The organism is Mesorhizobium sp. P160187, assembly GCF_057766425.1.
On the sequence record NZ_JBYMDX010000003.1, the window covers coordinates 57,672 to 169,145 of the forward strand.

The window sequence follows — 111,474 nt, forward strand, 5'->3', positions numbered from 1 at the left end:
TGGGCGGCGAAGCGCGTCTGGCCAGGATTCTAGACAGATTTGCCAATGGAGAGTTCAACCCGACGATCTTCAGGACCAAACTGGAACTGCAGGAGGTTTTAAGGGCGAAGTCATTCTTCCAGTGGCTTGAGGCACCGAAACCGGCTCTGCCCCTCTCCGGTACCTTGTTCCGATGTCGCAGGGAGGGAATGCCGCGGGCCTTGGGCTGGGACAGCGTCTTGGCACACCTGGACGTCATTTCGATCAAGGGCAGCCACATCGACCTTGTCGTCGAACCAAACCTTGCCACCAACCGTCCGCTTATCGAGACGGCCATCGTGCAGACCTATTCCCCCGCCGAATCTCGCAAAAGGGAGGACTTGTCATCGACATAATTCCGGAATTCAGCAAGGACATGCTGGCGCTCGATGCCGGCGCGGAGGTCGATCGCATCGTTGACACCTTGCGCACTCAGGTTCTCGGCACCCTGCATCGTCGCGGCGTGGTTGTCGGTGTTTCCGGCGGTATCGACAGCTCCGTCGTCGCGACCTTGTGCATGCGCGCGTTCGGGAAAGACAAGGTCCTGGGACTGTTCATGCCGGAGCGGGATTCTTCCGGTGACTCCCTGAGACTTGGCCGCCGCGTCGCGGCACAGCTTGGCATTGAAAGCGTCCTTGAGGACATAGCACCGGCACTGGAGGCCATTGGGGCCTACCGCCGGCAGATCGAGGCGATCCAGACCGTCGTTCCCGATTATGGGGAAGGGTGGAAATGCAAGCTGGTGATCGCGTCGGTTCTGGAGAGCAGCGGGCTCAATATAACCCGCCTCACGGTCCAGGATCCGCAGGGTAAAGTAGATACCGTGCGTCTGCCGCCAGCTGCCTATCTGCAGATCGTTGCTGCGACAAACTACAAGCAGCGCCTGCGCAAGATGACGGAATACTATCACGCCGACCGCCTCAAATACGCGGTTGTCGGCACTCCAAATCGCCTCGAGTACGACCAGGGCTTTTTTGTCAAGCAGGGCGACGGAGCCGCCGACGTGATGCCGATCGTTCACCTTTACAAAACCCAGGTTTATCAACTCGCGGAATATCTCGAGGTGGATGATGAAATCCGGCGGCGGCCACCGACCACCGACACTTTTTCCATGGCCCAAAGCCAGGAAGAATTCTATTTCGCGCTGCCCTATCACCTGATGGATCTATGCCTCTACGGCCTGAACCACGGGGTCGCCAGCAATGAGCTCGCGGCGGTTGCTGGCCTCACCGAGCCCGAGCTTCAGAAAGTGTTCAAGGACATCGAAGCGAAACGAAGGGCGGCCCACTATCTTCACGCGCGGCCTTTGCTGTCCGCCGAAGGCGGAGATTGACCGAGCATGTGCGGCATCGGTGGAATCGTGGCGCTGAATGCCACAGCGGCTTCTCCTTCGCGGCAGGCGCTGATGCAGATGATGGGCGCGCTGGCGCATCGCGGGCCCGACGGGCGCGGTCTCTACCGGGACAGACGCGCGGGGCTGGCGCATGTGCGCCTGTCCATCGTCGATCTTTCCGGTGGCCAGCAGCCGATGGCGGATACAGGCGATACGACGTGGATCGTGTTCAACGGCGAGATATTCAACTACGTCGAATTGCGTGAAAAACTCACGGCGCTCGGCCACCGCTTCCGAACCCGCAGCGACACGGAGGTCGCGCTGCACGCCTATCGTGAGTGGGGAGAAACGGCCTTCGAGCGGATGAACGGCCAATGGGCAATTGCAATCTGGGATTCAGTGGCCAATCGTCTCGTATTGTCGCGCGACCGCTTCGGCATTTGCCCGCTGTATTTCAGCGAGCATGCGCACCGGCTTTATTTCGCCAGCGAAGTGAAAGCCATTTTCGCGGCCGATCGAACCATCCCTCGCGCCTTTGATCCCGCCGGCATCGATCAGACGTTCACGCTCTGGACGGTCGTTCCGCCGCAAGGAGTTTTCCACGGAATCAACGAACTCGAGCCGGGTCGTGTCCGCATCTATCAGGATGGCACCGTTCGTGAGCGGATTTTTTGGCAGCCTTCCTATCCCGACGATTTCGGATCGCGGCAGGGCGAGTTCCCCGGGTCCTCCAACAACGCGGTGGACCGCGTGTCTAGCGCTCTTGAGTCCGCGACGGCGCTCAGAATGGTGCGCGCCGACGTGCCTGTCGGGTGCTACCTCTCCGGAGGGCTGGACAGTTCGCTTGTGGCCGCGCTCGCAAGGCGCTTCGCGGGCGATCGCTTCCAAACCTTCTCCTTGCGTTTTGCCGACGCCGAATATGACGAGACCCGCTTCCAGCGAATGGTTGCCGAGACGATCGGCAGTGAGCACCATGAAGTGGTCGTTTCGCGCAGAGATATAGCCGGAATCTTTCCGGAGGTAATCCAACACACCGAACGCCCGATCCTGAGGACTGCCCCGGCGCCACTCTTCCTGCTCTCGCACCTGGTGCGCGAGCGTGGCATCAAGGTCGTGCTGACCGGCGAAGGCGCTGACGAAATGTTCGCCGGCTACGACCTGTTCCGCGAAGGCAAGGTCCGCCGCTTCTGGGGGCGCCACCCGACTTCGACACGACGCTCTCGGCTCCTGGAACGCCTTTACCCCTATCTCACCCGCTCGCCGGTGCAACAGCAGGCGATGGCGCGTCAGTTCTTCGGGCGAAATATTCACGCTTACGACGCGCCGGGCTTTGCCCATGAAACACGCTGGCGAACCACCAGTGCCATCAAGCGCTTGTTTACGGCCGATATGCGGGCTCGAACGCAGGGCCGCGACGCCGTGTCCGAGTTGCTCGCCCGTCTGCCCGCGCAGTTTGCCCGTTGGAGCCCCCTTGCGCAGGACCAGTATCTCGAGGTGCAAACACTGATGTCGGGCTATCTGCTCTCCTCGCAAGGCGACAGGATGCTGATGGCTCACTCCGTCGAGGGGCGCTTCCCGTTCCTGGACGATGAACTTGTGAGGCTCGCGAATTCGCTGCCACCCTCCTTCAAACTCCGCGGCCTCGACGAGAAGCACGTGCTGAAGCGCATGGCGGCACCCATCCTGCCCTCCGAGATCATAGCCCGCAAGAAGCAGCCCTTCCGTGCGCCCAACGCGCTTTGCTTCGTCGGCGCAGACGCTCCGGATTACGCACGCGAGGCGGTTTCGCAGGCGGCCCTGCGCGAGGCGAATGTCTTCGATCCAAAGGCGGTCACGCACCTGCTTGCCAAATGCCAGGCCAGAACTGGCGATGGCGACCTGTCCAATGCCGACAACATGGCGCTGGTCGGCGTGTTGTCGACCCAACTTCTTCATCAGCAGTTCGTCGCGGGTTGTCCCAGTGCAACGCTCGAATGCACACTCAGCGTCGACGTCGACTGCGAACATCGGGAAGAGCGCCTGCATGTTGCATGATGCCGTACCATTGCTGCATGACTACCTCGCCCATTCAGCCGTCCGACACGGAAGTAAGGTGGCGCTGGTGTGCAACAGGCAGCGTGTCACCTACCTCGAACTCGAAACGCGAGCCAACGCGATCGCCCGGGACCTGGCCGCATCCGGCGTCGTTCGCGGTGATCGCGTGATGATCTTCGCCGACAACACCGTCGAGACGGTGGTTAGCTTCTGGGCAGTGCTAAAGGCGAATGCGGTGGTGTGCATCGTCAACCCGCTCACCAAGAGCGACAAGCTCGATTATCTGCTCAACGACTGCCGGCCGACGGCGCTCATCACGGACGGCCATCTGCACGCGATCTTCCGCGAGCCGGCGCGCGGCTGCCCGTCACTTCTGCGGGTGATCGTATCGGGACCGATCGACGACGTCGAACTCGCCCAGCTGCCGTTTGCCGTGCGCTGGGACGCCGCCCTCGCCAATGGCGCGGATACGCCGCCGGCACGGCAGTGCATCGATGTTGATCTGGCAGCCATCATCTACACGTCCGGGTCGACGGGCGAACCCAAGGGCGTGATGCTGACGCACAGAAACATGATGGCCGCGTGCGCGTCTGTCGCTTCCTACCTGGCGATTGCCGAGGACGAGGTGATCCTCAATGTCCTACCCCTCGCCTTCGATTATGGACTGTACCAGATGATCATGGCTTTTCGTACCGGCGCCCGGCTGGTGCTCGAACGCTCGTTCGCTTTCCCGGCACAGATCCTCGGGTCGATCAGACAGGAGGGGGTTACGGGCTTTCCTGGCGTGCCCACAATCTTTGCCGCACTCTCCGAACTCAGGTCCCTCAAAGACCAGGATTTCTCGAGCATCCGCTACGTCACAAACACTGCGGCAGCCCTACCCCTCAAGCATATTTTCATGCTTCGCGAGCTGTTTTCGGGTGCACGCATTTATTCGATGTACGGTCTCACCGAATGCAAACGTTGCACCTATTTGCCGCCAGAGGACCTCGAGCGAAAGCCATTGAGCGTAGGGATCGCAATCCCGAATACGGAGATGTGGATCGTTGACGAGCATGACAGGCGGATAGGCCCCGGCGTTGTCGGCCAACTCGTCATTCGCGGCGCAACGGTGATGAAGGGGTATTGGGGCAAGCCCGAGGCAACGGCCAGGAAACTCAAACCCGGCCCGCTGCCAGGCGAGCAAGTCCTATACACCGGCGACTACTGCCGGATGGATACGGAGGGTTACCTCTACTTCGTTGGCCGTGGGGATGAGATCATAAAGTCGCGAGGCGAGAAGGTGGCGCCAAGGGAAGTGGAAAACGTACTCATGGACATTCCAGGAGTCCGGGAAGCGGCCGTCATCGGTGTTCCCGACGAGCTCCTCGGGCAAGCGGTGAAAGCCTTTGTGGTGATGGAGCATGGAAGAGCCATTGGCGAAAGGGAACTGCAGAAGGAGTGCCAGAAGCGTCTGGAAAACTTCATGGTCCCGAAATCCATCGTCGTTGTGGCGAACCTGCCGATGACGGACACGGGAAAACTCAAGAAAACGGCGCTGTCATGATGCGGGGCCAGAACCAAGTCGCGTTAATGGTGTCGTTAGGGAGGACGAATTCATGTTGACCATCAAGGAACGCACCGGAATCTACAGCGAGCAGATTCGTAGTTTCTTGGTTTCAAATTTCTACGTCAGCGACGTCAAGGCATTGCTGGATGACGCATCCTTGCTCGATCAAGGCATTGTCGACTCGACGGGTGTGCTTGAGATTATCGGGTTCATCGAGGAGACCTTTGGCATTACCGTCGAGGACAGCGAACTTCTGCCTGAAAACCTCGATTCCATCCAGGGGATCGAGCAATACATCATCCGCAAAATGAACTGATGGGTGAGCGTAACGCCCAGAGCAGCCCCGTATTTGGTCTGACTGTCGCAGGATTCATGCCTGCGTCTTGACTTGCCCCAGAACCACCCGGCCCTCGCCCGCTTCGTTCGAGACCGAACGGATGTTCTCGAATGCCTTGCTGCGTTCCAGCAGACCCGCTACCTGTCGGTCTTGGCCAAGCCCGACCTCGAAGAGCAGGATGCCGCCACGCCGCAGGTATCGCGGTGCGTCTTTCAGTACGCGCATATGAATGCTCAGGCCGTAAGGGCCGGCTGCGAACGCCTCGCGCGGTTCAAGCTCGATCAGATGGGCGCGGTCGCCCTCGAGCCGCTTTTCAGAAATGTAAGGCGGATTGCAGACGATTACGTCGATAGTTCCGTCTAGCCCAAGGCCGATGAGAGAGTCGAACAAGTCGCCCTGAAGCACCGAAAGACGCTCAGCCATGCCGTGATGTGAGGTGTTGCGGCGTGCCGTTTCGACGCATTCATCGGTGAGATCGCTTGCCCAGACAAGGGCGCTGGGCACATGGTAGGCGATCGCGCACGCCAGATTCCCAGTGCCGCAGCACATATCAACTATGCGCGGAGCCGGCAGGTTCATCTGATGCAACACACCAAGCGCGGTCTTGCCGAGCAACTCGGTCTCAGGTCTGGGGACGAGCGCACCGGGCGAAACCAGCAGTTCAAGTCCCATGAACATGGCGCGGCCGGCGCCATAGGCATCCGCTACACTGAACTCTTTGCTCATGGCCGACCCCATCGCTTGATCTCCCCAGTATAGATCTGCGGCGCTCATGCGCCAGCCAAACCTGCTCCGAAATCATGAATTCTCAAGCCTTTCCTTCGAAAAACTGCAGGCACAAACTCGGTGCATCGCACTTCTGACGCTCATTGACCGACCGCAATCTCAGGTCGCCCAAGATGGAGAGAGAGAGAGAGAGAGAGGTGCTACTCATGCTTGAAGAGCCAATGGCGTGGTACGGAGGCTTTTAGATTTTTGCGGATCGTGGAGAGGGGTAAGCGCCTATCCAACTCTCGATGGAGCGGGGGCGGACCGCAGCTCCATTGACGCGCTAATCTTCGGCTCCGGTAATTCAGCAAGTGGTCGGTGGAAGCGCCTGCGCTCCAGCATCAGCCTCACCTTGCTGCATGGAGAGGTTACCTATAGGTTTGCGGACATGTCGAAACAACTGTCCGAAGGTCTCGGATCGACATCTCATTTCCGGTCAATCGCAGAGAGGGGCCGTGAGCGAAAGCGTGAGTGTTCTGATTGTTGAGGATCAATGGCTAGTCGCGCAGGACACTGCCGCGCGGCTGCGTCGCGCCGGTTATCAGGTGGTCGGACCTGTGCCGTCGGTATCCGCCGCTCTGCGTCTTATCGAATCGGACAAGATTGACGTGGCGTTGCTAGACATCCAGCTGAACGGTGAAACGGGTCTGCCCGTGGCGAGGATATTGCAGGCGCGAGGCATCCCCTTTGCTTTCTTGTCGGGATTTGGCCCCGCCGACGTTCCCGCGGCTTTCCGCGACTGCAGATTCCTGCCGAAGCCGGCAACCGATGCTGTCATCCTTGCTGCTGTCAGCGAGTTGGCGTCCCTGCGCACAGCTTCGCGCTGACATTCGCTCCGACCGTATTATTACCGGAGTTGCGCCCTGGCGACCTGATAGGCCGGGCGAGGTCAGTTTCACACAAGGCAACATTGGAGCTTTGGCCAGGAGGACGGCGGACTACGACCGTCGAGGACGGAAATTCAGCGTTCAAAAAGCATCCGCCGGGGTTCCACTTCTCGGCCTGTTGGCGGCGATTTGGACTTAGGTCCGATCCCGGTCGCCAGAGGTCGGATTGCGGAACATCTGCCAAGGACCCACGTTCGGGTTTGAGCACGGAGGTCCCGGCCGATCTCGAAGCGCAAGTTTCACGGGCAACTGTTGGGGAGTGTCGTAGTGCCGATTTCAAACGATATGGGGGACGAGTACCTGGAACTGGAATGTCCAAACTGTTCTCATGTCATCATAAAAAAGGGATCGTGGTTGAAGGTGATATCCAACTTCAACTGCACCCAATGCCATGCAAAAATCAGAATTGGTTATATGACCAAGCTCGCGCTTTTCGAGAAAAAAAGGCAAAGCATGAACCCGGCTGCACGGTGAGAGTCCTAGCGGCCCGACAGTCGTTCGGGTGGTGCGTTGAACCGTCGGGCCTGACCGGCCCGATGGCGGGGGAGCCAGGCCGGCTGGGTGAATCGTATACATTAGATCGTGCTTATCAAGCCCAAATCCGCGGCGCGACATCGCCTGGTGGGCAACGGTGAAACCCGCGCCCGTATACGCGCTAGGAGGAACGTCGGCGGTCAACATGCCGCTCATTCGTAGAGAGTGCGAACAGCTTCATCAAACAGCTCCACCTCGGCTTCAACCTTTTCAGCCGCTTTATCGACCTTGTCGAAACGCTTCAGCATTCGGTTGTGGAGCATGGACAAGCGTGCGGCATGGTAGACCACACTGCGCTTGTAACCTTCAGAGTCGAGTGGTTCGAACAACATTGTCATGGCAGCAATCCTCAATGTTTTCCGTCCTGCAATCCTTCCCTAGTAAATCGTCAATTAACTCTTTCGTTCCGCTGGTGATGCGAAGGCGCCCGAATGAATAACTCGTTGCGCTGTCTCCAGACTGCACGAGCGTGATTCGTCTGTCCGAGGTTGGGCCTCAAGGCTTGCGCTTGCCTCGCCTGTTCGGCTCGTGCTGCGTCAGTCACGATGGACGGCCAGCTTCAGTTTTCAATCGCGTTGGGCGTGAGTTGAATACCGGCGCTGCCAAGAAATTGCCGATGATCAACCTGCTCTGTGGGACCGATCAACCCGTCAGGAGCGACGAACCGAGCCGGCTTGTATGATCGGCCCGCCGCTGGGACGCGAGCGGATCGAAGATCACGTCGGCAGGTGCTCTGCCCTCTCTAGGACGACGGCGCCGCGCGCAGTTACTGAAAAAACCCAAACAGAATAAGAGCGAGAAAGGCAAACAGCAGCGCTGCAGCCGCTAGCAACACACCTTTGTTGGAGCCCCGCCGAGGTTGAGGGTCAGGCACGAGTTTTTTCCGGTTTGGGAGTTCATTCATTGGACATTAATTTGCGGCTGCAAATTAGGTTCCGCTCATGCTTGGATGCCTACAATGCCGCCCCACAGCGCCCTACAGGCGCACGACCTTCGCTAGCCCTAGGCGTATCCGCTGGCCTTCTGCAAAGGATAACGCGAACGATTCCTGATTGAATGACCGGGCAATTTCCTGATCTTTCTCAACCACGCGGACGAACCATTCGCCGCAGGTTTCTGTCACTTCGACGCAAGGGACGGCCTTGCGGAATGGAGCCGCGTTATCCATCACAGCCGACCTACGAGCAATGGCAGCATCAGTTTTATAAGGCCACCGAATTCGGGATTTCAATGCAAAAGTCGATACGTGATCATGTAATTTACGGGATCAAGTAATTAGTGAGCAGCGGATCGCATTTGAAGTGCGCTAACGATCACCTATGTGCTCACCGAAGCATTGGGGTTCGGCCGACACGGTGATTTTGAAGGCCTACGGCAATTCCTTCTCTGAGAAAGTCGCTGACCGGCATGATGGCGCACTGAACCAAGATGGCGGGCATGGGGCCCGGCTGCAAGCTGCATGGACTTCGGAAGACGCTGGGGAAGTACCTGGCCAAGGAGGGCGCGACCCCGAAACAATCGGCAGGCATTCTCGGCCACGACGTCCTGGACCACGTAGAGCTTTACAGCAAGGACGGAGCAGGAGCGGCTCGCCGTGGATGGCATGGCGAAGCTTCTGAAGCGGTTTGTCTAACCCACTGTCTAACCAGGTTGTCTACCCTCGACGCAAAGCCTTGTGCATGAAGGCGACTGGTGGGCCCGGAGGGTGTCTAAAAATCGTTGATTTTCTTAGTTTTTTCTTGGGCCAAAATCAGAAATCTTCCCGTATCGTTCCGTATGTTTCCCGTGACGCTATGAAGTCCACTCCAGCTAACCTCGTTTGAGAACGTTCTGAGGCATGCTCTAGAACGGCCGCAGTGGTGCGGGAAGCATTACGAGTTTTTGGACGTACCTGCTGAGGCAGTTGCTGCGTTCAAAGCTGCCTTGCCAAGGGCGTCTATTTTAACAGCCACATCCGCAATCGTTATGCAGTCCGGCTCGCGCCAGAGCGCTGACATCTGGAGACGCCGGGCTTGTGCAGGGATGGCCCGCGCCTGCTTCCGAGCGCGGGCCGACCATGATGAGTGAGGGGCCATCTTGGTCACCGGCAGGACCGCTGAGAACGAGCCGGGTGTGACCGAACAGCCTCGGAGCGAGGATGTTCCCGGCTGACGCAAAAAGGCCGAAGGGCGCAATTGGCATCGACTTAATTAGGTCCGGATCATTTTAACGAATCGTTGACCGCGCTGTCCCAGAATAGGACGGCGCGGTCAAACCCCAACCTTGGCTGCGCAGGCGGCTTCGGCACTCAGTTCCACCCCCGAGCTGTCGGAGCCGCCACCCACCCCACACTTATACCAGCAATGGTTGAACCAACCGTTACTGCACGTGCTTTCCATGGCGCTTCCCTGATCGTTAGACTTTGACGGATCAAACAGGGGATTCACAGATTCGGAGACTCGACCGATGGAAACGATCTTCGATGACATCGGCAACGGCCTCAGAGCGCCCGCACAGACGCATGGCGCCCTGTATGCGCCTTCGCATCGACATGGCCGGCAAGCTGTTCCTTGGCGTCGCAATTGGCCTGGGCCTTGGCTTTGGAATGGCGATCGCGGGTTAGACCCGACCTATCGGTTCGGGCGGTCCGTAGCCAAAGCATTGTAGAGCACCAAACACGCCAGCAACGAAATGACGCTGCCCAGCAGGTCGCCTACGGTCAGGCCGGAAAAATAGACAAGATCGAACGCCAGTACCGCCATCGCTCCAGCCAATCATGATTCGGGACACTGCCGACATTAACCGTTAGTCGGCGCTAATGTTCCGGTCTGGATAGTGTTCAATCTTTTGGTTGAACTTGCGCCAAAGTTGGGCGACGCAATCAAGCTTGCGAATGAATACGTCTCCGGAGACGTCCCCATCGGCCAAGAGGTTTTCGAGGCCATCGGAGCGTCGCGGAAATAGAGAGTTGGCGAAAGAGGCGGAACGCTATCCGGTCTGGCAAGCTCGCTCCCACACCACGCAACGTCATCCAAAGTACCGCGAGGAATAGGAATGGCTCAGGTCCGCAAGCGCACCCTGCCCTCCGATGAAGTTCGCTGGCTGGCAGAAGGATGCCGACGCCTATCTGGTAAAGGTGCGACGTGACCTGCAGCTATGATTCGAATCCAGGTTCCCCAGCCAGTTGATTTTAAAGCCATTTTCCCGTTTCGTCATTAGAACATTTCGTGTCAGTCGGACGCCCGGTCGGTAATTTTTGTTCCCGTTCGAGCTTGCGGATGGCGCTTTCGCCGAGCGCCGGCTCTCGGTTGAGGCAGTTAGAATCGAAAATTGCGGCCACATCCCGAAGGCTGTGGCCGGTGATCGTTGCGATTTCCGGCACCCAGGCCTCGACGAGCGCCAGGCGCGTTACAGCAGTCCCGCGAATGTATTGAAGGTCACTCCGACCACCCCGGCCGAGGCGCAGGCCTTGCGCCAGATGATCGAAAGCCATCTGAGGTCCATGGCACGCCGTCGCTGTTCAAAAGTATCTGCCCGACCTTGTCGCGCAGCGCCCCGAGCGCAGCCTTGAGCGGCCCTCCGACGGGAATGACCACACGAGTTCCGGTCTTGGATTGCTGCAGGCGGATCACCTTGCCGTCATACTGCTGCCAAGTGAGCCGCAGCAGGTCGCCCTGGCGCTGGCCGGTCCACAAGGCCAGTGTGAGCGGCAGATGCAGGTGCGCGGGAGCGCTGGCATAGAATGCGGCCTCGTCGGCGGCAGTCCAGACGTTAGCCACCCTGGTGCCGCGATAGAGGCGCCCGCCCTTCTCGCAAGGATTGGCTGACACAAGGCCGCGACCGTGTCCCCAGGACAGGATCCTCGCCAGCACCTGCCAGCCATAGTCTGCCTGTCGGCGCGATGCCTTGGCGCGCTCGTCGCGCCACTCCATGAAGATGCCGTGCGTGCGGCGGTCGCTCATGCCCGACAGCGGGAAGTCACCGAATTTGTTTCCGATAACCTTGATCAGCTTGACATAGTCGGCTTGCGTGCGCGGCGCCAGGTCATCCAAATCCGAGCTGGCCTGAAATTCATTCAGCACGGACGGCAGCGCGCCCTGGCGCGGCTTGGCCTTGGTCGCGGCGGCAGCTTTGTAGGCTGCGATGAATTCGGGATCTCCAGGCTTGCCAGGCAAGGTGGCCCGCCCTTCCAAGCCCACTAGTAGGTGACGAGGCTGCCGTCGGCGAGTTGTTTCGTGCGGCTGTTCAGCCCCTTAAGACGAACGCGCATGATTTTTTATACACTGGTCGACGGGGTTTTCCGGTTCGCTCGTATGTGTAGCGGCGATGACCACGATCTTGCCCGTCGCCTCTACCCTGCCAGGCTCCATGTTGCCTTAGCGTGCGCTCTTGATCCGCGCGCAATATCGGCAATTTTGAAGGAGATCAGTGTGCCGGCCATTTTGGATTGCTCCCGCCTTTTCAGCCGCCGCGTTTTCCAAAAGATTGGTGAGGTTTTGGATTAACTGCTTGGAGCAGATCCTTGACGGGCAGCCCCATCACCTTCTCGATGTCAATTAAGACTTCCAGGACAATTCGAGCCGGCCTGAGAATGATCGAAACCGGATATTGATCGCGCCTAATTACCTCTCCTACCGGAGACGATGCATCGAAATCAGACCATCCCTGCCCTTCCTGGTCGAAAGACAAGGCCAAGGTGCGGAAATTCGGACTCTTGGGACCCTCTCAGATGGTTACAGCAACCGACACAGTGAAACGCAATTGTCCATGAGATCGGCGGTTGCTGCTACACCTTCCCCTCACTGGGGCATGCGTTTCTGGAAGGCGGTCCGCAGCCGGTTCCGTGCACGTTTTATTTTGACTGTTAACTGTCACGCTAGTCGAATGTTGACGACTCCCCCTCGGAAGAGTTAATAATCTCCTAATATAAGCATTTTCTTAAAAACATGATCGGCAGCCGACGAGTTTGCCGACGCAAGGGGAGACGCAGCGCGACGACCAATCTCGTCGCAACATCATCATCATCATCAACATCGAGCCGCCATCCGTAAACGGTACTGCTGAGTCAGCCGTTCGCAAGGCGTAACATAGCGGCGGTTGGGTGGGCTGACGAAGTCTATGAGCTTTGATAGCGAGTGCTTTGTCTTTTCAGTGCGGTCGGTAAACGGATGTGGGGGCATCTGTGTATGAGTAAGAGGGTTATAATGGCTGCTTCTCAAATCGTACACGCCGACGGAATTTCGACGTTGCTTCCCGATACGCCACAGGGCGGAGATTATACCTACCGCTTAGCCGAAAATGCGCCCGTCCCCATTTCCACCGTTCTGACCATTATATCTCTCGATGGGTCGAGTAGCGATCTGGCCGAAATCGCACTTTGCTCTCCGAATGATGAGTTTTCCGCCTCGACCGATCCGAAGAAGCCCGCTGTTGCCTGCGCAGATTCAGCAGGCATCAAGCTGTGTTTGCCGGACTCGCGAGCGTGGGCGTTTGGCATTGGTACACATGCCATTGGTCTGGATGCGAACTCATTTGGTCCGGCGCTCTCGCCCAGGATCAAGCCGTTTGTTGGCGAAGGCGAACTTGCCCTCATAGGTTCACAATTTTTGAGCGACGCCGCTGCAAGCGGCAGGTCGATGTCGACACGTCTTGATCGACAAGAACAACTAGCGAGATAGGGGACGGGGTATGGCAACGACAACTGGTACAAGCGGCAACGACAATCTGGTCGGCGGTAGTGGTGTGGACATACTGTCCGGGGGCGCTGGAGACGATCGCCTGAACGGCGGATCGGGTGATGACGTCCTCAATGGCGGTAGCGGGTTCGATACTGTTCTCGGCGGGTCAGGGACGGACACTCTGATCTATAAGGCCTATGAAAACCAGTACCGCCTTGGAAGCACATTCGCGAGTTCCACCCAGACGGTGACAGGCGGGATGCTGTATTCCGGAACAGACCAGACCATCAACGGGATCGTGCCAACTCAAACGTTGCTGGGCGGGACCACTTTTTCGGGTTATGATTCCTACGATGGCGGAAACGGCGCGGTGCAGCTCGGTAAGACTGGATCCACACCCGACGTCGACACTATGCAGATCTGGCTGAGCGCAGCTCAGTTCAGCGACGCGGCCATTGCGGCAGAGATCGCTTACGTCAAAAACGTATGGCTTCCCGCACACATCAGCGCGCAAACTGGCCAGGCTGATAGCTCTGTCTATACCTTCAAGACGCTCGATCTTAAAATCACCGGTATTGAGCAGATTGTAGTTCTCAACGAGCAAGGAACAACAAATCACGCGCCCTCGACGCCGACTGACAGCGACGGTGCCGTCGGCGGCAGTGTTTCGGAAGGCGCCGTCAATGGCAGCCCGGTCGGGATCACGCGATTGCAACCGATGCTGACGGTGACACGATCACCTACAGCCTGAGCGACAATGCCGGCGGCCGGTTTGGGATCAACGCCATCACTGGCGTGGTGACGGTCGCCAACGCCTCGCTGCTCAACTACGAGACGGCGACCAGCCATACGATTACAGTACAGGCGAGCGATGGCCACGGGGGGATAACTACCCAGAGCTTCACCATTGCGGTGACCGACGTGGCTCCCTCGACGCCGACCGATACCAATGCCGCGGCCAATACGGTAGCCGAGGGAGCGACCGCAGGCACGCTGGTCGGGGTGACGGCCTCGTCAAGGTTGTGTGCGTCAAGTTCTGCAAAATGGGGCGGCCATGATGCTGGTCATGCGGCTTGGCGCAGAGCGAGCTTCTTGTGCTCGCGCAGGACGTCCATATTGATGTATCGGTTGGCCTCCATCCAGTTTTCATTGGTCTCGACGGCCAACGCCCTGACCAGGCGCAGGCAGCTTTCGGTGTTGGGGAAGATGCGCACGACATAGGTGCGCCGGCGGATTTCCTCGTTGAGCCGCTCCAGCATGTTGGTGGATTTGAGATGCTTGTGGTGCTGTCTCGGCAGCCTGAAGAAGGTCAGGGTTTGTTCGATGGCATCCTCGGCCCAGCCTGTCAGGCGCGGATAGCGTGCCGACCATTTGGCAAGCCATGCGGCAAGATCAGCCCTGGCCTCTGCGAGATCGCGCCGGTCGTAGAGCCAGCGCAATTCCTGCAGGCAGTCGTCGCCGTGCTTCCTCGGCAGATGATCGAGCGCGTTCCTGAGGAAGTGCACGTAGCAGCGTTGCCAGGCGGCTTCGGGGATCACCTCGCCGATCGCTGCCACCAGGCCGGCGTGATCATCGGACACGACCAACTCGACGCCCTTGAGGCCGCGCGCCTTGAGGCCGACGAGGAAGTCCCTCCAGGCCGAGCGGCTCTCGCGATTGGCCATCTCCACGGCCAGGATCTGGCGCCTTCCGTCCCAGTCGATACCGACCGCTATCAGCACCGCCTGGCTCATGACAACACCGGCTTCACGCACCTTCTCGTAGCGCGCATCGAGGATGAGGTAAGGAAACGGCTCTTGAAGGGGGCGCCTGGCAAAGGCAGCGAGGCTCTCGTCCAGCCGCTTGTTGATGGCCGAGATCGACGAGGCCGAGAAGGCATGGCCGCACAGTTCTTCCGTGATCGCCTTCACCTTGCGGGTCGACACGCCCTGCACATACATCTCCGCCAGCGTCGCCACCAAGGCCCGCTCGGAACGCTGGTAGCGCTCGAACAGCTCGGTGGAGAAGCGCCCGGCACGGTCCTGCGGAACCCGCAGCTCGAGCTTGCCGACCCGCGTCACAAGGGTACGGCCGTAATAGCCCGAGCGATAGCCAAGCCGTTCGGGCGTGCGCTCGCTCTTCGAGGCACCCAGCGCCTCGTCCATCTCGGCCTCAAGCACCTCCTGCATCACCGCACGGAGCACCTCGTGCAATCCATCCGGGTTCGAAAGCAAAATGTCTTTGACGGCAGCGCTGGCGGTCTTAACTTCAGTCTTGGTCATGGTGGCGTTCCTTCGCGGGAATCAGGTGACGTGAACAATCACCAGCCTGCCATGACCGCCCCCTCTCAGCGAATTTGCAGAACTCTCAGCACACTACCCTCGTCAAGCGACGTCCATGGCGGCACGGTGACGTACTCACTGAGCGACGATGCCGGCGGGCGATTCCAAATCAACTCGACCACCGGCGTGGTGAGCGTGAGCGCTGCGGGCGCCGGCACGATCGACTACGAGAGCAGTGGCGGCAGTTACACGATCAAGGCGGTTGCCAGTGATGGGACGCTGACCAGCGCCTCGCAGACCTTCACCATTGCGGTGGGTGATGTAGCTCCGTCCGTCCCGACGGACGGCAACGCCGCTGCCAACTCCGTTGCCGAGGGAGCGACCGCAGGCACGCTGGTCGGGGTGACGGCCTCGTCAAGCGACGTCCATGGCGGCACCGTGACGTACTCGCTGAGCGACGATGCAGGTGGGCGGTTCCAAATCAACTCGACCACCGGCGTGGTGAGCGTGAGCGCTGCGGGCGCCAGCACGATCGACTACGAGAGCAGTGGCGGCAGTTACACGGTCAAGGCGGTTGCCAGTGATGGGACGCTGACCACCACCGCGCAGACCTTCACCATCGCCGTCACCGACGTTGATCCGAGCACGCCGACCGATACCGACGGCGCGACCGGCGGCAGCGTTGCGGAAGGCGCCATCAACGGCACCGCCGTCGGCATCACCGCAAATTCGACCGATCCGAACGGCCCGGCCGTGACGTACTCGCTGAGCGACAATGCCGGCGGACGCTTCGCCATCGACGCCACCACCGGCGTGGTGACGGTCGCCAACGCCGCGCTGCTCAATTTCGAGGACGCGACCAGCCACACCATCACCGTCCAGGCCTCCGACGGAGCCGGCCCGACCACCGCGCAGACCTTCACCATCGCCGTCACCGACGTTGATCCGAGCACGCCGACCGATACCGACGGCGCGACCGGCGGCAGCGTTGCGGAAGGCGCCATCAACGGCACCGCCGTCGGCATCACCGCAAATTCGACCGATCCGAACGGCCCGGCCGTGACGTACTCGCTGAGCGACAATGCCGGCGGACGCTTCGCCATCGACGCCACCACCGGCGTGGTGACGGTCGCCAACGCCGCGCTGCTCAATTTCGAGGACGCGACCAGCCACACCATCACCGTCCAGGCCTCCGACGGAGCCGGCCCGACCACCGCGCAGACCTTCACCATCGCCGTCACCGACGTTGATCCGAGCACGCCGACCGATACCGACGGCGCGACCGGCGGCAGCGTTGCGGAAGGCGCCATCAACGGCACCGCCGTCGGCATCACCGCAAATTCGACCGATCCGAACGGCCCGGCCGTGACGTACTCGCTGAGCGACAATGCCGGCGGACGCTTCGCCATCGACGCCACCACCGGCGTGGTGACGGTCGCCAACGCCGCGCTGCTCAATTTCGAGGACGCGACCAGCCACACCATCACCGTCCAGGCCTCCGACGGAGCCGGCCCGACCACCGCGCAGACCTTCACCATCGCCGTCACCGACGTTGATCCGAGCACGCCGACCGATACCGACGGCGCGACCGGCGGCAGCGTTGCGGAAGGCGCCATCAACGGCACCGCCGTCGGCATCACCGCAAATTCGACCGATCCGAACGGCCCGGCCGTGACGTACTCGCTGAGCGACAATGCCGGCGGACGCTTCGCCATCGACGCCACCACCGGCGTGGTGACGGTCGCCAACGCCGCGCTGCTCAATTTCGAGGACGCGACCAGCCACACCATCACCGTCCAGGCCTCCGACGGAGCCGGCCCGACCACCGCGCAGACCTTCACCATCAATGTGACGGACGTCAACGAGGCACCGACGGTGACCTCGGGTGCGACGGCTAGCGTGGCGGAGAACGCGCCGGCCAGCACGGTGGTGTATACCGCGACGGCGACCGATCCAGACACCACGGCGCCGAACAATACCAAGACCTGGAGCTTGACCGGCACCGATGCGTCGCTGTTGAGCATCAATTCCAGTGGGCAAGTCACGCTCAACACCTCGGCCAACTTCGAAGCCAAGAGTTCCTACAGCTTCAATGTCGTGGACACCGACGGCGGCGGCCTGACTGGCAGCAAGGCCGTGGTGCTGAGCATCACCGACGTCAACGAGGCACCGACGGTGACCTCGGGTGCGACGGCTAGCGTGGCGGAGAACGCGCCGGCCAGCACGGTGGTGCATACCGCGACGGCGACCGATCCAGACACCACGGCGCCGAACAATACCAAGACCTGGAGCTTGACCGGCACCGATGCGTCGCTGTTGAGCATCAATTCCAGTGGGCAAGTCACGCTCAACACCTCGGCCAACTTCGAGGCCAAGAGTTCCTACAGCTTCAATGTCGTGGACACCGACGGCGGCGGCCTGATCGCCAGCAAGGCCGTGGTGCTGAGCATCACCAACGTCAACGAGGCGCCGACGGCGCCTACCGATACCAACAGCGCGAACAATTTCGTTGCCGCGAACGCCGCGAATGGCACGCTTATCGGGGTCACGGCAAATTCGACCGATCCCGACGCCGGAGACACGGTTACCTATAGCTTTACGAGCAATCCCAACAATCTGTTCGCTATCAACTCGGCGACCGGCGTAGTGACCGTCGCCGACAGCTCGAGTCTCAATGCGGGCTCCTACACGATCGGAGTTCAGGCCACTGACAATCATGCGCTGTCCGGTCCGAGCTCGAACTTCACTGTCGCGGTGGCAGGCCTCGCGGTGACCTTGACTTCAGCGCAAATCAGTAATCTTGAATCCGGAAATCAGCTCAACAAGAACACTGACCTTGGAATTTTCAATGTCATCGGGAACCCTAACGCGAACACCTATACCTTCTCGCTCCCCAGCAACGTAGGCGACAACAACAGCTTCGCTATCAACTCGACTACAGGCCTGCTGTCGACCGGGACATCTAACGTAGGCTCAAACGCGACTTACCATCTCACTGTGACAGTTACGTTTGGGGCCAATACCTTATCGGTGCCAGTCAATGTTATAGCTGGAGGAACCGGTAACGACTCGCTATCGGCCACAACCGGAATTAATTTGTTCTACGGTCTAAATGGAACTGACACCATCGCGGGGGGCTCCGGCTTCGACGGAATTATCGCTGGTGCTGGGACCGACACCCTTATTGGAAATGGCGGAGGCGATTTTCTGGCGGGGGGCGGGCAAAGCGATACGTTCAAGTACAATGCCATCACCGACTCCCAGTCCGGCATTGTCAACAACGTTGCCAATTATGACACGATCGCCGATTTCACTTCGGGGACGGACAAGATCGATTTGACGAGCTTTATCGCTTCGGCTTTCACGGCGTTTAAAACGAGCGACGTGGGGGTCGCAAATGTCGCGGCGCATACTATCGCCTGGCATTTTGACAGCGCCACCAATCAGACGATTGTCTACGCCAACCAGACCGCCGGTGCCCTGGCGCAAGGCAACTCTGGGCTGCTCGAAATCCATCTAGCAGGCACCCCGTCGGTGGCGGCAGGCGATTTCCTGGATACTGGTGGCCTGGCTGTAGCGCCCGCCGGCATCGCCGGAGAGCCGATCAATCTTGCCCTGACCGCACCGTCGGCGAATCTTGTCCCCGTCTTAGTCACAATCGCCGGCGTTCCTTCGGGGTGGACTTTGAATGAAGGCACTAACAACGGCGACGGCACGTGGACGGTTAACACGAACGACGTGCAATCGCTGACCGTCACCACGCCTTCCGAATTCACCGGCGCAGCCGTGCTCGACGTCCAGATGACCTGGACCAACGCAGACGGCACGACCGGCAGCGCGTTGATCGTCGACAATGTCGAAGCCTACGCGCCGGGCTCGCCGATCTTCGCCTGGTCCGGCGACGACGTGCTGACCGGCTCAAGCGGCAACGACCTGTTCGTCTTCTCGCAGCCGATCGGCAATGACACAGTCCACAGCTTCGATGCGGCGGCGGACAAGATCGATCTGATCGGCTATTCCGGCTTTGTTGGCTTCGCCGATGTCCAGGCGCATATGGCGGACGACGCCAACGGCAACGCGGTGATCACGCTTGGCGACGGGCAGTCGATCATGCTCGACGGCGTGCACTCGAGCGCACTCACCGGAAGCAATTTCGTCTTCGACCAGACACCGTTGGTCAACAATTCCGGCACCATGACGATCGGCGACGGCGCTTTGCTGCCGCTGAGTGGCATTATCAACAACAGCGGTCTCATCACGCTTGACTCGGGCGGCGGCGATACGCTGTTGCAGGTCATCCAGCATGGCGTGACCCTGCAGGGTGGCGGGCAGATCCTGCTGTCCGACAGCGCCGCCAACGTCATCTCCGGCACGGGGCCGGACGTCACTCTGGTCAATGTCGACAACACCATCTCAGGCGCCGGTCAGCTGGGCGGCGGGATGCTCAGCCTTGACAACAGCGGCACCATCATCGCCACCGGCTCGAACGCGCTGGTCATCGACACCGGAGGCAGCGTCGTCGTCAATTCGGGAACGCTGGAGGCAACCGGCTCCGGCGGCCTTACGATCACCGGCGGGCTGGCGAATTCCGGCATGATCTGGGCCAATGGCGGCAATATTGCCATTAACGGCCAGGTCACTGGCGACGGCGATGCCACGATCGGCGATCTGTCGAAGCTTGAGTTCGGTGCGGCCTCTTCAACCGACGTCAAGTTCGCGGCGGATGCCGCCGGCACATTGCAGCTGGACGATTCCTTCGATTTCAGCGGAAGCATCGCCGGCATCACCAGTGACGACAAGGTGAACCTCGAAGACATCCTGTTCGGCACCGGAACGTCCGCTGCCTATCAGGCGGACCTCGACGGCGCCGGAGGGACGTTGACCGTCACGGACGGCACGCACAACGCCACGCTCCACCTGCTCGGCGTCTACGATGCCCACAGCTTCACACTTGCCGACGACGGCACCGGCAGGACGGTGGTGCAAGTGAGCGACTTTGTGATGTGAACCAAAAGGAGAGCCGCACGGATAGGCGCGGCTCTCCTCATGCTGCGGGCTCCTGATTCAGCTTACGAATTAAGGTTTACGGCAAGAATAGGAAGGGAACCACGTGGCCGATTGGACGATCAGGAGTAGTATCGGTTCCGGGCGTGGACAGGGGGGCGGTTTTCCGCTGGGTATTTGAGTCTCGACAACAAATCCAAGATTGTGAAGGACGCCTTGCTGGCGTGCCGCCGCTATTTCCTGGTTGCGGCGGCATTCAGTCTGGCGATCAATCTGCTCTACCTCGCGTCCCCGCTTTACATGCTGCAGATCTACGACCGGGTGGTCACCAGCGGCAGCGAAACCACGCTGGTGATGTTGACCCTGGTGTTGCTGGCGGCCTTCCTTTCGTTGGCCGGCCTCGATCTGGTGCGCGCCTCCATCCTGACGCGTGCCAGCGCGCGGCTCGACCGGTTGCTGTCGGCAAAAGTCCTCGCCGCGTCGGTCGAGACCCCGTCGCCGGGCTCCTCACAAAGCCAGCCGATCCGCGATTTCGACACGTTCAGGCAGGTGATCACCGGCAGCGGCATCCATGCCCTGTTCGACCTGCCATGGTCACCCATCTACATCGGCATCATCTTCCTGCTGCATCCGTGGCTCGGCTTCTTCGCGCTGGGCTGCTCGCTGCTCTTGATCGCCATGGCCGTGCTCACCGAGTATCTCGTGCGTTCGCCGCTGAAGCAGGCCAACGACCTGGCGACGACCAATTATAATTTTACCGAAATGAGCCTCAGAAACTCGGAAGTCGTTCGCGCCATGGGGATGATCGACGGTCTCATCCGCCGCTGGGGGCGCGACCGTAACCTGGCGCTGCGGCGCCAAGCGGAGGCAAGCGATCGCGCCGCCCTGATGTCCGGCCTGATCCGGTTCCTGCGGCTCACCATGCAGTCGCTGATCCTCGGCCTCGGCGCCTATCTGGTGATCGAGCGGCAGATCACCGGCGGCACCATGTTTGCGGCGAGCCTCTTGCTGGGCCGTGGGCTACAGCCGGTCGAGCAGATCGTCGGCCTTTGGCGCAGCCTGATCCTGGCCCGGGCGGCGTTGGCAAGGGTCGAGAAGCTGGTCGACGGGGGCGCGCTGAACGAAAGATCTTTCAACCTGCCGAAGCCCACCGGCAAGATTTCGGTCGAGCAGGTCAGCTTTGCAATTGCCAGCCAGCAGAAAGTGCTTCTCCGCGACGTATCATTCCGGCTGGACGCAGGCGAGGCGCTGGGAATCGTCGGCCCTTCCGGCGCCGGCAAGTCGACGCTGGCGCGTCATCTCGCGGGCGTCATGCAACCCAGCCGCGGCACCGTCAGGCTGGACGGGGCCGACCTGTCGCAGTGGGGGCACGACGCGCTCGGCGACCACATCGGCTACCTGCCGCAGGATATCGAACTCTTCGCCGATACGGTCGCCGCCAACATCGGCCGCTTCAAGACCAATGTCGACCAGGAGGTGATAGCCGCCGCGCGGCTCGCCGGCGTGCACGAGATGATCATCCGTCTGCCGCAGGGCTACGAGACCCAGATCGGCGAAGGCGGCGCAGTGCTGTCGGGAGGATATCGGCAGCGGATTGCTCTTGCTCGTGCGGTATTCGGAACGCCGAACCTGATCATTCTCGACGAGCCGAGCTCCAATCTCGACGCCGATGGCGACCGCGCGCTGAGCGAGTGCGCGATCGAGCTCAAGCGCCGCGGCAGCACAGTGATCATCGTCTCGCACCGGCCTTCGACCTTGGCCAATGTCGACAAGATCCTTCTGTTGCGCGATGGCGCCGTCGAGGCCTTCGGCATGAGAAACGAGATCGTGGCGCTGCTCAACCAGCGCGCGGCTCGAATGGCGGTGGCAACCCAATGAGCTGTGGCCGGAGAGATCGATGAGCGACGGCGCCCTCACCTACCGGAGCCTGTCCGGCGAAACCGGTATCCTGGCCCCGGATTCGATCCGGGTGCCGGCCTGTGTCGGCCTGCTGATCATCATTGCCTTCTTCGGCATCTTCGGCGGCTGGGCGGCTTTTGCCCCGCTGAACGGCGCCGTGCTCGCCGACGCTGTCGTCAAGGTGGAAGGTAATCGAAAGAGCGTACAGCATTTCGACGGCGGCACGGTGAAGGAGATCCGCGTCAAGGATGGCGACATCGTCAAGGCAGGCGATGTGCTGGTGGTGCTCGAGGACACGCACGCCCGTTCCGAATTCAACCTCTATTCGCAGCAATATGCGTTGTTGCGCGCTACCGATGCCCGCATTCGTGCGGAGCTCGACGGCCATGAGGCAGTCGCCTTTCCGAAGGACATCACCGCTGAGCACCAGGCCTATCTGCAGGACGCGATGGCCAACCAAATTGCCGACCTCGGGAGCCAGCGCGCCTCGATGGCCGGTGCCAAGCAGATCCTGCAGAAACGGATAGCCGAACTCGACGAGCAGATCGATGGAAAGCAGGCGCGCGTCGAATCTTTTCGTGCGCAGCTCAAGTCGACGATTGACGAAAAGGCAGGCCTCAACAAGTTGCTGAAGGCCGGCCTGACAACGCGCACGCGTGTCCTGGAGCTCGACCGCTCCGCCTCCGACCTGCAGGGCCTGATCGACCAGACTCTCGGCGATATAGCCGGAAACCGCCAGAGTAAGGCCGAGCTTGAAAGCCAGATTGCGCAGCTCACCAACGAGCGCCGCGCAAAACTCTCAACCATGCTGATCGACGCCCAGTCCAACCTCGCCGACCTGGTACCGAAAATGTTCGCCGCGCAAGCCACGGTCGACCGCGCCGAAGTGCGGGCGCCCTATGACGGCCAGGTGATGAATCTCACCGTTTTCTCGACCGGCGCGATCGTCGCCCCCGGCCAGACCATCCTCGACATCGTGCCGGCTAGGAATTCGTTGGTCGTTCAGGCGCAGGTGAAGGTCGAGGACATATCCAGCCTGCGCGCCGACATGACGGCCGAGGTCCGCTTCACGTCCTACAAGCAGCGTTCGATACCGATCATTCATGGACGGGTCACCCGCATTTCGGCGGATCGCGTCACCGACAGCAAAACCGGGCTTCCCTACTATCTTGCCGACGTAGCGGTCGATCCCGCGGAATTGGCCGCGGCCCCACAGATTGCGCTTTATCCGGGCATGCCGGCGTCAGTCATGATCGTCACCGAGGAACGCACCGCACTCGACTACATTTTAGGCCCGCTGGCTGTGTCGTTCCACTCCGCGTTTCGCCAGAAGTAACGAGCTTCGGGCCCAACATATTCGCGTTTTTTCAATTTGCGGACGCGGTCCAAGGTAGGTGGCGAGACCCATCTTATTCGATGGTCTGCGCCATGTCCAAGGCGGCCCAACCCATCCGGGAGCTTATTTCGATTTCTGGCGATTACGGTTGGGGTAGTTCCATGTTGCACGAACTTTCCGGCTCTCTGTCGCTTAAATCCTTTCTTTCCGGGCATGTCTCGGCCCATTCCTTGCTGTCCCTGCAACATGGCTGCAACACAAATTGATATGTTTGTTGGTGTATGTTCGTGCAAAAAATCCATCGCATTACCGATCGGCCTCCTCGTCAAGGCAGGCATCGTTAATCTGACCAACTACGATCGCGCTGCCAACTACGGCGCGATGCTCTGGATGACCGCGAAGGTCCAGAGCCCAGAAGGCGAGCAAGCACAACGATTATGGACTGAGAAGGGTAGCCAGGCGTTCGATGCTGAAGGGCGTGACGAGCGGATGGGACGGCGAACTTACCCACAGTTGGCGCGAGCAGCGGCCGGCACGAAGCCCGAACAGCAGACTTCTCCGGTGCGCCAGCGCCGACGCCGCAGTCAAACGCCCGCGCAGGAAGCTTTCGTCGCTACCGCGCGCACGTTCGTAGAACCAGCGTGACTGACGTTGCATACCGCCCGCCGGGCGCGCCCAGATCGACCCGAAAGCTCCTGCATCCGTCGGTGGAAGCGATGATTGGACGAGAAGTCGGCCATGTCGACCTCGTTCTGATTGTTGGCCGACTGGGAGACGCGCGGCGCGATCTCCTCGATGTCACCATCGTCCAGAATCTCGATAATCTTGAGCGGCACTTGGAGGCGGCTCGCGTCCACATCCTCCTTGCGCCACGCGCGGAAGATCGAACCGGTCGTCTGCCGCGCAATCACGCTGATCAGCAATGGCAAGACCTACGTTGAGCCCACAACCACCGCGTCCGTTTCCGCGGTCTGGGCGAGGAGCTGGGACATGGACGAAGGTTTGCTATCTAAGAATTCGATGACTGCTAAGGCACTGAAGCGCAAAAATCGCGATCGTGGTTACCCGGTGGGCAGGCCATTGGAACCAGCTCGCGCGTTCGGCGTTTCGAGCGGATGATCAGAAGTTTCGCTTACGCCCTTATCCTCGTCCAGGTATCCATGGCGACCGCGCTGGCTACACAGGTCTTCCTTACGACCGCCGAGGAAGCCCGTAACTCAGAACTCTCGCTGGCGCCGGCGCCAGGCGAAGAGGGATGCGCCAAGGCGATGTGGCCCAATATTCCGGAACGATGTCTGCAACGAGTCGAGCCGAAGGTGGTGACGCTCGTGCTCAGCCAAAACAACTGATGGCGAATGGCGCTTTCTGATATGCAGCTGGCTTGCGCCGCTGGCTGCGCCGCCGCAGGACCACCAACGCTCCGTTAAGCCTCGCTCAATCTCTGCAAGCTATCTTGTTGCCAGTTTGTCGAGGGTGACATGAAGCGCAAGTCGATAATGCTCTTTGCCTTCCCAGCTCTGATCCTGCTGATCTTGGCAGGGGAGCGCATGGCGACTTTCTTGCTGGGAGCATATCCGGCCAGTCCCACAATGTGGCGGTTTTGGCTTGAACTAAGGCCGCTGTCGACGATGTTCTGGCAACAGGTCGATCTTTATCTCGGGTCGTCGATGGTTTTTGATGCCTTGATGCTGGCCGCCGCGTCGACCGCTTGCTGGATGGCGTGCCGCACAAGAAGGTCGGCCGCGTTCTTCTTCCTTGCCAACCACGTCGCCCTGCTTTTCGCCGGGATGATGATCGCTGTCACCAGCCATTCCGAAACAGCCAGCACGATCGCCTCTTTCACGGTACCCGGCGGCCTTCCGTTCCAACTAACGGTCGATTTCACCTTGAAGAACAGCCTTGTGCTGTTTCTGGGCGTGACGGCATGCGCCTACTGCCATGTCATCTTCCTCAGCGAAACCCGACAGCGGTCCGAAGCGCTGGCCGCTAGGCTCGTTGCTCTGCAGCGAGATCTCTAGGATAGCCCCACCTTTTTCCGGCGTTAGTTGATCTTCCGGTAGTAAACCTTGCCGTCGGCCTGCTCTATGCGCTGGTAGTCGGGGCTTGGGGCAGGCGCTGCAGCTGCAATCCTCCTTTTGGGCGGACGCGGTGTATCGACGACGCTGGGCTCGGTCGCGTCTTCACCATCGAGAACAGCAGGCGCCTCCGCCATGCTGCCGGTCGCGACCATCGAAGGTTCCGTTGGGCTCGACATGACTTCGTCACGTGCAAGAGGCTGGTTCTGTGCCAGCCGGGCCATGCTCCGGTTGATTTCGCCAAAGCTGCTCTGCAGCTGACTGTCCAGTTTTTCAAATCGGCTCTGAAAACCGTTGTTGACCATGTCCAGCCGGCCCCCGATTCGTTGTTCGAACGTGCCTAGTTGTTCCAGGCGCCCTTCCAAAAGGCGCATATCGCTGATGCCGCGGTATAGATAAACCGCGGCTACCATATTCACCAAGGTGAGCAGGGACGTGCCGATGATGACCGCGCCGATAATGCTTTTGTCGCTCGGTTTCCCAACGACAGCCTGCTCTCCGGTGCGGGCTGCTGTCCCAATCTCGATTGCCGGCATGTCCGGTTCGCTGATCATCGTCATTGAACCACCACCTTTGCGCCGATCGCGACGCGCTTGAAGAGATCGATCACATCGGTGTTGGTAAGGCGAAAACACCCCGATGTTCCATCGAAGCCAACACCCTTGGGATCGTTGGTTCCGTGTATCCGATAGAGCGTGTCACGCCCGTTCCGAAGCAGATAGAGCGCCCTGGCGCCAAGTGGATTGTAAGGACCGGCAGGCACCATTTGCGGCAGGTCCGGCTGGCGGGCGCGCATCTCGCGGGGTGGGCGCCATTCCGGCCATTCGGTCTTCGCCCCCACCTCGACCACTCCGGTCCAGCCAAATCCGTCGCGTCCGACGCTGATCTGATAGCGAAGCGCCTGGCCCTGTCGGGTCACCAGATAAAGCGCTTTCTCGCCCTTGCGGATAACGATCGTTCCGGGCTGTTCTGTCGTCTCGAAGGCAACAGTCTTGCGCAGGCTGGGTCCCATTGCCGGCAGCGGCGGCCGATCCGAAAGTGCCGATCGTGCGCTGGCGAAATCCTGGACCAGCATCATCAGCGCAATGCTCATGACATAGGCCAATCCCGGGCCAATCCGATACCTACTTGGCCGCCCCCTATTTGGCAGCGTCATCGAGCCGCTCTTTGAACATCCGCTTGAGGTCCTTGTTGAAGCGCGCACGCCCATCCACCTCGGCAGGCAGGATAGCACGGTTCAACGCATCGGTCAGAAGCGCATTGTCCAGCGCGACCGACTTGATGTGCGGCGCCTTGAAGATCTTTTCGAGTTCGCTGCGCGAAAAGTGGTTGCCGAACCATTTGCGCTTGTGCTTGTTGGCGACCAGCGTGATGCTGACAGCATTGCCACGCAACTCACGGATCTTCTTGTAGAGCCGTTTGCCTTGCCGCAGTGAGGCGACGTTGAGTTCGAAGACGATGAATATCTCATCGCTCGTCGACAGCACGGAATTGTGCCAAGGCGTCTCGATGTTCGGCAGGTCGATGACGATGTCGTCGAACCGGTAGGCGACGAGGTCGAGGAGCCGGAAGACAAAATCACTGCCCTGCGGCTCGAAAGGCAATTGCGGCCTCTCGAAGGAATAGAGCGTCAGCCCGGACGGGCGCGAGAGCTTGATGACATCCATCAACTCGACGTCGAGCCTCTCCGGCTGGCCGATAATGCCGCCAAGGTCGAACTGGTTGAACTGGTTGAGATAGGCGCCGCAATTGGCGCTCTGGAAATCGAGGTCGACCAGGCAGGTGGAAGCCCCGCGTTCCTTCGATTTCGACGCCAGGAATTCGGCCGCCGACAAAGCGAGCGTCGTCGCGCCGGCGCCGCCGCTGGCGCTGATGAAAGTGATGATGCGGCTTTTCGTTCCCTGGTTGCCGGTGTCGTGGAAGGTCACGGCGTTGAGCAGTTCCTTGCCGTCGAGCGGCTTGTGCAGCCAGTCCGAAGCGTTCATGCGCACCAGCACTCGTGTCTGCTCCGACGACAGCTCGTCGGAGACCGCGATCAGCGGCACGGTTGCCCAAAGGGCGCGCGCCTCGACGATGCCCGGCCTTCCGAGCAACTCGCCATTGCCGAGGTCGAGGATGACGATGCCGGGGCGCGTATCCGCGGGCGGCCCCCTAAGGAAGTCGCTCGTCTCGGAAACCCTGACGTCGTAGATCGCCAGCGCATCGAGCCGCGTCGCCACATCGCGCTTGAAATTCGGATCCGACGAGAACAGCGCCACCTGCTTTCGCTTGGTCGGTGTAACCTTGGTGTTGATGGCATTCATGACGCAGTACTCTTCAAATCTTCGCCCGTGACCGTGCTCAGCATGGAGGGCATGTTGATATCGGCGAAACCCATCAGTCCGTTCAGGAAGAAGAATTGGAAGCTCCTGTTCTGCAGGCTTACGCTGATTGTCGGCACTGGTCCGCCCAGCCGCGTCTGGAAGCCGAGGCCCGTGGCGGAATAGGTGATGACAACGTTGCTGCGCAGCAGGCCCGGGAAGAAATGACACATTCCTGGCCGCTGGTTGGCGGCCAAGGCGGGACAGACGTCGTTGGCGGTGTTTGCAGTGTCGCCTCGGAAGATACGGCTGAAGGCGGCAGCATCGAATGCGCCGCCATTGCTGCATGCACCCGTGGTTCCGGTATACGAGCAGACAAACGGACCATAGATGCCGGCCCGTACGGGGGCACCCGGCACCGAGGTGGGGGCGGCGGCAGTCAGATTGCTGACAACCGGATCGGAGATCGACGCCAGCCGGGCACCGACCTGCACGGCCTTGGTCGCCGCGTTCCACTGATACAGTGCGTAGCCGAAATCGACGAAGCCCAGGACAAGCGTAAACAGCAGCGTCGACACGATGGTGATCTCGACCATCGCCGCGCCGTCCTCCGATGTTGCGAAACGCCTGATCATTTTCAGAACCGGATCAACCGCTCCTCATGGAAGCCGCTCAAGGTGATCGGGCTGACGTTGATGAATGACAGCATCCCGACGCCTGTATATGCGAAAGTGCCTGCCGCCCTGACGACGCAGACCTGTGCTGTGGTGGAGCGATACTTGGTAACACCGGCCTCCACGGCGTCGTGGCAAGACCCGCTAGTCACCGTGACGTTCGATTTCTGCCAGCCGGCGACACGCGAGGGTGGTGTCCCGTCCGCGTTGCCGAACACCGCGATGTTTGTGGCGACGTCCGCACAGTTGATCGCAGTGAAGCCCGCATCGGCATAGTCGGTATAAATCTGGCTATTGCAGCGCGCTGCATAGCGAGCACCGTCCGAAAGCCCGGCCTCCATCAGCAGCTTGTCGTGGATCAGATTGCCGAATTCGAACACGCCAGCCGACAGGATCAGCATCAGCGGCGTGATCAGCGTCATTTCGACGAGCACCGCCCCGCCGTGGTCGCGTCGAAATCGATCGAGATGACGGAACAGGGTTCTGATCATCGCCGTCACCGGTAGAGCTGTGCTTCGTCGCGCAGGAAATTATCGAGCGTGCCGCGCCCACCCTTGCCGGTGATGTCGATCAGCTCGACATAAATGTCCTTGCTGTCCTTGATAGGCTCGGTGATGAAGAAGCTGCCGAAAGCGCGAACTGGAATATTGTTGGCGCGACCGTTGAACCCCCCGATTGCATTGCAGTCGATGATGGCACCGTAGAGGACGCGCCGGTCTACGCTTGTGACCGGTGTCTGGCCGCAGGACGGATTACCGGTTTCTCCGCTTACCGCTGCATCTCCAGCGATGCTGTCGTTGGTCGCGGGGTTCCCGTCGGGGTTAAGCTCGTAGCGATACATTTCGTAGCGGGTGGCTCCCACGAGCGATGAAGGCAAAGCGCCGCGTGTCGAATGATTGACGGTCCAGTAGCGGCTGGCATTCCAATCGCCGGTGCCCATACGGCCGCCCATCAGGCTGCAGGTGCCGGTGATCTGGCAGGAGTCTCGCTCCAAGCCGACACCCTTTGTTGGGTCGGTCTCAAAGTCGGTTTGGCCGTTGTTGCAGTTGATGTTTTTGAGCCCCATCCGGACATTGGCCGCTGGGCCAGTCGACGTTCCAATGTAACTTTTGCTGATACCGAAGCGGGCATTCAGCCCGTCTTGCACGGGGCCGGTGCTTTGTCCCGGTTCGGTGTCAACACCATCTTGGGCATAGCAGCCGACCGGCTTCACGCGGGCGAGCGACGCTTCCAATGCGTTCGCGCCGTTACCCTCTGGCGAAGCAAGAAAGGCGAAGTTACCAGGTTGGTAGTAGCCATTATCTCGCAGAAGTATTTGGCGACGGCGATACTGCAGCTGATTGGCAGCCATTTCCAACGTTACACCACCGGTGAGGCTCGTATCTTCGTAGGGATTGCACATGAAGACCGGGGTGTAGTCGCAGACGCTCGATTTGAAGCCGCCTACCGCGACCGCGCTCACATTGAAGGAATTGCTCGCGGAGTTGCCGGTCAAGAACGATGCTGGGAAGATTGCAGCGAAGCCGACTGGGGTCACCGTCACCTCGATAAAGCGGGCATTCTTGGCGTCCGTGATTTCATCCGTGATGATATTGGCCGAAGCTATCGGCAAATTGTCGGATGCAGGCAAAGACCGGAGATAGCGTCGCGTCACCCCGGCGGCAGCCAGCGTCTGCGGGACACCTGAACCTACAGTCGAGAAGGTGTAGTTGTTGGCCACAAGCGTAGCCAGGGCGTGGTCACCTCTGGTGATGCTGTCGGATTGACCATCAAGCTCAGCAGCCGCGGCAAGGGCAAACGCGTCCGCGCCTTTCTGCAGATCATTATGCAAATTGTTGACCCGGCTCATATCGATCGCCAGCAGCGAGAAGCCGATGATGGCTGGCAGCATGACGCTGACGAGTATCAGCGCTATTCCCCTCTGATCGTGCCAGAACGCGCGAATGGTTCGCAGCATGGCTTTACTCTTTGCTCCCCTGATGCCAGGTTTCCTCGTTGTGCCTGGCGCACTGAAACCGCATCCTTCTGTTCATTCCACCGTGTTGGAGGCCGGCGCTCCGACGTTGACGGTGATGGCCGGCGGGGGGGGCGGCGGTGGCGGAAATTTGTAGCTGTTTGCAACAGCGGCGGCGCGCGCGCCGTCGCCTTCGATCCTCGTATTTTTGGACGCAGGATTGAATGGGTCGACCGTCTGCAGCAGCGAATTGTATTTTTGCGTATCCCCGGCGGCCAGCGTCACCGAATCGTAGTTGTTCAGATAATCGGCGGCGCAGCCCGATAGTGCACCGGCGCACAAGAGGAGGATCAGGACGCTATTTCTTGACATAGAGCATCTTGTCCTTCGATTTGAAGTCCAGCATGTGGCCATAGGGGCCGGTCACGCCATCACCCGTTTCATATCTTCGGATCATATCCTTGTTCACCTCGAGCTGGCCGAGCACGAAGAATTCCGGATCGTTGGCCGGCCGTGTCTTGTCGAACGGCGTCGCGAGTTGCTCGCCGGGCTTCACCGGCCGCACGATATGCGGCGTGACGATGACGACGAGTTCGGTCTCTTCCTTCTGATTGCTCGAATTTCGAAACAGGGTGCCGATGACCGGCACCTGGCCGAGCCATGGCACCTGGTTCTGCAGCTTGGTGGTCTTGCTGGACAACAAGCCGCCAACAGCGAAACTCTGGCCGTCGCGCAGTTCGACGACTGTTTCCAGCTTGCGGTTGGTAAAGATCGGGTCGCCGGCGGTGGTGAAACCGTTGAGGTCACTCACTTCCGGCGCCAGCTTCATATGGATCTTGCCGTCGTCGAGTACGACCGGCGTGAACAGCAGATTGACGCCGAATTGCTTGTACGTGATGGTTACCTGGCCATCATTGCCGATGACACGGATAGGCACTTCGCCGCCGGCGTTGAAGCTTGCAGGCTCCCCGGAAAGCGTTGTCAAGTTGGGATTTGCAAGCGTGCGCACAACGCCCTTGTTCTCGAGTGCCTCGATAATCAGGTCGACCTTGATGTTGCTGTCGATAACGCGGGTGATCAGCGCTGCAAACGGATTGCTGCCCGACAGCAGGCCGGTGAGCAGGTTCCCAGGTCCCAGCACCACATCATCTTCGTCGACGGCCGCAACGCCTGTCCCTGTACGGGTTGTGCCGCTGCCATTTGTGCTCCTGATCGACACGCCGAGGTCGCGGCCGGCGTTCCGCTTGGCCTCCAGCACGCGGACCTCGAGATTCACCTGCTGGCTGTCGTCGACGATGACGGAATTGATGATGGCGTCGGGGCCATACTGCTGCGCGACCTCAAGGATCGACGCCAGTGTCGCGCCATCCTTGACATGGCCGCCAAGCCTGACCTTGCCGTTGATCGAACCGATTTCGATGCGCGCCCTGGGCGCCACCTGGCGGATCGCCTGAGCCATGTCGCTGACGTCGACGCCCACCTCGATCTGGATGACACCAAGCGAGCGCTTGTCCGGGGAGAAGAGATTGACCGTGGTGGTGCCGGCGCTCTTGCCAATGACGTAAAGCGTCCGGTCGGTCATCGGCTGGGCATCGGCGATCTTCTCGTCGCCAACGACGATGTCACCGAGATTGGCGCTCACCTGGAGCGTCACCGACTGTGACATCGGCAGGAAAATCCGATGGACGCTTGGGTTTGACACATCGATGAAACGGTCTGCTGCATCAGCCGCAAGGCTCGATGGCAATAGTGCGGCCAGACACGACAACGCGGCCGCCGCTACCTTTAACCAAGACCTCCGCATCCCCAAACTCCCCACTCGCTGCCGACGCAGCCCTATTTTGTTGGCCGCACCTTATCATGGTTGTCGCGGCACGTCATATGTCTCGAGCTTGACACCCCGAAATACGCCGACCGTCGCCCGCGCCGGTGGCTCGGGGGTCACATACTTGATCACTTCCTTGACGACTTCCTGAACTTCGGGTGCTGAGGCCACCGCCGGAGCCGGCTTGACCTTGCTCAAATCGTCGAGCTTGCTTCCTACTCGTTCGACGGCCTGGGCCAGTCCGGCAATCTTATCGTCGGCGCGCTTGCGCTCGGCTGCCGCCTCGGCGTCGGCTGCTGCCTGCCTGGCAAGTTCAGCCTGCCTTTTGGCGACATCGTCGGGCGTGTCGCCGGTCAGGTCCGACAGCGTAATACGCTCCGTCGTCTCACCCTTGCTGGCGGCGGCCTGGCGCAGCGCCAGCGACAACTGACCGGCATCGGCGGCAAGCGTAAGTTTCTGGGCGTCCTTGGTGCTGACCTCAAGTGTAACCGACTTCACCACTGTCGGGCTGTCTTTGCTCTCATCGGCTACCTGGTCGACGGCGAGCACCTTCATGCTCTGCAACAGCACGTCGACAAAACTTTGGTCCGCGCCCTCCGCAGTGCGCACCTTGCGCGTCAGCAGCACGTCAACCCGATCGCCAGGAAAGACAAATCCGGCGACTCCAAGGACGTCGTTGACCCTGATGGAAACGGCCTTCATGCCTTCGCCAAGCACCGCCGACAGCGTGGCGCGCTGGCCAGGGCCGGTTATCTTGGTGGCGAGGACAGGTTCGTTGACGCCGATCGACTGCAACGCCTGCTTAGTGCCTCCGCCGGCAGGAAGGTCTTTCGTCAGAAGTTCTTCCGTCGTCTTGAAGGCGCCGGCCGGAACCGCACCAGACGGCCAATCGACCACACGCAGCTTGTCCGCCGACAGCGTGTCACCAAACTTTAGCGCCACTGCTGCCACCACCACAGTATCGCGCTCTACATCTCCTGTTCGTGCCATGGCGCTCCGTTGATTGGCCAGCCAGATATTGGCAAGCACCACCGCGAGCACGCCGAACACGCCGGCGAGAACGATCATGATGACAGTGTTGGCGCGCATGGACTTTGCCCCGATTGCGTTTGCGCAGCTCGCTGCGTCTACCCCAGTCCATCGACGCTGAAGACACCCTCGGCGTCGATAACAGTGTCAAGATATCACGGCAACGTTCCCGCCAGCGACGTCCACTGGGTACCTACCCATGCGCCGACAGTTATGACCGATGCGATCACAGCAATGGTGATGATGCCGAGCAAGATGGTGTATTCGACCATGGCGGCGCCGTTTTCGTTATCGCGGAACTGCCGGGCCATCGTCATGAGCTTTTTCATGCCAATTTCTCCTCTGGAGTTGAACCCGACGAGACGAGCCAAGGATGAAATCCATACCCAAGCATCCCCCGTCATCTACCAGTCGACTGCCTTACCCAATCATCGACGCCGAGGATGCCCCGGCGTCGATGATATCTCAAGATCACGGCAGCGCGGCCGCCAGCGTCACCCACCGGGCGCCGACCCAACCGCCAACAGTTATGATCGATGCGATCACAGCGATGGTGATGATGCCGAGCAGGATTGTATATTCGACCATTGCAGCGCCGTTCTCGTCGTCGCGGAACTGCCGGGTCATCGTCATGAGCTTCTTCATGTCAATTTCTCCCTGTTGGAGGTTTGAACCCGACGAGACAGAGCCAAGGATGTAACCCCATACCCAAGCATCCCCCGTCATCTCAATCCTAGGTCCCGCGAAAAAGCAGAGTCAAATGGATTAACAGTTCCTTAACCTTTCAATACCGAATCGGAAGCCACTTAAATTTGGACAAGAGCTTGATTCGATTAATTTTTGGAGCGCCCTTAACCATTCATTCACAATTCGGCCACAGCTACGGCAAAAGGCTGAACATATTAGTCGATCAGCATATGCCTTTATATCTAAGGGCTTACGGAGAGCTTTCGACCGCCTTCTGTTTGTTGCGGTTCGAAAGGTTCCGTGAGGTGTGGCTGAAGGGCGCTTTAGCCAAAATAAAACGATTTTTTTGGAGACCCTCCTTAACTATGTTGTAAGTATCCGTCGCCATGGCCCTGCGAGGCGCTTGTGCCTTTCTTGGTTAACGCCTAGTTTCAGGTCTGGGGAATTCAGGGGGGACTCTGGCGACATGTTAGGCCGCTTCATCAAGGCACCGGACGAGCGTCAGGCTGTGCAGACCGCGGCCCCGCCAACCACAACATCGCTTGCGCCTGCTGCCGATCTGGCGCCGCACGGCGACGAGTTCCTGGCGCTGAAAGTCGATCTCCACCGACATCTGATCGACCGGTTCAACCTGACGACCCTAGAAAGTGCGTCGAAGGATGAGATCCTGAACGAGATCCGTCCCATCGTCCGCGAATTCGTACGTGGTCGCAATGTACCGCTGAATGCTCGCGAGCTTGATCAACTGACCAGCGACACGGCCGACGAGATGCTGGGGCTCGGGCCGATCGAGCCGCTACTGAAAGACGACTCCATTGCCGACATTCTGATCAATACGCACAAGCGGGTCTTCATCGAGCGCCGCGGCGTGATCGAGGAGACAGCGATCCGTTTCCGTGACGAGGCGCATCTGTTGCGTGTCATCAACAAGATCGTCTCGGCCATTGGCCGGCGCGTCGACGAGTCCGCGCCGATGGTCGATGCCCGCCTGGCAGACGGGTCGCGCGTCAACATCGCGGTGCGGCCGATCTCGGTCGACGGTCCGCTGGTATCGATCCGCAAATTCTCGAAGAAGCCCTATTCGCTCGAACGCCTGATGGCTTTCAATTCGATACGACCGCCGATGATCGATCTGCTGCGGATCGCCGTGCAGGCGCGCAAGTCGATCCTGGTTTCGGGCGGCACCGGCAGTGGCAAGACGACCTTGCTCAACGCTTTGTCCAGCTACATCCCTTCCAAGGAGCGCCTGATAACGATCGAGGATGCGGCCGAGCTGCAGTTGCAACAACCGCATGTCGGGCGTCTGGAGACGCGTCCGCCCAATGTTGAGGGCAAGGGCGAAGTGCGCCAGCGTGAATTGCTGAAGAATGCGCTTCGCATGCGGCCTGACCGCATTATCGTCGGCGAGGTTCGCGGCGAGGAGGCTTTTGACATGCTGCAGGCCATGAACACCGGCCACGAGGGGTCGATGACCACGATCCACGCCAACACGCCGCGTGATGCGATATCCCGGCTCGAGCAGATGGTCGGCATGGCTGGCATGCCGATGAGCCACGACTCCATTCGCGCACAGATTGCATCGGCCATCGATATCATAGTGCAGACTCAGCGCCTTTCCGATGGTGGCAGGCGGGTCGTTTCGATTTCGGAACTGACCGGCATGGAAGGCAATGTTGTCCAGATTCAGGAGATCTATCATTTCGTCCGCCGCGAAGTAGGTCCGGACGGAACAATCATTGGCGACTTTCGTGCGACCGGGATCCGGCCGCGATTTGCCCAGGAGGCGACGATTTTGGGGCACCAATTCGCCAAGGACGCGTTCAATCCGCAGGTTTCGCTGTGATGCCGACCGGCCAGACTCTGCTCTACTTCATTTATGTGCTGGCAGCGGCATCCGTTATCCTCGCCGCCGAATCCCTCTACCTGTCTTTTGCGGGGCGGCGGGCGCGAGTAGGCGCGATCAATCGGCGGCTGAAGCGATTGGGAGAGGAATCTCCGGCCGAACAGAGTTTGCAAGGACTGTTGCAGGAACGCGGGCTGACGGCATCAGGCGATTACCTTTTCGGCGCGGTAGCGCTGAATCGGCTTTATACGCAATCAGGCATCACTGGTAATCCGCTCGCATTTGCGTCGATGTTCCCGCTCGCTGGCTTGGTGCTGGCTTTGGTGATGTCGTTGCTTCTGGGCTTCTCGGCCATCGTGGCGGTCCTAGCCTTCTTGCTTGTCGGGTTAGCCCTCCCACTTCTCGTCCTAAGGCGTGCCCGTAACAAGCGAATCCAGAAATTCGCAGCACAGCTTCCTGACGCGCTCGATATGATTGTTCGGTCGCTACGCGCCGGTCACCCAACCACCGTGGCCATCGGCCTGGTTGCGCGCGAGATGCCTGATCCGCTCGGGACCGAATTCGGAATTGTGTCAGACGAGATCACCTTCGGCCTGAGCTTGGAGCAAGCGGTGCGGAAGCTTTCGGAACGGGTCGGCTTCGAAGGGCTTCACCTTCTGTCTGTGTCTCTCTCAATCCAGGCCAAGACCGGCGGCAATCTGACGGAAATCTTGTCGAATCTCGCCTCCGTGTTGCGCGGACGCCGGACGCTCCGGATGAAGATAAAATCGCTTTCGGCCGAGGGACGCATGTCGGCCTGGATCATTTCACTGTTTCCGGTTCTCATGCTCGGCATCCTCACGGGCCTCGCCCCGAGCTATTACGGAGATGTGTGGGGAAACCCACTTGTTTTTCCGGTGTTTCTGATCTTCGGACTCTGGGCGCTGTTGGGGGACTTCATCATGTACCGCATGGTCAATTTCGATTTCTGAGGGCACGGACTTGCTGACCAATATTGGAGACTCGGCCCTTATGCTCTCGCTTGCTGTCTTTCTGGCGGCGGCCGCACTTTTTATCGTGGCCGCGTTGGTTTTGATGCCGGCTCTCCAGACCAGGAGAATGGTTGCGCAAAGCCTTTTGTCCGAGGGCATCAGCAATCGGCGATCACTTGGCGCGCGGCAGGAACTCAACAGGATTTCGGCGCAGCGGCCTGTCGATGCCTATTTCCGCGCTCTGGAGAAGGAACGCGGCGAGCCAAATGCGCTTGAAGCCAAGTTGTACCGGGCCGGATTCTATCAATCCAGCGCGCCCATCGTTTACACATTGTCTCGCCTTGCTGCCGTGTGTGTCGGATTCTTGGTGACGTACGCGCTTCTTTCGCGCGTGTTGCCGAATCACTTGCAAGGCGGCATTGCCTTTGCTGGTGCGGCCCTGCTAGGACTTGGGTGTATCGTCATTCCGAGCATCGCGCTCGACCGATTCGAGAACGGCCAAAAGCAGATTTATCGTCGCGCTTTTCCGGACTTCATGGATATGATGATCACCTGCGCCGATGCCGGCATGAGCCTGGAGGCGGCGGTTGAGCGCGTCGGCGCTGAACTGGCCGGTACCCATAAATGGCTCGGTATCCAGCTTTCGATCATGAATCTGCAGCTGCGCGCTGGAAAGCCATTGCGGGAAGCGCTGCGTGAACTTGCCGACCGCATCGGTCTCGAAGAGGCGCGGGCCTTGGCGGTTTTGTTTCGGCAATCGGAAGAATTGGGCACCAGCCTGACGGAAGCCCTGCGCGTTTATAGTGACGAGATGCGCACGCAGCGGATCCTGCGTGCCGAGGAGCGCGCCAATGCTTTGCCGGTCAAGATGATGATTCCATTGGGCCTATGCATCTTCCCCGTCGTGATGATGGTGATCATGCTACCCGTGGTCATTCGCATGAAAGGAATTTTCTTCTAGTTGCGCATATGCTTTGGTCCTAATATGGGTCGGGGGCCTCAAGGGGAGATTTTATGACAAGGCCAATTGCAGTCGTGGCCTGCCTGTTCATGGCGGCACTCGTCGGCTGCCAGACGAACGGGGCGAACACCACCGACCGTGTCGTTCGCACCAACGAGCCGTCGAAAGGCGACGTGACGTCCTTTGGCGACGCTTTCGATGGGTTGAAAACGGTCAGCGACGTCGAATACTATGCGTCCGACCAGGCCGTTGCCGAAGCCAAGAACCAGTTTCGCGCGGAGAACTACGGCAATGCGGGAGCGCTGTTCTACAAGGTGACGCAACTGGCGCCCAACGATGGTGGCGCATGGATGGGCCTGGCCGCCTGCAGCGACCGCATCCACCGCTTTGACCTCGCCGACCGGGCCTACGCCCGAGCCTTCAAGCTGGTTGGCCCGTCGCCCGAATATTACAACAATGTCGGCTATTCCTACCTGCTGCGCGGCAAGCTGCAGGATGCGCGCAGCAATTTCCTCAAAGCCTACGAACTGGCGCCCAACGATCCGACCGTGGTCAACAATCTGAAGCTCCTGTCGTCCAGTGTGCAGAACATCGAGCGGCAGTAGAATGCTGCTTGCGGCTTCGCTGGTGCTGAAAGCGCTCGCCTTACCCTTGCTCGCGAGGATTGCGTGGCTCGACTTCACGACCCAGAAGATTTCCAACCGCGAAGTGCTCCTGCTGCTTTGCCTTGGACTGGGGTCACTGCAGTTCGCATCGATCCTGGTTGGATCATGGTGGGACATGGGCCTGAGCGCGCTGGCCGGTCTCGTCCTGTTTCTTGCTCTCTTCCCTTTCTGGGCATTGCGCAAGGTCGGTGCCGGCGATGTCAAGCTGATGGCGGTCATGCCATTCCTGACCGGCGGAGGCGGTCTTGCAGTGTTCTCCCTGCTGCTGCTGGTGTTCGCCCTCGCCACGGCGTTGATTGTGAAAAACCCGCTCTTGCTGCCTGAGGGCGCCTTCCGTTTCTATGTCCAGCATCTGGATCGCAAGGGCGTAGTGCCTTTTGGCGTGCCGATCTCGATTGCGGCGATCTGCACGATCGCCTTTCAGGTCTATACCGGTTTGATGGGTCCTGTCGGCCTCTAGGTCTGAGCGGTGAGGTGCAAAATCGCTCGGCTTCAAGGCACTTCTATGATCAATCTTCGCTATGGCCGGCGAGCCACATTAACCCTTTAGAAACCATTAACTTGCGCTGAAACCGGCGAAGTGGTTGGATTGAGTGCCGCTGGCGAGGCGCCGTATGGACATTCTCAATCTCAAAGCCTTTTTGATTGCGGTTCTGATCTTCGTACCGATCGAATACCTGTTTGCTCTGAGACCGGGTCAGAAGATATTCAGGAAAGCTTTCTTCAACGACCTCATCTATGCTTTGTTCAACGGCGTTCCGATAACGCTTGGTTTGATCGCTGCTATCACACTGGCGACAAGCACGGTGGGCCGGTTGATACCGGATTATTTCCCTAACGCGGTGTCATCCCAGCCGGTTTGGCTTCAGGTGATGGAGATCATCGTCATCGCGGACGTTGGCTTTTACCTAGCGCATCGCACTTTTCACGCCGTTCCGTTCCTGTGGCGCTTCCATGCCATTCATCACAGCATCGAGGAACTTGATTGGCTGGCAGCGCACAGGGTTCATCCTGTTGATCAGGCCTTGACGAAGAGCGCGTCGCTCGTGCCCGTCTATTTGCTGGGTTTCAGCAGCCCGGCGATCGCCCTGTTCGCGCTCATTTTTCACGCCCACGGCCTGTTGCTGCACGCTAACGTCAGGCTAAACATCGGTCCGCTTCGGTGGTTGATCGCCTCACCTCAATTCCACCATTGGCATCATGCTAACGAGCGCTCGGCGTACGATAAGAACTTCGCAGGTCAGCTTTCGTTTATCGATGCGTTGTTTGGAACAATGCATCTGCCTGGCAATACGGTGCCGGAGCGCTATGGCGTCGATGATCCCATCCCGCCAACCTACGTAGAACAACTCGCCTACCCACTAATCCCGAAGGGCAAAACCAATGAACCTCCCGCCACCGGCGACGCGTGATTTCATCGGGCGCGCAGTGATGACACTTTACTTCACGATCTGCGCGACCTTGAAAGCCGGAGCCATGATTGCAGTTCTGCGTAATCCGGAATGGACCCTCGCGATGATCGTCGATGTCGCGGCGGATGTTGCAGCTCTCGGCTTCCTTGTTCTCATCGTTGCTACCACCGTGACGCGTCTTCCGCCTGTGAAGACAGCACAAGGGATCGAACCCAGAATCTCGGCGATGATCGGATGCTTCGCCACCGTGACTTTGGTTGCCGCCCATCGCGCCCAGATGCTTCCCCAGGTTCAGCTTGTTGCCAACTTCATCACCATAGTTGGTTTCACGCTTTGCATTTGGTGCCTATGGTGGCTCGGCAGATCGTTCAGCATCACTGCGCAGGCCAGGCGACTTGTCACGGCAGGCCCCTACCGGATCGTGCGGCACCCAATCTATGCCTGCGAGGCGATCGTTTTGGTCGGCCTTGTCCTCGGTAATCCAACCTGGACAGCGGCTGCGATCGGCGCCATCGCCCTGGCCTTCCAATATCGGCGGCTGGTCAATGAGGAGAAGGTCTTGCGGGCTGCGTTCCCCGAATACGATGTGTACCGGCGGACGACTCCAATGCTACTTCCATTCTTATCGCTGCCTCGTAGGTGGCGAGGTGCGTTGTAATGGGGGAAGTTCGGCGGCTCGTTTTTTTATCATTGAGTTTGACGGCTCTTGTTGCAGGAACCGTATTAGTTTGGTTGCCCTATTCGAACGTCTATTTTGATCCTTCAAACATCTGGATCGTCGCGAAGGTAACAGGTCTCGTCGTTGTCTTATATGGAGTTGTCGCCCTAGTCGCTCATCGCATCCGGGGCGATGACTCTCGTCCTGCCCGATTGATCCGAACGTTGGTCGGGGCAGGATATGCGTTGCTACATCTGTGTGCTCTCGCGATACCCTTCGGGATTGCCATCGCCGTCTTCATCTGCCTCGCTTCAGCTAACAGCAGGCCACTGATTGATGGAAACCTGGCGGCACTTGACCGAACGCTCGGTTTCGACTGGCTTGCCTTCTTGGAATTGACCAATCGTAGCTCGACTGCCAGTGCCATCCTGGTGGCGTCGTACCATTCGATCGGCTTGCAAATGATTATTGTCGCAGTGGTGCACGCCTTCATGCACCGGATGGATCGACTGCTTGAATACTTTGTCGTCAGCGCGGTCTGCCTGATGATCGTAGGCGTCGTTGTCGCATTGGCCCCGGCTGCGGGCGCCTATGCGTTCTTCAAGCCGCCGGCCACCACATTCGGCAATTTCACCGCTCATGCCGGGATGTGGCACCACCCGACTTTGCTGAAGCTGCGATCCGGCGAACCGTTCGCCTTACTTTTGAGTGAGGCTCAACCGCTCGTAACGTTCCCTTCTTTCCACACGAGCCTTGGTGTTCTGATCGCGTATTCGATGCGATATTTCCGGATTGTCTTTTGGCCGGTTGTCCTTTTGGAAATCACCATGATCGTCAGTACGATGCCGGAAGGTGGACATCACTTGGTTGACCTGATTGCCGGGGCAGCCGTCGCGGGAGTTTCTATCGTCGTTGTGAGATCGGTCGCCTATCGTACTAGCCCGGCCATTCAGAGTGCCGACTTGCCGCAACGACCGATTCCTATGGGCCGAAGCTGATCGCCTCTCCGAAAAAGCTTTTCACATCGCTACGCCCACCGACCATCTGCCACGGACAAGTACGTCGCGTTCGCAATGCCAAACGCCACCTACCTACGGCGCTTCGGCGACCTGCCCGCGCCCGCTCGCCCTCCCGTTGTTCACCGGGTCAGCGACGCTCAGCGTGATTGGTATCGGTCGGTAGCACGCCAAAAGTGACGTCCTGGCCAAGGCGCGCCTATTCCACGCTGAGCCGATACCAATACCGCGCACCGTCTGCACCAGACCGGATTGGGCGGATCGCGCTCGATCTTGCGGCGCAGCCGGTTGATCTCGACGTCTATGGTGCGCTCGCCGACTTCGGAATCGTCACCTCAGGGAGCCCCGCCAGGACTTGTGGCGCCCCGTCCGCGCTTCGGCCCTCGATCTTGCCGCCACGCTGTTCCTGGGCCTCGCAGTCGGCCTTGGTGTTGGCTTTGGAATGGCGATCGCGGGTTAGATCGCGTCCTTCCTTCGTTTGTATGTTGGCATTGGTAGCAGTGCGCATATGTTGCCAGCCGGCGCTAAGTTGGTCAGGCCCAGTGGCCCGCCCGTTAGCCCCCGCAACAAGGCTGCTGGGCCGTCCTATGTACCGCCGAGGCGAAAAAAGCCGCTGCGCGACAAGCAGACGGCGCCCTTCGCTTAGACTGAGCGTCGCCGATAGCAGAAGGGTGCTTCGTTGATGGTGGGTTTCACGATGTAGCGGCCTCATCAGTCACTTAGATGCAATAATAGGCATCTGGGCGGCCTTGGCCGGCTGCTCGAACGGCGAGCAACGATATGAGATTTCAGAGGGTTCGATCGCGGCCTACATGAACCCTGGCCAGTCGCAGCCAACTACCATCTTGCTCGACCGACAGACCGCTCAGACGTGGTACTTGGTGCGTAAAGCCAGAGGACGTGCTCAGCGACATCGGGATTTCCCGTGACGACATCACGACGTTTGCGTTCCGCAGCCCGGCGTCGAGACGTAGGGCTGAGCAATAAAAGGCCCGCCACCCTGAGGCAGCGGGTTCTCTTTCGGACATGATGAGCTGCCTTTTACGGCCGGCCTTCATGGGGCGGGGTTGCGGATGCCTCTGGCCGGACATTCGACGTCATTGAAGCGAGGCACTCCTCCAGACGTTCCAGCCGCGCCTTCTGACATCGCAGTGTGTGCGCGACGTCATGCAGCCTGGATTTACCCTGAGAGTTGGCGGCAGCGATCAAGTCTATTTGGAGCCGACTGATCTCGCTCCGCAGATCGCGAGCGTCAGCTTCCATCAGACCCCTGATCCATCCAGCCCCACGCATTCCAGCACACCATCCACCGAGCCTGCGTCGCACGATAGCAGCGAGTTTGCTAACAACCATGCCACGAACCTTCTCGAATTTTATGCATTGCTAATATATATGAAAGGCCCGCCACCGTCAGGCATCCGGGCAGTTTTTGCCCCGTCGGATCGATCTGTGAGGTTTGTCACAGACGCATCGACGTATCGGCGTAGGCTACGTGCACTTTCCTGCAGCGTTAAAGGGAGTGGTCCGATGCTTGTGAACCTTCCTATGCTTGTGAATCTTCCTCTTGTCGCAGTTGGTCCCCTTGGCGATTGGGTCCGTCATCGAGCCGAGCAGAAGGCGCTGTTGAAGGCAACGGACGAGTTGAGCAAGTCACCAGACGACATGCTCAGCGACATCGGGATTTCCCGTGACGACATCACGACGTTTGCGTTCCGTAGCCCGGCGTCGAGACGTTGGGGCTGAGCAACAAAAAAGCCCGCCACCGTGAGGCAGCGAGCCAAATTATTCGAGAATTAAACTGGATCGTTCCAGGTTCTGTAGCGCGGGAAGCGCCCGCCGGTCGCCGAACACCCGGCCGAGGATGCGAATGCAAGAAGATGGCCCTCGTCCGCACACCAGGCAATCGAGAAGGAACGTCTCGTGCAGACTTCCCTTGGCGGCAAAGCGGACCCCATAGCCTCGCCCGTGATTGTTGCGCCAGCTCATGGTTTGCGGATGACCGCCTCCAAACATGGCGACCACAACGCACCCGTCCTCCAGTTCCGCGTCTGGATCAATGATAAGGCTTTCAGCCCTAAGCTCGGGGTAGGTGTCTGTCACCGCAAACACGTTGTAGGCCCACTTGCTGGCGGCACTGCGAGGCAAAACTGCTGCCCCAGGGCCACGTGACCGTGCCGAGACGGTCGCGGGCTATGAGATGCCGTCGAGGTTCTCTTGAGCCGCGACCGAAATTCGACTAGTCGAGTCAGCCGCTTCCGATGAGCGCCAGTATATCAAGCAAACGACCAGCCCGGCGTACCCGACTTGCAGAACGATCAGCGCAAGGACCGCACAGCCGAGCGCGGTCCAAATTGAACCGGCTTCGATGTAGGTCCAGATCGCCACAATGATCGCAGTGGCAGACATGCCGACCAGAAACTGTGGAAAATACATTCCTAACGCATTTCATTAATTTAGCGATTGCGCAATTAGCTGATTCTAAAATATCGCTGCAGCATGATGTCGCATCGGTTAGCGCTACCCATCCATAGAAATGGCCGCTGCAGTCTTTGGTGTGGGGGCCGCACCGGCCACCGCGCGGGAAGATACAGCCCCCGCGCTGCCTAAGATATAATCATATTAGCGATCACGCAATTAACCATGTAGGCGCTCCCAAGCCGAAACTCAGGGAATCCCTCTTGAAGGCTCAAACGAGAGGACAAGCTAATACCGTTGAGAGGCGCGGGCATGGACGACGGTATGGGCGAGCATCTTGGGGTTTTCGACCTTGACGCTTTGCGCAAGGCTTTCCTCGAGTTCGTAGAAGAGCATAAAACCACGGATCATCCTGAGTGGGGCGAACTCGCCAAGCTGTTCCTCGAAAATCAACGAGAGCGGCACCAAGAACCGGACCCTGCCCAGCCGGAGGGGTGAACGCACCAGCGCTGTGTGACCGGACCGGCGCAGAAGCCATGACCAGAACAAACCGGGGATTCAAGGATTCGCGGTGTCGATCTACATTTGCTCTGAGATGGCATTGGCGTGGCGCTGGCCGGTTAGGTAAGCGAGCCCCTTGTCAGGCAGTCCGGCATGTAGGACATGACCGGCACGTCGGGGAAGCCTCAGGCTAAGTCCACCCTTTCGGCGACACGACGATTCACTTCGATAATCAATTCGAAGACGCTTTCAAGCTCGCCGTCGATCTCGTCGGCAGGAATCCCGGCCTTCTCGGCAGCTGTTATCAACTGGTCTTTCAAGTCGCCAACCGAGATGGGGTCTCCCCGCGCCACAATGGGCAGTTGTTTGGCTACCCACTTATCGAGAAACCTCAGGCCACGGACGCTCATTTGTTAGCAACCTCTCATCCTTGACACTGCACCCGCCCGCGGCCGGGTGACACCCGATCGCATAAGCGTGACGATTCCCTCCTATGACTTCCGCATGCGGTTGTCGATTCGACTTCGAAGGCCGTGATCGGCCAGATATGGAATTAGTCGGCCCGGTCACGCGCATCGACGGCGACAAGGTAACCGTCAGCCTGCGGCCACTGGTGACTGTCGACGCCGAGCACGTGCGCGTTGTTGAGAGCCATGTGGGGTCGCCACGGCGAAAAAAGCCGATTGTTGACAAAGCCTAACGGCGCTGCTTGAGGAGATCAAAGGCCTCGTCGCAGGGGCAGCCGCCGGAAAGAATGGGATTCGGGCCGCTTTGGATCATTATGCGGTTCCCGAGCCAGCACGGCGACAAGTACCGAGCAGTCGAGTTCCTCGTTGAACGAAAAGTGCGGGTCGGCCTCTGGCAAGATCTGAGCCAAGCGTAGCGATTTCAACCTGGCTGTCTTGGCGGCACGTTCTGTGCATTCAACCTCATTGATCGCTTTCGCGGACCGCACTGCACCTGGGCGTTCTCCCAGCCAACACATTTCCTGGTAGCCTCATTCTCACCTCCCCCCAACGCAAATTTCTACATTCGGATGAACCATGTCGCCCTTCATTCTGATGAAGCCCAAGCTCAAACAAGGTAGTGTGCTGAGAGTTCTGCAAATTCGCTGAGAGGGGGCGGTCATGGCAGGCTGGTGATTGTTCACGTCACCTGATTCCCGCGAAGGAACGCCACCATGACCAAGACTGAAGTTAAGACCGCCAGCGCTGCCGTCAAAGACATTTTGCTTTCGAACCCGGATGGATTGCACGAAGTGCTCCGTGCGGTGATGCAGGAGGTGCTTGAGGCCGAGATGGACGAGGCGCTGGGTGCCTCGAAGAGCGAGCGCACGCCCGAACGGCTTGGCTATCGCTCGGGCTATTACGGCCGTACCCTTGTGACGCGGGTCGGCAAGCTCGAGCTGCGGGTTCCACAGGACCGGGCGGGTCACTTCTCCACCGAGCTGTTCGAGCGCTACCAGCGTTCCGAGCGGGCCTTGGTGGCGACACTGGCGGAGATGTATGTGCAGGGCGTGTCGACCCGCAAGGTGAAGGCGATCACGGAAGAACTGTGCGGCCATGCCTTCTCGGCCTCGTCGATCTCGGCCATCAACAAGCGGCTGGACGAGAGCCTCGCTGCCTTTGCCAGGCGCCCCCTTCAAGAGCCGTTTCCTTACCTCATCCTCGATGCGCGCTACGAGAAGGTGCGTGAAGCCGGTGTTGTCATGAGCCAGGCGGTGCTGATCGCGGTCGGTATCGACTGGGACGGAAGGCGTCAGATCCTGGCCGTGGAGATGGCCAATCGCGAGAGCCGCTCGGCCTGGAGGGACTTCCTCGTCGGCCTCAAGGCGCGCGGCCTCAAGGGCGTCGAGTTGGTTGTGTCCGACGATCACGCCGGCCTGGTGGCAGCGATCGGCGAGGTGATCCCCGAAGCCGCCTGGCAACGCTGCTACGTGCACTTCCTCAGGAACGCGCTCGATCATCTGCCGAGGAAGCACGGCGACGACTGCCTGCAGGAATTGCGCTGGCTCTACGACCGGCGCGATCTCGCAGAGGCCAGGGCTGATCTTGCCGCATGGCTTGCCAAATGGTCGGCACGCTATCCGCGCCTGACAGGCTGGGCCGAGGATGCCATCGAACAAACCCTGACCTTCTTCAGGCTGCCGAGACAGCACCACAAGCATCTCAAATCCACCAACATGCTGGAGCGGCTCAACGAGGAAATCCGCCAGCGCACCTATGTCGTGCACATCTTCCCCAATACCGAAAGCTGCCTGCGCCTGGTCAGGGCCTTGGCCGTCGAGACCAATGAAAACTGGATGGAGGCCAACCGATACATCAACATGGACGACCTGCGCGAGCACAAGAAGCTCGCTCTGCGCCAAGCCGCACGACCAGCATCATGGCTGCCCCATTTTGCAGAACTTGACGCACACAACCATGGTTGCCGATAGCCGCATGCCGAGGCCTAAGCTCATCAACAGTCGCACGATTTGGGATCGTGTCACCCTCGATATCGCTTTCTCCTCCCTGCCAGACAAAGATAACGGCCTCCAAGAACTGTTAGATCGGAGTAAGCAGAAGGCGGCAACAAGATAGGAAGCTACGCGCATTGCGTATACGCTGTGGGCGTAGTACCATTATCCTCCGAGTGGAATGATGACGTGAACGAGAATGACAAGCTTGCGCGAGATGTGAAAGCCTGGCGTTCGAAGGGAGGTTTCACTGCTGAGAGTGCAGCGAAGGTGTTGGGAATACCGAAACGCACATACGAGGGCATCGAGCAAGGTCGAGGTTTCCCGTACCCGAAACTCCTACGCGTTGCCCTCGAAAGCAAAAACCTTTCGCTTGAAGCGATGATAGAGGTCTCTCCGCATGTGAAAAAGCGGCGGTAGAGGACTGGAAGGAGGCCTAATCGCCCGGCCATTCAAGGATGACACTTTCCCCGGCGTTTCGTCGCGCCTCAAAAATGGAAAGACAGTCTATCGCTATCGTGCAAAGGGAATGCCTGAAATCCGCCTCCCCGGCCAGCCCGGTGATCCGGAATTCGAGGCTGCCTACAAAGGGCGACCCAGAGCCAGGGCCTAAAGGCAATTATTATCGACCTACCCGGTCGGGCGTTGCCAAAGACGTTCGGTCATGCAGCGCGGCGACTTGAAGGGACTATGGAATGGCTGGACGAAGCAACGCAGCGGAAGAATGCCAGGCTGATTGAACGCTTCCTTCGGAGCAGGTCGAACCTGCCTACCCGCTGACTTGGCGCGATACGCCAGTAGGAACATCTCGACGCCGACCATCTGCGTGCGATTGTCGAAAGCGCCTTTGCCGCCAACCGGACGGTTGCCAAGCACCTGCTGGTCGCAATCAAGAAGCTCCTGTGGGTGGGGATCGAAGTTGAGAAATGGAGCAAACCGCAGAACAATCCCTCACTGTCGATCCGCGTCCGCATTCCTAAATCCACCACCAATCCCGCGTGGCCGGTCCCCATTCGTGAAAAGTTCGAGGCGCGCCATCCGATCGGCTCCCCGCCGCGCACCTGTTACACGCTCGCCTTTTGGCTCGGCAAGCGACGAGGCGATATCGCCTCGTTGCAATGGGACGATTTGGTTTTCGAGGAGATCGAACTGTTCGATGGCTCCCTAGGGGTGATCGAAGCCTTCGATTTCCGGCAGAAGAAGAACCGCAACCGTCACGGCGGTCGCGAGATGTTTATCCCCATCCTCGACAAGCTGGCGCAAGCCTTGGCGCCGCTCGACCGTTCGAAAGGCGGAACGGTACTGAAGAATGCCTATGGGCGTCCATTCGCGGAAAAGAGCCTCACCGGCATGATGGCACATTGGAACAAGCAGGCCGGCATTCCGGAGGGCTACACTCTCCACGGGCTACGCCGCACCTTCGGCACGTATCTCGCCGAATGCAACATCCAATCGCGTGCCATCATGGAGGCGATGGGGCATTCTTCCATGACGGTGACGGACGAATATGTCCGGCAGGCTAACAAGAAGCGAATGGCCGTCGACATAGCCCGCGCCATCAACGAGCGCGAGGCCAAACGCGATGCGATGAAGCAGCGAGCGGCCCTGCGCGTCGTCAAGTAAGTGAAATCAACCGACCATGAGCAGGGTCCCATATCGGGTGCCCTTTTCTTCGGGCCCATAATGGGCCCAAAACGTTTTGGGCCGAGGCATATCTTTAATAATGAAATCAATGGTTATGGTGGGCCCGGAGGGACTCGAACCCCCAACCAAGCGGTTATGAGCCGCCGGCTCTAACCATTGAGCTACAGGCCCCACGCGCGCTGGATTAGTGTTTTTCCTTGCGCGGCACAAGGCTTTCCGGACGGGCTGGCCGAGATCGCCCAAATCAGCCCATATTCGCGCCCTAGTCGACAGGCGCGACTGGATCGCACACCGAGGAGATTTTCATGACCAGACATATTTTGCCGCTCGCACTTGCCGCCGCGATCGCTTTTCCGGCGATGGCAAGCGCTGCCGATTCGCTGCCCCCGCCCCGCATCATCGTGTCGGGTGAAGGCCAGTCGACCGTGGCGCCTGACCTGGCGCTGCTGACGCTCAGCGTCATGCGCGAGGCCAAGACCGCACGCGCGGCACTCGACGCCAACAACGACGCCATGGCCGCCGTGATCGCGGCAATGAAGTCGGCAGGGATCAAGGACCGCGACCTGCAGACCGCCGGCATCCAGATTAACCCGCGTTACAACTACACCAACAAACCGGACGGCAGCCAGGAAGCCGAGCTTGTCGCCTACCAGGTGACCAACACACTCTCGGTGCGCATCCGCGACATCGACAAAACAGGTGAGATTCTCGACAAGGCTGTGTCGCTCGGCGTCAACCAGGGCGGCGGCATTTCGTTCTCCAACGAGGATCCGAAAGCTGCCGTCACCGAAGCCCGCAGGAAGGCGGTCGCCGATGCCATGGCCAAGGCCAAGACGCTGGCTGAAGCCGCCGGCGTCAGCATTGGCCGGGTGCTGGAAATCACCGACCAGAACGTTGCGCCGGCGCCGATGCCGATCAATGCCAAGGCCTTCGATGCGGCAGGCGCCGCGGTTCCCGTGCAGGCCGGCGAGAATGCCTACGCCGTGCAGGTAACAGTGACATTCGAGCTTAAGTAGCAGGCCACCGGGCCGGGCGCGGTTCTGCTGAACCCGTCGGCCGGAACCGCAGATTTCCGACGTGAAAAACCCCGGAGGACTGGCCTCCGGGGTTTTTTCGAGCCGCACCTTTCCGCGGAGGGAAAGGGGCTCCTGGCTGACCCTAGAAGGGTCATGCCGCTACTCCAGGCTGATCCTCGCAGAGGAGCATGCCTCCGGATCGACCTTCGCAGAAGGTCGTATCCCAGACTGATCTTCGCAGAAGATCAGTCTGGTTCTCTTAGCGATAGATAACCGGGCAGCCGCGCTCATTGGCGAACACGACCACTACGCGATCGCCATACTGGCGGCCGGCGACCTTCACCACGCGGCGATTGACATCGACGATGCGGACGCGGTGCAGGCCCATGCGCTCGGCCTTGTCGAGGGCGTGGTCCGGCGAGCAGCGGCGCCAATTGCGGTCACGGCGAAAGCCGTCCTCATCGTCGCCGGTGTAGACGCCGACGCGGCGGTCATGGTTGTTGCCGAAGCCGAGATAGATCGAGTCCGCCTGGGCGGGCACTGCGGCAAGGGTGCCGAGAGCTACGAGACCCGAAAGGGCTGCCGTCTTGAATGAGTTGAACATTGTCTTCTCTCCTTGTTGAGGGCTTGCGCCCGTCTTGGTCGAACCGATGGGGGGAGAATGCTCCTTGCAATCTGAACTCTTCGCGAACCGGCCGTTCATTTTCGGTTAATCTGCCCGACAGGTTGAAAGCAACCGCCCCTTCCACCGCTGCAAACGATCCTGACCGTCAAAAACGTCCAATGGCGCAGAACGCCCTATGGCAGCGTCCGTTCCAGAATGCTCAGGGCTCGTCATCGAGCATATAGTCGAAATAGTCGTCCGGCTCGGCCAGATCGGTCTCACTGGCGCGGACGCGGCCGCGCATGGAGATGCCGGCATCATGAACAGTCTCGGCACTTCCCGACACCAGCCTGTGCCACCAATAGAGGTCGTGCCCCTCGGCAACCAGCCGGTAGGCACAGGTTTTCGGCAGCCACGTGATGGTGCGCACATTCTGCGGCGTCAGCCCGACACAGTCCGGCACGCGCGCCAGCCGCTTGGCATAGTCCGAACAGCGGCAGCTTTGCCCATCGAACAGCCGGCAGCCGACTGATGTCCAGTAGATCTCGCCGGTATCCTCGTCCTCGAGTTTAGACAGGCAGCATTTTCCGCAGCCGTCGCACAGCGATTCCCACTCGGTGGGCGTCATCGCTTCCAGCGTCTTGGTCTTCCAGAACGGCGTTTCCATTATGGGTCGAGATGTGGCCTCCGCATGCGGCAAGGTCAAGCTGTTGTGTGACTTCAAGTTCCGGCCGCACCATAGGAAAAACATGAAGTTGCCTTCAAAACGCCGGTCAATCGTCCTTGGGTGCGGGTAATGCCTGCAAACCGGAACCAATCCGGTCAAGGACAGTTTGGGCAGGGATGGGACCCCACAAGGAGAATTTAAGATGAAACGCCAACCACGGGTACTGGCAGGTACGGCACTTGGCCTGCTTATGGCATCCGCGCCGTTGGGCGCATCCCCGTTGCAGGGCAACGCCGTTTTCGGCCCCTTGCAGCACACGGCCGCGCCACTGATCCTGGTCCAGGACGACCCTGCTGCAGATGGTCAGCAGACCGACCAGGAACTGCCGCGCAAAAAGAAACGCCAGCAGGCCGAACAGGCAGCGCCGGCCGCCGAGCAGCCTGCACCGGCTGCAGAGCAACCCGCCCCTGCCGCCGAGGAACAACAGCCGCGCAGGAAGAAGCGGGATCAGCAGCAGACCGAGCAGGCCCCGGCCGAACAGGCCGCACCTGCCGCCGAGGAACAGCAGCCGCGCAAAAAGAAGCGCAATCAACAGCAGCAGATCGAGGCGGCGCCTGCGGACGAGGGCGGCGCCCAGGCAGCGCCGGCGACCGATGAGCAGCCGCTCAAGCCACGCAAGAAGAAGCGTGACCAGCAGCAGATCGAGGCAGCACCGGCTGAACAACCGGCCGAACAGGTAGCTCCGGCAAATGAAGAACAGCCGCTAAAGCCACGCAAGAAGAAGCGCGACCAACAGCAGATCGAAGCGGCGCCCGCTGAACAGCCGGCCCAGCAGCCTGCCGAGCAAGCAGCGCCCACCGAACAGGTGGCGCCGGCAAACGACAACAAGTCGGGCAAGAAAAAGCGCAAGCAGGATCAGCAGATTGAGGCCGCGCCTGCCGACAAAGCGCCAGACGTCAAAGTTGCGCCTGCCGGAGAGCCCGCGCCGCAGGCCGAGCCGATTCAGCCCCCGGCCGATCAGCAAGCGGCTCCCGCCGAAGGTGAACAGCCGAAGGATCAGGCGAAAAAGCACGGCAAAAAAACTGTCGGCGAACAGCCGGTGACGGGCGAACAGCAGCCTGCGACCGGTGAACCACAGCCTGCGGAGCAACCGGCCAATGCCGAGCAGCCCGCGCAAGGTGAGACGCCGGCGCAAGGCGAAGCCACGGCCAACCCCGACGAAGCACCCATCCTGGACAGCCAGAAGGATGCCAGGCGCAAGCACCGCAAGGACCAGGGCGGCAACAGCCAAAATGGGAACGGCCAAAATGGGAACGGCCAGAATGCTGGCGGCCAGACGGGCGAGCAGCCCGCGCAGGGCGGCACCGAGGCGCAAGCCCCGAAGCCGGCTCCGGTCGACCAGGGACCGCCGCCCACCGACGACAAGTCAGCTCAGCAGGCAATTCAGCCAGAAAAGATCGCCCCGGTGACGGAGGAAAAAGGCAAACGCGTCGAGCGTGCACCCGATGAGAACGTCCGCGACCGCCGGCGTCCGAAAGGCGTCGACGTCGTCAAGGAACTCGGCGACCGCGTCATCCTGCAGTTCAACAACCAGACGATCGTGGAAAGCAATGACGCTCCGCGCATGCACCGCGGCGCCAGGAATGTTTACTATGAGGAACTGTCGGGCGATCGCTCTCGGGAAATCGTCGAGCGCGACAATGGCATCCAGATCGTCACCATCCGCAACCGCAATGGCGACGTCATCAGGCGATCGCGCATCACGCCGGATGGGCACGAATATGTGCTGAGCTATGTCGACGAGCGCAGCTATGACGACGACAATGACTGGCGCGATCCCGGTGACGACCTGCCGCCGATGCGGCTCACCATCCCGCGCCGCGAGTACATCCTCGATTCGGAAGATGTCGAAAGCCCGGACGATTATTACGAGTTCCTCGAACAACCGCCGGTGGAGAAGGTCCAGCGCCTCTATTCCATCGACGAAGTGAAGCGTTCGGCGCGCGTGCGCGACATTGCCCGTCGCGTCGACCTCGACACATTGAACTTCGAGTTCGGCTCGGCCTCGATATCCGACACCGAAGTGCAGAAACTGGAAGGCGTCGCCACGGCCATGGAGAAACTGTTGAAGAAGAACCCGGCCGAAACCTTCCTGATCGAAGGCCACACCGATGCGGTTGGCACGCCGGAGGCAAACCTTGCTCTGTCCGACCGGCGCGCTGAGTCTGTCGCCGAAGCGCTGACCAATGCCTTCGGCATCCCGCCGGAAAACCTGACCACTCAGGGCTATGGCGAGGAATACCTCAAGGTCAACACCACGGCGCCCAACCGCGAGAACCGCCGCGTCGGCATCCGTCGCATCACCTCGCTGGTGGCACCGGTGGCGAGTAACAATTGATCTGCTTTCCAATGGCTTGAGCAGCTTTCTGGAATCAGATCGACAACAAGGACCCATCCCGGCAGACCGGGATGGGTCGAGCTGCGGACAGCAATCCCGGTTCAACAAGAATTGTACTGGTATTAGAACCGGCTCATTGAATAGAGCGGCCGCCCTCCCCAGATTCAAGGCTGGGCGTTCCCTGCCCCGTCCCGACTCCAGCGGGATGCATTGAACCCCGCCGGCCCTCCCGGCGGGGTTTTTTTGCGTCGCAATTTGCCTTGCAAACCGCGGCAAGCTGATCGAAATACCCCAGTCGACATCAAAGCTGACCGGAACCGCTGCATGAAACGTCTCGAACTAGCCATCGAATCGATCATCCTCGCCTCACGCTGGCTGCTGGTGGTTTTCTATATCGGGCTGGCCCTGGCGCTCGCCGTCTATGCGCTGTCCTTCGGCAAAAAACTCTACGAGTTCGTCATGGTCGCCTTCACACTCGACGACACCGACACCATCCTGAAGATGCTCGGCCTTATCGACGCCGCACTTGTCGCCTCGCTGGTGGTGATGGTGATCATCTCCGGCTACGAGAATTTCGTCAGCCGTTTCGACGACCAGGATGGCGGCGTACACTGGCTGGGTACCATCGATGTCGGCTCGCTGAAGGTCAAGGTCGCCTCGACCATCGTCGCTATTTCCTCGATCCACCTGCTGCAGGTGTTCCTGAATTCGTCTTCCTATACGATCGACCAGCTGATGTGGCTGACCATCATCCATCTCGCCTTCGTCGTCTCGGCGCTGATGCTGGCCTATATCGACCGGCTGATGGGACTGAGCAAAGGCAAGAAGGGCGAGGCGTGATGAGCCCCTTTCTCCCGTTCATGGGGAGGTGAGGCTGGTCCGCACAGCGGGCGAAAGGCAACTGCTTGGTTTTTCGAACGACCAACGCCGGCAGGTGGATGAGGGGCAGCGCCGGCGGCCCGTGATTTCCGTCAATAGACGCTTTTGACGTTCGTCGGCGAATTGGCAAATACCGCGTCCGGCACGAAAAAGTCGCCGGCCAGCGGCCCGGTCGCGCCCGGCGCATAGACCGCGAAATCGGTCACGCCCTCGGCGCGCAGCACCTCTTCATCGATGTAGAAATTGCCCGATGTCTCGCGCGATGGCCGCAGGAAGATGGCGTGTGCGGCATCGGCCATGATGTCGGGTAAGCGGCTCATCGCCGCCACCGTCGCGCCGCCGAGCAGATTGCGCACCGCAGCCGTGTCGATGGTCGAGATCGGCCACAGCGAATTTACCGCGATGCCGTCCTTGGCAAACTCGGCGCTCATCCCCAGCGTGCACATCGACATGCCGAACTTGGCCATGGTGTAGGCGACGTGGTTCTTGAACCATTTGGCCTTCATATCGAGCGGCGGTGCCAGATTCAGAATATGAGGATTCTCAGCCAACTTCAGGTGGGGAACGCACATTTTCGACACCAGGAAAGTGCCGCGCGTGTTGATCTGGTGCATCAGATCGTAGCGCTTCATGTCGGTCTCCAGCGTGCCGGTGAGCTGGATGGCGCTGGCATTGTTGACGCAGATATCGATGCCGCCGAACTTTTCGACGGTCTTGGCAACCGCCTCGGCCACCTGCGCCTCCTCGCGGATGTCGCACAAAACAGGCAGCGCCTTGCCGCCGGCCTGCTCGATCTCCTCAGCTGCCGAGTAGATCGTGCCCGGCAGCTTCGGATGCGGCTCGGCGGTCTTGGCCGCGATCGTCACATTGGCGCCGTCGCGCGCCGCCCGCAACGCTATCGCCAGCCCGATGCCGCGCGACCCGCCGGAGATGAACAGCGTCTTTCCCTTGAGCGACATGTCTTGGCACCTCCCTTGCTACATCACTGACGCGAACCATTGCGCGGCGGCAATGCACTGCGCAAGGCCTCGGCAGCCTGCAACGGGTTACGCAACGTAGGCTCAAACGGATAAGGGGGTTAGACCAGCACCAGGCCCTGCCGCATCGCGATCGCGATGGCATCCGTGCGGTTCGCAGCACCCAGCTTGATCAGGATCGCGGCGACGTGGAACTTTGCCGTGTGCACGGAGATGTTCAGCCGCCGCGCGATCACCTTGTTGGGCGCGCCTTCGGCCAGCAGCGCCAGCACTTCGGCCTCGCGCGGCGACAGCGCCGGACGGGCGGTAGCGCCATCGTCCAACGGCTCCTCGCCGAACAGCCCGCTATGGCTTCCGCCGTTGGCGGCGCCATCGAAATCGTCGTGGCGAGCGGGCGTCGAACGCCCATCCCTGGACACCCGGTAGCCGGCCGCCGCCAGTCTGACGGCAGCCGCGATCAGATTCGCATCCGACGCCAAAGGCAGCACGGCAAGCACCCGGTTTTCCGGCCGGCCAGCGCTCGCGGATAGCAGCACCCGTGGGATTGCGCTGTTGCCACCATCGGCTCGATCGAGCCAGGCCGCACTGTTCGCAACAGCGTCATCGAAGACAGCGACGTCGGCAATCCCGCTGCCGGCTACGACCGGAAGCAGATCGTCCGCCATGGCAAGCGAAGCTGACAGGCGCTCGGCACGCGCGGCATCGTGCAGCGCGATCAGCACCACGAGCTGGCGTCCGCCGCCCGCCACCTCCGGCCGACCCACCTCCGGCCCACCCGCCTCCGGCCCACCCGCCTCCGGCCTTGTCAGCGTGTCGCTTTCCATCGGCCCTCTCAGCTCAGCGGTTTTTCACCGACGGTCAGCGCGACGTCGCGCTGCTCGCCGCCGCGCACCACGCCGAGCGTCACCGCAGCGCCCGCGCTATCCGGCCCAAGCTTTCGGATCAGTTCGCGCGGGCCGTGCACTGCCTCGCCATTCCACGCCACGATGATGTCGCCCAGCGCAAGGCCGGCGGCTTTGGCCGGACCATTGTCGTCGAGGCTCATGACCATGGCGCCGCGCGCCGCGCCGTCACGGATCGGCTGCAGGCCGGCGCCGAGATAGCCGCGCGCGACATGGCCCTTTTCACGCAGCGTCGCCACGGCCCGCTCGATCGTCTCATAAGGCATGACCAGCGCACGACCACGTGGCCCAAACAGCAGCATGCCGATCAGCGCGCCCTTGGCGTCAAGCACCGGCCCGCCCTCGAAACGGCCGCCGGCATTGACGGCGAGATTGATGCGCCGATCGATGGTGCCGCCGCGCATCGAGCGCCAGGCGGGGCCGACCTCGCCGACCGAGCCCGAGACAGCCAGCGCCGAGCCCGGACTGCTGCCGACAGCGATGGCGACGTTGCCCGGCCGCACCCCATCCGCCTTGGCGAGCGCAGACGCCGCGGCCGCGCCGGCCGGCTTCAGAAGCGCTACGCCGGTCGACGGATCGCGACCGACCAGTTCGGCCTTCACCGCTTCGCCCGAAGCCAATGTCAATTCGATCTCCTCACCGGCCTCGACAGCTTCCTCGGCGGTGACGAAATAGCCGTCACGCCAGTGGAAGGCGCTGGCGGTGCGATGGTGATGGGTGGTGAAACTTGCCGTTGCGGGCGCAGCCTTGGCGGCGAGATCGGCGATGGCGTCGGAAAATGCATTAAGGTTGAAGTCACTCATGATGATCTCCTGGGTTTTCTCATGCCCCAGATATCGCTCGGCAGTGCGCCCGGAGGTACTCGTCTGACGGCTAGTTACTGGTGTGACTGGCCATCTGGTCAGGTCGCGGCAGTTCGAGCCGCTCCGCACATATAGTCATCATCGCGCCTGAAAACACGGAGCCCCGCCAATGGCCCTCGCCGCCCACAAATTCGAAACCGACGACACACTGCTCGACGCCTATTCGACGACAGTCGCCGACGCCGTCGACCGCATCGGCCCGGCCGTCTGCCGCATCGAGCGCGTCGGTGGCCAAGGTGGCCATGGCTCCGGCTTCGTCATCGCGCCGGACGGGCTGGTCGTTACCAATTTCCATGTCGTTGGCGATGCCAAAACGGTGCGCGTCTCTATGCCCGACGGCGCCTCCAGCGAAGGCAGCGTGCTAGGCCGCGACCCTGACACCGACATCGCGCTGGTGCGCGCCGATGGCAGCTTCACCGAAGTCGCGCCGCTCGGCGATTCCAAGCGGCTGCGGCGCGGCCAGATCGCCATTGCCATCGGCAATCCGCTCGGCTTCGAATGGACCGTAACGTCAGGCGTGGTCTCCGCACTTGGCCGTTCGATGCGCGCCTCGACCGGGCGGCTGATCGACGATGTCATCCAGACCGATGCCGCGCTCAATCCCGGCAATTCCGGCGGACCGCTGGTATCGTCGGCAGGCGAGGTCATCGGCGTCAACACCGCCATGATCCACGGCGCGCAAGGCATCGCCTTCGCGGTCGCTTCCAACACCGCCAACTTCGTCATTTCGGAGATCATCCGCTTCGGCCGCGTGCGGCGCGCCTTCATCGGCATCTCGGCCGACACCACCAGTTTGCCGCGCCGCGCAGCGCTCCTGTCGCAGGTGACCACCAGTACTGCGGTGCGGCTGCGCAGCGTCGAGAAAGACGGACCCGCGGCGAAGGCCGGCCTCAGGGAAGGCGACATCATCGCGGCGATAGACGGTCGCCCGGTCACCGGCGTCGACGACCTCGTGCGCATGCTCGACGCCGAACGCATCGGCCGCGAGACGCTGTGCACAGTGGTGCGCCGCACCGGCGTCAGCCAGGTGACGGTGACGCCGGTAGCAAGGGCGAGCTGAGCCTTTATCGAGGCTTGAGCACCCGCCCAAGCAGCGACACCAGCAGTCGCGCAAGGTCACCGGTCGGGTCGAGGTCGGGATCGTAGATCGTCATGTCCAAGCCGGTGCAGCGCTGGTCCGCTGCCAGCGCCGACAGAATGGCAACGAGTTCATCGGGGTCGATGCCGGGGCTGCCGGGCGAATCCACCGCCGGCATCACCGTCTGGTCAAGCACATCGACATCGAGATGCAGCCAGTAGGGACAGCCGGCGCGCGCCAGCGTCGCTCTTGTCTTTTGCAACACTCCAGCCGCGCCGAGTTCCTGCGCGGCAAAGACGTCGATGCGCGTGACGGCGGTCGCATTGATGTCGGGCCAGGCAAGATCGGCATCGCGGCTCTCGCGTTCGCCGATCTGAACCACCGCCTCGTCGGCGACGAGCGGACCGACAACACCTGGCCATTGCGCCAGCAAAGCCTCGCCGCGTCCGGTGGCAAGTGCCAGATCCATGCCGGCAGCCGAGCCGAGTGAGGCATTGACATCGTAGTTGCCGGGATGGCGGAAATCGCTGTGGCCATCGACATGGACCAGGGCGACCGCGCCCGAGCGCCGCGCGGCGACCAGTGCGCCAAGCAGGATCGAGCAGTCGCCGCCGATGATCAGCGGGAACTCGCCTTGCCCAAGCGCACCGGTGACGATCTCGGCAAGATCGAGGTTGAAGCGGCGGATCGCCGGACCATTACGCAGCCTAGTGCCCGGTTGCGTTCGGTACTGTAGGCGGGTCTGTCGAGATCGACCACCCGCCCCGGCGCCAGCGACTCGATCAAACCAGCTTGGCTCAGCGCCTGCGGCGCACGCCAGGTGCCGGGCACATGGCCCGGCTCCAAGGGCCGAAGGCCGAGATTGGATGGCGCACGAACAAGGCAGATGTCACGCATGCGGCAGGCCCAGCTTCAACATCACCAACATAGACCGCATGGTGCGGGTCCGGCCACAACGGCCGGAGCCGCTGCCGACATTTGCTGCCATTGTTCAGGCGCCCGCCGCGCCCGCCGCGAATTGCGCCTGAAATTCCGGGCTGAGCGGGATCGGCTTGATGACGTCGATCAGCACGCCATTGGGATCCCTGGTGATGAAGTGGCGCTGGCCGAAGGGTTCGTCGCGCAGCGGGCACAGGATCGGCAGGCCGGCCGCAACGATCCGTTCATAGACAGCGTCAGAATCCCTCACCTCGAAATTGATCAGCAGCCCCGATGTGCGGCCGCGCCCCTCCTCGGGGATCGTCTCGTGGTCGCCTTGGACGATGCCGAGATTGACGCGGCGATCCTCGGCAGACTGCAGGTGCACATACCAGTCGCTCGCAAACAGCGGCTTGAAGCGGAAGTGATTGATATAGAAGGCTTTCGTGCCGGCTACGTCGCCCGTCATCAGCACCGGATAATAGCTCGTCGTCTTCATCTTTCTTTCTCCCGTCAGCCAACATACAGTTTGCATGCCATTCGAAATAACATACAGGCTGCATGTATGCAACGAGAAACCCCGCGCCGCTCCAACCGCGACCGCACCGAAGCGACGCGCGCCGACCTGATCGCCGCGGCGCGCAAACTGTTCATCGAAAAGTCCTATGCCGAGACCGGCACGCCGGAGATCGTTGCGGCCGCCGGCGTCACCCGCGGGGCGCTCTATCACCACTTTGCCGACAAGCAGGCGCTGTTTGCCGCTGTGGTCGAGCAGGAGGCGGCGGCGGTGGCGCAAGAGATCGAGCGCGCCTCGCCGCCTTCTTTGTTTGCCTTCAATGCGCTGATTGCCGGCTCGGACGCCTATCTCGCCGCCATGCGCGCGCCCGGCCGCACGCGGCTTTTGCTGCTCGACGGACCGGCCGTGCTTGGCCGCGCCGCCATGGATGCGATCGACAATCGCCACGGCAACCGGTCGCTGCGCGAAGGCCTGGTTGCGGCGATGCGCGAACAGTCGATGACCAGACTGCCTGCCGATGCGCTGACCGCTTTGCTCGCCGCCGCCTTCGACCGCGCAGCACTTGCCGTCGAGGCCGGCGCCTCGGCCGAAGACTATCGCGCCGTGCTCATGGCTCTGATCGATGGGCTATCTCCGGCTCTCCCTCAGGCAGGTCGTCCGGTTCGAACTCGTTGAAGCAGCCGAGCTGGCGTTTGAACTGGTCGATCAGCCAGGCCGCCGCCGGTTTCGGGCTGCGGTCGGCGCGGTGCATGGCGTAGAGCGATGAGCGCACCTCGCTAAATGGTTCAAGGTCGAGTTCCACCAGCCTGCCGCTGGCCAAATCGTCCGCGATCAGCCAGCGCGGCAACCCGCCCCAGCCCAGCCCCTCGCGCATCAACGTATGCTTGATACGCACGTCTGTCAGCCGCCATGTACGATAGGCAAAGACGCCGAAGTCGCGTCCCTTGGTGCGTTCCGACTGGTCGGTGACAACCAGCTGGGTGTGCTCGCGCGCATCCTCGAGCGCCACCGGTTTCGGCAGCAGTGCCAGAGGATGGGTGGGGGCGGCAGCCAGCACGATCGACATGAAGCCGATGCGCACGAGATGCACGTCGACCTCGCCCAGCAAGCCACCGATGCCAAGATCCGACTGTCCGCTGACGACATGGTCGGGGATCAGACCGAGCGTGCCGATATGCAGTCGCATCATCACGGTCGGGAACTGCGCCTCGAACGCCTTCAGCACCCGCACCAGCACCGGCGAGGGCAGCGCCGCGTCAACCGATAGCGCAACTTCAGCCTCCAGCCCCTGATGGTGACCGTCGGCACGCGAACGGATGCGCTGCAGCACGCCGACCATGCGCCGGGCGTCCTCCAGCATCGCCCGGCCGATTTCGGTCAGCTGCGGCTCGCGCGTGCCCTCGCGCTCGAACAGTTTCAGGCCAAGCTGCGCTTCAAGATTGGCGATGCCGTAGCTGATGACGGACTGCGCGCGGTTAAGCTTGCGGCCGGCGGCTGAGAAGCTGCCGGTGTCGGCGACCGCAACCAGGATCTGCAATTGGTCGAGCGTCGGATTGGGCTGCACGGCATACCTACTTTATGGATGGATCGTATAGAAAATATACCAGTTTTTCGAATGGGTCGGTAGGCCCATATCAGGAGGGAGAAATCAATTCCCACTGGAGAGAACCGCTATGTCTATCCTGCTTGTAACCTCGAGCCCGCGCGGCGCTGCCTCGCACTCGACCCGTATCGCTACCGAATTCGCTGAAAAGCTCGTCGCCGCCGACCCGTCGAATACGCTCGTCGTACGCGACCTCGTGGCCAACCCGCTGCCGCATATCGACACCGATTATGCGACCGGCATCTACACCCCCGTTGAAGCCCGCACGCCGCGCCAGGCCGAAGTCGTCGGCGTCTCCGACATCGTGCTTGACGAACTGTTCGCAGCCGACACCGTGATCCTGGCCACCGGCTTCATCAACTTCAACATCTCCTCAACCCTGAAGTCCTGGGTCGATCACATCTCCCGCTCCGGCAAGAGCTTCTCTTATGGCGAGGGTGGTCCCAAGGGCCTCGTCACCGGCAAGAAGGTCTACATCGTACTCGCCTCGGGCGGCATCTATTCCGAAGGTGCGGCCGTGCAGTTCGATCACGCCATCCCCTATCTGCGCGGCGTGCTCGGCTTCCTCGGCATGACCGACGTCGACGTCATCCGCATCGAAGGCGTCGGCATGGGCCCTGATGCCGTCACCGCCGCACTTGCCAATGCGACGGCCAAGGTCGATGCCGTGGTGGCTGCGAGGCAGCAGGTTGCTGCAGCGGCGTAAGCGCAGGCCCTTCCCACCTGCATTAAAAAAGGCAGGCGCTCCGTGAACTGACCCCCGAAAGTTGGACACAACCTTCGGGGGTTTTGCATGTCCAGACACGGCGAGAGTTGCAAGCGCTCGGTTGTCGATAGCTATTTAGGCGGGGATGAGAGCTACGCGAGTGCGGCGTCGATGCATGGCGTTGATGCGGCCACTGTTCGCAAGTGGGTTGCGTTGTACCAGGCGCATGGCGATGCCGGGCTATCTGGTAAGTACGATCGTTATGACACGGCGTTCAGGCTGTCGGTGCTTGAGCGAATGTGGGAGGAAGGTCTGTCGTATCGGCAGACGGCTGCATTGTTCAATATCCGCAATGCCAGTTGCCTGACGGGCTGGGAGAAGCGCTATCATGCAGGCGGGATAGAGGCGCTCGGCCCACGTCCCAGAGGACGACCCATGTCAAAGCCGCCGTCCCCCGCAGTGCCTGTTGCAGCCAGTGACGAGGCCAAAAGCCGCGAAGAACTGCTGGCTGAGCTGAAGCATCTGCGGATGGAGAACGACTACCTAAAAAAACTGGAGGCCTTAACGCAGGGACACGCGCCCAAAAAGCGCAAGCCGTCCAGGCGTTAAGGCCGTTGCATTCGCTTGAGGGGCTGCTCGAGCTGGCGAAGCTTGCGCGCAGCACGTTCTATTACAGACAGAAAGCAGCGAAGCGCTCGGACCGCCATACGGCGCTGAAGGCGGCGATCAAGGCCATCTTCGACAGCCACAAGGGTCGCTACGGCTATCGCCGGGTGACTGCGCAACTGCACCGGTTGGGCCGGCGCGTCAACCACAAGACCGTCCAGAGCCTGATGGCCGGGATGGGATTGAAGTCGCTGGTCAGGCCGAAGAAGTATCGCTCCTCAGGGGCGAGGCTGGGCGGACCGCTCCCGATCTGTTGCAGCGCAAGTTCGGCGCCGACCGCGCCAACCGCAAATGGGTGACCGACGTGACGGAGTTCAGCCTGGCCGGCGACAAGCTCTATCTGTCCCCGGTCATGGATCTCTACAATGGCGAGATCGTCGCGTTCGAGACGGCGCGGCGGCCACGCTTCAAAATGGTGGACAATATGCTGACCAGAGCCCTCGCCCGGCTTGGTGAGAACGAAAGGCCGATCCTGCATTCCGATCAGGGACGGCAGTATCAGAAGTCGGCATTCCAACGCAGGCTGGAAGCCAGAGGCCTCCAACAGAGCATGTCACGCAAAGGCAATTGCCTCGACAACGCTCCAATAGAGAGCTTCTTTGCCATCCTCAAATCCGAGCTCTTCCATCCCGGAACCTTCGACACCGTTCAAAGCCTGGAGGACGCCATCACGGACTACATCGACTATTACAACCACCGCCGCATCAAACTGAAACTGAAAGGGTTGGCCCCTGTGCAATACAGGAACCAGCCCTTAAACCTACCAACTCAATGAACCGTCTAACTTTATGGGGTCAGTTCATCCGGCGCCTGCCTCTTTTGTTGTTGCACGAATGTCGACCGGAACGGAGTAGCGCATGTAGTGAAACGCGCCGCGAGATCGCCACGTAACCGTGTACGCGTTGTCGGGTGAATTTTCTTCACACGGGTTTTATCATTCAGATAAGTTCCATTTTGAGTTTTATGCCAAGTACAGTATGCGCAAGTCACATACGTGTTAATGACAAGCCACCTCGAAACCGCTCAGGGAGACTTGTTTGTCTGAGTTCCCAATTCTCGGCATTGACCTTGGCACGACCAATTCGTTGGTAGCTCATTTTACCGAAGAAGGCCCCATATTGATCCCCAATGCTATCGGCGCTTTTCTGACGCCTTCTGCCGTGGGGCTTAGCGACAATGGTGACTTGCTGGTCGGCCAGGCAGCCAAGGACAGGCTCGTGTCCAATCCCGATATAAGCACGGCACGATTCAAGCGTTATATGGGCACGGATCACATGGTTCGTCTCGGCCGCAAGGCATTTCGACCGGAAGAGTTGTCCGCGTTCATTCTGCGCTCCTTGAAAGCGGACGCCGAGGCGCATTTCCAGCACCCTATTGACGATGCGGTTATTTCCGTGCCGGCCTACTTCAACGATGTGCAACGCAAGGCAACGATCGCTGCCGCACAACTCGCGGGTCTTAAGGTAAGCCGGCTGATCAATGAACCGACCGCGGCTGCCTTGGCTTATGGCCTGCATCGCACGGACGATGAAAGCACCTTTCTTGTCGTGGATCTTGGCGGCGGCACATTCGACGTTTCAATTCTGGAGATGTTTTCTGGCGTCATGGAGGTGCGAGCGTCGGCCGGGGACGCATTTCTGGGCGGAGAAGACTTCACGGATATCCTTGTGGCGTTGTTGGGCAAGGATCTTGGCCGTGAAGATTTGGGAAAGGGAGATCTGTCACGGCTGCGTGCGCTGGCTGACGAAGCAAAGCACAGGCTTTCAACCAGCAAAGACGCCGATATCCGATATGTCCTGGACAGCGAACAGAAGCATCTTTCCGTCTCTGCAGATCGTTTTGAGGAGGCAACGACGCAGTTAGTCAACCGGATGAAGGCCCCTTTACAGCGCGCGATGCGCGACGCAAACCTAAGCAACGACCAGATCGACCGGATCATTCTCGTTGGCGGTGCAACGAGAATGCCAATCATCAAGTCTACAATAACCAAGCTTTTCAAGCGTTTTCCGGAACATGATCTCGACCCTGATCATGTCGTGGCCTTGGGCGCGGCGGTACAGGCCGGGCTTGCTTCCCGGCATCAGGCGCTCGACGACATCGTCATGACGGATGTTTCACCCTTCACCTTGGGTATCGAGACAAATCATCAAGTCGGACCGAATAGCCAAACCCTGCCCGGATATTTTGCTCCAATCATCGAGCGCAACACGGTTATTCCAGCGAGCCGGGTTGAGCGTTTCAATACTGTAGTTCCTGGTCAGCAGAAAGTGGAACTCAATGTCTTTCAGGGCGAGGCGCCGCTGGTACGCGACAATGTGAAGATAGGTACATTGAGCGTTCCTGTTCCCGTCAACCGCAACGCAAATGAAGCGGTCGATGTTCGCTTTACCTACGATACGTCCGGAGTGCTTGAAGTCATCGCAACGGTCGTCACCAATGGCAAGGCTCATCGACTTGTCATAGAAGGCAATCCGGGCGCTCTTTCGCAAAAAGACATTCTGCAACGCCTGGCAGAACTTGAACGGATCAAAATCCATCCACGCGAAGAAGCGGTTAACGCGGCGCTCGTCGCGCGCATCACGAAAGCTTTTGAAAATGCCTTGGGGCCGCAACGCAAGATGTTGTCGGCATGGCTTGGGGAATTCGAGGCAATCCTTGCCCGGCAACATCCCAAGGAAATCGCCGCAGTGCGATCCCAAATCACGGGAAAACTCGAAGCGTTAGAGAAGTACGATGTTTATTGATGCGTTTTCCATGCTCGGAATATCCGACCGGGAAGACGTCACCGAACGCGAGATCAAGCGCGCCTACGCTACAAAGCTCAAACTAATCAACGTCGATGAGGATCGCGACAGCTTCATTGCATTGCGTCACGCATTCGAGCAGGCGCGCGATCAGGTCAACCGGCGGGAGTATTTCAAGAAAATTACTTCCCCTGACGAGACACAAATTGCCGAAGACACCGACACGCCCGCGTTGAAGAACGTGCCACTGTCCAACGAGAGTCCGCTTCCCGCTATCCTCGAAGCACGCGCTTTGCGGGCCATGGAAGATGATATCGAGACGCTCCTTATCGAAAATATCGAACCAGATGCACCGAAAGAAGCGGCTCCAGCTCGCACGGCTTCAATTGCCATCGAAGCGCCTGCCCTTCGCGCCATGAAAGCTGTCGAGTCGCTTATCACCGAACCAAGAAAATGGCAGAGAATAGACAGCTGGCTGGCAATTCTGGATGGCGAGCTCCTACAGACGATTGATGACATTCAAGAGTTTGAAACCCGCATACGGACCTATGTTTGCGAACAATCAGGCTTCGGCGAGCGGCAGCGTCCGTCGGCCAAGCCCTGGATGATGCAGCGCTTGCTTGACTTGCTTGACGAACGCTTTGGCTGGACACGCAATCGCGGATCAAACTATTGGGAGCGTCAACAGCTTGACTGGTTGCACGCGCTAATCGATCCTGAGACGGCACCCCAATATCGTATGGCGTCCGCGCCGCAACAGGACCCTGAGCCCGAAACGATCGCACCATCGAGCCAAGCCACCGGTTCGGCGCGTCAATCACCTATTTCCGGGTGGGTATGGGTTATGATCATCTTTGTGCTTGTTAAACTTGCTGCCGCGCTTTCTGGCTCAAATGAGCGCGCGAAAACATTCTCACGGCCCGATGCCACACAACAAGTGCCCGCAGGCGTTCTTCGCGACCTCTGTCGTAATCTGTCGTTTGACGAATGTTTCAACAAGATGAGTGGGATGCCGGAGCCATAGGCCGAAAAATTATCGAGCGGAAATCGGGGGAAAAGATAAACAACAGGTGCAAATGTTGGCCACCGCAGGCCCTACCCGAACATCCTCTCGCCTTGCTCGTCGACCAGTTGCATGCCCTTCTTGATCGAGATGTCGACGGCGTCGTCCAGTCCGGCAAAGCGATCGGCGCGGATGAATTTGTGTTCCTTCATCACGCCGTCGACCTCCTTCGAAACCACGCCGCAAGTTTGGTACTGGCCCTCCGCCTTGTATGGCGTGGCGCTGATCAAAAATCCCTTGTGCTCAACCTGCTTTGCCGGTGCTGCGCTCTTGGGCTCGCCCCCCTCACCGCCACCACCGAAAAAACGCTTCAGAAAAGACATGGGGCTTCCTCCAACGGCAATCATCCTGCACCACGTCTCGCGGTGCAGGATGATTTTCAGTACCGTTCCTCAGTCGAACGGGCAAGCGTTCTCGCCAGGTGTCAACCGCGCGATAGCGCTTCCAGGGCTTCAGCGGCGGCTTCCAGGACTGCAATCGCCTCGGCCTGCTTTTCAGCCGGCGCGTCGACGAGATCGCCGAGCGCGGCACGCAGCCGGTGGCGCACGGCGCGGAACTCCTCGCGGGCTTCCGAGCGACCCCGTCCACCACGCCGTCCGCCTTCCTCGCCGTCGTCGTTCCAGCCGAACCAGTCCCGCGCTTTCGCCATCTTGCGGCCGAAGCGCTCGAGATGCTCCAGCACGCCGTCGATCATCTCGCGGTTCTCGGCGAGATGCGCCTGGCCCGCCTCGGTGATCGAAAACACCTTCTTGTTGCCGTCAGCGGCTGAAGCCGCATAGCCGGCCTCTTCCAGGAAGGTCAGCGTCGGATAGACGACGCCCGGGCTCGGGCTGTAGATGCCGCTGGTGCGCTCCTCCAGCGCCTTGATGATGTCGTAGCCGTGGCGCGGCGCCTCGGCCAGCAATGACAGCGTGATCAGCTTGAGATCGCCGTCGGCCAGCATGCGCCCGGCGCGAAACATGTCGCCCGGGCCGCCGCGTCCACCGCCACGTCCGCCGTGGCCGAACGGACCAAAGCCGCCGCCCCCTCTTCCACCAAATTTGCCTGCCATGTGCAGGAATGCGCGCTCGGCGCGCTCGCCAAAGGAATGATGTCTGTGCACGAATTGCTCCTTGAGTTATATCTTACGATACATCTTAATTAGGCTTACCCCGCCGACGAGTCAAGATATATCTTACGATGTATCTAAAGGCGGCGCCAGAAGGTTGATTTCGCCGCCGCCGGCAGCTAGAAAGCGCGTGAGGGCCAAAACCTCTCCGTAAGCGTCTGACGTCAAGCAACGCATCCACCCCGGTCTTTCCGGGCAGTTCCGCCGGAAACCCGGCGCAATGGATGCCAAATGCGACGGACCGGATGTTTCAGGAAAATCCAAAAATGACCACGACCCGTAAGCGCGGCAAGCTGCCGGCGCGCTATGCCGCGATCGTCAGCCCGCTGGTGCTGTCGCTGCTGATGACCTTCATCTTCTCGTTCATATCGACGCTGAAAAGCCTTGGACTGCAACCTGATTTGCCGGCTGTCTGGCTCACTGCCTGGGGCCTGTCCTGGCTGGTAGCGTTCCCAACGTTGCTCATGGTGCTGCCGGCGGTGCGCCGCATTGTCGGCTGGCTTTGCGAGCCGGCGTCCCGGTAACGCCCAGGACGGCAAGGCCCGCAGATATCTTCGGGCCTTGCCTCGCTACCAGCGACCCTTGCGCCGGTTCCAGGCATAGAGAAGATCGGCGAAACGATCATAGGCCAAGCGTGTCAGCGGCAGCGCGACCGGATTGCCGAAGAGCGTCGCCAGCCAGCCCTCGCCCGGCGTCGCCCGCCAGACGGCAACCGCGACATCGGCGCCGACCAGCAGCCTGCCTTCGGCATCGGTGGCATGCAGCCGGCGGCGTATGTCCTCCAGCGAGGCGCCGTAGCCAGAGAGCGCCGCCGGTTCGAGGTTGATGTCGCGGAATTCGATCCGCCCGGCCTTGATCGCCTCGATCAGCCACCGTTTCTGCCTGGTGATGCCGCCATCGCAGACGGGGCAGCGTGTGTTGTACCAGACGGTCAGCGCAGGCTTGGACATGGCGCGACTATCGCCCTGACGGCACGGCCCCGCAATATGACGCCGAGCCGCACGGACCCACGCCCAGCGCTATCCAAGCGAGGTGACGATCTCGCGATAGGCAAATTCCGGGAAAGCCTTGAGCGTTCGCGTCTTGACGCTGCCACCCGTTGCCAGCATCAGGGCGAAACGAGCAAGCACAGCATCGTCGGGCGCCTCGATAATCGCCACCATGTCATATTCGCCCATAGTCAGGTAAAACGCCTTGAACGAGCCGCCCATGTCGGCCAGTTGCTTCTTGGCGGCATCGAGCCGCTTCGGCGACTCTCGGATATTTCTGGCGCCCTGTTCCGTCCAGTTCATCAGCAGGATGTAGGTTGTCATCACACACCTCCCTCCGGCGCCACGGAGCACGGCTGAGGACATCAGCCGGGGCGGACATCCGGTTTTTCGCCCAGAACATGCATCCGACCAGGCAAGTATCCTCCCGACGGAGATGGGCGACAAGAGCCTTCACCCGGCAACAAAAAGGGCGCCATCGGCGCCCTTTTCGAATGCTGGTCTGTTGCCGGTATCAGCTGTCGAGGAAGCTCCTCAGCTTGCGGCTCCGGCTCGGGTGCTTGAGCTTGCGCAGCGCCTTGGCTTCGATCTGGCGGATACGCTCGCGCGTCACCGAGAACTGCTGGCCGACTTCTTCCAGCGTGTGGTCGGTGTTCATGCCGATGCCGAAGCGCATGCGCAGCACCCGCTCCTCGCGCGGCGTCAGCGAGGCGAGCACCCGCGTGGTGGTCTCGCGCAGATTGGCTTGGATCGCCGCATCGATCGGCAGGATCGCCATCTTGTCCTCGATGAAATCGCCCAGATGCGAATCCTCTTCGTCACCCACAGGGGTTTCGAGCGAGATCGGCTCCTTGGCGATCTTCAACACCTTGCGCACTTTTTCGAGCGGCATTGCGAGCTTTTCTGCCAGTTCCTCCGGCGTCGGCTCGCGGCCGATTTCATGCAGCATCTGGCGCGACGTGCGCACGATCTTGTTGATCGTTTCGATCATGTGCACCGGGATGCGGATGGTGCGCGCCTGGTCGGCGATCGAACGCGTGATCGCCTGCCGGATCCACCATGTCGCGTAGGTCGAGAACTTGTAGCCGCGGCGGTATTCGAATTTGTCGACCGCCTTCATCAAGCCGATATTGCCTTCCTGGATCAGGTCGAGGAACTGCAGGCCGCGATTGGTATATTTCTTGGCGATGGAGATGACGAGGCGCAGATTGGCCTCGACCATTTCCTTCTTGGCGATCGCGGCTTCGCGCTCGCCCTTCTGCACCTGGTTGACGATCTTGCGGAATTCCAGGATTGAGATCGCCGTCTCGGTTGCGAGGTTCTGGATTTCCGAACGCAGATCCTTGATCGCGTCTTTCTCGTTCTTGGTGAATTCCTTCCAACCGCGCGAGGTCAGGTTGCCGATCGAGCGCGTCCAGTTCGGGTCGAGCTCGGAGCCCTGATATTCCTTGAGGAACTCCTCGCGGCGCACGCCATAGCTTTCGGCCAGGCGCAGCAGCTTGCCTTCGTTCTGCACCAGCCGCTTGTTGATGTCGTAGAGCTGCTCGACCAGCGCCTCGATGCGCGCCGTGTTGAGCGACAGCGACTTCACCGCCTTGATCAGCTGGTCCTTCAGCTCCTTCAGGCGGCGGTCCTGGCTTGGCGACAGCGTGCCGGTCGCGGCCAGACGGTTCTCGACCTGCTGGTCCTGCAGCTTGCGCAGCTTCTTGTAGGTGTCGGCGATGACGTCGAGCGTCTCCATCACCTGCGGGCGCAGTTCCGCTTCCATCGCCGCCAGCGACAGGCTCGCCTCGTCCTCGTCTTCCTCGTCGTCATCGACCAGGCCGCGCGTGTCGGCGCCGACATTGGTGATGTCGTCTTCCTCGTCGCGTCCACGCCTCGGCTTGTCCTCGGCCTTGGGCGCCTCCTCGATGCGCTCGACCACCGGCGCCTGCTTGGCTTCGGGGCCGGCATAGGTGGCTTCGAGGTCGATGATCTCGCGCAGCAGGATCTTGGATTCGTTGAGCTCGTCACGCCAGATGATGATGGCCTGGAAGGTCAGCGGGCTTTCGCAGAGGCCCGCAATCATCGTCTCGCGGCCGGCCTCGATGCGCTTGGCGATCGCGATTTCGCCCTCGCGCGACAGGAGCTCGACCGAGCCCATCTCGCGCAGATACATGCGCACCGGGTCATCGGTGCGGTCGGTCGGCTCTTTCTTGGTGGTCGTGGCGGCGACGGCGGTGCCGGTCTGCTCGGCCAGCTCGTTGGCGTCTTCCTCGGCGTCGGCATTGCTGTCGGCGGCCTCGGGCTCCTCGCTCTGATCGTCGTCCTCGACCACGTTGATGCCCATGTCGGACAGCATCGCATTGATGTCTTCGATGCGGTCCGGATCGGTCTCTTCCGACGGCAGCACCGCGTTCAGCTCGTCGAGAGTCACATAGCCGCGCTTCTTTGCGGCCTTGATCATCTTCTTGACAGCATCATCGGAAAGGTCGAGCAGAGGCCCATCGGTGGCGCCTTCACGTTCGGTCTCGACCTCTTCCTTTTCCTTTGTCGCCATAGTCTTTATCTTCTCCTAGCGGCCGAGCATCGAAGCCGCGTAGCTGCCGCACCGGTCAAACTACATGCGCTGGTGGCGCTTAACCGGGCCGGTAACCGAATCAACTCTTTTGTTTGTTCATATCGTGCCCCCAAAACCGGTTTTCACTTTTGGGCGATATGCATTAAGTCCAGATTAACCCTGATATCTGTGGCAGGCTGACAGCCTGTCCAGTGATCAGCACCTCGCGTCATTGCATTTCCATCGACGCCGGCGCGGGTTAAGGTTTCGAATCGTCCTGATTCCGTCATTCTGCCAGAAGGTCAAGCGCCTCTCGCATGATTCGCATCAAAAAAGCGAATCAATTACCCGACTTAGAGGCGTCGATTCGACGCGCAGCACGTACATCATCCATTCTTGCGCAGGTTTCGACCTACACGCGCCCACCCCTGCCCGAGGACACACCGAAGCCTTCGATCAGCGCTTCCGTTGCTTGTACATCACGGAATTGCGCCTGAATCTCGATGAGGTGCCGGTAGTTTTCGTCAGTGGGATCGCTGGCGAGCGCTGCTTCCGCCTGTTTCAGCTCCTTATGTAAGGTGCGCGCGCTGCGCTGCAAGTGCAGCGCCTGGCTGAAGGCGTCGCGGGCATCGTCAAGCGCTGCGGTTTCCAGCGCGGGCCATTGCCTGGCCCGTTGGATGAGCGCCACGGCGCGCCCCCAGATATCGCTGCAGCCGGCACGTTCGATGGTGGCGATCACCGCGCTACGGTCATTGGCCATGTCGTGCGCCATCGCATCGAGGATGGCGGCGTGCAGCCGCTGCAGATCGGTGTTGGCGAGATCGAGGAACTCGACATGGGCGAAGTTCTCGTCGATCAGCGCCGGATGGTTGACGAGGGCTACGATGATCGTCGCCTCGCGCACCGACATCATCTCGCCACCGCGTTTGACCATGGCGGAGCGGCCGAGGCTTTCGGTGATCGCGGCGCGCGCGCCTGCCCCGCTGCCTTTGGCGAACTGTCCGCCGGGTGCGGGCGTTTTGCCCTGCCCCGGTTTCCAGTCCTGGCGACCTTGCCGCACTTCGCGCTGGGCGCTGAAGAAGGTCAGCTCCCGCTCGCGCATCCACTGCTGGTAGTGGTAGCGCTGGCTCTCATCGCGGATGCGGCTGGTCAGTTCGCGCAGCGTCTTTGTCAGCCCCGCCCGCCGCTCCGGCGTGTCGAAGACGCCACCGGATGTCTCACGCATCCACAACAAATCAGCGAGAGGCCGCGCTTCCGCCAGCACGGCACGAAACGCGTCCGGCCCTTCTGCCTTGACCAGATCGTCGGGATCCTTGCCCTCCGGCAACAGCGCAAAGCGCACCGACCGCCCGGCCTGCACCGACGGCAGCGCGAGATCCGCGGCGCGCCACGCCGCCTTCAGCCCGGCCTGGTCGCCGTCGAAGCACAGCATCGGCTCAGGCGCCATGCGCCACAGAAGTTCGAGCTGGTTTTCGGTGAGCGCGGTGCCGAGCGGCGCCACGGCATTCTCGAAGCCGGCCTGCGCCAGCGCAATCACGTCCATATAGCCTTCGACGGCAATCACCGTGCCGCCTTTCGCCAGCGCTTTGCGGGCGCGGGCGAAATTGTAGAGCACGTTGCCCTTGTGGAAGAGCTCCGTGTCGGGCGAATTCATGTATTTGGCCAGCGCATCGGGCGCCAGTGCGCGGCCGCCAAAGGCGATGATCTTGCCGCGCGAATCCGGGATCGGGAACATGATGCGATCGCGGAACCAGTCATAGGAGACCGGGATGTCGTCGCCATGACGCACCAGCCCGCAGGCCTCGATGTCGGCCTTGGGCACACCCTTGGCGGCAAGATGTTCCTTCAGCGCATTGCGGCTGTCGGGCGCAAAGCCCAGCCGGAACGATTGCTGCGTCGCCGGCGTCAGCCCGCGATCCCTGAGATAGGCGCGGGCTTTTGCACCCTCCGGTCCTTGCAGCCGCTCCTGGAAGAAGGCAGTCGCCATCTCCATGACATCGGTCAGACTGGCGCGTTCCTTCTCACGCTGTTCTTCCCGCTCGTCGCGCACCGGCATCGGCACGCCGGCCATGTCGGCGATCTTCTCGACCGCTTCGGGAAAGCTTAATCCGTCGAGCTCGGTCAGGAACTTGAAATGATCGCCCGACACCGAACAGCCGAAACAGTGATAGCGGCCCTTCTTGTCCTCGCAGTGGAAGGAGGGGCTCTTTTCGCCATGGAACGGACAACAGGCCCAATAGTCGCCGCGCGAGGCGTTGGTCTTCTTCCTGTCCCATGCGACGCGCTGGCCGATGACCGATGAAATCGGCACACGGTCGCGTATCTCATCGAGAAAGGCGGGCGGAAAGCGCATTGGGGAACTCGTTTGTCCCTCATATAATCATGCTCGCGGAATCCGACGACCCTTATTGCGGACCATACCCGGTTTCCACAGCCAAAAAGCCCGGTTTCTACAGCCAAAAGAAAGGCGGCCGTTTCGGGCCGCCTCCTTTCAAGTCTCTGCATTGCGCCGGCGAGGCCGGGCTTAATGCGCGGCAATGGCGCCGAAGATGATGCCGGACAGGACGCTGACCAGCACATAGTCGTTGCCGACGCGGATCCATTCCTGGCCGCGGCCGGGGCGATGCAGGCCATAGCGGCCATAATCGCGGATCGGCTGGTGCCGCTTCCAGCTGGAATATTTCTGGCCATTGCGCCAATGGCTGCGCTTGACGACCACCGTCTTCTTCACGACGCGCTTCCTGACATCGACATGCTTGCCGGGCCTCTGCCAGTCGACCCGCGTGTAATTCGACTGCGGTGCGACCGGTGCGTTCACCGGTGCGGCCTGGCCGGTAAGCGAAGTGGCGGCCAGCATCGAGAAAGCGAGGGCGGAAAGAACAACACGTTTCATAGCGGGGCTCCTTGGTTGTCGATGCCTAGGGAATAGCGCCCGAAGGATGAACCGAAACTGAACACTAGCATTACATTTACGTAATGAAATCCGGTGCTTATCCTGGATATTTGAACATCATCGCAAAGGCGATTGCCGGGAGTCCGGCAAACCGGGACGATCCGCTGCCATCACCAGGGATCCGCCATGCAACCATTTGCGCATCCGTCCATTTTCCGACACGCCCTGTCGCGCCGCGACGGCTCTTGAAATCGACAAGATTTTATTACCCGGCTAAAATATTCCGGATATTGTTCAAGACTGTCATGACCATGATTCGCAGCCCCGTTTTCCTCCCTGCACTGCGCGCCCTCCGCGTCGCGGTAGCTGTCTGCGTGCGGGTTTCGAAATGAGCGGCTCCGTCGTCCTGCTGCATCTGGCGGGCGCGGTGGCGCTGATGCTGTTTGCCACCCGCATGGTCAAGACAGGCGTCGAGCGCGCCTATGGCGACGTGCTGCGTCACCGGCTGCGCTCCACCATGCGCAATCCGATCATGGCGGTGCTGGCCGGCTGCGGCCTGTCCATCGCGCTGCAGAGCTCGACCGCCGTCACGCTTCTCGTCGGCTCCTTCGCCGGCGCCGGCATCGTCTCGGGCATGTCGGGCCAATTGGCTGTGCGCGGCGCCGAGATCGGCTCGGCGCTGGTGGTCAAGCTCTTGACCTTCGATCTGACGCTGCTGGTGCCGATCTGCCTCGTCGCCGGCACGGTCATGTTCATGGCCACCGAGCGGCGCGATTGGCGCCAGTTCGGCCGTATCCTGGTCGGCATCGGCCTTCTGGTACTGTCGCTGGAAATGATCGGCCAGGCGTCGGAGCCGCTGCGGCAGAGCACGCTGATGCCGCTCATCATCGAATATTTCTCCAGCGACTACGTCACCGCCTATCTGCTCGCCGCGCTCGTTACCTGGCTCTTCCACTCCTCGATCGCCGCCGTGCTTTTGATGGTGACGCTGGCCGGCCGCGGCTTCATCCCGCCCGAACTCGGCATCGTGCTGGTGCTCGGCGTCAATCTCGGCTCGTCGATCATCGCGCCGCTGCTCACCCGAAGTGCCGAACCTGGCGTGCGCGTCGTGCCGATCGGCAATCTGTTGATGCGCGGCATGGGCTCGCTGATGATGCTGATCCTGTTCATGACGCTGAAGCCGCCGGTCGCCTTCCTCGGCGCCACCGTGCCCGACCAGATCGTCAACGCCCACATCCTGTTCAATGTGCTGATCCTGCTCGCCGGCCTGCCGCTTGCCAGCCTGATCTATCGTGCCTCTGAGAAGATCGTCGCAATGGGCACCAAGCCAGCGCCGGCTACAGAGCTCGATGTGGTCGAACTCTCCGCCCTCAACGACGGCGCGCTCGACGTTCCGAGCCAGGCGCTGGCCAACGCCACCCGCGAGGTGGTGCGCGTCTGCGAGACGGTCGAGATCATGCTCAAGCGCATCATCGAGCTGTATGAAAGCGCCGACGGCGACAAGATCAAGGCGCTGGCCGCCCTTGACGACCGCGTCGACAGGAAGCACGCGGCGATCAAGCTCTATCTGGCCAAATTGACCAGGAACTCGCTCACAGAGGACGAGGCGCTGCGCTGCCAGGAGCTGATAGGCGCCTGCGTCAAGCTCGAGCAGGTCGGCGACATCATCGTGCGCAACATGCTGGTGCATGTGAAGAAGAAGTTCGAGCGCGGGCTGGAGTTCACGCCCGAGGGCTGGAGCGAGCTGCTCGCCTTTCACACCTCGGTGCTGGCCAATGCCAGGCTTGCTTTCAACGTGCTGGTGTCGCGCGACCCTGAGACCGCCCGCCAGCTGGTGCTGGAAAAGGACCGGCTGCGCGACCGCGAAAAGGAAACCAGCGCCAGCCATTTCGTGCGCCTGCGCGACGGCACCGCCAAGAGCGTCGAAACAAGTTCCATCCACCTCGACACCATCCGCGACCTGAAGCAGATCAACTCGCTGCTGGCGTCGATGGCCTACCCGGTGCTGGAAGAGCGGGGGTTGCTGGGTGGGTCGCGGTTGAAGGCAAGCTGATCAAGAAAACCTAAAGCGGCGTCGATAATTTCTGCATTGCCCACGAACCCCATCCATGGTTTGAGGCGACCTTATCCGAGGATCGCTTCCGTCATGCTCCCGCTCATTGCCCTGTTCATTGCCGCCTTTGCTTTCGGCACCACCGAATTCGTCATCGCCGGTGTATTGCCGCAAGTGGCCGACGGCCTTGGCGTTTCGATCCCGACCTCCGGCTATCTCGTCTCAGGCTATGCCGGCGGCATCGCGATTGGCGGGCCATTGCTGGCGCTCGCCACCAAGGGCATTTCCCGCAAGACGCTGCTGCTTTGCCTGACCGTCGCCTTCACCATCGGCCAGGCCGCTTGCGCGCTGGCGCCCGATTTTACCTCGATGCTGCTCTTGCGCATTGCGGTCGCCGTCGCACACGGCGCCTATTTCGGCGTCGCCATGGTGGTGGCGGTCGGCCTCGTGCCCGAGGACAAGCGCGGCATGGCCGTGGCTGTGATCCTCTCCGGCCTCACAGTATCCAATGTCATCGGCGTGCCGGCCGGCACCGCAATCGGCAATCTCTGGGGCTGGCGCGCCACCTTCTGGGTGATGTGCGCGCTGGGCGTGGTGGCGTTTGCCGCCATGGCCGCCCTCCTGCCGCGCAAAACGGGCGCATCGAGTCCATCCACCAGCCTTGGCAGCGAGGTTCGCGTGCTGGCGCGCCAGCAAGTCTGGACCTCGCTGATCCTGATGCTGATGTTGATGATCGGCCAGTTCGGCCTGTTCACCTACATCACCCCGACACTGCTTGAGGTGACCCATCTCGACGAGGGCCTGATCCCCTGGGTGCTGCTGCTCAACGGCGTCGGCGCCACCGTCGGCGTCTTTCTCGGCGGCAAGCTTTCCGACTGGAAGCTGATGCCGTCGCTGATCACAATGCTTGCGCTGCAGGCGGTGATGTTGGGCGTGATCTATGCCGTCAGCCCCTACCCCGTGCCGATGGTCATCGCCATCGTTATCTGGGGTGGCCTCAACTTCGCCATAGGCACGCCGATCCAGACCCGCATCCTGGCCTGGACGGCGGACGCCTCCAACCTCGCCTCCTCGCTCATCCCCTCCGGCTTCAATGTCGGCATCGCGCTCGCCGCGTCGCTGGGCGCTGCCATGCTCAATGCCGGCTACGGCTATCGCAGCCTGCCGGTTGTGGGCGCTGCCGCCATGCTGGTGGCGGTGGTGGTGGCACTTGCCTCCTACATGTGGGAGGGGCGCAGCCGGGCAGCGCCGCCGCTGCAGGCAGCGGCCGAATAGCGTCGGACTACAAATCGATCCGGAACAACAAACTCTCGGAGCCGCCATACGCGGCGTCCTTGATGAACGGACCGACCACACGGCCGCCATTGGCCAGCACCACCTTCTGCGAGGCCGGATTGTCGAGGTCGGTGGTGAGCTCGACATATGGCAAACCAACAGCCCTCGCCTCGTCCAGCATCAGCCGCAGCGCCTCGGTCGCATAGCCTCGTCCGCGCTTCCACGGCACCACGGCATAGCCGATATGGCCGAGCACATGCGACGGCAGTGCGGCCGTACCCGGCTGCCAGCGAAAGCCGATCGAGCCGGCGGCCTCGCCGTCCCAGATCCAGCGCCGGAAGCCCGGCAGCCGCGGCACTGTCGTGCCGTCCGGCAAGGTAATCGGGCCTCCTTTGGCCTCGGGATCGTCGAGGCTGGCAAGGAACGCCGCGGGATCCTCGTCGATCGCCGCAAGTTGCTCGCGCGTCGCTTCCATCAGCCGGACATTGTCCGGCGACCAGCCACGCTCGAGCGCCGCCTTGTAGGAGGGCAGATGTTCGAGCGTGGGTTTGACGATTTCGATCATGGTGGGTGTCTCCGGCAGGTCAAGGCTTGGCTCGCTTAAGCCGGTGCGGACCGTTTCTTGCCCAGAGGTAATGCCCCTGCTCTCCTTCGCCATTGAAGTGGTGTCGGCTCCTACTGCAGCAGGCCTTTGACGATGCCGCTGGCCTTGCCGAAATCCATCTGGCCGGCATATTTCTGCTTCAGCACAGCGATCACCTTGCCCATGTCCTTCTGACTGGTCGCACCGGTAGCAGTGATCGCTTCGCGCGCCGCTGCAGTCACCGCCGCCTCGTCCAGCTGCGTCGGCAGGAAGCCGCGGATGATCTCCATCTCGCCACGCTCCTGCGCCGCCAGTTCCGGGCGCTTGCCGTCCTCGAACGCCTTGGCCGATTCCTCGCGCTGCTTCACCATTTTGGCCAGGATCTGCAAGATCTCCTCGTCGCTGGCGGGATCCTTGGCCGAGCCGCGATTGGCGATGTCGCGGTCGTGAATGGCGGCCTGGATGAGCCGCAGCGTCGGCAGCCGGTGCTTGTCCTGCGCCTTCATCGCGCTCTTCAGGGATTCGGCGATTTTTGCGCGCATGATGCTTTCTCCTTCGAACGGTGCGGACAATAACGGTGGCGAACTCGTAAAGCAAACACGCCAAGCCTCTGATATTGTTCGACGAAACAAATGCCCGCCGTTTTGGCCCGGCATCATTGACCGCTCTGGCGCCTTCCCCTATGTACTCGGCCTTGCATAAGACAAAGAATTGAAGCGCGCAGGCTCGAGAGATCGGCCGCGCCGTTTGCTGCGCAGATGGCCCGCCATCGAAGCGCGCAGCGTGACAGGAGCGTCGCCATGGCCGAGATGACCCCCGAACTGACCCCGCCTTGGGCAACCGAAAAGCCGACCGCCGTCCTGGTGCTGGCCGACGGCACCGTCATCGAGGGTCGCGGCCTCGGCGCCACCGGTTCCGCCGTTGCCGAAGTCTGCTTCAACACCGCGCTCACCGGCTACCAGGAAATCCTCACCGACCCGTCCTATGCCGGCCAGATCGTCACCTTCACCTTCCCGCATATCGGCAATATCGGCACCAATGACGAGGACATCGAGGACTTGAACCCGGTCGCCCGTGCCGGCGCCGTCGGCGCGGTGTTCAAGGCCGATGTCACCAACCCGTCCAACTACCGCGCCGGCACTGGGCTGGACCAGTGGCTGAAGAAGCGCGGCATCGTCGCGCTGTCGGGCATCGACACCCGGGCGCTGACCGCGCTGATCCGCGAAAAGGGCATGCCCAATGCCGTCATTGCGCACGTGCCCGACGGCATCTTCGACATCGACGATTTGAAGCGGCGCGCCGCCGCCTGGTCGGGCCTGATCGGGCTTGACCTCGCCAAGGAAGTCACCTCCGGCCAGTCCTCGGTCTGGCGTGAAACGCCCTGGGTGTGGAACGAAGGCTTTGGCGAACAGGCCGAGCCGTCGATGCACGTCGTCGCCGTCGACTACGGCGTCAAGCGTAACATCCTTCGCCTGCTTTCCGGCCTCGGCGCCAAGGTCACCGTGGTTCCGGCCGGTACCGGTTCGGAAGAAATCCTAGCCATGCAGCCCGACGGCATCTTCCTCTCCAACGGCCCCGGCGACCCGGAAGCCACCGGCGACTACGCCGTGCCGGTCATCCAGAACCTGCTCAAGACCGACATCCCGGTATTCGGCATCTGCCTCGGCCACCAGATGCTGGCCCTGGCGCTCGGCGGCAAGACCGCAAAGATGCACCAGGGCCATCACGGCGCCAACCACCCGGTCAAGGATCACACCACCGGCAAGGTCGAGATCGTCTCGATGAACCACGGCTTTGCCGTCGATGCCGACTCGCTGCCAGATGGCGTCGAGGAAACCCATGTCTCGCTGTTCGATGGCTCGAACTGCGGCATCGCGCTGACCGGCCGTCCGGTGTTCTCGGTCCAGCATCACCCCGAGGCTTCGCCCGGTCCGCAGGACTCGCATTATCTGTTCCGCCGTTTCGTCAATCTGATCCGCGAAAAGCGCGGCGAGGAACTGCTGGCCGAACGGGCCTGAGCCCTCTATGTACCAGTGATAATATCGCTTAACCTCGAGCGATAAATCTGCGATATTGCGCGAGTGAAGACGATCCTCCTCTCGGTGTCGGCAGCTCGCGATCTCGACAACCTGCCGGCCGATGTCCGCGAGCAGGTCTCTGAAGGTTTGAACACTTATGCCATCAGCGGGCGTGGCGATGTAAAACGTCTTGCCGGCCGAGACGGTTACAGACTTCGGATCGGTCGCTACCGCGTTATATTTGATGAAGATCGCACGACAATCCTAGCGATCTACATCGGCAAGCGCGAAACGACGACCTACAGCCGGCCATAGGACAGCACATCATGAACGCTCCGCAAATCATAAGGACTTCAACCGGGGAAGAACTGGTCGTCATCCCGAAGGCTGACTACGAGGCATTGCTGCATGCCGCCGAAGAAGCCAGAGAAGACGCTGCGGATGTGGCGATCTACGATGAGCGGAAGGCCGAGTTCAAAACTGAAAAGCCCCTGCCCGCCGAGGTGACCATGGATATTTTGCGAGGTTCCAGCCGGCTCAAGGCGCTGCGCAACTGGCGCAAGCTGACGCAGGCCGAGTTGGCTGATGCCATCGGAGTCAGCCAGGGCTTCCTGTCGGACCTTGAATCCAATCGCCGCAAGCCATCGGCGCAAACCAGCACCATGCTGTCGAAGGCATTGGACGTGCCCAGCGAATGGATCGAAGCCTAGTATCTGACCTTACGCCACCGGCCGGCCTTCGCTGGCCTCCAGTATGGCGAACCATTGCTGGCGGTCGAGGCTGATCTCCAGCGCCTTGACCATGGCGGCCAGCCGCTCGGGCTTCATCGTGCCCAGCACCGGCGCCAGCCGCGCCGGATGACGCAGCAGCCAGGCGATGGCGACGGCGGCGAGGTCGCCGGCGCCGATCTCGGCAGCCACCGCCGCGATTGCCGCCCTGACCCGCGCCTCGCGCCCTTCCTTGCCGGTGAACAGCAAGCCGCCGCCGAGCGGTGACCAGACCATCGGCGCATAACCATGCCTATGCGCGTGATCGAGGCTGCCATCGGTCAGCGCATTGGTTTTCAGCACCGACATCTCGATCTGGTTGGTGGCCAAGGCAAACGGCAGCCGTGAAGCCAGAAGGTCGAACTGCGACGGCGTGAAGTTGGAGACCCCGACCGCCCTCACCTTGCCTGACTTGACCAGCCCGGCAAGGGCCGCCGCCGTCTCGTCGGCATCCATCAGCGGATCCGGCCGGTGCAGCAGCAACAGGTCGAGATAGTCAGTGCCGAGATTGGCGAGCGAACGGTCGACCGAGGCCGCAATATGGGCCGCACTGGTGTCGTAATGCTTCAGCCGGTTCTGAGGCCGGTTGGCCGATGCCAGAATGATGTCGCATTTCGAGATCAGCTCGATGCTGTCGCGCTTGCCCTTCCAGCGCGACAAGCCGGCGCCAAAGGCAGCTTCCACCTGGTGATGCCCGTAAATATCGGCATGGTCGAAGCTGGTAAGGCCGAGATCGACCGCAGTGCCGATCAGCCGCGCGACCTGATCGGCGTCCGGGCGCGCGGCGCTGTCGAGCAGGCGCCAGGCGCCGAACACCAGCCGCGACAGCGACAAACCGTCCTTGGTCAGCTTTATGCGGCTGTCATGGCTCATATCTGGGCTCCATCTTCCGCAGCGCCGGTGGCAACGCTTTTCACCGCCGTCGGCCTCGCAACTTTCGTTACAAAGACAATGACGGCAAGCGTCAGGAAGCACGCGCCAACCAGATAGGGCGCGCCGCCGAACACCACGGGCGCATTCGGCCCGGTGAACCAGGAAAAGATCGCGGTGTACAGCAGCGGCGTGATGATCGAGGTGATCGAGAAGATCGACGTCATCGCGCCCTGCAATTCGCCTTGCGCCGATGGCGGCACCTTGGCGGCGGCGAGGCTTCTCAGCGGCGGATCGGCCAGTGCTTCCAGGCAGCCGACGACGATCACCGCATAGATCATCCAGCCTTGCGAGGCGAAGGCGTAGCCAAAGGCGCTGGCCGCCGTGAAGGTCAGGCCGATGACCGCCGTCCTCCATTCGCCAAGTTTGGGGATCACGCGCGGCAGCACCGTCGCCATGACGATCGCCCCACACAGGCCGAAGGCGCCGAGCGAGAAGCCGATCTGCTGCTCGCTCCAGCCATAGCGGTAGTTGGACACGAACGACCACACCGCCGGATACATCATGTGGCCGAGCGTCATCAGGAAGAAGGCGAGCCCGATCCAGCCGATGCCCTGATATTGGCGCATCTGCAGCAGCGTGCCGACCGGGTTGGCGCGTTTCCAATCGAAGCGGCGGCGGTGCTTTTCATCGAGCGTTTCAGGCAGGAAGAACATGGCGATGAGGAAGTTCACGAAGGCAAGCCCGGCGGCAAAGTAAAACGGCACCCGCGGCCCGAACGTGCCGAGCAGCCCGCCCAGCACCGGCCCAATGACGAAGCCGACGCCGAAGGCGATGCCGAGCAGACCGAAATTCTTCGCCCGGTTGTCGTCGTTCGAGATGTCGGCAATGAAGGCCGACGTCGTCGAATAGCTGGCGCCCGAAATGCCGGCCAGCACGCGGCCGATGAACAGCATCGGATAGGACCAGGCGATGGCGCAGATCAGATTGTCGATCGAGAATGTAAGCACCGAGGCAAGCAGGATCGGCCGCCGCCCGAAGCGGTCGCTCAATCCACCCATGATTGGCGCGAAGAAGAACTGCATCGCCGCATAGACGAAGAACAGCCAGCCGCCTTCGATCGCCGCTTCGCTGATGCCGACGCCGGAAAGCTCCCTGAGAAAGGCCGGCAACACCGGCATGATCATGCCGAAGCCGATAATGTCGAGCAGCAGCGTGGTGAAGACGAGCGCAAGGCCCCGCCTGGCGGTTTTGGGGTCGATCATGATGGCGTCTGCTCCCTGAGACCGCCCTTGGGCGGGCGCCCGTTATAGGCGAGGCGCCACTTTGGAACAATAGGAGAACGCCTCAGGCGTTCTCCTCCTGACATCTGTTGCCGGTGGTGAATCGGCCCGCCGACGGATGCGCTTTGGACCGCGGTCGGCTGGAACTTGCGAGCGCCTCAAACCGGGCCGGTCAGCGTGTTGCAGTCCGACAGCTTGCCGCTCTTGTAGCCGCGCGCCAGCCAGGTCTGCCGCTGCTGCGACGTCCCGTGGTTGAAGCTTTCCGGAACGACATAGCCCTGCATCTTCTTTTGCAGCGTGTCGTCGCCGATCTGCTTGGCGGCGTTGAGCGCCTCTTCGATGTCGCCCTGTTCCAGAATGCCCTTCTGCGCGGTGAAATGCGCCCAAACGCCGGCGAAGCAGTCGGCCTGCAGCTCGATGCGCACCGACATCTGGTTGGCTTCCGCCTCACCCATCGACTGCCGCATCTGGTTGAACTTGGGCAGGATGCCGGTGAGGTTCTGCACATGGTGACCGACTTCATGGGCGATCACATAGGCCTGGGCGAAATCCCCCGAAGCGCCGAACTGCTGGTCGAGTTGCTGGAAGAAGGTGGTGTCGAGGTAGACCTTGTGGTCGCCGGGACAATAGAACGGTCCGGCTGCCGTCGAGGCGGAGCCGCAGGCCGAGCGGATCTGGCCGCTGAACAGCACAAGCTTCGGGTCCTCGTATTTCAGGCCCTGCGACTGGAAGATGCCGGTCCAGGTCTCTTCGGTCTCGGCCAGCACGGTCGCCACGAACTGCTTCATCTCGTCGGAAGCAGGCGTGCCGGCGCCGTCGTCCTGGCCGCCGCTGTTGTCGGTAATCTGGCCACCGCCACCCGGCAGCACGCCGCCGCCCTCGCCGCTGCCCAGGATCTGCGACGGATCGAAGCCGAAATACCATCCGGCCAGCACCACGAGGACGACCAGCAGGATGCTGCCGCCGCCGCCGGTGCGGCCGCCAATCGGGATGCGGAACTGGCCAGGGCTGCCGCCGCCGAAACCACCACCGCCGCCGCTGTCGCTGCGCTCGTCCTCGACATTGTCACTCTGACGGCGGCCCTTCCAGAGCATGGCAACTCCCCGTATGCAAATTTCGGCTGGCGTGGCCGATGTCGTGGCCCAGTCCGACCCAACAGACAATTATCGCAATGGTTGCGCCAAGTCACAGTATTTTTCGTGGCGGCGGCATCGTGTTCGCACTCTGGTCGAGGCGGCATGCGCGCTGTAGCATCCGGTTCGAACGGGGGTGTCGGGGACTTGCGGACGATCGGTCGATTTCTGCTGCTGGCGGTGGTGCTATGCCTCGGCCCGTCGCCGGCGCGCGCCGTGACGCTCGATTCCAGCGTCGCCGTAACCGATCCCGAGACATTGCAGGCGCTTGAGCGTGGCGGCCTCTCGATCAGCCGCCTGCTCGGCCCGGCGCTGGGTCTCACGCGCGAGGTCGACAATCGGGGCCTGTTTTCGGTGCGCGCGCTGACCCCTGTGCGCAACGCCGTCAAGCAGGAGATCGCCGACGAGCCTGCCAATAGCCCCGATCCTTACGTCGCGGCCATGGCCAAGTCGAAGGACACCAGCCAGAAATTCAACCCGAAATACATCGACGATGACGGCTCGACGCTCGACCTGACCGGCGTCGTCAACCGCATGGACCGCGGCTATCTCGGCCACACCGAATGCGGCGAGATCAGGCTGATCTACCGCTTCCACTATTCGGTGGCGGAGAAGCCCACGAAGGGAAAGACAGCGCAACGCATCTCGTCGCGGCTGCCGCTGACCATGGGTCTGGTCTTCAACGCCAGGCCCGGCGAGGCTCGCCCCCGCGCTTCGAGAGACCGTCCAAGCGCCACCGCCGTTTCCTGTGCCGAAATCGCCAAGCGCTGGCTCGCCGCCGGCCAGAAGAACCTTGCGCCCGAGCAACTGGCAGCCTGGCTGCGCTCCGACGAAGGGCCGCTCTCCAACGCCATGCTGAATTCGTCGCAGATCATGCGGCTTGAGCTGAACATGCAGGTTCTCCGGCTGTCGGCCTCGAGCCGCCGCGACTTCGGTGGCCACGCCGAATATCTCCTCAAGATTTTCAAATGGGACCCAACGACGTCCACCTTCCAGGAATCGAAGATGGAGAACCAGATCGACCGGAAAGTGGTTCTGGCCGACCGGCCGGCCTTCGCCAAATGGCTGCTCACCGACCGCAACCTCTACGACCTCGATCGCGGCCGGTTGGTCATCGACGACAAGTTCCTGGCGACCAGCGCCGTCTCGGTCGCACCCGGCGGCATGGCCAGGTCGCAAAACAATATCGCCTATGGGCTGCTCGACGATGCCGACATCGACAAGGCACTGCAGGACTATGTCGCCAAGGGCAACGAGCTGCGCAGCGTGAAATCGGTGGCCGGCTTCAATCTGCGTCTCAACGAAATGACCTGCACCGGCTGCCACCAGACGCACGGCATTGCCGGCTTCCATTACACCGGCGCCGATCCGGCCAGCGAGCCGCGCCGCAACGCCGTCTTCGTCCCCGGCTCGGCGGTGTTCTTCGCCGACCTGCCTCGCCGCCGCGCCATCGTCGAGGACTTCGCCGCCGGCGGCCATCCGGATTTCTCACGCGGCTTCGCCGCCCGTCCGGACGCCAAACTCGCCGAAGCGCTGAAAGGCACCGATCTCTACAATGGCTGGGGCTCGATCTGCTACAGCGGCAAGGATGCCAGCTTCAAGGACTGGAGCTGCGGCGAAAGCCTGCGCTGCGCCGGCGTCCATGAAAGCGACATCCATCCGGGCTTCGGCACCTGCGTCAGCGAGGCGGCCACCGCAGTCGGCGACCCCGTCGAGTTCGGCGAGATTAAGATGTCGAGCTGGGGCAGCGACAAATATTGCCGCCTGTCGCCGGCCACCGCAAAAGCCTGCGCCATCGATCCGGCGCGCGACAAGAAACCGGTAATCAAGCTCGCCGGCTATGGCGCGGCGCGCCAACGCTACGACAACCCCGAGCAGAAGACCGGTGGCTTTCCCGGGGGCATGCTGCGCAAGGCAAGCTGCGACAAGCTTCCCGACGAGGCGACTTGCGGCCGCCTCGCCAAGACCGGTTTCAACGACTGCATCGCGTCGGGCAAGGACCACAAATTCTGCACCAAGGAATTCACCAAGACCGCCGGCCTGCGCGCCTGCGACAAGGCGCATCCCTGCCGCGAGGACTATATCTGCACCGCCGGCTACGACGATCTGGCCGCAGCCAAGCCTGGCAAGGGCTCCTGCATTCCGCCCTATTTCATATTCCAGTTCCGCGTCGACGGCCATCCGCGCAGTTGGGTGCAGGACACCGAGGAATGAGCGGCAGGTTGCCGCTTGCGAACAGAACTCAGATCTTCTGCTTGGTGCCGGCGCTTTTGCCGTCCGAGCTTTTGGAGCGTTCCTCGAAACGCGCGGCGCCCTTTTTCAGCGCATGGCCGGTTTCGACCTCGGTCTTGCGTTCGTCCTTTGCCGCTGCCTGCCTCAAACCCTCGGCCGCCTGCTTGCCCTTCGCGGTCGGTGCCTGTTCGACGCCCATGTTTTCCTCCTTGGCGCGCGACAATGACGCGCAACGTCAGGAGCAACGAGCCTGACGTGCGGAGGTTCCAGTGGTGCGGCCCCGGCACCCCTCAGCGCGGCGCGATCATCGCCTTGCGAAAGGCTTCCAGCGTCTCGGCGCTGACATGATGCTCGATGCCCTCGGCATCGATGCGCGCCGTCTCGGCGCTGACACCGAGCGAACGCAAAAACGCTTCTACCGTCTGGTGGCGGATGCGGCTCTCTTCCGCCACCTTGCGCCCGGCGTCGGTCAGGAACACACCGCGATAGGGTTTTCTGGAAACGAGCCCGTCGGCGCACAGCCTGGTCAGCATCTTGGCCACCGTCGGCTGGGCGACACCGAGCCGCGCAGCAATATCGACCTGACGCGCCTCATTGCCGTCCTCGATCAGGTCGGCGATCAGCTCGACATAATCCTCGACCAGCGCGCCGCGGCGCGCTTCGCGCTGCTGCCGGAACCCTTTCGAATGAATCTCGGCGTCAGGCAGCGGCTCCTCGCGTCCAACCGGTCTGTGCTTCAGCGCCAACACGCGCTCCTTCCTATCTTTTGACAAGAATCGGCTTTGGGCAAAGCAATCGCCCTTTGCCATTCATAGCACGGGCTTAACTGTTCCAGCCGTTTATTTCCATTCCATGGTAGGCGCAACCGGCGTTTGCGATCCCCGGCCGGCCTGCCGGTCGGCGCAACAGGAAGCACATACAATGAAATATAGCCTATTGCATAATGTTGAGCCCTGGCATAGATAGGATGACGTCAACCGATCCACCCAGTGGAAAGCCCTCCATGTCCGAAGCTGACGCTACCTTGGGATCATCCTGGCGATTTGACAGGCCGGAGGACAATCCTCCCAGCCTGCGCGAGGTGAACTCCACGATCGCGGTGCCGCAGTCCGGCGTCTGGTTCCGTCGCCTGTTCGCCTTCATGGGACCGGGCTACATGGTCTCGGTCGGCTATATGGATCCGGGCAACTGGGCCACCGACCTCGCCGGCGGCGCCCAGTTCGGCTACACGCTATTGTTCATCATCATGCTGTCCAACCTGATGGCGATCCTGCTGCAGGCGCTTGCCGCCCGGCTTGGCATCGCCACCGGCCGCGACCTCGCCCAGGCCTGCCGCGCCTATTATCCGCGTCCCGTCAGTTTCGTGCTGTGGATCGCCTGCGAACTCGCCATCATCGCCTGCGACCTCGCCGAGGTGATCGGCACGGCGATCGCGCTGCAGCTTCTGTTCGGCATTCCGCTGATCGGCGGCGCGTTGCTGACGGCGCTCGACGCCTTCATCGTGCTGCTCTTGATGAACAAGGGTTTCCGCTATCTCGAAGCCTTCGTCATCGCGCTTTTGATCATCATCTTCGGCTGTTTCGCCATCCAGATCTTTGCCGCTGCCCCTCCGGTCGGCTCGATCCTGCATTCGATGTTCGTGCCGTCGACGGAGATCGTCACCAATCCGGCGATGCTCTACATCGCCATCGGCATCATCGGCGCCACGGTGATGCCGCACAATCTCTACCTGCACTCCTCGATCGTACAGACACGCGCCTATGAACGGACCGAAAAAGGCAAGCGCGACGCCATTAAATGGGCGACGACGGACTCGACCATCGCGCTCGTCCTGGCGCTGTTCGTCAACGCCTCGATCCTGATCGTCTCGGCGGTGGCCTTCCATGGCACCGGCCATCAGGATGTCGCCGAGATCGGCCAAGCCTTCGAGCTCTTGTCGCCACTGCTCGGCCTCGGCATCGCCTCCATCCTGTTTGCGGTGGCGCTGCTGGCCTCCGGCCTCAACTCGACGGTTACGGCTACGCTTGCCGGCCAGATCGTCATGGAAGGCTTTTTGCGCCTGCGCATTCCGCAATGGGCGCGCCGGCTGCTGACGCGCGGCATCGCCATCGTCCCGGTGGTGGTCGTGACCGCGCTCTATGGTGAAAAGGGCACCGGCCAGTTGCTGGTCTTCAGCCAGGTGGTGCTGTCGATGCAGCTGCCCTTCGCGGTCATCCCGCTGGTGCAGTTCGTCTCCGACAAGAAGAAGATGGGCGACCTTGCCATTCCCCGTGGCGTGGCGGCCCTCGCCTGGGTGGTCGCGGCGGTCATCCTGGTGCTCAACTTCAAGCTGCTCTACGACACCGTCTTCGGCGTCGGCTGATTCTCATTCCCGACCGCGACAAACCGGCGGCTTGCGCTATCTTGCTCGCCATCATGACAAGTGTCGAAGACGCCAGGAAATTTTACGCGCAGCTGATGGCGGCCAATGCCGGCTCGGCCGATCCGCGCCTCGAAGAGGCGTTCGCCACCGTTCCGCGCGAGGCCTTTCTCGGTCCCGGACCCTGGGCGGTCGTCGCCGGCAGGGCGCTCACCACCGGCAACGGCAAGATCATGACGCCGAGCGCCGATCCTGTTCACATCTATCAGGACGTGCTGGTGGCGCTCGATGCCGACAAGGGCATCAACAATGGCGAACCCTCCTTGCACGCGATGTGGATCGGCAGGATCGCCCCCAGACCGGACGAGGCCGTCACCCATATCGGCGCCGGCACCGGCTACTACACCGCCTTGCTGGCGCGGCTGGTTGCGCCCGGCCCGGTGACCGCCTTCGAAATAGAGGCAGATCTTGCTGCCAGAGCAACAAAGAATCTCGAAACCTACGGCAATGTAAGCGTCGTCCACGGCGATGCCGTCACCGGCGATCTGCCGCCGTCCGACATCATCTATGTCAATGCCGGTGTCGTCGCACCGCCGGCTGCCTGGCTGAGGGCGCTGAAACCCGGTGGCCGCATGATCTTTCCCTGGCGTCCGTCTCAGGGCGTCGGCCTGGCCGTGATGGTAACCCGCACCGACAAGGGCTTTGCCTGCGACCCCTTCATGCGCTCGTGGTTCATCCCCTGCGTCGGCGCCTCGGCGGCCGGTTCGGCGGCCAAAATCCCCGACCTCCAGAAGGCGGCGCGCAGCCGTTCGATCTGGCTGACGTCAGACAGGGCGCCGGACCGGACCGCCACCGCCATCATCGGCGACGTCTGGTTTTCGTCGCAGGCGCTTGGCGGCGGGCGACGGCGGTAGGTACCCTTGTCGGCCGGCAGCGTTTTTTTGCCAACGCCTGTCGGGCGGCCGCCGGCCTGTCCGTCCTTAGATCGAAATCCGGCCCTGACGGCGCGGATCCTGGAAAAGGAAAATCCAATGCGAAAGATCATCGCTTCCACCTTCGTCAGCCTCGACGGCGTCATGCAGGCGCCAGGCGGCCCGGAAGAAGACCCGGTTGGCGGCTTCGAATTCGGCGGCTGGACGTTCCACTACTTCGACGAGGTGGCGGGGGTGGCCATGGAGGAATTGTTCTCCAAACCCTTCGCCCTGCTGCTCGGCCGCAGAACCTACGACATCTTCGCCGCTTACTGGCCGTATCAGAAAGATGCCATCGGAGATGCCTTCAACCCTGCGACTAAATATGTGGCGACGCATCGGCCGGATTCGCTCACCTGGGAAAATACGCAATGGCTTGGAGAAGATATCGTCGCGGCGTTGCGCCGCCTCAAGAAGGAAGATGGGCCTGACCTGCTCATCCAGGGTTCGAGCGAGCTGATCCAGACTTTGCTGGCCAACGGGCTGATCGACGAGATCCGGTTGATGATCTTCCCGCTGCTGCTGGGCAAGGGCAAGCGGCTGTTCGATGGTGGTGCGATGCCCGCCGCTTTCAAGCTGGTCAAGTCGCAGGCCACTACCACAGGCGTCATCATGGCGACCTACGAACGCGGGGGTGAGGTCAAGGTCGGGTCGTTCGCTACGCAGAAGCCGTCAGAGGCCGAGCTCGAGCGGCGTAAGAACTGGAAGTGACAGGGACAGGCTTGGCACCTTTCCTCTCCCTCCGGAGGGGGGAGAGGTGGCGCTGCGAAGCAGCGACGGAGTGGGGGAACCACCAAGGCGCAAGAATCTTCCCGCACCGAGTAAAGGGCGACCCCCACTCCGTCGAGCTTCGCTCGACACCTCTCCCCCGATCGACGGGGGAGAGCAAATCCAAGTTCTGTCAAGCCGCCACAGCCCGCCGTTCCAGCCCATCCCGGATATACCGCGCGAACTCCTGCGCGGCAGGCGCCGCGCCAAACCTCGGCAAATGCAGATTGATGGAAAAATTCGGCAGCGGCGGCAGCCCGGCATCGAAAGGCAGGATGTCGAGGTCGGCGGGCACGGTGGAGGCCAGCCAGGCGGTGACGGCAAGGTCGGAGCGCACCGTCGCGGTCGTGGCGTCGATGTTGCCGTTCTCGAACACGGTGCGCCATTCCAGCCCGTGCTCGTTCAGCGCCGACAGCACCACCGGGCGGAAGGCGCAGGTGTCGGCGACGATCGACACCGGCAGCGGCCGCTTGGCGCGGGCGACGCCGCCCTTGGCCCCCACCCAGACCAGCCGGTCAATGGCCAGGCACTCACCGGCCGACGGGCCGACCCGTTCCTCGATGACGGCAAGGTCGATGGTGCCGGCCGCGAGGGCCGCGGCAAGGTCCGGCGAAGCCGCACAGAGCAGTGAAATCTCGACCTGCGGATAGGTCTCGGCATAGGCCTTCAGCACCGGCGCCAGCAAAGTGCCGACAAGGTCATAGGGCACACCGAGCCGCACCTGGCCGGCGACCTCGGTGCCCGCCATCTCGGCCCAGATCTCGTCATTGAGGCCAAGCAACCGTTTGCCCTTGCCGAACAGCCGCTCGCCGGGCCGCGTCAGCCGCAAGCCACGCCGGTCGCGCTCGAACAGGCTGCAGCCGAGCGCTTCTTCCAGCCGCTTGATCTGCTGGCTTACGGCGCCTTGCGTCAGATGCAGCGCGTTCGCCGCCGCCGTCATGCTGGCCTTGTCGGCGACAGTGACGAAGGTGCGGATCAGCGCTGTGTCGAGGTTGCGGATCATGGTTGGCATTATATCTGCTAATGCCAACCATCGCAAACATTGCATTTACTGAAGTATGCGGAAGTCTACCATTGGACTTTTGATGAAGGACGCCTCATGTTGCAGCCCATCTTTCCGCTCATCCTGTTTGCCTTCGTGGCCACCGTCACGCCCGGCATCGCCACCACCCTGTCGACTGCCTCAGGTGCACAGTTCGGTTTTCGCCGTTCCGTTCCCCTATTGGTCGGCAGCGCCGCCGGTCTCGCCACCGTGACCGCTGCTGCCGCCGCCGGGCTCGCCGGTCTGCTGCTGGCCATGCCTTCGCTGCAACTGGCGATGAAAATCATCGGCTCGCTCTATCTCATCTGGCTGGCAATCAAGATCGGCCGCGCCGGGCCGCCCAATCTCGATGTGGCGATGGCAAAACCCAACAGCTTCTTCGGCGGCGCCGGCATTCAATGGATGAACCCGAAGGGCTGGGCGATGGGACTGGGGGCGGCGGCCTCGTTCGCAGCCCTTGCCGACGGGCCGGGACAACTCGCGCTGCTGCTCGGCTCGACCTTCGGCCTCACTGCAGCCGTCTCGCTGTCGATCTGGTGCGTGGCGGGCATGGTGCTGGCACGGCTGCTCGAGACCGAATGGCAATGGCGCGCGCTCAACATCGTGCTGGCGCTGGTGCTGGCTGCATCGATCATACCGATGTGGCGGGGAGCGTAAACGCAGAGGTCGGCGCCAGTACCCCCACCCGGACCTGCGGTCCGACCTCCCCACAAAGGGGAGGTAGGGGAGCGCGCACTTTACCCTCCCCCTTGTGGGGAGGGCCGCGAACGAAGTGAGCGAGGTGGGGGTCCTGGTTCGCGAAGCGAACCAGCTACTCTCAAGCAGCATAGCGGGCAGCAGGCTTGTCGGCGTGCAGGCTGCCGTAGAAGACTTGCCTTGCGCCGAGGAAGGTGTCGAGCTTGGTCGCATCGGCAAGTGCCGGCACGGTGACGGCTTCGCCCCTGGATAGGCCCACAAGCGCGGCATCGACCATATCGTCGGCGGACATGATGATCTCCTTCGGCAGATTGTCGATGTCGCCGCCGGCAAGCTCCCAGAAATCGGTGCGGGTCGCGCCCGGCAGCACCGCCTGCACCTTCACATTGGTGCCGGCGACTTCGCGGTGCAGCGCCTCGGTGAAGTTGACGACATAGGCCTTGGTGCCGCTGTAGATGCCGCCGAACGAGGTATCATAGGCGAGCACAGAGGCGATGTTGACGATGGCGCCGCGGTTGCGCGCAAGAAGCCCCGGCAGAACGGCGCGGGTCAGGCGGGTCAAGGCGATGACGTTGACCTTGATCATGCGCTCGGCCTCGTCGGCGTCGGCCGTTGCTACCACGGCCTGGCCGCCAATGCCGGCATTGTTGACCAGGAACGTGGTGCTATCGTCGGCTGCGATCGCCTGCTCGACGCGGCGCACATCATTGTCGTCGGCAAGATCGGCTGATATCACGCTGACCTTGCGCTTGTAAGCATATCGCAGCTTTTCAGCCAGTTCCTGCAGCCGGTCGGCGCGCCGCGCCACCAGCACCAGATCGTAGCCCTGCCCGGCCAGCCGGTCGGCATAGACAGCACCTATGCCGGCCGATGCGCCGGTGACGACTGCGGTACCCTTGTTGTCCTGTCCACTCATTGTCCTGTTCCTTTTTTCTGCCCGGCGAGACAGGTCGATGAACCCTCGTCCCGCCCTGGTCTCCAATTAGTGGCATATACCACTTTCAGGAAGTAGGCATATACCACCATCTTGTCAACGGAGGCGGCAGAAACTATTTCTGCGACAGGCCGGCAGCGGTTTTGCCGGCAAGGAGTCGTGATGAGCAAGACCGTGCTGCCGGGATTCAGCCTTTGCAACAACGCCACGCTGCGGCGCGCCGCGCGCAAGCTCGGCCGCTTCTATGACGATGTAATCTCGCCTTCGGGTCTGAAGGGCACGCAGTACGGCCTGCTCTACCAGATCCATGTCAGCAACGAGCCGGCGATGGGCACGATAGCCGAAGCGATGGTCATGGATCTCTCGGCGCTCGGCCACACGCTGAAGCCGCTGATCCGCGACGGCTATGTCGACACCTTCGCCGACAAGGACGACCGCCGCGTCAAGCGGGTGCGGCTGACGCCGCAAGGCCAGGCCAAGCTCGAGGAGACGACGAAATTGTGGACCATTGCCCAGCAGCGCTTCGAGGCGCTGGTCGGCCAGCAGCGAGCGGCAGATCTGCGCGCTATGCTGGATGAAGTCGCGGCGCTGGAGTACGACGTGCCGGCGGCCGCCCCTTCAAGCTGAAAGAGCGGCCGCCGGTCCTTTGCAAAGATCTATTCGGCCGGCATGGCGACCGGCCGGGCCGCCCAGCGGCCGGCCAGCACCACGCCAAGCCCGATCAGCGGGAAGATGGCGGCGACCAGGCCGAGATCGGCCGGCACGCCGTAGCGCAGCACGGCGCCGCCGACCACAGCACCCAGCGCCACGCCGAGATAGAGGGCCGAAGCGTTGAGCGACAGCACGATCGGGGCGGCGTCGGGCGCCAGCTTGATGATGCGGCTGGCCTGCGCCGGCGGAAATGCCCAGCCGACCATGCCCCACGGCACCATCATGGCCATCAATGCCGGCCCGGCGAGATGCTGCGGCAGGAAGGTCGGGATGACCGAGAGCATCACCAGCATGACGGCGCTCAGCGCCAGAGACCAGCCGACGGTGCGCGTCGCACCAAAACGGTCGGCCGCCTGGCCGCCGGCTATGTTGCCGATGACGGCGCCGACACCGAAGGCGAGCAGCATGCCGGGCAGCGCAATCGGGCTGAGGCCGCCGCTCTGGATGGCCAGCGGCGCGATATAGGAAAACACCGAGAAGGCGCCGATCAGGGCAAGAGCGGTGGTCAGCAGGATCGGCATGACGCCGGGGCGCAGCGCCGCAGCCAGCCGCCGCCTGAGCGGCAGCTTGGTGCCGACAATTCCGCGCGGCAGCCGGTACCACAGGATGGCGCCGACCAGCGCGCCGAGCCCGGCAATGGCAAAGAAGGTCCCGCGCCAGCCGGCTATCGTGGCAACCAGCGCGCCGAGCGGTGCACCCAGCGCAACCGCCACCGTGGTTCCGCCGACGACGACTGCAATGGCCCGCGCCCGGTGGTGGTCATCGACCAGCGCCACCGCCGTGCCTTGAGCGGTCGCGGCAAACAGGCCTGACGACAGCGCCATGATGATGCGGGCAATGAGCAGCAGCTCGAAGGACGAGCTCAGCGCCGCCACCACATTGCCGATGACGAAGAACGCCAGCGTCCACAAGATGACGCGGCGCCGGTCCCATTCGCCGGTCAGCGTTGCCAGGATCGGCGTGCCGATGGCGTAAGCCAGCGCGAAGGCGGTGATCAGCGTGCCGGCGAGCGGAATGGAAATGCGGGCGTCGGTGGCGATGTCAGGCAGCAGGCTGGAGATGACGAAGCCTTCGGTCGAGATCGTGAACGATCCGAGCGCAAGCCAGAAGAGGCGCTTGTCCATAGGGCGTGTCCTTAGTTCAAAACTTATTGAACAATTGGACATAACAGAGCGTGATGTCAATGAAGCCAGGTGAAAATAGCTGAAGCCTGCTGACAGCCCTGTGTCAGGACAGCCATTGGGCCAATCGCGAAGCGGACTGTGCATGCCCGCGAAACATGGACGCGTTGAAATCGCCACCGACTGTGCTTAGTTTCGGGCCATGACTTTGCCGCACCCCAATACAGACCAGATCAGCCTGCCGGTTGTGCTCGGCGTGCTTGGCGACCCGACCCGGCTCGCCATCGTGCGCTATCTCGCCAGCAAGGAAGGCGTGCCGCTGAACTGCAGCCGGTTCCTCGACCTCGGCTCCAAGACCAATCTCAGCTATCACCTGGCCAAACTGCGCGAGGCCGGCGTCACCCGCGCCGAAGTGGCTGGCACCAACCGGATGATCACGCTGCGCCGCGCCGACCTCGACGCCCGCTTCCCCGGCCTGCTCGATAGCGTGATTGCGGCGGCCGGAGATGATCCGGCACTGCCCATCGTCGGTGGCCACGACATCGAAATGCCGGCCTAACCGGTTTAGAAGTCAAGGTCCTAGCGCTCCCAAAAACCGATATGCGGGGCGAGGAGCTCCTCGTCCATCTCGGGGAAAGGGCCGTGGACATCGACCGGCTTCTGCCCGGAGCCGAGGACTGTGCGCGACGAGAGGTTCATCGTCGGATTCTCGGCGTGGTTGCCAGTCAGCGCGAGAAGCTTGGTCTCCTCGAAGCCGTAGACCAGCCGGCCGATATTGGCCCAGTACAGCGTTCCCGTGCACATCGCACAGGGCTCGCCGGTTGTGACCAGCGTGCAGGACCAGAGGAATTCCGGCGGATAGGCGTCCGCGGCACGCCGGGAGAGCTCGGTTTCGGCGTGGCGCACGGTGTTGATGTTTCCTTGCCGCATCAGGATGCGATCGTCGGGGCCGACGAGCACGCAGCCGAAAGGATGGTGCCCATGCGCGGCAGTCTCGCGCGCGACGTCATTGGCGGCGCGGAGGTGGGCAACCATCTGGTCGCGGGTCATCGCCTGGTCCCTCCCCAGATGAACTCTGGAACGGCGTGGACGCTAGCAGATGGAGTGCTTCCGCGATAGCCAGCTCCCGGCTGTCTCGAACGATCTCAAAGGCTTGATAATGAAGGCAGCGCCTTGATAGGAAGACGGGCCGCAAGCCTCCAACGGGGCTGCACCAAGGAGCCCGCCGCATGCGCATTGCCGTTCTCGCCGACATCCATGGCAATGTGCTGGCGCTGGATGCCGTGCTCGCCGATCTGGCGCGGCGCGGCGGCGCCGATCTAACCGTCAACCTGGGCGACTGCGTCTCCGGTCCGCTTTGGCCGCGCGAGACGTTCGAGCGGCTCGAAGCGCTCGACCTGCCGACTGTGCGCGGCAACCATGACCGCCGCGTCGCCGTCGATCCGGCCGACGATACGATGTGGGCTTCTGACCGGTACGCCCAGGAGCGGCTGACGGAGACGCAGCGCGAGGCGCTGTTCGCCCTGCCTTTCACGCTGGAGATTGTTCCCGGCGTGGTCGCTTTCCATGCGCGGCCCGACCATGACGAGAAATACCTGCTCGACGCGATCGTCGATGGCCAACTGGTGCGCGCGCCGCTTGCCGCTATTCAGCGGCGGTTGCAGGCGCTGGACCCGGCCTGCCGCATCGTGCTGTGCGGCCACAGCCACCGCGCGGAACTGGTCCGTATCCCCGGCGGCCCCTTGCTCTTCAATCCCGGCAGCGTCGGCGCCCCCGCCTATGAAGATGACACGCCCCCGGCGCATGTTTCGGAGCAAGGCAGCCCGCATGCGCGCTACGGCATCCTCACCTTGGATGGCGATGGTCCAGACCGTTTCGAGACCATCGCCGTCGACTACGACCACGAAGCGGCGGCGAGACAGGCCGCACAGGCGGGCCGACCGGAATGGGCGCATGCGCTGAGGACCGGCTTCATGCCGAAACCCTCTTGGCAAGGCTCCGCTTGACCGCATGGCTGCGCCCTGCTTCCGCCTCGCGGCACCAAACATCGGACGCATTTTCAGACTTACATGGCCGCGTATCGTCCCTTATAAAACCGCCTTGGCATACGGCAGGACTGCTGCCGCAAGGGTAATCGGCGCACGGCCAAATGATGAGGCGCACAATCCGAACCATTTTGCATCGACTGACTGGCGCTCCGCTCCTGCGGGCAGCCCGGTTGTTGGCGGGTCCGTTGGTGGTGGGCCCGTTGTTGGTGAGCTTGCCGGCCAATGCCGAGGACGCGCCTGCCGACATCGTTTCCATAGTGACCGAGCTCGGCCCAGGCGATCTCCTCAACATCCGCGCCACGCCGTCGCCGGTCGGCAGAACCCAGGCGCGCCTGCCGATCGGCTCGAGCGTCAGGAATTTCGGCTGCAGCGAAGTGGACGGCCACCGCTGGTGCAAGGTCGAGGAGATCGACAATCCACTGGTCAAAGGCTGGGCGCCCGCGCGCTATCTTATCCCCGACAATCCGACCGTGGTCGAAGTTGACGCCGCGCCGCCCCAGGCGACCGCCAGCGCTGAAGCCGGCGGCCCGACGCTCGCGCCCGACATGCCGACGCAGCCGGCCGACGTGGCCGCAGCGCCCCGGACGACTGCACCCGCCGCCTCTGCCGCTCCGGCTGCACCCACTCAGGCTCCACCCACCCCGGCTGCACCCGCGCCGGCTCCACTCGACCTGACGGAGCGCCTTGGCAGCACGGATCCGGGCGCGCCGAAGTCCGCCGCCGAGATCGGCAGGACCGCCATGCAGGATGCTTACGGCCTCGCCTTCGCAGCCAATGAAAGCCCGAGGACGGGCGAGATCCCCGCCACGGAGGCTCCGGCGACGGAGGCCACGGGGACGCCGGTACAGGATTCCGCCGCGTCTGCGGGAGCAGCGCCGGATACGGCGTCCGCGCCGGGGGTACCATCCCCGACGCCACGGCCAGACCAGGCCAAAGCTGCGACCGCTACGCAAACCGTTGCACGGCTGGAACCCCCGCCCGCCCTCGGCGCCACCGCCGAGATCCCCTGCGCCCGCTATGTCGGACAACCGATGACCCGCTGCGCCGTCAACATCGTGCACAATGGCGCCGACAAGGCAGACATCACCGTGACCTGGCCCGACGGCGGCACCCGCGTCATCTCCTTCTCTGCCGGCATGCCGGCCAACTCGGATTTGGGCAAGGACTTCCGCTTCACAAGGGAAGGCAGCCTCAACATGATCCGCGTCGGGGTATCAGAGCGGTTTGAGATTACGGATCAGCTCGCGCTGGGGGATTAGGTGTCAGGCAGTAGGGAATGGGCAATAGGCGCCTTAACCTCGCTCCTGCCTAATCCCCACTGCCTGATCCCTACTGCCTAATCCCTACTGCCTAGCCTCATTTTCGGGGTTACATCTCCCAAAACTCTTCCCTATAAGGCCCTCCTAGCCTGATACCAGAATCGCAAGCACAACCGGCCGGGTCTTCCCGTCCCGGTTTTTCGTGCAAGCCGCTCGCCGAACGGAACTCACAACGATGCCAAGACGCACCGACATCAAGTCGATCCTGATCATCGGGGCCGGCCCCATCGTCATCGGCCAGGCCTGCGAGTTCGATTATTCCGGCACACAGGCCTGCAAGGCGCTGAAGGAGGAGGGCTTTCGCGTCATCCTGGTCAATTCCAACCCGGCCACCATCATGACCGACCCGGAACTGGCCGACGCCACCTACATCGAGCCGATCACGCCTGAAGTCGTCGCCAAGATCATCGCCAAGGAGCGGCCCGACGCGCTGCTGCCGACCATGGGCGGCCAGACCGCGCTAAACACCGCTCTGTCGCTGCGCCGAATGGGCGTGCTCGAGCGCTACAATGTCGAGATGATCGGCGCCGACGCCACGGCGATCGACAAGGCTGAGGACCGGGCGCTGTTTCGCGAGGCGATGAAGAAGATCGGCCTGGAAACGCCGAAGTCGATGCTGGCCAATGCCACCGACGTCAAGAACGCCGACCGCAAGACCCATGAGGCCGAGCGCGCCGCCGTCAAGGCCGAGGCGCCTGCCGACCTCGATGCCGCGCTCGACGCGCTGGAAACCCGCTGGAACCTCGGCGAAGGCGACCGCAAGCAGCGCTACATCAGCCATGGCATGGCGATTGCCGCCCAGGCGCTCGACCATGTCGGCCTGCCCGCCATCATCCGCCCGTCCTTCACCATGGGCGGCACCGGCGGCGGCATCGCCTACAACCGCGCCGAATTCTACGACATCGTCCAGTCCGGCCTCGACGCCTCGCCGACCACCGAAGTGCTGATCGAGGAAAGCGTGCTCGGCTGGAAGGAGTATGAGATGGAGGTCGTCCGCGACAAGGCGGACAATTGCATCATCGTCTGCTCGATCGAGAATATCGACCCGATGGGCGTACACACCGGTGACTCGATCACCGTCGCGCCCGCGCTGACCTTGACCGACAAGGAATACCAGATGATGCGCAACGCCTCGATCGCGGTGCTGCGCGAGATCGGCGTCGAGACCGGCGGCTCCAACGTGCAGTTCGCCGTCAACCCGGCCGATGGCCGCCTCGTCGTCATCGAGATGAACCCGCGCGTCTCGCGCAGTTCCGCCTTGGCTTCGAAGGCGACCGGCTTCCCCATCGCCAAGATCGCGGCAAAACTCGCCGTCGGCTACACGCTGGACGAGCTGGAGAACGACATCACCGGCGGCGCCACGCCCGCCTCCTTCGAGCCGAGCATCGATTACGTCGTCACCAAAATCCCGCGCTTTGCCTTCGAGAAATTCCCCGGCGCCGAGCCGGTGCTGACCACCGCCATGAAGTCTGTCGGTGAAGTCATGGCCATCGGCCGCACCTTCCAGGAGTCCCTGCAGAAGGCTTTGCGTGGATTGGAAACCGGCCTCACCGGCCTAGACGAGATCGAGATCCCCGGCCTCGGCCACGGTGCCGTGGCTGCCAACCACGCCGACGACCGCAACGCCATCCGCGCCGCGCTCGGCACGCCGACGCCCGACCGGCTGCGCATGGTGGCGCAGGCGATCCGCATGGGCACCTCGCTGGAAGACGTGCACGCCATGTGCAAGATCGACCCGTGGTTCCTCGAACAGATCGCCGGCATCGTTTCCATGGAAGCCCGCATCCGCGAGCACGGCATCCCCAATGACGCCGTCAATTTGCGCATGCTGAAGGCGATGGGCTTCTCCGACGCCCGCCTCGCGTCGCTGACGAAGACCGACGCCGAAGTGATTCAAAGGACTCGCGAAAAGCTCGACGTTCATCCGGTTTATAAGCGCATCGACACCTGCGCTGCCGAGTTCGCCTCGCCGACCGCCTACATGTACTCGACCTATGAAGTGCCCTTCGCCGGCGCGCTCGCCAACGAGGCGCAGGTGTCATCGCGCAAGAAGGTCGTCATCCTCGGTGGCGGTCCCAACCGCATCGGCCAGGGCATCGAATTCGACTATTGCTGCTGCCATGCCGCCTTCGCGCTGCGCGACGCCGGCTATGAAGCGATCATGATCAACTGCAACCCCGAGACGGTCTCGACCGACTACGACACCTCGGATCGTCTCTACTTCGAACCGCTGACGGCCGAAGACGTGCTGGAGATCCTGCGCGCCGAACAGGCCTCGGGCGAACTGGTCGGCGTCATCGTCCAGTTCGGCGGCCAGACGCCGCTGAAGCTGGCCGACGCGCTGGAGAAGGCCGGCATCCCGATCCTGGGCACGTCGCCCGACATGATCGATCTCGCCGAAGACCGCGACCGCTTCCAGAAGCTGCTGCACAAGCTCAATCTCAGCCAGCCGAAGAACGGCATCGCCTATTCTGTCGAGCAGGCGCGCCTTGTCGCCGGCGAACTCGGTTTCCCCTTGGTGGTGCGCCCGTCCTATGTGCTCGGCGGCCGCGCCATGCAGATCATCCATGACGAGGGCATGCTGCAATCCTATCTGCTCGACACCGTGCCCGGCCTGGTGCCGGAGGACATCAAGCAGAAATACCCCAACGACAAGACCGGCCAGATCAACACGCTGCTGGGCAAGAACCCGCTGCTGTTCGACACCTATCTCTCCGGCGCCATCGAGGTCGATGTCGACTGCCTCTGCGACGGCACGTCGACCTTCGTGTCGGGCATTCTGGAGCACATCGAGGAGGCCGGCATCCACTCCGGCGATAGCGCCTGCTCGCTCCCCGTTCACTCGCTGCCTTCCGAGCTGGTCGACGAGCTGGAGCGACAGACGGCGGCCCTTGCCCGCGCGCTCAATGTCGTCGGCCTGATGAACGTGCAGTATGCGATCAAGGATGGCACGGTCTATGTGCTGGAGGTCAACCCGCGGGCATCGCGCACCGTGCCCTTCGTCGCCAAGACCATCGGCCGCCCGATTGCGAAAATCGCCGCCCGCATCATGGCCGGCGAGAAACTGGAAGACGCCTTCGCCCATTACGGCGCCATGCCCGATCCCCGCAATCCCGGCCACATCGCGGTCAAGGAAGCCGTCTTCCCCTTCGCCCGCTTCCCCGGCGTCGACATATTGCTCGGCCCGGAAATGCGCTCCACCGGCGAGGTCATGGGCCTCGACCGCGACTTCGCGCTCGCCTTCGCCAAGAGCCAGCTCGGCGCCGGCGTCGACCTGCCGCGCTCCGGCACGCTGTTCGTCTCCGTGCGCGACGAGGATAAGAAAGGCATATTGCCGGCGGTCAAGCGCCTCGCCGGCCAGGGCTTCAAGGTGCTGGCGACCTCAGGCACCCAGCGCTTCCTCGCCGAAAACGGCGTCGACGCGCAAAAGATCAACAAGGTGCTGGAGGGCCGCCCCCACATCGAAGACGCCATCCGCAATCGCCAGGTCCAGATCGTCTTCAACACCACGGACGGCCAGAAGGCGGTGTCGGACTCCAAATCGCTCCGCCGCGCCACGCTGATGCAGAAGGTGCCGTATTACACGACGCTGTCGGGCGCCGCGGCGGTGGCCGAGGCGATTGCGGCGCTGAAGGCGGGGAGCCTGGAGGTGAGGCCACTGCAGGAGTATTTTGCGTAGGCGATTAGCTCTTTTCTCTCCGCCTCTTGCCTATCCCCAATGAAAGGCATTCCGCGAAAGGCGGGGCATCAACGAAGTTTGACCACCTTCAGACCGCTTCAACCACATATAGCGCCAGCAAGCGACGTCTCACCTAGGGCGAACCATCGTCACCCCTACTGCCAACGGCTGCGCCATTGGTAGTAGCAAAGGTCGTCGGTGCAACTCACACCATTCGAGCGTGGCCTTGTTGACGCCTTATATAAAGGCAGTCACCATAGCCCTGATTTTACTCTTCAGAGGAAAAAACTATGAAACCTGTTTCGGAGATCACTTTCGGCTTCTCTGACGCAGAAAATTATCGCCGGAGAGAAAACCGGGAGCTTTTTAATAAGATATTTTTGCGTACAGACGCTCTTCGAGACTTAGACGATCCGAGCATATTTTTTCTCGTTGGCGAGAAGGGCACCGGGAAGACAGCGTACGCGGTATACAGGTCAAATTTCCCGAATGAAAAACAATTTTCGAGCCATAAATTTATTAGAGAGACGGACTACAATAAGTTTATATCTTTAAAGAAAGAAAAAACATCAGCCTGTCGGAATACACCGATATATGGAAGGTAATTATTCTTTTGATATTTGCCAAAGAGATAATAACATCATCTGGTACAGCGGAATATTTTTTAAAGTATCCGAAATTTAAAGCTTTAAACGATGCTATTGATGAGTACTACAGCAATGCGTTTGCGCCAGAGATAATAACCGCACTTCAACTTGTTGAGAATTCAACCTCAGCTGTTGAAGTATTTGCAAAGTACTCTCAATTTGGAGCAACCTTCAAAGATGGAGACGGCAAAGAGGTTAGGTCCGAGACGCGAAAATTCCAGACGAACCTCCTGTACATACAGGGGAAGCTTCAGGACGCCCTGTCTTCCATTAAATTAAGCAAAAGCGTTTCGCTTTTTATTGACGGGATAGACATAAGGCCGGCTTCGATCCCGTTCAACGAGTATCTTGACTGCGTCAAAGGGCTAGCCAATGCGGCCTGGAGTTTAAATAATGACTTCTTCCCAAGGATAAGAGATTCAAAAGGGCGAATGAAGTGCGTATTGCTTCTTAGACCTGATATATTTAATTCTCTTGGCTTACAGAATAGAAACACAAAACTGAAAGATAATTCGATCGTTCTTAGCTGGATAACCGACTACGGAAAGTATCGCAGTAGCGAGTTATTTTTGATGGCTGACAGAATGTTCAACGTGCAGCAGGACAAAATTGAGCCGCCCGGAGATGCATGGGATCACTACTTCCCATTTGAAGCTACAAATTTGACGGAGGAGCACAGTAGGCCGACTTCATTCGTGATATTTTTAAGATATTCCTATCATAGACCACGCGACATCTTAACGATGCTAGACATATTAAATGATCACTACAAGTCCCCCACAGACAAGGATAGGGTTTTTCTATATAGTGACCTATTTACGAAACGATTCAAGGAGGACTACGGCCAATACCTCCTTGGTGAAATAAAGGACAGCCTATCTTTTTACTATGACGAATCTGAGTTCGAGCTGTTTCTAAAGTTTTTCGAGTACTTAAACGGAAAGAGTAGGTTTGACTACGAATATTATGAAGCTGCGTTTTCTGAATTCTACAAATATATTTTGGCTGAAGTGCATAATGCACCAGGATTTATGAGGTCTGCGGAAGAATTTCTACAATTTCTTTACGATCAGAATATACTTAGCTTCATCGAAGAGGCGGAGGATGAGAAATTTATTAGGTGGTGTTTTCGAGAACGTACTCCTTCGAATATATCGCCGAAAGTCAAGACAGGCATGGAGTACGAAATCCACTACGGCCTCGCAAATACCCTAAATACAGGGAAGGCTATATCAAAGCCAAAGAAAAAATCGAACCCCAAGCAAGAGGTTGAAGGTTTTCTTGGTGTAGTTAATATGATTGATAAAGGTAAAAAGTTTGGATTTATTCGCCAAGAGGGCATGCCAATCGATATTCATTTCAAATTTTCTGACTGCTTGGACCCTTCATCACTAGGCAAGGGTGCGTTAGTTAGATATTATTTGAAGAAAAATGAAAAAGGCGGGTTGTCAGCCTCCAAAGTAGTCATTTCGAGATAGGAGAGGCATACTGCCTGCCCAACGGCATTTCCGAACTCGAATCTCTCTTGCCCTCACCCTACAGCCACGCACTCGATCTCGATATCGAACTCCATCGGCCATGATGCCACCGGCACAAAACTGCGCGCCGGCGGGTTGACGCTGAAATACCTGGCATAGACCCGGTTGATGGCGTTGTAGAAGCCGGAATTGACGGCGTAGATGCGCACCATCACCACGTTTTCCAGCGAGGTGCCGGCCGCTTCCAGGCAGTGTTTCAGCGCCTTCAGCGACGCCTCGGTCTGCACCTCGATGTCGCCGCGCACCATCTCGCCGGTCACCATGTCCACCGGCGGCGTCGCCGAGATGAACACGAAGCCGTTGGCCCTCACCGCCGTCGAGCAGGGCAGCCCGAGCGCCCGCACCTTGGCCGACATCACGGGCACTTCGATGACTTCTTTTTTCACGGTGATGCTCCCTTTGTTTGCCAAGCTGGCGCCAAGGCCCCCTCACCCAGCCTCCGCTTCGCTCGGCTGACCTCACCCCGAGGGGAGAGGAGCCGGTCAGCGCCAGCGCTTCCCTCTTCTCCCCAGCGGGGAGAAGGTGGCCGCGAAGCGGTCGGATGAGGGGGCCGGCGCCACCTTTAATCGTGAGGAACTTATCCCCCCACCCAGCGAACACCAGCGCCGAAGCATGGTCCAGCCCTCACCCCTGCCCCGGATACAGCGTCCCATCCTTGTGCAGGAACCGGCCATCTGAACTCGGGCTCATCATATCGATGTCGGAGCAGGTGATGACATCGTCGGGATTGCGCGAGCCGACTTCGAGATAGCGCGCCGTTGCCGACGAGCGGTTGATCATGTGATGGCCGTTGCCGCTGTTCTTGGCGAACGTCGCGCAGTCGCCGGCTTTGAGCACCGTCTCGCCGCCATCCTCGACCAGCACCAGTTCGCCTTCCAGCACATAGACGAGCTCATCCTCATGGCTGTGCCAGTGGCGCTGGCTCGACCAGCCACCGGGCGGGAGGGTCATCAGATTGACGCCGAAATCGCTGAGCCCGCCGGCATCGCCGAGGCGGCGGCGCGTGCGCTCGGCGCAAGGGGCGTCGAAGGGTGCGGGGTAGCCGGAGCCCTTGCGGACAGGCACGGTGGACAGGTCGATCTTGGGCATGGGAGCTCCATTGAATTGGTGGCGGCAGTGTATGTCACTGCCGGCGCAGCCACAGAGCCACTTTGCCGCAATGCCTTGCCAACGGCAGGCATCGGCCGTCGCACTCTACGGCGCCCCCCTCTCTCCTGCCGGAGATCTCCCCCACAAGAAGGGAGATTGGCTGTCGCCTCAGCCTTCGCCAATTTTCACCGTCGCAAGAAAAGCACGGCGCCGACGCTGCTGATCTCCCCACTCGTGGGGGAGATGTCCGGCAGGACAGAGGAGGGCGCCGTAGAATGCTATTGCTGGCCAGTCACCAACCCTCAACCCTGATGCGCGGCCGCGAGTTCCTTCACGTGCTTCTCGTGCATCTGCAGCGTCGGCAGCGTCTTCTTGGCGAATTCCTTCATCGCCGGGTCGTCGCCCGAGTTGGCATAGCTGCTGAAAAGGGCTACGGCCTCCTTGTGCGCGTCCGTCTGCATCTGGATGTACTTGGCGTCAAAATCCTTGCCGCTTGCGCTCTTCAACTCGTCGAGCATTGCCTGCTCCTTCGGCTGCAGGGCCGGCCCCGCGGCTTCGGTCGAACCGGTGGTCTGGCCCTGGCTCAGCGCCGCCTTGAACTCCTTTCCGGCTTTGGTGTGGTCCTTGACCATCTGCTTGGCGAATTTCTTGACGTCAGCCGCCTTGGATTTCTCCTCGGCGAGCTTGCTCGACTGGATTTCGAATTCGTTGGAGCTGGGCACGGTCTTGACGAAGGTTGGGGTATCGACCTTGCTGGCGGCCATGGCAGGCGCGACCGCAGTCGAGTTGGCCGCAAAGGCGGCAGGGGCACCGGCGAGCAAGGCGACGGCGGCAATGGTGAGAAGCGTTTTCATCTGAGGTCTCCGATTTGAAAATTTCCCTCGGCTAATCAAACGCGGCATTGGCGGCAGGGTTGCGTCCGGAGAGCTATTCGTCAGCGACGATCTGCCGAAGAGCCGTCCCGAGCCCCTGGCGGACAAACCTCAGGACAGCACGCCTCGCCATATTGCAGCTGTTCGTTCCAGTTCGGCCGACCCTCAGGCGTGAAATCCATAAGGTTCCACAGGATCTCGCAGATGCCGATGGCGCGCTGATCCTGGTCCTGATGGACGGCGCTGCATTGGGAGCCGGTTGCACTTCCCTGTATTGCGTCTGCAGGTTAGGTTTCCGGAGCTGGGGAGACACATGCAAGAGGATGAAGAGATCGATCTGCGCTGCCCGCAAGTGGTGGCCGACAATGCCGCCAAGGGGTTGAGGCTGCGAAGAGAATTCGGCCGGGGCGGCACCGAGATCGGCGTGGCGCGGGCGACGGAACTCAAGAACCGCGAAAAGCTGGCGCCATCCACTATCCGCCGCATGGTCAGCTATTTCGCCCGCCACGAGGTCGACAAACGCGGCAAGAATTACGGCAATGAGGACAATCCATCGGCCGGCCATATCGCCTGGCTGCTGTGGGGCGGCGACGAGGGCCGCGTCTGGGCGCTTGAGCTCAAAAAGAAGATCGGCAATGCGCCCGATATCTGAGGGCGACCGCAAAACGACTGGCGGGCCCCAAACCCCCGCCTGGGACCCGCCAAGGAGCGGCTGAACACATGCCGGTGCAGCCCCTCCACATCTGCCAGTCGTCGATCCGCCATCGGTCGAAAGGCATGGATGGTGAGGTAGCATCCGGTTGCGGCGGCCAATGTGAAGCAGTTCACAATCCGGAGGTTTTCAACAGCGCTCGAGCAATTCCAGGAAAGGTGGGAACCGGTTTTCCCGGGAAAAGCGCGTAGCGTTTTCCCCAGGGAATTGCGGCAAGAAAAAAGCCCTTACCCTTCCCAGGCGACAGGCATCATTCCCAGCCGCTCGTAGAGCCGGAGCGCGGCGGCGTTCTCGACCGTGTTGGTCTTGAGGTCGACATGGGCCGCGCCCCGATCCCGAAAGGCGTTGAAAGCCTGCCACATCAGCGCTTCGCCAATGCCTTTGCCGCGCGCTTCGGGATGGACCGCGAGGTCCTTGACGAAGGCCCTCGTCCAGCACAGCGCTGCCGCCGCCAGCCGTCCCTTGGCGTCGATGACCAGGAAACACAGCGCCGGGTCGAATTCGGCATCGCTGGATATGCGCGGCCACCATTCGTCGAACGGGCCGTCAGTGCCGTCGTCGAACACCTCGGTCAAAAGCGCGTGCAGGGGCTGCGCGTCACCATGTTCGAAGCAGCGCATGGCAAAGCCGTCCGGCCAGTGCGGCGCAACGAGCGTCTCGTCGAGGATCTTGCGCAGCCGGATGTCGTTTGGAGCCGGCGGGCGCGGTTCAGGCATCGCGCTCAGGCGTCGGGCTGCAGCCGGCGGCGCTTGCGGTCGACACCGAGGCCGGTGGCCTCGAGCAGGCCTTTGCGCTTGGCGTCGAAATAATAGCCGGTCTGGTAGAGCCAATCGGCCTTCTTGGCGTTGCCACCCGCCACCAGCCAGGCGCCACGCAGATATTTGACCGCGTATTTCAGATTGGTCTCGGCGTCGAACAGGCCCTTGGCCGGCCCGTCATAGCCCATGCCGCGCGCCGTCGCGTGCTTGATCTGCATCAGCCCCCAATGGCCGTTATTGTAAGCCTTGGGATTGTAGGTGCTTTCGCGGTTGACGACGTGGCGCACCAGATCGACCGGCACCTCGTAGAGAGCAGCGTATTTCTGGATCAGCCGGTCGACGTCGCCGCGCATGCCGGTCGCATGCTCTTCTTCCGGGAGACCGATGGGCGCGGCGGGGAACTGGCCCAGGGAAGCAGGGTTCTGCGGCACGACATAGGCTACCTGCTGCACGCCGGGCATGGCGTTCTGGCCGCCCTTGGCGGTCGCCGGCATGACAAGGCTGGCGGTCGTATATTGCGCCGCGACCGGCTGTCCGGCGTTGGCGGGCGCAGGCGCCTGCCAGGCGTTGGCGGCCATCACCGCAGGCAGGGCCGGGGCCGTGGGCGTCGCGCCGGCAAAGGCCGCGGTCGCGGCAGCCGGCTGCGGGGCGGCGGCAAGTGCTGGTGTGGCGGGAGTTGCTTCGGCGGCCTGGACGGGTGTTATGCCCGAGGATTGCGGCAGCACCGAAACCGTATCGGGCAGCGGCACGGTGAAGCCGGCATCGCTGCCGGCGGCGGTCGCGGTTTCGGTCAGCGCAGGCGTGGCCTTCATCTGCGAGGTCGATTGGCAGCCGCTGAGGGCAGCTGCGCCGACGATCACAGAGATCGCGAAAAGGTTGAATTTTGCTGGCAAGCCGCGCGGGTCCGATTTGTCGGTTGTTAAGAAGTCCTTACACCAGCGATTCCTGGTGGGCAATCGGGACCATCTGGTGGTTTTCGGGTGGCGAGAGCCGGGCTCAGATGCCATATTGTTCTGCATATGTACCGGTCGGTATCCCGGTTTTCGCCGCTTTGCGGAAAGGAGAGCATCATGGAAACGGCATCTTCGATCACAGCCGGCCACGCAGTGTTAGAAACAGTGATCGGCTTCATGGGCATCGCCTGGAGCGAAAAGGGCCTGATCCGGCTCTGCCTGCCCGAAAGGAGCCGCGAAGCAGTGGAGCGCCGGCTGATGCGGCATGCCGGTGTTGCCGCCAATACCACTGCGAACACTGGGCAGCCGCAATGGGTGGTCGAGCTGATCGCCTCGATCAAGGCGTATGCGTCAGGCGAGGACGTCGATTTCTCCGGCGTGCCGGTCGATCTCGACGGGGTCGACGACTTCCGTCTCGCCATCTACGACGCGGCGCGGAAACTGCATTATGGCGAAACCACCACCTATGGCGAACTGGCCAAGCGCGCCGGCCAAGCCGGCCTGCCGCGCGAAACCGGGGCAGCGCTGGGCGCCAACCCGGTGCCGCTGGTCATCCCCTGCCATCGGATTCTAGCCGCGGGCGGCAAGATCGGCGGCTTCTCCGCGCCCGGCGGCTCGGCCACCAAGGAAAAGATGCTGGCCATGGAAGGCGTGCGCGTCGGCCCGCCGCCGGCGGCGCAGGTCTCGTTCGGGTTCTGAAGATCAGAACCCGGCGCGGCTAGCGACGGCGCAGGAAGCGGCGGTGAAAATGGTCGTTCTCGATCCGCTTGCAGAGATAGACCGGGCAGGATTCGGTATCGGCGCTCGGTACATAGGCGCGCTTCCTGACCTCGCCGACATTGCAGAATTGCTGGCTCTGCACATAGCGGTCGAAGAGCGGCAGCCCCGGCACGCGCCTGGACTGATAGCGCAGGATGACCGCGCCCTGGCGGGCGATCGTGCCTTGCACCCTGTCGCAGCTCATACGAGTGGGGTCGTAGCGCGAAATTGCCTGCGCCTCGGCGGCCGCCAGCGTCAGGCAGGCGGCAAGCAGAATGGTTTTCACAACGGTTTTCATGACTGTCTCCCAAAACCGGACTAACGCCGTCGGGCGTCCCGGTCTTCCCGATTGCTCGACGCTTTCATGCGATTGGGGCGGCCTTTGGGCGGCGCCACCGCAACGCCATTTTTCGAGCCATCTTGTTTTTGGTGCGAAACCCGCCTATATCAGCTCCATTGATATTTCGGCCGATCGATCCGGGCCTCGCGATCTTCGCGTTTGCTGACGTCTATCTCCAAAATCTCGATACAAACCGGCTGAACCTCGGTTCGGTCAAACCAAAGCAAATGCGAGGACTATTCATATGGCAACTGGTACGGTCAAGTGGTTCAATGCCACCAAGGGCTTCGGCTTCATTCAACCTGATTCGGGCGGTGCGGACGTTTTCGTTCACATCTCCGCTGTCGAGCGCGCTGGACTGTCGACCCTGGTCGAAGGCCAGAAAATCAACTTCGAGATCGAGCAGGACCGCCGCACAGGCAAGTCGTCCGCTGGTTCTCTGAGCAAGGCAGCCTGATTTTGCGATAGCGCGCGCCGGACGAGAGTTCGGGGCGCGCGGCAAGTCACGGATGTACTGACGGTCGCGCGAGAAGCGCGCTGGAGCAGAAAGACCCGACAAGCTGGATCAGCAGATAGCTGCCGGCCCGGACTTAAAGCTCCGATCAGGCTACCGAAAATGGGAAGGCGGGATTTATCCCGCCTTTTTGTTTGTCTGGACTTAAGAGGTCATAGGCGGCCATGGTCCCACCGGTGGTACATTTGGCCCAATAGTGGTACCATTCGCCCATGACCAAACTTGAACAAATCGAAAAATCTGTCGCCGAGTTGAGTCCTGACGAACTGAAGGCTTTTGCCGCGTGGTTCGAGGCGCTTCAGGCGGACATGTGGGACCGGCAGATCGAAGCGGACGCGCAATCGGGCCGGTTGGACAAGCATGCCGAACAAGCTTTGGCTGACCATCGCGCTGGCCGGACCCGGCCTCTGTGAACCACGTCGCCTCTCCATCATTCTGGGAGGCTTATGAAAAACTGCCATTATCGGTCAGAGCAAAGGCCGATAGGCGTTTTGCCAGATTGCGTTATGACCCTTTTGACCCGTCACTGCATTTCAAGCAGGTCGGACGCTATTGGTCGGCCAGAGTGGATGACAGTTATCGGGCTGTCGCCATTCGCAACAATGACGATGTGATCTGGTTCTGGATCGGCACTCACACCGACTACGATCATCTGCTGAAGTAGTCCCAAGCCATTCGCGCTACGGCCGAAGGCCGCAAGCCCAACCGGGCATCGCGCCCGTTGGCGCCCCGTCCGGAACGAGCCGCGAAGCGGCGGCAAGCGTAAGGACAAAATTAACGCCGCAGATGCAGCGGCACCACCTTGTTGCCGGCGCCAAGCAGCGCCTCGATCGACAGCGGCTCCCGGTTGAAGATCGTGCCGGCCAGCGCCGGCCGGCCGAGATGGAACCCCTGCAGCAGGTCGACGCCGCCATCCAGCGCGACGCGCAGATGCACGGATTGCTCGATGCCTTCCACCAGCACCTTGGCGCCGCGATCGTGCAGCGACGAGACGAGCGGCCGGAAGAATCGCTCGGCGGCAGCGTGGCGGCAGAATTCGGCGAACCAGCCGCCGTCGATCTTCACAATATCCGGCTGGAGCAGGCTCATCCTCTCCGCAGTCGAGTGGCCGGTGCCGAAATCGTCGATGGCGATGCGGATGCCGTGGCGCCGCATCTCGCGCACCAGCGGAGCCAGCACATTATCGTCGGCCGCCTGTTCGGTGATCTCGCAGACCAGCATGGCGGCATGCAGGTCGAGATCGCCGAGATGCCGCGTCATCAGCCGGATCTCGGCCAGCGCCCGCCCGAGATGATCGTTGATCATCGGGTTGTAATTGAAGAACAGGTCGAGCCCGTCGGCGCCGATGTTGCGGAAGTTTTTCAGATGCAGCATCCGGCACATCGACTCGACAAACAGGCGGTCGCCCGGCGCAACACTGTCGAAGAACATGGCCGGTGCAACCGGCATGGAAGCGCGCTGCGGTTCGATCAGCGCCTCGACGGCAACCGCGGCCAACGCGCCGCCGCGTGGCGCAAAGATCGGCTGGTAGGCGCTCTTCAGCCGGAACGCGCCGTAGACGCCGTATTCGATGCCGACCTCGTCGGCAAAGATCG

At 61.3% G+C, this 111,474-nt stretch carries 112 protein-coding genes, 1 tRNA gene and 4 pseudogenes (2 of these 117 running past the window's edge); 59 read left to right on the forward strand and 58 right to left on the reverse strand.

Annotated features, from left to right (window positions below; all coding sequences use genetic code 11):
- The 5 genes in view from AC3CCE_RS03485 to AC3CCE_RS03505 are tightly spaced (at most 52 nt apart) and all read left to right on the forward strand, a layout consistent with a single transcriptional unit that may run on beyond the window.
- Positions 1-374, forward strand: the 3' portion of a protein-coding gene (locus tag AC3CCE_RS03485; RefSeq protein WP_488377098.1) for an AMP-binding protein. The gene continues 2,377 nt to the left of window position 1, outside the view; only the last 374 of its 2,751 coding nucleotides appear in the window; its start codon lies off the left edge, out of view; the stop codon is at positions 372-374.
- The gene (nadE, locus tag AC3CCE_RS03490; protein WP_352627001.1) at positions 371-1,351 is read left to right on the forward strand and encodes an NAD(+) synthase; all 981 of its coding nucleotides are present in this window, start codon (positions 371-373) and stop codon (positions 1,349-1,351) included. The genes AC3CCE_RS03485 and nadE overlap by 4 nt, the downstream gene beginning before the upstream one ends.
- A gap of 6 nt (positions 1,352-1,357) precedes the next feature.
- A complete protein-coding gene (gene asnB, locus AC3CCE_RS03495; RefSeq protein WP_352626968.1) occupies positions 1,358-3,385 on the forward strand; it encodes an asparagine synthase (glutamine-hydrolyzing) in 2,028 nt (675 codons plus the stop codon).
- Positions 3,375-4,931 carry a class I adenylate-forming enzyme family protein gene (locus AC3CCE_RS03500; protein WP_352626966.1) on the forward strand — a complete coding sequence of 519 codons (1,557 nt, stop codon included), beginning with the start codon at positions 3,375-3,377 and terminating at the stop codon, positions 4,929-4,931. Before asnB ends, AC3CCE_RS03500 begins: the two co-directional genes overlap by 11 nt.
- Before the next feature lie 52 nt (positions 4,932-4,983).
- A complete protein-coding gene (locus AC3CCE_RS03505) occupies positions 4,984-5,250 on the forward strand; it encodes an acyl carrier protein (protein ID WP_023670883.1) in 267 nt (88 codons plus the stop codon).
- Between the two features lie 54 nt (positions 5,251-5,304).
- Here AC3CCE_RS03505 and AC3CCE_RS03510 read toward each other — a convergent pair whose 3' ends face one another.
- A complete protein-coding gene (locus AC3CCE_RS03510) occupies positions 5,305-5,997 on the reverse strand; it encodes a N5-glutamine methyltransferase family protein (RefSeq protein WP_023689767.1) in 693 nt (230 codons plus the stop codon).
- A 497-nt stretch (positions 5,998-6,494) separates the two neighbouring features.
- Between AC3CCE_RS03510 and AC3CCE_RS03515 the strand changes: the two genes are divergently transcribed.
- Positions 6,495-6,866 carry a response regulator gene (locus AC3CCE_RS03515; RefSeq protein ID WP_023817741.1) on the forward strand — a complete coding sequence of 124 codons (372 nt, stop codon included), beginning with the start codon at positions 6,495-6,497 and terminating at the stop codon, positions 6,864-6,866.
- Positions 6,867-7,612: 746 nt separating this feature from the next.
- Here AC3CCE_RS03515 and AC3CCE_RS03520 read toward each other — a convergent pair.
- From AC3CCE_RS03520 to AC3CCE_RS03545, 6 genes are all read right to left on the reverse strand, one after another.
- The gene (locus AC3CCE_RS03520; protein ID WP_023681021.1) at positions 7,613-7,798 is read right to left on the reverse strand and encodes a hypothetical protein; all 186 of its coding nucleotides are present in this window, start codon (positions 7,796-7,798) and stop codon (positions 7,613-7,615) included.
- A 638-nt stretch (positions 7,799-8,436) separates the two neighbouring features.
- Positions 8,437-8,628 carry a hypothetical protein gene (locus AC3CCE_RS03525; RefSeq protein ID WP_352513637.1) on the reverse strand — a complete coding sequence of 64 codons (192 nt, stop codon included), beginning with the start codon at positions 8,626-8,628 and terminating at the stop codon, positions 8,437-8,439.
- A 1,441-nt stretch (positions 8,629-10,069) separates the two neighbouring features.
- Positions 10,070-10,201 (reverse strand): hypothetical protein, encoded by a 132-nt coding sequence (locus AC3CCE_RS03530; RefSeq protein WP_352513636.1) that lies wholly within the window; start codon positions 10,199-10,201, stop codon positions 10,070-10,072.
- A gap of 428 nt (positions 10,202-10,629) precedes the next feature.
- Positions 10,630-10,932 (reverse strand): hypothetical protein, encoded by a 303-nt coding sequence (locus AC3CCE_RS03535; RefSeq protein WP_352513635.1) that lies wholly within the window; start codon positions 10,930-10,932, stop codon positions 10,630-10,632.
- Positions 10,877-11,614, reverse strand: a complete 738-nt coding sequence (locus AC3CCE_RS03540) for a site-specific integrase (protein WP_352513634.1) — start codon at positions 11,612-11,614, stop codon at positions 10,877-10,879. Before AC3CCE_RS03540 ends, AC3CCE_RS03535 begins: the two co-directional genes overlap by 56 nt.
- A 286-nt stretch (positions 11,615-11,900) precedes the next feature.
- Positions 11,901-12,134 carry a hypothetical protein gene (locus AC3CCE_RS03545; RefSeq protein ID WP_352513633.1) on the reverse strand — a complete coding sequence of 78 codons (234 nt, stop codon included), beginning with the start codon at positions 12,132-12,134 and terminating at the stop codon, positions 11,901-11,903.
- 509 nt (positions 12,135-12,643) lie between these two features.
- On the opposite strand from AC3CCE_RS03545, the gene AC3CCE_RS03550 reads away from it, so the two are divergent.
- The 3 genes and pseudogenes from AC3CCE_RS03550 to AC3CCE_RS03560 form a co-directional block, all read left to right on the forward strand.
- Entirely contained in the window at positions 12,644-13,117 is a 474-nt protein-coding gene (locus tag AC3CCE_RS03550) for a hypothetical protein (RefSeq protein ID WP_352626962.1), read from the forward strand.
- 10 nt (positions 13,118-13,127) lie between these two features.
- Positions 13,128-13,868, forward strand: coding sequence for a calcium-binding protein (locus tag AC3CCE_RS03555; protein WP_352626960.1), 741 nt, complete (start codon positions 13,128-13,130; stop codon positions 13,866-13,868).
- Positions 13,865-13,966, forward strand: a pseudogene (locus tag AC3CCE_RS03560) (hypothetical protein); the annotation flags it as partial. The gene AC3CCE_RS03555 and the pseudogene AC3CCE_RS03560, both read left to right, overlap by 4 nt.
- A gap of 215 nt (positions 13,967-14,181) precedes the next feature.
- On the opposite strand, the gene AC3CCE_RS03565 reads toward AC3CCE_RS03560, so the two are convergent.
- Positions 14,182-15,378, reverse strand: coding sequence for an IS256 family transposase (locus AC3CCE_RS03565; protein WP_488377099.1), 1,197 nt, complete (start codon positions 15,376-15,378; stop codon positions 14,182-14,184).
- Positions 15,379-15,429: 51 nt separating this feature from the next.
- Between AC3CCE_RS03565 and AC3CCE_RS03570 the strand changes: the two genes are divergently transcribed.
- From AC3CCE_RS03570 to AC3CCE_RS03585, 4 genes are all read left to right on the forward strand, one after another.
- Positions 15,430-20,385 carry a beta strand repeat-containing protein gene (locus tag AC3CCE_RS03570; RefSeq protein ID WP_488377100.1) on the forward strand — a complete coding sequence of 1,652 codons (4,956 nt, stop codon included), beginning with the start codon at positions 15,430-15,432 and terminating at the stop codon, positions 20,383-20,385.
- Between the two features lie 174 nt (positions 20,386-20,559).
- A complete protein-coding gene (locus AC3CCE_RS03575) occupies positions 20,560-22,260 on the forward strand; it encodes a type I secretion system permease/ATPase (RefSeq protein WP_352573811.1) in 1,701 nt (566 codons plus the stop codon).
- 19 nt (positions 22,261-22,279) lie between these two features.
- Positions 22,280-23,617 carry an HlyD family type I secretion periplasmic adaptor subunit gene (locus tag AC3CCE_RS03580; RefSeq protein WP_352513730.1) on the forward strand — a complete coding sequence of 446 codons (1,338 nt, stop codon included), beginning with the start codon at positions 22,280-22,282 and terminating at the stop codon, positions 23,615-23,617.
- Positions 23,618-23,863: 246 nt separating this feature from the next.
- Complete coding sequence (locus tag AC3CCE_RS03585) at positions 23,864-24,262, forward strand: conjugal transfer protein TraD (RefSeq protein WP_352627294.1); 399 nt, start codon at positions 23,864-23,866, stop codon at positions 24,260-24,262.
- On the opposite strand, the gene AC3CCE_RS03590 is transcribed toward AC3CCE_RS03585, so the two are convergent.
- A complete protein-coding gene (locus AC3CCE_RS03590; RefSeq protein ID WP_023818926.1) occupies positions 24,202-24,540 on the reverse strand; it encodes an AIPR family protein in 339 nt (112 codons plus the stop codon). The genes AC3CCE_RS03585 and AC3CCE_RS03590 overlap by 61 nt on opposite strands.
- Positions 24,541-24,732: 192 nt before the next feature.
- On the opposite strand from AC3CCE_RS03590, the gene AC3CCE_RS03595 reads away from it, so the two are divergent.
- Both AC3CCE_RS03595 and AC3CCE_RS03600 read left to right on the forward strand, forming a co-directional pair.
- Positions 24,733-24,966: a hypothetical protein gene (locus AC3CCE_RS03595; protein WP_352561672.1), complete on the forward strand. Its 234-nt coding sequence runs from the start codon at positions 24,733-24,735 to the stop codon at positions 24,964-24,966.
- A gap of 129 nt (positions 24,967-25,095) precedes the next feature.
- The gene (locus AC3CCE_RS03600; RefSeq protein ID WP_352627296.1) at positions 25,096-25,635 is read left to right on the forward strand and encodes a hypothetical protein; all 540 of its coding nucleotides are present in this window, start codon (positions 25,096-25,098) and stop codon (positions 25,633-25,635) included.
- 23 nt (positions 25,636-25,658) lie between these two features.
- Here AC3CCE_RS03600 and AC3CCE_RS03605 read toward each other — a convergent pair whose 3' ends face one another.
- From AC3CCE_RS03605 to AC3CCE_RS03655, 11 genes are all read right to left on the reverse strand, one after another.
- Entirely contained in the window at positions 25,659-26,252 is a 594-nt protein-coding gene (locus AC3CCE_RS03605) for a hypothetical protein (RefSeq protein WP_352513726.1), read from the reverse strand.
- Entirely contained in the window at positions 26,249-26,848 is a 600-nt protein-coding gene (locus AC3CCE_RS03610) for a L,D-transpeptidase (protein WP_352627298.1), read from the reverse strand. Before AC3CCE_RS03610 ends, AC3CCE_RS03605 begins: the two co-directional genes overlap by 4 nt.
- On the reverse strand, positions 26,832-27,995 hold the full coding sequence (locus AC3CCE_RS03615) for a CpaE/TadZ family protein (protein ID WP_023738782.1): 1,164 nt from the start codon (positions 27,993-27,995) through the stop codon (positions 26,832-26,834). The genes AC3CCE_RS03610 and AC3CCE_RS03615 overlap by 17 nt, the downstream gene beginning before the upstream one ends.
- Positions 27,992-28,588, reverse strand: coding sequence for a TadE family protein (locus tag AC3CCE_RS03620; RefSeq protein ID WP_245274436.1), 597 nt, complete (start codon positions 28,586-28,588; stop codon positions 27,992-27,994). Before AC3CCE_RS03620 ends, AC3CCE_RS03615 begins: the two co-directional genes overlap by 4 nt.
- 41 nt (positions 28,589-28,629) lie before the next feature.
- Positions 28,630-29,157 (reverse strand): TadE/TadG family type IV pilus assembly protein, encoded by a 528-nt coding sequence (locus AC3CCE_RS03625; RefSeq protein WP_352513724.1) that lies wholly within the window; start codon positions 29,155-29,157, stop codon positions 28,630-28,632.
- A gap of 5 nt (positions 29,158-29,162) precedes the next feature.
- A complete protein-coding gene (locus tag AC3CCE_RS03630; protein WP_352513723.1) occupies positions 29,163-30,623 on the reverse strand; it encodes a TadE/TadG family type IV pilus assembly protein in 1,461 nt (486 codons plus the stop codon).
- A gap of 72 nt (positions 30,624-30,695) precedes the next feature.
- Positions 30,696-30,992 carry a hypothetical protein gene (locus AC3CCE_RS03635; protein WP_352513722.1) on the reverse strand — a complete coding sequence of 99 codons (297 nt, stop codon included), beginning with the start codon at positions 30,990-30,992 and terminating at the stop codon, positions 30,696-30,698.
- The gene (locus AC3CCE_RS03640) at positions 30,979-32,424 is read right to left on the reverse strand and encodes a type II and III secretion system protein family protein (RefSeq protein WP_352513721.1); all 1,446 of its coding nucleotides are present in this window, start codon (positions 32,422-32,424) and stop codon (positions 30,979-30,981) included. The genes AC3CCE_RS03635 and AC3CCE_RS03640 overlap by 14 nt, the downstream gene beginning before the upstream one ends.
- A 54-nt stretch (positions 32,425-32,478) precedes the next feature.
- Entirely contained in the window at positions 32,479-33,534 is a 1,056-nt protein-coding gene (gene cpaB, locus AC3CCE_RS03645; protein ID WP_352513720.1) for a Flp pilus assembly protein CpaB, read from the reverse strand.
- A 95-nt stretch (positions 33,535-33,629) separates the two neighbouring features.
- Entirely contained in the window at positions 33,630-33,803 is a 174-nt protein-coding gene (locus tag AC3CCE_RS03650; protein WP_352513719.1) for a Flp family type IVb pilin, read from the reverse strand.
- Positions 33,804-33,945: 142 nt separating this feature from the next.
- Positions 33,946-34,119, reverse strand: a complete 174-nt coding sequence (locus AC3CCE_RS03655; protein ID WP_064980352.1) for a Flp family type IVb pilin — start codon at positions 34,117-34,119, stop codon at positions 33,946-33,948.
- Between the two features lie 508 nt (positions 34,120-34,627).
- Between AC3CCE_RS03655 and AC3CCE_RS03660 the strand changes: the two genes are divergently transcribed.
- The 8 genes from AC3CCE_RS03660 (at position 34,628) to AC3CCE_RS03695 (ending at position 41,669) form a co-directional block, all read left to right on the forward strand.
- Positions 34,628-36,004, forward strand: coding sequence for a TadA family conjugal transfer-associated ATPase (locus tag AC3CCE_RS03660; protein ID WP_352513733.1), 1,377 nt, complete (start codon positions 34,628-34,630; stop codon positions 36,002-36,004).
- Positions 36,004-36,975, forward strand: a complete 972-nt coding sequence (locus AC3CCE_RS03665) for a type II secretion system F family protein (RefSeq protein WP_352513718.1) — start codon at positions 36,004-36,006, stop codon at positions 36,973-36,975. The genes AC3CCE_RS03660 and AC3CCE_RS03665 overlap by 1 nt, the downstream gene beginning before the upstream one ends.
- 10 nt (positions 36,976-36,985) lie before the next feature.
- Positions 36,986-37,936, forward strand: a complete 951-nt coding sequence (locus AC3CCE_RS03670; protein WP_352513717.1) for a type II secretion system F family protein — start codon at positions 36,986-36,988, stop codon at positions 37,934-37,936.
- Positions 37,937-37,989: 53 nt separating this feature from the next.
- Positions 37,990-38,541: a tetratricopeptide repeat protein gene (locus AC3CCE_RS03675; protein WP_352513716.1), complete on the forward strand. Its 552-nt coding sequence runs from the start codon at positions 37,990-37,992 to the stop codon at positions 38,539-38,541.
- A 1-nt stretch (position 38,542) separates the two neighbouring features.
- A complete protein-coding gene (locus AC3CCE_RS03680) occupies positions 38,543-39,061 on the forward strand; it encodes a prepilin peptidase (RefSeq protein WP_352513715.1) in 519 nt (172 codons plus the stop codon).
- Positions 39,062-39,215: 154 nt separating this feature from the next.
- Positions 39,216-40,013, forward strand: coding sequence for a sterol desaturase family protein (locus AC3CCE_RS03685; protein WP_352513714.1), 798 nt, complete (start codon positions 39,216-39,218; stop codon positions 40,011-40,013).
- Positions 40,014-40,032: 19 nt separating this feature from the next.
- Positions 40,033-40,671 (forward strand): methyltransferase family protein, encoded by a 639-nt coding sequence (locus tag AC3CCE_RS03690; protein WP_352573813.1) that lies wholly within the window; start codon positions 40,033-40,035, stop codon positions 40,669-40,671.
- A complete protein-coding gene (locus AC3CCE_RS03695; RefSeq protein ID WP_352513712.1) occupies positions 40,671-41,669 on the forward strand; it encodes a phosphatase PAP2 family protein in 999 nt (332 codons plus the stop codon). Before AC3CCE_RS03690 ends, AC3CCE_RS03695 begins: the two co-directional genes overlap by 1 nt.
- Before the next feature lie 217 nt (positions 41,670-41,886).
- Here AC3CCE_RS03695 and AC3CCE_RS03700 read toward each other — a convergent pair.
- The 3 genes and pseudogenes from AC3CCE_RS03700 to AC3CCE_RS03710 form a co-directional block, all read right to left on the reverse strand.
- Positions 41,887-42,022: pseudogene (locus AC3CCE_RS03700) on the reverse strand (winged helix-turn-helix domain-containing protein); the annotation flags it as partial.
- Between the two features lie 1,447 nt (positions 42,023-43,469).
- Positions 43,470-43,787 carry a hypothetical protein gene (locus AC3CCE_RS03705; protein ID WP_352627306.1) on the reverse strand — a complete coding sequence of 106 codons (318 nt, stop codon included), beginning with the start codon at positions 43,785-43,787 and terminating at the stop codon, positions 43,470-43,472.
- A gap of 90 nt (positions 43,788-43,877) precedes the next feature.
- Positions 43,878-44,120, reverse strand: coding sequence for an exopolysaccharide production repressor protein (locus AC3CCE_RS03710; RefSeq protein ID WP_352627308.1), 243 nt, complete (start codon positions 44,118-44,120; stop codon positions 43,878-43,880).
- 294 nt (positions 44,121-44,414) lie between these two features.
- On the opposite strand from AC3CCE_RS03710, the gene AC3CCE_RS03715 reads away from it, so the two are divergent.
- On the forward strand, positions 44,415-44,600 hold the full coding sequence (locus AC3CCE_RS03715; protein WP_023833470.1) for a hypothetical protein: 186 nt from the start codon (positions 44,415-44,417) through the stop codon (positions 44,598-44,600).
- A 188-nt stretch (positions 44,601-44,788) separates the two neighbouring features.
- On the opposite strand, the gene AC3CCE_RS03720 is transcribed toward AC3CCE_RS03715, so the two are convergent.
- A complete protein-coding gene (locus AC3CCE_RS03720; RefSeq protein ID WP_352627310.1) occupies positions 44,789-45,013 on the reverse strand; it encodes a DUF768 domain-containing protein in 225 nt (74 codons plus the stop codon).
- 770 nt (positions 45,014-45,783) lie between these two features.
- Here AC3CCE_RS03720 and AC3CCE_RS03725 point away from each other — a divergent pair.
- The 3 genes and pseudogenes from AC3CCE_RS03725 to AC3CCE_RS03735 all read left to right on the forward strand — a co-directional run.
- Positions 45,784-46,977: pseudogene (locus AC3CCE_RS03725) on the forward strand (IS256 family transposase); the annotation flags it as partial.
- A 273-nt stretch (positions 46,978-47,250) separates the two neighbouring features.
- On the forward strand, positions 47,251-47,481 hold the full coding sequence (locus tag AC3CCE_RS03730; RefSeq protein WP_084566247.1) for a helix-turn-helix domain-containing protein: 231 nt from the start codon (positions 47,251-47,253) through the stop codon (positions 47,479-47,481).
- Positions 47,482-47,967: 486 nt separating this feature from the next.
- On the forward strand, positions 47,968-48,684 hold the full coding sequence (locus tag AC3CCE_RS03735) for a tyrosine-type recombinase/integrase (RefSeq protein WP_352626147.1): 717 nt from the start codon (positions 47,968-47,970) through the stop codon (positions 48,682-48,684).
- A gap of 116 nt (positions 48,685-48,800) precedes the next feature.
- Here AC3CCE_RS03735 and AC3CCE_RS03740 read toward each other — a convergent pair.
- A tRNA-Ile gene (locus AC3CCE_RS03740) sits at positions 48,801-48,876 on the reverse strand.
- 134 nt (positions 48,877-49,010) lie between these two features.
- Here AC3CCE_RS03740 and AC3CCE_RS03745 point away from each other — a divergent pair.
- Positions 49,011-49,721 carry an SIMPL domain-containing protein gene (locus tag AC3CCE_RS03745; protein WP_023731628.1) on the forward strand — a complete coding sequence of 237 codons (711 nt, stop codon included), beginning with the start codon at positions 49,011-49,013 and terminating at the stop codon, positions 49,719-49,721.
- A 259-nt stretch (positions 49,722-49,980) separates the two neighbouring features.
- On the opposite strand, the gene AC3CCE_RS03750 is transcribed toward AC3CCE_RS03745, so the two are convergent.
- Both AC3CCE_RS03750 and AC3CCE_RS03755 read right to left on the reverse strand, forming a co-directional pair.
- Positions 49,981-50,325, reverse strand: a complete 345-nt coding sequence (locus AC3CCE_RS03750) for a hypothetical protein (RefSeq protein ID WP_352626146.1) — start codon at positions 50,323-50,325, stop codon at positions 49,981-49,983.
- A gap of 220 nt (positions 50,326-50,545) precedes the next feature.
- On the reverse strand, positions 50,546-50,992 hold the full coding sequence (locus tag AC3CCE_RS03755) for a YcgN family cysteine cluster protein (RefSeq protein ID WP_352626145.1): 447 nt from the start codon (positions 50,990-50,992) through the stop codon (positions 50,546-50,548).
- A gap of 202 nt (positions 50,993-51,194) precedes the next feature.
- Here AC3CCE_RS03755 and AC3CCE_RS03760 point away from each other — a divergent pair, with 202 nt between their 5' ends.
- Both AC3CCE_RS03760 and AC3CCE_RS03765 read left to right on the forward strand, forming a co-directional pair.
- Positions 51,195-53,390: an OmpA family protein gene (locus AC3CCE_RS03760; RefSeq protein ID WP_023713888.1), complete on the forward strand. Its 2,196-nt coding sequence runs from the start codon at positions 51,195-51,197 to the stop codon at positions 53,388-53,390.
- Positions 53,391-53,714: 324 nt separating this feature from the next.
- Positions 53,715-54,230 (forward strand): TIGR00645 family protein, encoded by a 516-nt coding sequence (locus AC3CCE_RS03765; RefSeq protein WP_023733287.1) that lies wholly within the window; start codon positions 53,715-53,717, stop codon positions 54,228-54,230.
- 131 nt (positions 54,231-54,361) lie between these two features.
- Here the strand turns inward: AC3CCE_RS03765 and AC3CCE_RS03770 are convergent, their stop codons facing one another.
- The 3 genes from AC3CCE_RS03770 to AC3CCE_RS03780 all read right to left on the reverse strand — a co-directional run bounded on the left by AC3CCE_RS03770 (position 54,362) and on the right by AC3CCE_RS03780 (position 56,951).
- Positions 54,362-55,228, reverse strand: coding sequence for an SDR family oxidoreductase (locus tag AC3CCE_RS03770; protein WP_023733288.1), 867 nt, complete (start codon positions 55,226-55,228; stop codon positions 54,362-54,364).
- 119 nt (positions 55,229-55,347) lie between these two features.
- Complete coding sequence (locus AC3CCE_RS03775; protein ID WP_155923341.1) at positions 55,348-56,070, reverse strand: helix-turn-helix transcriptional regulator; 723 nt, start codon at positions 56,068-56,070, stop codon at positions 55,348-55,350.
- Positions 56,071-56,078: 8 nt separating this feature from the next.
- A complete protein-coding gene (locus tag AC3CCE_RS03780) occupies positions 56,079-56,951 on the reverse strand; it encodes a S1C family serine protease (RefSeq protein ID WP_352626144.1) in 873 nt (290 codons plus the stop codon).
- Between the two features lie 169 nt (positions 56,952-57,120).
- On the opposite strand from AC3CCE_RS03780, the gene AC3CCE_RS03785 reads away from it, so the two are divergent.
- Positions 57,121-58,071: a S1C family serine protease gene (locus AC3CCE_RS03785; protein ID WP_023713892.1), complete on the forward strand. Its 951-nt coding sequence runs from the start codon at positions 57,121-57,123 to the stop codon at positions 58,069-58,071.
- 4 nt (positions 58,072-58,075) lie between these two features.
- On the opposite strand, the gene AC3CCE_RS03790 is transcribed toward AC3CCE_RS03785, so the two are convergent.
- Positions 58,076-58,711, reverse strand: coding sequence for an arginase family protein (locus AC3CCE_RS03790; RefSeq protein WP_488377159.1), 636 nt, complete (start codon positions 58,709-58,711; stop codon positions 58,076-58,078).
- Here AC3CCE_RS03790 and AC3CCE_RS03795 point away from each other — a divergent pair.
- Positions 58,619-58,825: a hypothetical protein gene (locus AC3CCE_RS03795; RefSeq protein ID WP_488377101.1), complete on the forward strand. Its 207-nt coding sequence runs from the start codon at positions 58,619-58,621 to the stop codon at positions 58,823-58,825. The genes AC3CCE_RS03790 and AC3CCE_RS03795 overlap by 93 nt on opposite strands.
- A gap of 255 nt (positions 58,826-59,080) precedes the next feature.
- On the opposite strand, the gene AC3CCE_RS03800 is transcribed toward AC3CCE_RS03795, so the two are convergent.
- Positions 59,081-59,506, reverse strand: coding sequence for a VOC family protein (locus AC3CCE_RS03800; protein ID WP_023713894.1), 426 nt, complete (start codon positions 59,504-59,506; stop codon positions 59,081-59,083).
- A 66-nt stretch (positions 59,507-59,572) separates the two neighbouring features.
- Here AC3CCE_RS03800 and AC3CCE_RS03805 point away from each other — a divergent pair, with 66 nt between their 5' ends.
- Positions 59,573-60,199 carry a TetR/AcrR family transcriptional regulator gene (locus AC3CCE_RS03805; RefSeq protein WP_023731624.1) on the forward strand — a complete coding sequence of 209 codons (627 nt, stop codon included), beginning with the start codon at positions 59,573-59,575 and terminating at the stop codon, positions 60,197-60,199.
- Here the strand turns inward: AC3CCE_RS03805 and AC3CCE_RS03810 are convergent.
- The gene (locus AC3CCE_RS03810; RefSeq protein ID WP_023731623.1) at positions 60,132-61,088 is read right to left on the reverse strand and encodes a LysR family transcriptional regulator; all 957 of its coding nucleotides are present in this window, start codon (positions 61,086-61,088) and stop codon (positions 60,132-60,134) included. The genes AC3CCE_RS03805 and AC3CCE_RS03810 overlap by 68 nt on opposite strands.
- A gap of 109 nt (positions 61,089-61,197) precedes the next feature.
- Between AC3CCE_RS03810 and AC3CCE_RS03815 the strand changes: the two genes are divergently transcribed.
- From AC3CCE_RS03815 to AC3CCE_RS03830, 4 genes and pseudogenes are all read left to right on the forward strand, one after another.
- Positions 61,198-61,833 carry an FMN-dependent NADH-azoreductase gene (locus tag AC3CCE_RS03815; protein ID WP_352626142.1) on the forward strand — a complete coding sequence of 212 codons (636 nt, stop codon included), beginning with the start codon at positions 61,198-61,200 and terminating at the stop codon, positions 61,831-61,833.
- An 87-nt stretch (positions 61,834-61,920) separates the two neighbouring features.
- Positions 61,921-63,274: pseudogene (locus tag AC3CCE_RS03820) on the forward strand (IS3 family transposase).
- A gap of 262 nt (positions 63,275-63,536) precedes the next feature.
- A complete protein-coding gene (locus AC3CCE_RS03825) occupies positions 63,537-65,243 on the forward strand; it encodes an Hsp70 family protein (RefSeq protein ID WP_352626141.1) in 1,707 nt (568 codons plus the stop codon).
- Complete coding sequence (locus AC3CCE_RS03830; protein ID WP_352626140.1) at positions 65,233-66,267, forward strand: hypothetical protein; 1,035 nt, start codon at positions 65,233-65,235, stop codon at positions 66,265-66,267. Before AC3CCE_RS03825 ends, AC3CCE_RS03830 begins: the two co-directional genes overlap by 11 nt.
- A 71-nt stretch (positions 66,268-66,338) precedes the next feature.
- Here the strand turns inward: AC3CCE_RS03830 and AC3CCE_RS03835 are convergent, their stop codons facing one another.
- Both AC3CCE_RS03835 and AC3CCE_RS03840 read right to left on the reverse strand, forming a co-directional pair.
- Positions 66,339-66,629, reverse strand: coding sequence for an HlyU family transcriptional regulator (locus AC3CCE_RS03835; RefSeq protein ID WP_352626139.1), 291 nt, complete (start codon positions 66,627-66,629; stop codon positions 66,339-66,341).
- Positions 66,630-66,730: 101 nt separating this feature from the next.
- Positions 66,731-67,408: a PadR family transcriptional regulator gene (locus AC3CCE_RS03840; protein WP_488377102.1), complete on the reverse strand. Its 678-nt coding sequence runs from the start codon at positions 67,406-67,408 to the stop codon at positions 66,731-66,733.
- Positions 67,409-67,680: 272 nt separating this feature from the next.
- Here AC3CCE_RS03840 and AC3CCE_RS03845 point away from each other — a divergent pair, with 272 nt between their 5' ends.
- Positions 67,681-67,938: a DUF2798 domain-containing protein gene (locus AC3CCE_RS03845; protein ID WP_352626138.1), complete on the forward strand. Its 258-nt coding sequence runs from the start codon at positions 67,681-67,683 to the stop codon at positions 67,936-67,938.
- 45 nt (positions 67,939-67,983) lie between these two features.
- Here the strand turns inward: AC3CCE_RS03845 and AC3CCE_RS03850 are convergent, their stop codons facing one another.
- From AC3CCE_RS03850 to AC3CCE_RS03870, 5 genes are all read right to left on the reverse strand, one after another.
- Positions 67,984-68,364 (reverse strand): thiol-disulfide oxidoreductase DCC family protein, encoded by a 381-nt coding sequence (locus tag AC3CCE_RS03850; protein WP_352626137.1) that lies wholly within the window; start codon positions 68,362-68,364, stop codon positions 67,984-67,986.
- Between the two features lie 69 nt (positions 68,365-68,433).
- On the reverse strand, positions 68,434-68,727 hold the full coding sequence (locus tag AC3CCE_RS03855; RefSeq protein ID WP_023672447.1) for a GYD domain-containing protein: 294 nt from the start codon (positions 68,725-68,727) through the stop codon (positions 68,434-68,436).
- Positions 68,728-68,917: 190 nt separating this feature from the next.
- Positions 68,918-70,942, reverse strand: coding sequence for an RNA polymerase sigma factor RpoD (gene rpoD / locus AC3CCE_RS03860; protein WP_023672446.1), 2,025 nt, complete (start codon positions 70,940-70,942; stop codon positions 68,918-68,920).
- 412 nt (positions 70,943-71,354) lie between these two features.
- Positions 71,355-73,295, reverse strand: coding sequence for a DNA primase (gene dnaG / locus AC3CCE_RS03865; protein WP_023697080.1), 1,941 nt, complete (start codon positions 73,293-73,295; stop codon positions 71,355-71,357).
- Positions 73,296-73,466: 171 nt separating this feature from the next.
- Positions 73,467-73,835, reverse strand: a complete 369-nt coding sequence (locus AC3CCE_RS03870) for an RcnB family protein (RefSeq protein ID WP_023672444.1) — start codon at positions 73,833-73,835, stop codon at positions 73,467-73,469.
- Between the two features lie 388 nt (positions 73,836-74,223).
- On the opposite strand from AC3CCE_RS03870, the gene AC3CCE_RS03875 reads away from it, so the two are divergent.
- Positions 74,224-75,888 (forward strand): Na/Pi cotransporter family protein, encoded by a 1,665-nt coding sequence (locus tag AC3CCE_RS03875; protein WP_023691517.1) that lies wholly within the window; start codon positions 74,224-74,226, stop codon positions 75,886-75,888.
- A 93-nt stretch (positions 75,889-75,981) separates the two neighbouring features.
- Complete coding sequence (locus AC3CCE_RS03880; protein WP_023689752.1) at positions 75,982-77,163, forward strand: MFS transporter; 1,182 nt, start codon at positions 75,982-75,984, stop codon at positions 77,161-77,163.
- Positions 77,164-77,170: 7 nt separating this feature from the next.
- On the opposite strand, the gene AC3CCE_RS03885 is transcribed toward AC3CCE_RS03880, so the two are convergent.
- Both AC3CCE_RS03885 and AC3CCE_RS03890 read right to left on the reverse strand, forming a co-directional pair.
- Complete coding sequence (locus AC3CCE_RS03885) at positions 77,171-77,728, reverse strand: GNAT family N-acetyltransferase (protein ID WP_352626136.1); 558 nt, start codon at positions 77,726-77,728, stop codon at positions 77,171-77,173.
- A gap of 110 nt (positions 77,729-77,838) precedes the next feature.
- Positions 77,839-78,288, reverse strand: coding sequence for a GatB/YqeY domain-containing protein (locus AC3CCE_RS03890; protein WP_031197556.1), 450 nt, complete (start codon positions 78,286-78,288; stop codon positions 77,839-77,841).
- A gap of 258 nt (positions 78,289-78,546) precedes the next feature.
- Between AC3CCE_RS03890 and carA the strand changes: the two genes are divergently transcribed.
- The 3 genes from carA (at position 78,547) to AC3CCE_RS03905 (ending at position 80,474) form a co-directional block, all read left to right on the forward strand.
- Complete coding sequence (gene carA / locus AC3CCE_RS03895) at positions 78,547-79,764, forward strand: glutamine-hydrolyzing carbamoyl-phosphate synthase small subunit (RefSeq protein ID WP_352626135.1); 1,218 nt, start codon at positions 78,547-78,549, stop codon at positions 79,762-79,764.
- Between the two features lie 63 nt (positions 79,765-79,827).
- Positions 79,828-80,079, forward strand: coding sequence for a type II toxin-antitoxin system RelE family toxin (locus AC3CCE_RS03900; RefSeq protein ID WP_352626134.1), 252 nt, complete (start codon positions 79,828-79,830; stop codon positions 80,077-80,079).
- 11 nt (positions 80,080-80,090) lie between these two features.
- Positions 80,091-80,474, forward strand: a complete 384-nt coding sequence (locus tag AC3CCE_RS03905; RefSeq protein WP_023748195.1) for a helix-turn-helix domain-containing protein — start codon at positions 80,091-80,093, stop codon at positions 80,472-80,474.
- 9 nt (positions 80,475-80,483) lie between these two features.
- Here the strand turns inward: AC3CCE_RS03905 and AC3CCE_RS03910 are convergent, their stop codons facing one another.
- The 3 genes from AC3CCE_RS03910 to ypfJ all read right to left on the reverse strand — a co-directional run bounded on the left by AC3CCE_RS03910 (position 80,484) and on the right by ypfJ (position 83,778).
- Positions 80,484-81,404: an aldo/keto reductase gene (locus AC3CCE_RS03910; protein WP_352626133.1), complete on the reverse strand. Its 921-nt coding sequence runs from the start codon at positions 81,402-81,404 to the stop codon at positions 80,484-80,486.
- Positions 81,401-82,666, reverse strand: a complete 1,266-nt coding sequence (locus tag AC3CCE_RS03915) for a TCR/Tet family MFS transporter (RefSeq protein ID WP_352510511.1) — start codon at positions 82,664-82,666, stop codon at positions 81,401-81,403. Before AC3CCE_RS03915 ends, AC3CCE_RS03910 begins: the two co-directional genes overlap by 4 nt.
- A 176-nt stretch (positions 82,667-82,842) precedes the next feature.
- Entirely contained in the window at positions 82,843-83,778 is a 936-nt protein-coding gene (gene ypfJ / locus AC3CCE_RS03920) for a KPN_02809 family neutral zinc metallopeptidase (RefSeq protein ID WP_352626132.1), read from the reverse strand.
- 144 nt (positions 83,779-83,922) lie between these two features.
- On the opposite strand from ypfJ, the gene AC3CCE_RS03925 reads away from it, so the two are divergent.
- The gene (locus AC3CCE_RS03925) at positions 83,923-86,031 is read left to right on the forward strand and encodes a hypothetical protein (protein ID WP_050588577.1); all 2,109 of its coding nucleotides are present in this window, start codon (positions 83,923-83,925) and stop codon (positions 86,029-86,031) included.
- Between the two features lie 28 nt (positions 86,032-86,059).
- Here the strand turns inward: AC3CCE_RS03925 and AC3CCE_RS03930 are convergent, their stop codons facing one another.
- Both AC3CCE_RS03930 and mntR read right to left on the reverse strand, forming a co-directional pair.
- The gene (locus tag AC3CCE_RS03930; RefSeq protein WP_023672434.1) at positions 86,060-86,248 is read right to left on the reverse strand and encodes a hypothetical protein; all 189 of its coding nucleotides are present in this window, start codon (positions 86,246-86,248) and stop codon (positions 86,060-86,062) included.
- Between the two features lie 91 nt (positions 86,249-86,339).
- Positions 86,340-86,795 (reverse strand): manganese-binding transcriptional regulator MntR, encoded by a 456-nt coding sequence (mntR, locus tag AC3CCE_RS03935; RefSeq protein ID WP_023672433.1) that lies wholly within the window; start codon positions 86,793-86,795, stop codon positions 86,340-86,342.
- A 257-nt stretch (positions 86,796-87,052) separates the two neighbouring features.
- Between mntR and AC3CCE_RS03940 the strand changes: the two genes are divergently transcribed.
- From AC3CCE_RS03940 to AC3CCE_RS03950, 3 genes are all read left to right on the forward strand, one after another.
- Entirely contained in the window at positions 87,053-88,411 is a 1,359-nt protein-coding gene (locus tag AC3CCE_RS03940; RefSeq protein WP_023691522.1) for an Nramp family divalent metal transporter, read from the forward strand.
- Positions 88,412-88,464: 53 nt separating this feature from the next.
- Positions 88,465-89,322 carry a protein-L-isoaspartate O-methyltransferase family protein gene (locus AC3CCE_RS03945; protein ID WP_352497549.1) on the forward strand — a complete coding sequence of 286 codons (858 nt, stop codon included), beginning with the start codon at positions 88,465-88,467 and terminating at the stop codon, positions 89,320-89,322.
- 117 nt (positions 89,323-89,439) lie between these two features.
- Entirely contained in the window at positions 89,440-90,090 is a 651-nt protein-coding gene (locus tag AC3CCE_RS03950) for a dihydrofolate reductase family protein (RefSeq protein ID WP_023727458.1), read from the forward strand.
- 190 nt (positions 90,091-90,280) lie between these two features.
- On the opposite strand, the gene AC3CCE_RS03955 is transcribed toward AC3CCE_RS03950, so the two are convergent.
- Positions 90,281-91,159, reverse strand: a complete 879-nt coding sequence (locus tag AC3CCE_RS03955; RefSeq protein WP_488377103.1) for a LysR family transcriptional regulator — start codon at positions 91,157-91,159, stop codon at positions 90,281-90,283.
- Positions 91,160-91,246: 87 nt separating this feature from the next.
- Between AC3CCE_RS03955 and AC3CCE_RS03960 the strand changes: the two genes are divergently transcribed.
- Positions 91,247-91,846, forward strand: coding sequence for a LysE family translocator (locus tag AC3CCE_RS03960; RefSeq protein ID WP_023689744.1), 600 nt, complete (start codon positions 91,247-91,249; stop codon positions 91,844-91,846).
- 160 nt (positions 91,847-92,006) lie between these two features.
- On the opposite strand, the gene AC3CCE_RS03965 is transcribed toward AC3CCE_RS03960, so the two are convergent.
- On the reverse strand, positions 92,007-92,801 hold the full coding sequence (locus AC3CCE_RS03965; protein WP_023815018.1) for an SDR family NAD(P)-dependent oxidoreductase: 795 nt from the start codon (positions 92,799-92,801) through the stop codon (positions 92,007-92,009).
- 180 nt (positions 92,802-92,981) lie between these two features.
- Between AC3CCE_RS03965 and AC3CCE_RS03970 the strand changes: the two genes are divergently transcribed.
- Entirely contained in the window at positions 92,982-93,446 is a 465-nt protein-coding gene (locus AC3CCE_RS03970) for a MarR family winged helix-turn-helix transcriptional regulator (protein ID WP_023815017.1), read from the forward strand.
- Positions 93,447-93,475: 29 nt separating this feature from the next.
- Here the strand turns inward: AC3CCE_RS03970 and AC3CCE_RS03975 are convergent, their stop codons facing one another.
- The gene (locus AC3CCE_RS03975; RefSeq protein WP_023683782.1) at positions 93,476-94,654 is read right to left on the reverse strand and encodes an MFS transporter; all 1,179 of its coding nucleotides are present in this window, start codon (positions 94,652-94,654) and stop codon (positions 93,476-93,478) included.
- Positions 94,655-94,853: 199 nt separating this feature from the next.
- Here AC3CCE_RS03975 and AC3CCE_RS03980 point away from each other — a divergent pair, with 199 nt between their 5' ends.
- Entirely contained in the window at positions 94,854-95,210 is a 357-nt protein-coding gene (locus AC3CCE_RS03980) for an ArsR/SmtB family transcription factor (protein WP_023683780.1), read from the forward strand.
- A gap of 20 nt (positions 95,211-95,230) precedes the next feature.
- On the opposite strand, the gene AC3CCE_RS03985 is transcribed toward AC3CCE_RS03980, so the two are convergent.
- Positions 95,231-95,701 carry a nucleoside deaminase gene (locus AC3CCE_RS03985; protein WP_352461917.1) on the reverse strand — a complete coding sequence of 157 codons (471 nt, stop codon included), beginning with the start codon at positions 95,699-95,701 and terminating at the stop codon, positions 95,231-95,233.
- Between the two features lie 179 nt (positions 95,702-95,880).
- Here AC3CCE_RS03985 and AC3CCE_RS03990 point away from each other — a divergent pair, with 179 nt between their 5' ends.
- From AC3CCE_RS03990 to AC3CCE_RS04005, 4 genes are all read left to right on the forward strand, one after another.
- Complete coding sequence (locus tag AC3CCE_RS03990) at positions 95,881-96,657, forward strand: metallophosphoesterase family protein (RefSeq protein ID WP_023705854.1); 777 nt, start codon at positions 95,881-95,883, stop codon at positions 96,655-96,657.
- Between the two features lie 248 nt (positions 96,658-96,905).
- Complete coding sequence (locus AC3CCE_RS03995) at positions 96,906-97,958, forward strand: SH3 domain-containing protein (protein WP_352626131.1); 1,053 nt, start codon at positions 96,906-96,908, stop codon at positions 97,956-97,958.
- A gap of 235 nt (positions 97,959-98,193) precedes the next feature.
- Positions 98,194-101,697: a carbamoyl-phosphate synthase large subunit gene (gene carB / locus AC3CCE_RS04000; RefSeq protein ID WP_352626130.1), complete on the forward strand. Its 3,504-nt coding sequence runs from the start codon at positions 98,194-98,196 to the stop codon at positions 101,695-101,697.
- A gap of 574 nt (positions 101,698-102,271) precedes the next feature.
- Positions 102,272-103,822 carry a P-loop ATPase, Sll1717 family gene (locus AC3CCE_RS04005; protein WP_488377160.1) on the forward strand — a complete coding sequence of 517 codons (1,551 nt, stop codon included), beginning with the start codon at positions 102,272-102,274 and terminating at the stop codon, positions 103,820-103,822.
- A 53-nt stretch (positions 103,823-103,875) separates the two neighbouring features.
- On the opposite strand, the gene AC3CCE_RS04010 is transcribed toward AC3CCE_RS04005, so the two are convergent.
- The 3 genes from AC3CCE_RS04010 to AC3CCE_RS04020 form a co-directional block, all read right to left on the reverse strand.
- Positions 103,876-104,268 carry a Rid family hydrolase gene (locus AC3CCE_RS04010; protein ID WP_352626128.1) on the reverse strand — a complete coding sequence of 131 codons (393 nt, stop codon included), beginning with the start codon at positions 104,266-104,268 and terminating at the stop codon, positions 103,876-103,878.
- 238 nt (positions 104,269-104,506) lie between these two features.
- A complete protein-coding gene (locus AC3CCE_RS04015) occupies positions 104,507-104,971 on the reverse strand; it encodes a cupin domain-containing protein (protein WP_023823444.1) in 465 nt (154 codons plus the stop codon).
- A gap of 302 nt (positions 104,972-105,273) precedes the next feature.
- Positions 105,274-105,825 (reverse strand): DUF4142 domain-containing protein, encoded by a 552-nt coding sequence (locus AC3CCE_RS04020; RefSeq protein WP_352626127.1) that lies wholly within the window; start codon positions 105,823-105,825, stop codon positions 105,274-105,276.
- A 331-nt stretch (positions 105,826-106,156) separates the two neighbouring features.
- Between AC3CCE_RS04020 and AC3CCE_RS04025 the strand changes: the two genes are divergently transcribed.
- Entirely contained in the window at positions 106,157-106,495 is a 339-nt protein-coding gene (locus tag AC3CCE_RS04025; RefSeq protein WP_352626126.1) for a hypothetical protein, read from the forward strand.
- A 287-nt stretch (positions 106,496-106,782) separates the two neighbouring features.
- Here AC3CCE_RS04025 and AC3CCE_RS04030 read toward each other — a convergent pair whose 3' ends face one another.
- Both AC3CCE_RS04030 and AC3CCE_RS04035 read right to left on the reverse strand, forming a co-directional pair.
- A complete protein-coding gene (locus AC3CCE_RS04030) occupies positions 106,783-107,271 on the reverse strand; it encodes a GNAT family N-acetyltransferase (protein WP_352626125.1) in 489 nt (162 codons plus the stop codon).
- A 5-nt stretch (positions 107,272-107,276) separates the two neighbouring features.
- On the reverse strand, positions 107,277-108,125 hold the full coding sequence (locus tag AC3CCE_RS04035; protein ID WP_488377104.1) for a transglycosylase SLT domain-containing protein: 849 nt from the start codon (positions 108,123-108,125) through the stop codon (positions 107,277-107,279).
- A gap of 258 nt (positions 108,126-108,383) precedes the next feature.
- Here AC3CCE_RS04035 and AC3CCE_RS04040 point away from each other — a divergent pair, with 258 nt between their 5' ends.
- The gene (locus AC3CCE_RS04040; RefSeq protein ID WP_023683769.1) at positions 108,384-108,965 is read left to right on the forward strand and encodes a methylated-DNA--[protein]-cysteine S-methyltransferase; all 582 of its coding nucleotides are present in this window, start codon (positions 108,384-108,386) and stop codon (positions 108,963-108,965) included.
- Positions 108,966-108,984: 19 nt separating this feature from the next.
- Here AC3CCE_RS04040 and AC3CCE_RS04045 read toward each other — a convergent pair whose 3' ends face one another.
- Complete coding sequence (locus AC3CCE_RS04045; protein ID WP_352626150.1) at positions 108,985-109,311, reverse strand: hypothetical protein; 327 nt, start codon at positions 109,309-109,311, stop codon at positions 108,985-108,987.
- A gap of 298 nt (positions 109,312-109,609) precedes the next feature.
- On the opposite strand from AC3CCE_RS04045, the gene AC3CCE_RS04050 reads away from it, so the two are divergent.
- The 3 genes from AC3CCE_RS04050 (at position 109,610) to AC3CCE_RS04060 (ending at position 110,543) form a co-directional block, all read left to right on the forward strand.
- Positions 109,610-109,822, forward strand: coding sequence for a cold-shock protein (locus AC3CCE_RS04050; protein WP_015316174.1), 213 nt, complete (start codon positions 109,610-109,612; stop codon positions 109,820-109,822).
- 269 nt (positions 109,823-110,091) lie between these two features.
- Entirely contained in the window at positions 110,092-110,292 is a 201-nt protein-coding gene (locus tag AC3CCE_RS04055) for a hypothetical protein (RefSeq protein WP_352626123.1), read from the forward strand.
- Entirely contained in the window at positions 110,289-110,543 is a 255-nt protein-coding gene (locus AC3CCE_RS04060) for a type II toxin-antitoxin system RelE family toxin (protein WP_352626122.1), read from the forward strand. Before AC3CCE_RS04055 ends, AC3CCE_RS04060 begins: the two co-directional genes overlap by 4 nt.
- A gap of 110 nt (positions 110,544-110,653) precedes the next feature.
- Here AC3CCE_RS04060 and AC3CCE_RS04065 read toward each other — a convergent pair whose 3' ends face one another.
- Positions 110,654-111,474: the 3' portion of an EAL domain-containing protein gene (locus tag AC3CCE_RS04065; RefSeq protein WP_352626121.1), read on the reverse strand. 40 nt of this gene lie beyond the right edge of the window; the window shows 821 of its 861 coding nt (coding positions 41-861); its start codon lies beyond the right edge, outside the window — the gene reads right to left on this strand; the stop codon is at positions 110,654-110,656.

Coding starts and splice junctions, on each gene's coding strand:
- AC3CCE_RS03960 (WP_023689744.1), top strand. CDS start 91,247: ATGTTGCAGCCCATCTTTCCGCTCATCCTGTTTGCCTTCGTGGCCACC.
- AC3CCE_RS03985 (WP_352461917.1), bottom strand. CDS start 95,701: ATGACCCGCGACCAGATGGTTGCCCACCTCCGCGCCGCCAATGACGTC.
- AC3CCE_RS03965 (WP_023815018.1), bottom strand. CDS start 92,801: ATGAGTGGACAGGACAACAAGGGTACCGCAGTCGTCACCGGCGCATCG.
- AC3CCE_RS03875 (WP_023691517.1), top strand. CDS start 74,224: ATGAGCGGCTCCGTCGTCCTGCTGCATCTGGCGGGCGCGGTGGCGCTG.
- AC3CCE_RS04030 (WP_352626125.1), bottom strand. CDS start 107,271: ATGCCTGAACCGCGCCCGCCGGCTCCAAACGACATCCGGCTGCGCAAG.
- AC3CCE_RS03635 (WP_352513722.1), bottom strand. CDS start 30,992: ATGTCAAGAAATAGCGTCCTGATCCTCCTCTTGTGCGCCGGTGCACTA.
- AC3CCE_RS03915 (WP_352510511.1), bottom strand. CDS start 82,666: ATGATCGACCCCAAAACCGCCAGGCGGGGCCTTGCGCTCGTCTTCACC.
- dnaG (WP_023697080.1), bottom strand. CDS start 73,295: ATGCGCTTTCCGCCCGCCTTTCTCGATGAGATACGCGACCGTGTGCCG.
- AC3CCE_RS03880 (WP_023689752.1), top strand. CDS start 75,982: ATGCTCCCGCTCATTGCCCTGTTCATTGCCGCCTTTGCTTTCGGCACC.
- AC3CCE_RS03885 (WP_352626136.1), bottom strand. CDS start 77,728: ATGATCGAAATCGTCAAACCCACGCTCGAACATCTGCCCTCCTACAAG.
- AC3CCE_RS03975 (WP_023683782.1), bottom strand. CDS start 94,654: ATGGACAAGCGCCTCTTCTGGCTTGCGCTCGGATCGTTCACGATCTCG.
- AC3CCE_RS03610 (WP_352627298.1), bottom strand. CDS start 26,848: ATGACGCTGCCAAATAGGGGGCGGCCAAGTAGGTATCGGATTGGCCCG.
- rpoD (WP_023672446.1), bottom strand. CDS start 70,942: ATGGCGACAAAGGAAAAGGAAGAGGTCGAGACCGAACGTGAAGGCGCC.
- carA (WP_352626135.1), top strand. CDS start 78,547: ATGGCCGAGATGACCCCCGAACTGACCCCGCCTTGGGCAACCGAAAAG.
- AC3CCE_RS03945 (WP_352497549.1), top strand. CDS start 88,465: ATGACAAGTGTCGAAGACGCCAGGAAATTTTACGCGCAGCTGATGGCG.
- AC3CCE_RS03720 (WP_352627310.1), bottom strand. CDS start 45,013: ATGAGCGTCCGTGGCCTGAGGTTTCTCGATAAGTGGGTAGCCAAACAA.
- AC3CCE_RS03530 (WP_352513636.1), bottom strand. CDS start 10,201: ATGGCGGTACTGGCGTTCGATCTTGTCTATTTTTCCGGCCTGACCGTA.
- AC3CCE_RS03905 (WP_023748195.1), top strand. CDS start 80,091: ATGAACGCTCCGCAAATCATAAGGACTTCAACCGGGGAAGAACTGGTC.
- AC3CCE_RS03615 (WP_023738782.1), bottom strand. CDS start 27,995: ATGAATGCCATCAACACCAAGGTTACACCGACCAAGCGAAAGCAGGTG.
- AC3CCE_RS03870 (WP_023672444.1), bottom strand. CDS start 73,835: ATGAAACGTGTTGTTCTTTCCGCCCTCGCTTTCTCGATGCTGGCCGCC.
- AC3CCE_RS03775 (WP_155923341.1), bottom strand. CDS start 56,070: ATGGAAAGCGACACGCTGACAAGGCCGGAGGCGGGTGGGCCGGAGGCG.
- AC3CCE_RS03535 (WP_352513635.1), bottom strand. CDS start 10,932: ATGGCTTTCGATCATCTGGCGCAAGGCCTGCGCCTCGGCCGGGGTGGT.
- AC3CCE_RS03525 (WP_352513637.1), bottom strand. CDS start 8,628: ATGGATAACGCGGCTCCATTCCGCAAGGCCGTCCCTTGCGTCGAAGTG.
- AC3CCE_RS03570 (WP_488377100.1), top strand. CDS start 15,430: ATGACCGCCCCCTCTCAGCGAATTTGCAGAACTCTCAGCACACTACCC.
- AC3CCE_RS03520 (WP_023681021.1), bottom strand. CDS start 7,798: ATGACAATGTTGTTCGAACCACTCGACTCTGAAGGTTACAAGCGCAGT.
- AC3CCE_RS03835 (WP_352626139.1), bottom strand. CDS start 66,629: ATGTCTTTTCTGAAGCGTTTTTTCGGTGGTGGCGGTGAGGGGGGCGAG.
- AC3CCE_RS03675 (WP_352513716.1), top strand. CDS start 37,990: ATGACAAGGCCAATTGCAGTCGTGGCCTGCCTGTTCATGGCGGCACTC.
- ypfJ (WP_352626132.1), bottom strand. CDS start 83,778: ATGCTCTGGAAGGGCCGCCGTCAGAGTGACAATGTCGAGGACGAGCGC.
- asnB (WP_352626968.1), top strand. CDS start 1,358: ATGTGCGGCATCGGTGGAATCGTGGCGCTGAATGCCACAGCGGCTTCT.
- carB (WP_352626130.1), top strand. CDS start 98,194: ATGCCAAGACGCACCGACATCAAGTCGATCCTGATCATCGGGGCCGGC.
- AC3CCE_RS03565 (WP_488377099.1), bottom strand. CDS start 15,378: ATGACCAAGACTGAAGTTAAGACCGCCAGCGCTGCCGTCAAAGACATT.
- AC3CCE_RS03665 (WP_352513718.1), top strand. CDS start 36,004: ATGCCGACCGGCCAGACTCTGCTCTACTTCATTTATGTGCTGGCAGCG.
- AC3CCE_RS03755 (WP_352626145.1), bottom strand. CDS start 50,992: ATGGAAACGCCGTTCTGGAAGACCAAGACGCTGGAAGCGATGACGCCC.
- AC3CCE_RS03655 (WP_064980352.1), bottom strand. CDS start 34,119: ATGAAGAAGCTCATGACGATGACCCGGCAGTTCCGCGACGACGAGAAC.
- AC3CCE_RS03805 (WP_023731624.1), top strand. CDS start 59,573: ATGCAACGAGAAACCCCGCGCCGCTCCAACCGCGACCGCACCGAAGCG.
- AC3CCE_RS03855 (WP_023672447.1), bottom strand. CDS start 68,727: ATGACAACCTACATCCTGCTGATGAACTGGACGGAACAGGGCGCCAGA.
- AC3CCE_RS03555 (WP_352626960.1), top strand. CDS start 13,128: ATGGCAACGACAACTGGTACAAGCGGCAACGACAATCTGGTCGGCGGT.
- AC3CCE_RS03500 (WP_352626966.1), top strand. CDS start 3,375: ATGTTGCATGATGCCGTACCATTGCTGCATGACTACCTCGCCCATTCA.
- AC3CCE_RS03620 (WP_245274436.1), bottom strand. CDS start 28,588: ATGGTCGAGATCACCATCGTGTCGACGCTGCTGTTTACGCTTGTCCTG.
- AC3CCE_RS03680 (WP_352513715.1), top strand. CDS start 38,543: ATGCTGCTTGCGGCTTCGCTGGTGCTGAAAGCGCTCGCCTTACCCTTG.
- AC3CCE_RS03690 (WP_352573813.1), top strand. CDS start 40,033: ATGACACTTTACTTCACGATCTGCGCGACCTTGAAAGCCGGAGCCATG.
- AC3CCE_RS03940 (WP_023691522.1), top strand. CDS start 87,053: ATGTCCGAAGCTGACGCTACCTTGGGATCATCCTGGCGATTTGACAGG.
- AC3CCE_RS03595 (WP_352561672.1), top strand. CDS start 24,733: ATGATCAGAAGTTTCGCTTACGCCCTTATCCTCGTCCAGGTATCCATG.
- cpaB (WP_352513720.1), bottom strand. CDS start 33,534: ATGCGCGCCAACACTGTCATCATGATCGTTCTCGCCGGCGTGTTCGGC.
- AC3CCE_RS03815 (WP_352626142.1), top strand. CDS start 61,198: ATGTCTATCCTGCTTGTAACCTCGAGCCCGCGCGGCGCTGCCTCGCAC.
- AC3CCE_RS03605 (WP_352513726.1), bottom strand. CDS start 26,252: ATGACGATGATCAGCGAACCGGACATGCCGGCAATCGAGATTGGGACA.
- AC3CCE_RS04040 (WP_023683769.1), top strand. CDS start 108,384: ATGGAAACGGCATCTTCGATCACAGCCGGCCACGCAGTGTTAGAAACA.
- AC3CCE_RS03630 (WP_352513723.1), bottom strand. CDS start 30,623: ATGCTGCGAACCATTCGCGCGTTCTGGCACGATCAGAGGGGAATAGCG.
- AC3CCE_RS03990 (WP_023705854.1), top strand. CDS start 95,881: ATGCGCATTGCCGTTCTCGCCGACATCCATGGCAATGTGCTGGCGCTG.
- AC3CCE_RS04020 (WP_352626127.1), bottom strand. CDS start 105,825: ATGAAAACGCTTCTCACCATTGCCGCCGTCGCCTTGCTCGCCGGTGCC.
- AC3CCE_RS03770 (WP_023733288.1), bottom strand. CDS start 55,228: ATGTCGCTCAAGGGAAAGACGCTGTTCATCTCCGGCGGGTCGCGCGGC.
- AC3CCE_RS04055 (WP_352626123.1), top strand. CDS start 110,092: ATGACCAAACTTGAACAAATCGAAAAATCTGTCGCCGAGTTGAGTCCT.
- AC3CCE_RS03830 (WP_352626140.1), top strand. CDS start 65,233: ATGTTTATTGATGCGTTTTCCATGCTCGGAATATCCGACCGGGAAGAC.
- AC3CCE_RS03710 (WP_352627308.1), bottom strand. CDS start 44,120: ATGTATTTTCCACAGTTTCTGGTCGGCATGTCTGCCACTGCGATCATT.
- AC3CCE_RS03890 (WP_031197556.1), bottom strand. CDS start 78,288: ATGCGCGCAAAAATCGCCGAATCCCTGAAGAGCGCGATGAAGGCGCAG.
- AC3CCE_RS03845 (WP_352626138.1), top strand. CDS start 67,681: ATGACCACGACCCGTAAGCGCGGCAAGCTGCCGGCGCGCTATGCCGCG.
- AC3CCE_RS03955 (WP_488377103.1), bottom strand. CDS start 91,159: ATGCCAACCATGATCCGCAACCTCGACACAGCGCTGATCCGCACCTTC.
- AC3CCE_RS03650 (WP_352513719.1), bottom strand. CDS start 33,803: ATGAAAAAGCTCATGACGATGGCCCGGCAGTTCCGCGATAACGAAAAC.
- AC3CCE_RS03580 (WP_352513730.1), top strand. CDS start 22,280: ATGAGCGACGGCGCCCTCACCTACCGGAGCCTGTCCGGCGAAACCGGT.
- AC3CCE_RS03625 (WP_352513724.1), bottom strand. CDS start 29,157: ATGATCAGAACCCTGTTCCGTCATCTCGATCGATTTCGACGCGACCAC.
- AC3CCE_RS03550 (WP_352626962.1), top strand. CDS start 12,644: ATGGCTGCTTCTCAAATCGTACACGCCGACGGAATTTCGACGTTGCTT.
- AC3CCE_RS04035 (WP_488377104.1), bottom strand. CDS start 108,125: ATGAAGGCCACGCCTGCGCTGACCGAAACCGCGACCGCCGCCGGCAGC.
- AC3CCE_RS04015 (WP_023823444.1), bottom strand. CDS start 104,971: ATGCCCAAGATCGACCTGTCCACCGTGCCTGTCCGCAAGGGCTCCGGC.
- AC3CCE_RS03925 (WP_050588577.1), top strand. CDS start 83,923: ATGCGCGCTGTAGCATCCGGTTCGAACGGGGGTGTCGGGGACTTGCGG.
- AC3CCE_RS03715 (WP_023833470.1), top strand. CDS start 44,415: ATGGACGACGGTATGGGCGAGCATCTTGGGGTTTTCGACCTTGACGCT.
- AC3CCE_RS03745 (WP_023731628.1), top strand. CDS start 49,011: ATGACCAGACATATTTTGCCGCTCGCACTTGCCGCCGCGATCGCTTTT.
- AC3CCE_RS03505 (WP_023670883.1), top strand. CDS start 4,984: ATGTTGACCATCAAGGAACGCACCGGAATCTACAGCGAGCAGATTCGT.
- AC3CCE_RS03600 (WP_352627296.1), top strand. CDS start 25,096: ATGAAGCGCAAGTCGATAATGCTCTTTGCCTTCCCAGCTCTGATCCTG.
- AC3CCE_RS03660 (WP_352513733.1), top strand. CDS start 34,628: ATGTTAGGCCGCTTCATCAAGGCACCGGACGAGCGTCAGGCTGTGCAG.
- AC3CCE_RS03980 (WP_023683780.1), top strand. CDS start 94,854: ATGACTTTGCCGCACCCCAATACAGACCAGATCAGCCTGCCGGTTGTG.
- AC3CCE_RS03750 (WP_352626146.1), bottom strand. CDS start 50,325: ATGTTCAACTCATTCAAGACGGCAGCCCTTTCGGGTCTCGTAGCTCTC.
- AC3CCE_RS03685 (WP_352513714.1), top strand. CDS start 39,216: ATGGACATTCTCAATCTCAAAGCCTTTTTGATTGCGGTTCTGATCTTC.
- AC3CCE_RS03510 (WP_023689767.1), bottom strand. CDS start 5,997: ATGAGCAAAGAGTTCAGTGTAGCGGATGCCTATGGCGCCGGCCGCGCC.
- AC3CCE_RS03950 (WP_023727458.1), top strand. CDS start 89,440: ATGCGAAAGATCATCGCTTCCACCTTCGTCAGCCTCGACGGCGTCATG.
- AC3CCE_RS03930 (WP_023672434.1), bottom strand. CDS start 86,248: ATGGGCGTCGAACAGGCACCGACCGCGAAGGGCAAGCAGGCGGCCGAG.
- AC3CCE_RS03800 (WP_023713894.1), bottom strand. CDS start 59,506: ATGAAGACGACGAGCTATTATCCGGTGCTGATGACGGGCGACGTAGCC.
- AC3CCE_RS03695 (WP_352513712.1), top strand. CDS start 40,671: ATGGGGGAAGTTCGGCGGCTCGTTTTTTTATCATTGAGTTTGACGGCT.
- AC3CCE_RS03910 (WP_352626133.1), bottom strand. CDS start 81,404: ATGAGCCATGACAGCCGCATAAAGCTGACCAAGGACGGTTTGTCGCTG.
- AC3CCE_RS03585 (WP_352627294.1), top strand. CDS start 23,864: ATGGCTGCAACACAAATTGATATGTTTGTTGGTGTATGTTCGTGCAAA.
- AC3CCE_RS03780 (WP_352626144.1), bottom strand. CDS start 56,951: ATGAGTGACTTCAACCTTAATGCATTTTCCGACGCCATCGCCGATCTC.
- AC3CCE_RS03785 (WP_023713892.1), top strand. CDS start 57,121: ATGGCCCTCGCCGCCCACAAATTCGAAACCGACGACACACTGCTCGAC.
- AC3CCE_RS04050 (WP_015316174.1), top strand. CDS start 109,610: ATGGCAACTGGTACGGTCAAGTGGTTCAATGCCACCAAGGGCTTCGGC.
- AC3CCE_RS03760 (WP_023713888.1), top strand. CDS start 51,195: ATGAAACGCCAACCACGGGTACTGGCAGGTACGGCACTTGGCCTGCTT.
- AC3CCE_RS03970 (WP_023815017.1), top strand. CDS start 92,982: ATGAGCAAGACCGTGCTGCCGGGATTCAGCCTTTGCAACAACGCCACG.
- AC3CCE_RS03850 (WP_352626137.1), bottom strand. CDS start 68,364: ATGTCCAAGCCTGCGCTGACCGTCTGGTACAACACACGCTGCCCCGTC.
- AC3CCE_RS03640 (WP_352513721.1), bottom strand. CDS start 32,424: ATGCGGAGGTCTTGGTTAAAGGTAGCGGCGGCCGCGTTGTCGTGTCTG.
- AC3CCE_RS03765 (WP_023733287.1), top strand. CDS start 53,715: ATGAAACGTCTCGAACTAGCCATCGAATCGATCATCCTCGCCTCACGC.
- AC3CCE_RS04025 (WP_352626126.1), top strand. CDS start 106,157: ATGCAAGAGGATGAAGAGATCGATCTGCGCTGCCCGCAAGTGGTGGCC.